The following is a 115,343-nucleotide window of genomic DNA, read 5'->3' on the forward strand; positions in this document are numbered from 1 at the left end:
TGGCCCATCGCATTGGCCGCGATGTCCGATGCCGTGGCTTTACGCTCGTCCGCTGGCATCGTGACGCTTTTCACCAGTTGCGCCAGATACGGTGCCGAGGCACCCGCCAGCGCCTGCTGCAGGTTACCGCCGCCGGCCAGCGACTGAATAGCCGCCGTCGCCGCCTGCGCCGCCCGTTGCAGGTCACTGCCGGTGCCGTAAGACGCCATCACCGCCTTGTAATCTGCCGTTTCCGTCAGATCTTTCCTGTATTTATCCCACACTGCCTCGGAGGCGTTATCCGCCGGGCGATCCACCTTGCCACTGGCTTCAGCCGCCCGCGTCGCACGAATTTCCCCTTCGGTGCGGATGACATCCATCACCTGTGAGCCCAGTTCACCGACCATCTGCGCCGTCTGCAGGCGCTTCTGCTCCTTCTCCTTGTCAAATATCGGACTCAGCGCATTATTGGCGTGCTCCACATCCCGGCTCAGGGTGGCAATGTCCTGCTGCTGACCGGCCTGATTACGGATAATCAGCGCACCGTCGCTCACCGCCGCGTAAGTGGTACTGCTGGCGTTGCCGCCACGCCCCATCGACATCAGGGCCGACGGCGCGGTCAGCGCGGCGGACTTCATCATATCCGACAGACTCAGTGACGGGCTGGCACTGAGCCCGATGCCGCTGTGCGACACCGAAAACACCGCCTGATTATCGATATTGCTCCAGCCCAGCGTGCCGGTATCCAGCCGGTTTTTATCTGCGCTGGCCGTCGAACCAATCACTGCCCCATCCAGTTGGGTGTGGTTGCCGACGTGAATGTCGTAACCCCCCTGACCCGCAAACAGCCCGGTCTGCTGCTGCACACTGTCATAACTGCTGTGCATTTTATCCTGACTGGCGCTCAGGTAACCGCTGCCGGTCATACTGCCAAAGGTAAAGCTACCGCCTGCCGACACACTGGTCTGCCTGGAATCATAGCGGTTGTTATCCTGCTGACTGGCCAGCAGCAGATCGCCCCCCACATCGGCCACGATGCGCTCACCACTGACCTGTGCGCCGATGAGACGGGTGTCTCCACCACTGGTCAGGCCGACTCGCTGCCCCGCATCCACCGTGGTTTCCGACCAGCTGTTGCCACTGCCCATCTCGCGGCCTTTGGCCGCGTTGACGTTGGCAAAGACGCTGAATCCTGCCCCACTGTTACTCAGCCCAAAACTGACACCAATGTTCCCGCCGCTGCTGCTGTTGCTGCCGGTCAACGACTCGGTATTGCGTGCCGACAACAGATTAATCGCGTGAGCCGCATTCAGGTCTACGTTGTTGGCAGCCTTTAACTGGCTGCCGACGGCAGTGATATCGCCCTGGCGGGCCACTACGCTGATATCATGGCCCGCATTCAGCGTCGAGGCAAAACTCTGTGACTGTTCACTGCTTTGACTGCTGCTGGCACGCTGCGCCCCCAGCGACACGCTGATACCGACAAACGACGACGCCCCTTTGTTATTGGTATCGACCTGCGTGCCCTGATAAGCCTGATACCCTGACAGCGCGGCTTTCATTCCCTGCAACGCCTGCAGGCGGCTGTCACTCTGCTCACGCACCGCCTGTACCGCCTGCACGGCACTGTTCAGCGCCGATCCCACCACGCCAGACAGCGTCACCGTCAATCCGGCGGTTTTCTGCTCCATCTTCTGTGACTGGCGATGACTGTCGTAACCCGGATCAATGGTGACCGTATTGCCCACCACCTGAATATCCCGCGCCGCAATCACATCGGTGGCGGACAGGTTCACGTCCTGACCAGCACGCAGGCTCACCGACCCGCCGGTGCTGCCCAGCGTGCTGACGCTCTGGCTTTCCGTCGTCCCCGCTGACGCCAGTGTCTGACGAAGTGAGGTACTGCCGATGGTAAAGCCAATTCCGCCTCCGCTGAACACCCCGCTCTTTTTGCGGCTGACATCCTCGTACTGCCGGTAGGTCTCCACACTGGCCGCCGTGTTGATATTATGCCCGGCTGTCAGCGCCACATCGCCGTCCGCCGCCACCGACGAACCGCGTACCCCGATATCATGCCCCGCCGTCAGTGCCACACTGCCTGCCGACAGCAGCGTGCCTTTCTCCGTGGTCTGCTCCCGCTCCCGCAACGTGTGCGTGGTGGTGCTGGACAGGAAACCTTTCTTCACCGTGGTTTCTTCAAAAAAGTCGTGCTGACTTTCTGTCGCCGACAGCAGGTTCAGGTCGCGGCCCGCCTGTGCCGTCAGTGCGCCACGCGTTTCCGCCTGCGCCCCTTGCAGCGTCAGGTCACGTCCGGCCCGCAGGCTCAGCCCGTCCCCCGCGTTCAGCACCGTGCCCTGCTGCGTCACCGTCTGCTGCCAGTCCAGATGGCGGTTCCACGCATTCGAGCTGAACTGCTCCTGCTCAGCGGACAGCAGGGTCAGGTCACGCCCCGCCGACAGCGCCATGGTGCCCGTCGCACTCAGCTGTGCCGCCGTGCCATTCAGGTCACGCCCGGCACTCAGGCTCAGGTCGCCCCCGCTGGCGAGTGTGCTCTGCACCAGCCCCTGCTGCCGACGCTGTGTCGTGGCGCGCCCGTCCTGACGCACCGTCTCCGTCACCGTGCCCAGCGCATTCAGCTGGATGTCGTTGCCTGCTGCCAGCGCCAGCGGCCCACCCGCGCTCAGTTGCGCCCCGTTCAGGGCGATATCGTGCCCTGCCTGTAACGTCAGCCCGCCTTGTGCGGTTATCAGCCCGGTCTGGCCGATATCGGTACGTGTCAGCGACCCGCTGCCCCGGCCGTCCCTCGCTTGTGTGTGCCACTGGTTGGTCGTCGTGGTGTTGACGATATCCCCGTTGACGCTGGCCAGCGTCACCGTATTACCCTGAATGGTGGCACTGCTGTTGGTCAGGTTACCCAGCGCCACCAGATTGAGCGCGCCCCCCGCGTTCAGCAGCCCGCCCTCGCTGTTGGTGACCCGCCCTCCGCTGGTGACAGTCAGCGCATTCAGCGCCGTCACCGTGCTGCCACGGTTGTCGATATCCCCGCCCGCGCTCAGGCTGACGCTGTTCGCCACGATGCGGCTGCCTGACAGGTTGGTTTTATCCGCCTGTGCCAGATACAGCTTCGGTGCCAGCACAGTTTGCCCGTCGACGGTAATGTTTTCCCACCACACGATGCTGTGGCTCAGCCCCGCCACCTGCTCTGGACTGAGGCTCACCCCCAGTTGCAGGTTCAGTCGGCTTTTCTCCGCCGCTGCGTTATCCATCAACGTCTGCATCTGCGCCAGGTCCGACCCCACGCCATTGAGGTAACGTTGCCCGGTCTGGCTCAGCACCGCGTTGCTGATGTAACGGGTGTCAAACGCCGCATCACCCAGAAAACGGTAGTCGTGCTCCGCGTCCAGATTCAGCTTGCCCAACAGGTAGGACGAACCGAGGAACTGCGTCGGGTCGGTCAGCGTCGGGCTGGTCTCCACCGGCACGCGGGTGCCCGGTGTCTGCCCCAGCAGGCGACGCAGGTCGCCAAACAGGCTGCTGTCGACCTGCCCGAGCTGGCTCAGCAGCGGGTTGCTGCGTATCAGGTAGCGGCCGTTGCTGCTGGTGTCAGCAACAAACAGCCCGTTCTGGCTGGTGGGTAACGGGTAGTCGTTTAGCGACGGGCCGCCCAACTGGGCCAGCGCCGCCTGCAAGGCATTCAGTGACGGGTCACTACTTCCGGCCAGCGATAAGGGGTCTCGCCCTGCCACCAATGACGGTGACGCCGGGGTATTCTGGCTGCCCGCCCCATTGGCGGTGCTCAGCGTTGGCGTGGCTATCGCCGGCATAAAGCCACCGCTGCCCGGCTGTAAACCGGTGTTACTGATGTTCTGCGCGAAATTGGCGGTTATTGCGCCGCCCGCCTGAATGGTGGCGTTGTAGGACTGGCCAGGGGTGTATTCGGTGGTGGGATCGCCGGTTAGAACATAGCTAAAAGAATCACCTTGATGCTGACTCTTCATATTATCTACAAATTCTTCAAACTCTTTTCCTGTCATCGACAGGATACTCGTTAAATTGGGACCTTCTTCCTGGGTATAGCGATCTTCATTACCATAATAACTAGGTGCAGTTGGCTCATTAGTGATGTAACGGCTTTTATATTCGTAGGTTAAATATTTATATATTTTCCCATTCTGATAAGACTGATTATTTAATTGCCCCCCAGATAGCCATATTGAGCCATTTGCTAATAAAGAAGATGCCATATTGTTCAGCACTCCGGCATCTACCGAAATATTACTGCCAGCTATAAGTTTTCCTTCTCCACCGCCGGTTCTGACCTGGACCTCCCGATTTTCTACCACTACTTGCTGCCGCAATACCCTCCAATAAGGTCGGACATAATAATAGATAGAATGCCAACCAGCGCCATTTTCATTGCCACCACTATCAATTTCCTCTCGAATACCGATATCCACATTTTTAAACCAACTCACCGGAATTTGTGCCGTCGCCCCCCCGGCCCAGCTCGACATATCCGCCGCCGAGCTGCTGCTTTCGGTCACCGTCAGCCCTTCGCGCTGGTTGGTTAGCGTGCCGGTGCGCACTGTGATATCCCCACGCTGCGTTTCGATGGTGCCTGAGCTGTTCAACACGCTGCTGCTGGCGTTGCCTGCTGCGTCACGCTGTATCCACAGGCTGTTCCCCGCCAGAATGTTGCCGAACCGGTTGACCAGTGCATCCGACAGCAGTTGCAGGTTGCCGCCGCCGTACAGCAGGCTGCTGTTGTCTATCAGCCCGCCCGCCTGTAGCAGCAGGTCCGCCGCCGTGCCGACAAAGCCCCGGTTGGTGATGTTGCCATCGGCCCGCAGGCTCAGCGGCCCGCCGCCCTGAATACTGCCGCTCGCCGTCTGGTTGATGGCAGCCGCCGACAAGGTGCTGGTGCCAGTGCCCGCGACGATGCGCCCCTGCTGTGTCAGCGTGCCGGTACTGCTTACCGTCACGCCGTTGCCCTGCAACGTCCCCGCCTGCAGCAGGTCACCCGTGACGTTCAGCGTCAGTTGGTCGCCCGCCGCCAGGGTGTGAGTCAGGGTGAAGGGGCCTCCGATATCCGCCTTCAGACTTCCCAGTGCCGCCAGTTCCCCTTCCTGCGTTAACGTGCCAGTACGCAGTTGCAGGTTCCCCGCGCTGTACAGCCGTGCCCCGCTGGCATTATTCAGCCCAGCCGACTGGAGTGTCAGCCCCGCCAGCCCCAACAGCGTGCCCCGGTTCGTCAGTTGACCATCGGTGGTGATGTCCAGTTGCCGCGCCTGCATCGTCCCGCTGTTATCGAGTTGGAGCGCGTTCAGCGTCAGCCCGTTATACCCTTGCAGTACACCACCGTTTTGCAGCGTCCCGGCCTTGACGGTGGTATCTGTGCCACTGATTAACCCGGCACTGTCCAGACGGTCAGCCTGCAGTTGCAACGTTCCACCGCTGGTCAGCTCGCTCCCGGCAAACCCGGTATACGCGCCGCTCAGTTGTAGTGTGCCGTTATTGACCCCCAGAATGCGCCCGCCGTTGTCCAGCGCGCCTGACGTCAGCGTCAGATTGTCTGCCTGCCACACCCCCTGATTGCTGAGCACACCGGTGGTTATCTCCCCGCGTCCCACACTCAGCAGCTGGCCGTTCGCCCGGTTGTCGATACGACCGTCAAAGGCGGCCGACAGGCCACCCTGCGCTTTTACCGTGCCACTGTTGTCCAGTGTCGTGCCCGACAGCGTCATCAGCCCGTCGGTGTTGAGCAGGCCACTATTGTGCTGCTGCCCGGCCGCTATCGTCAGCGCCTGTGCGCCTAACAGCGTGCCACTGTTATCCAGACTGTCCGCCGTCACCGACAGCCGCACGCCGCCGAGACTGCCGCTGTTACCCAGCCGCCCGCCCGTGATGCCCCAGGCACCGGACGACAGCAGGATGCCGCTGTTATCCAGTGCATCCAGCGTCAGTTGCCCGTCGCCGCCCAGATTCACCGTGCCCTGATTGCGCCACAGTCCGGTGTGCAGTTGCAGCCCCTGCGCCGATAACGCACCGGCCGTGTCTAGCGCCCCCGATGACAGCGTGACCGTCCCGCCGCTGGTCAGCGCGCCGTCTGCCGTCTGGCTGAACCCAGTCAGGGCATTCACCCCGAGCGACTGTCGCCCCTGCACTACCCCGCTGTTCCACAGCGAATCACCGCTCAGCGTCACCGCGCCCCCCGACAGCACGCCCCGGTTGACCGTCTGCCCGGCGGCTATCGTCAGGCCTCCGCCTGACAGCAATGAGCCGCTGTTATCCAGCCCGGTCTGTGCCTGTATCGACAGCCCTTCGTCCGCCGACAGTGTCCCGCTGTTAGCAAGTTGCCCCGCCTGCAGCCTGACCTGACGCCCACTCACCGTCCCCCGGTTGTCCAGCACCGGCGTCGTCAGTTGGACCTGCCCGCCCGCCAGGGTGCCCCGGTTGCTCAGGCTGGCCGTCTCCAGCGACAGCGTGCCGCCAGCCAGCAGGGTGCCGTCCCATTGCGTCGTGGTCAGCCCGCCCAGCGACAGGTCACCTGTTGACTGCCAGCGCCCCGCGCCACTCAGGCTGCCGCCACTGACCGTCAGCGTCTGCGCCCCCGCATCGCCATCCAGTGACAGCGCGTCGCCCTGCAGTGTCAGGCTGCTGTTCGCCTGCCAGGCACCGCCCGACAACTGGCTCACCGCCCCCGTACTGCTCAGGCTGAGCCGGTCACCCGCCAGCTGGCTTTGCCCCAGCGCCAGCGCCGCGCCAGACAGCGTCAGACCGTACCCCGGTTGTACCGTGCCGCTGTCACTCACGCCCGCGCTCAGCCGCGCACGGTCGGCGCTGATGCGCCCGTCACTCGACAACGTCAGCCCCTGACCGGCCTGTGTCCGGCTGGTACCCAGCGTGATGCCCTGCTCGCCCCGCAGCGCCACCGTGCCCTGCGCCTGCTGGTCGCCCGAGACCACCAGCGTGCCGCCCTGCGCCGTGATGTTCCCCTGCGCTATCGCACTGCCGACCTGCAACCGGCCGTTCGCCGACAGCTGGATGTCCCCCTGACGTGCGCTCAGTCCGGCGGTGTTCACCCCGACACCCTGCTCCGTCGATACCAGACTGATACGGTTGGCATACATGCCCCCGAGTGCCCCGGTGTCCAGTGCCAGCACCGGCGTGGCCCCGCTTCCCGCCTGCGGCGTTATCCGCCCGTCGCTCCCTACCCGGTTCGCCCCCAGCACCACCTGCGCATCACGTGCATTCAGCCCGGCTTGCAGATTTGCCGTGCGCGCTATCAGCGCAAAATAGTCACTCTGGCTGGCGTCCAGCCCCGCCCCGTCGACCAGAATGTCACCACCGCGCACGTCCAGACCGCTCAGCCCGCCCGCCGCGTCAAACTGCGGGGTGCCGGTGGTCAGCGTGATGCGCGGGGTGTTGATAAAGCCACAGCCGCTACAGGTGATGCCGTACGGGTTCGCCACCATCACGCTGGCCGCCTGACCGGCCACCTCCAGGTAGCCCGCCAGATGACTGCGGTTGGGCGACACCACTTCGTTGATGATGGCCGAGGCGGCGCGACCGTTCAGGTTGGGGTTGTTCTGCAGCAGGCCGCCCAGTTGACTCGGCGTCAGCTGGGCGGTGCCGTTGTTGAGGATGAGTCCGCGGTTATCCACGTTGAAGTCGTTATAGCGGTTGTGCGACAGCCCGGCCGCATTCGGTGTGGCGATGTTCACCACCGGTACGCCGTTTCCTGCCGCCTCCAGCGTGGTATTGCCCGACGCCACTGTCACGCCGGCCGCCCAGGCGGGCAGCAGCGGCTGCAGCCCGGTCAGCCACACCAGACACCACACCATGACTTGCTGCGACGACTTCACCGCTTTCATCCCTGAACTCCTGACTCTGTGCTGTATGAAAACCCCATGCCGTGCCGACACAGGAAAATGGGTTTAACGTAGTGAAATAAAATCACTATTTTTTAATAAATAAACGATATTGCGTGTGTCAGAACGACACCCCGACCCGGTAACCCACCACCAGGGCGTCGGGTTGCAGCCATACCGGGTAGGATATCGGCCACCCCATCGTCACCTGCTGGCTGAGCCAGCGGTTGGCCACGGTGACCCCAACGGCGCCCCCCCATAACGAGGCCGCTGTCGCGTCATCCTGTTTATGGTTGTAGAGGTGCCCCCCGTCGATGGCGGCCATGAAGGTGACCGTGCCCATGACCGGCAACTGCCACGTCTGCCAGTTCAGCTCATTACGCCAGTACGCCCCCCGGTTACCGGCGGTGTACTGTTCACGAAACCCGCGGATGGACGACTCCCCGCCCAGTGTCAGCTGTTCACTACCGTACAGCGCACGGGCCGAATATTGTCCGTACAGACTGCCGAGGTAGGTGATGCTGTCGGTAACCGGGTGATAGTAGCTGGCGGACAGCGTCCATTTATTGAACTCGGCTCGCGGCGCATCGGCGCTTTTGTCGGTATCGGTTTCTGCGCCAAGCCAGCGGACACCGCGGTTATAGGTTGGGTTAACCGTCGCCAGGCCGCCCCATAGCTTCTGGCTGTGGTTGACCCCTAACGACACACTGCTCAACGTGCGACTGCTGGACGGCAATAGTGCCCCGTTCAGATAGTTGTTACCGGTTCGCTGACTGAGCGCGCCGGTCAGCGCGGTTTTCATCGTGCCGTTGCGGAACACCACACGCGACAACGACAGCCGGTGGGTATCGCTGTCACCGGTAGAGCGCCAGGGGAAATCGCGGTTGATGAAGGTATTGCGATAACGGCTTTGAGCGTAGCTGTAGCCCAGGCTCCAGTAGCCATAGGGCAGTGAAAAACCGGCCTGCAGCATCTGCGCATCATGACTGGTAGCAAAACGGCTGCTGTGACCGGCAGTGAGAAACCACTGGTCCGCCGCGCCGAACAGATTATCCAGCGTCAGGCTGCCGGTCAGTTGTTCCTGACCGGTGCTTTTCTGGCCGCTGTTGTCGACGGTCAGGCCACCGCTAAACGGCAGGCGGGCTTCGCGGGTCAGGTTCACCACCGAGTACCCCGGCGTGCTGCCCGGTAGGATTTCGATGGTCACCTGCTGGGACGGCATGCGGTTCATCTGCTCCATCCCCTGTTCGATATCGCGCAGGTTCAGGATGTCTCCGTCATGAGCCGGAAACGCGGTACGGGTCATCCGTTCCGTTTGTTTGTTGATGGTGATTTTTTCCAGCCGCCCTTCCAGAATTTCCAGTTGCAGCACGCCCCCTGACAAATCCTGTTCACTCAAAAACGCCCGACTGGTGATATAGCCGCGCTGGATATACCAGTTACTGACGTCATGCACCAACTGGTTGATGTGCTCAAGGTTGTTGCAACGATTGAGGTAGCCAGCGGTCAGGGTGGCCTGATCCCGTGGGCTCAGTAACGTACTGTGATTAAAGCGAATTTCATGCAGGGTAAAACAGGGGCCTGACGGCGTGTTATCCGCTTTTAGTGGTGCCTGCACGATGTTGCTTAACTGCTGGAGGGCTTCCCGCTGCTGGCGGGACTGTTCAATCACGTCCGACTGATGTTGCTGGATTTCACTTCGCTCCGCCGGATTCAGCGGTGCGCCGAGCGCGGAAACGGAATAACCGATAAAGAAAAAGCTCACGATCAGGTCAGCTTTCCTGCGACTGACAGGCATGATGCACATCCATGTAAATAGAAACAGAAGGTAAAGATTACCTAAATAATAATGTGCATTTATTTCGAAAACAATACAAAAACTTACAATTCGATTACCGCAAAACGCCGATATTTCAGAAACAACCCATTGATTTTAGTGATTTTCATATTTTTTTATGACAATAAGTTCTAAAAAGAACCCATAACAGCAACCAGGATCACAATATTGCTGGTACGTCGATGAATAAAAGGAAACGAAATCTATAAATAGGAAACTGGATCCGAATGAAAACGTACCCAGCCTGCCTCTGTTCTACAGCAGAAGAGACGAGTTTCCTCGCCTCTTCCCGACCGTCATTGCCTGATATTCATGGCGCGTTATCAGGCGTTCGCCAGCTTACCTAACGCCATGTTGGCTATCTTGTCACCGACGACGCCAGCATCAATGCCCAGTGATGCACCGCCTGCCCCCCGCAGATTCAGGTTGGTATTCCCGGTATCACCCGCTACCGCGCTTTTAATCATCCCCAGCGCCTGACGGAATTTATCCATGCTGGCACCGGTCATGCCGTCATCATCCGGTTTACTCAGCGCTTTCGCCCAGGATTTGTCGTCTGTTTTTGCTGAGCTCCAGTTGTCTTTCTGGTACTGCGGTTTACCAAAAATTTCCGGATATTGATCCATAAACTGGCCGACTTCTTTTGCCAGCCCACGATCTTCCTTATCCACAAAATGCCGGTTATTGCCATCTACATGGGTGCTGACATTGCTCAGGGCATTGAGCGCCGCATTCTGCCCCACGCCCATACCGATGGCATTGCCCAACTGGTTGAATGCGCCTGCGCCACTCAGCCCTTGCAAACCGCCAGCCCCCAGCGATAGCCCGGAGAAGCCGCCCATCGCCTGCCCCAAACCATTACCCAGAATGGAGGACAACGCATTCCCCACCCCTTTACCGAATGCGTCCATGTTGTCCGGTGTCATCTGGTTGCCGTTTAGCAAAGACTGAGGCATCTGATCGCCCTGCTTCATCATGCCGTTAGCCGTACTGTTGCCCAAAAGCGTATTCAATACCTTCTGGAACATGTCAGACAACGGGTCACTGCCCGATGCCGACGTGGCGTTGCCAGCCCCTTGTCCGCCGCCAGCGCCTTGTTTCGCCCCTAACGCCTGCGCCATAACACTGGCAAACATCATCGCGGTCATCGCAGAAGTCAGCTTATCGATAGTGCTGCTCAGCTTGTCCATACTGGAACCCAATGATGGCGTCGCGCTATTCAGGCCTTTTAGGCCTTGTGACCCCAGTCCCAGCCCGGCGATACCCAAATCGCCGCCGATGTGTGCTTTGATCGTAATTTGCATAATCTCGTTTCCTCATTCATGTCAGATGTTCGCAACAGTACCTGCAACGGATGCCTACGCCGCTCCCGATGTGGGCATCATGATGGATACTGGTTACTGAGTGACACGGGCAGTGAAACGGTTCCCCCTATTCACCGGTCTGGCCTAAAAAAGCGGCAGTTACCGCACAAATCGCGGCACGTTGCGCTCTTTTTGCGCTCGCATTGTCGCAACCGGCGGTAATGTCAGCTCGGCCAAGGCAAACAGCTGTTCAACCCGTTGTGCATAGGAGTCAGACGCAGGTGGCAACGGCCACCAGAGGATCAGTACATCGCTGCCGTTCAGGCACAGGTGGCATCCGTCATACTCCGCCGCTTGCTGATAACGGCGTTCGAGCAGGCGGCGATACAAACCGGGATAGTGTTTCCCAGGGTGAATCTGCAACATGAGTTCATAGCCATGCTCAGCGAGCTGAAACACCAGCTCGATACCGGATTGCAACGACCAGCGCGCCGCCTGATGCCGGGTAATCGCGGCCATAAACGCCATCATGGCATCAACCCCCCGGATGCTATCGGTCATGGCACGCTCACCAGAGTAAAATCGGCCGCGCCGGGTCGCATGTCCGTCTGCCACCAGATAACCATCTGTCGGCCATCAGGATCCGGACGGCAGTTCACAGATGTACAAGCGCTGGTTGGCGTGCGGGTAGCACAAGCGCTCAGCATCAGCGCCGCGCACAGCAGCATCAGGGTTTGATAACGCATCATTTTTCTTCCTCACGCTATGAATGGTGTGAACCGTCAGGGGGTAATGAGTGACGCACGCGCAGGTTGTGTGTTTTTGGCCGGAAGCAGCGCCAGATATACCTCGGTAGATTCGCCGGGGGCCAGCGTCGTCTTCGGCCAGGCGGCGACCGCCAGCGTACGACTACTGGCACACCGGGCTTCGTCAAAACGCTGGGGATGGATGCCGGTATTTTTCACCACGCCTACCGTCAGGCTGAAAGACACATTGCTGTACCACTGGTGGCGGTTATTCTGATAACTCAACGACGGTGACGTGCGGCATATGTCCGACAAACGCGGCCCATGAGTCTCACTGGTGAACCCGGCTGGTGTCTGGCCGCTGGCCAGATCGCGCATGGCATTTTCTACCATGCCGAACAGATCGGTTTTGCTATTGCGCTGCGCTACGCGCCCCATCGCGTCATTCAACTGACGACGGTTATCCGCCGACACAAACCGGGTAGGGTCGTTCTGGTCGCCAATCAGATGCGGGGTAAGAATAAATAACCGTTCACGGCGAGAAACTTCGTGCTGGCGGGAGGTGAACAGTTTGCCGATCCAGGGAATATCGCCCAGCAACGGCACACGTTTATCACGATCGCCACTTTCCTCGACATGAAACCCACCCAGCACCAGCGCCCGGTTTTCGCCAATCAGCGCTTGTGTGCTGACGGTGCCGCGCTTCACGCCGGAGGCGGTGCCTTCAGTATTGGTTTCCACCTGACCGTCTTCAATGTCGATCACCAGTTGAATGCTACTCAGGCTGCCGCGACCGACGACACGCGGCGTGACCTGCAGGCTGGTGCCCGCCGTCACCGGTTGTACATTCGCCACCCGCTCACCGGTGGCGGTAATAAAGGCGGTACGGCTGAAATCGATCACCGCGGGTTGGTTTTCCAGCGTCAGTACCGACGGATTAGCCACAATCGACGCGGTTCCCTCACCTTCCAGCGCCTGAATATCGGCGAAAAACCGTTTGAAATCGCTGACAAAGAGCGTGCTGGAGCCTGACATCAGGTTAGCGCCGCCGGTCACCGCACCCAGTTTCCCCTGCCAGTTGGCTTCCAGCCTTGAGAGCGCCGTGCGATCGACATCCAAAATGATCGCATCAATGTTGACCAGATTTTGCGGCACATCGATCTTGTCGATCAGTTGCTGGTATTCCTCCCGCCGTTTTTCGTCGTCACGAATCAGGAGCGCGTTGTTACGCACGTCTGCCGATACCTTGCCATTAAGTTGATCTTTTTTACGGGAACTGGCCGCCTCACCGCTGCTGGAGCGGCTCGCCAGTCGAGCCAACATGGCGCGAGCATTACGTTCAATGGCCTGGCTGGCATCCTGCCCACCGGCCCCGTTGGCCTGCGCCATCCCACCCTCACTGCCCATACCACTAACAGCACCTGATGCCCCCGCCGGAGTGCTGCGGTTGCCATCCATCAGCTCATTTAACATGGTCGCCACGCCGGGGATCACCAAACGCTGGTCACGGTACTGAATGGTACGATCGGATACCGAGGCATATCGCAGCGGAAACATCATCACCTTGCGGCGATCGTCTTTGGTTTCGCGTTGCTGGCTGAAATTGCGGATCAGGCTGACGTACTCCGCGGGGCCGGTGACCAGCACCACGCCTTCCTCGGGCAGTTCCCCCCAGCCAAAACGCGTATCCAGCAAGCCAATACCGGTCAGCGCCTGCTTCATGTCGGGTGCCGCATCCGGCGAGACCTCAATGCGTACCGATGTCTGCTCATCTTGTGGGCTGACGTACAACACATTGTTGTAGACGAACCATTGAAAACGGTGCTCCAGCGCCAGCCTGTCCAGAAACGCGGTGGCGTTGTCGGCACGGATTTTGGCATCAATGTTGACGTCCTCAATGTTGCCGACCCTCAAATCGACGCCATGACTGTTGGCGAAATCCTGTAATACCGCGGATAGTGGGGTTTGTTCGGCGGAATAGGCATAAGCGCCTTTGTTCCAGTCAGATGGCGTCGCCGCGTGCGCGCCGGGCAACATCCCCATCAATACCAGCGACCAGCAAAACAAGCGATAGAGGTTGAATAACAGTGCATACAGCGCGTTACGCATGCTGATCTCCTTGCAAAAAAGCCAGTGTTTTCAGATTCAGCGGCGGCGACGATGCCGGTCTGGCAAGCGGTGCCAGCAGGCTTTGCCAGACATCTCGCTGATTAACCAGCGCTTCCAGTGTGCGGCACAATCGGACGGGGTCATCCGGTTCGTGTCGCATCAGTAACCATAATTGCGCGTCTGCGCCAGACCAGCACAGCGCGGCGGCCTCCATCCCCAAACGCAACACGGCGGCAGACGAATAACGCAGCGCCTTGTGCAGCAACCGGTCATCCACCTTGACCGGCAAGGTCACCACGGCGGCACATCCCACACCGTCGTGATAGCGCGTCAACACCACCGGGCCGTCATCAATATGCAGCGTCAGTTGAGCCTCAGTGCTGTTGAGCCAGCGTTCAATCACGCCGGGTAACTCAGTTGAAGTCATTGATGATGGCCTTCGCCAGACCGTGCTTGACGCTCAGCATCTGTCCGGCGGCCCAGTTGGCGTTTGAGTAGTCCATGCTGGCCTCATAGAACGCATAGGTATCCGCCGGGCTGACCTCTCCCTCCGAAATGGTTTGCGCCATCTCATCAAGCCGGGACTGCGCATCGACAAATGCGCTGTCCAACCGACGCTGAACAGGTGAAGACAAAGACATGGTTGCGTGCTCCTGTGAGTTGAACGGGGTGTTGAGTCGAACGAGTCTGTTGGTTAAACCGACATGGTTTATCTGCAGTTGTGTGGACGGCGAAGCGGCGTGGTTCCCTCGGGCATGAAAAGAGGTGCGCAAGGCGATAGCGAATATGAAGCCATACTGGGAGGGAACAGCCCGTCACATAAAAACAAACAGGCCGTGCCTGATGGCATCGGCCTGTTATGCTAACGGACAGCTATTGAACCGGACGTGTTAAAACGTCGTCGTCCCGTACTGATAACGGTAGAAACGGCGATATTCCGGTTTCTGCGGGTTATCTGTCGACAGTGTTTTCTGCAACGATTTGCCACCGATAAGACCGGTAATACCGTAGGACAGCAGGCTGGTCTGCTTGTCCAGTTGGGTGATCAAATCCGTTTTCACACCAGCCGCAAGCTGGTCGAGATAAGCGTTTTCAATCTGGCTCAGCAGGCGGGCCGATTGCTCCCAGTTAGGGTCGAACGACACCAGTTGCTGTAAAAACGCAATCGGTGCGACGCCTTTACCCTGATACAACGCGGAAATTTCGTCTTCTTTGCTGACCGGTGCCGAGTGGCGGAAACCAGCCATCACCAGTTTTGCGCGTTTGGCGGGACCGGCCTGTTTGCCCATTTGCTCGGTGATGAAATGATACCAGCGGTAGTCAAAGGCAAAGCTGGAGCGAGCATCATACCGGGCGCTGTAGACGATGGTATCGAACACCTCTCGCCCGCCGAACCATTTGCTTTCCAGTTCAGCCAGGATCTGCGCCAGGGTTTTATCCTTCAGAATCGCGTTAAAGGCGTTGGTGTCTTTATCCGTACTCTGCTGTCCTTGCACCGGGTCGACCACCACCAGTCGAATCGTTTTCGCGTTCGCCCAAACGCCCGGTTCCTGATTTTGCACCGCCAGATGATACAGCTCGGCCAAAAACTCGGTTAAGCCCACCGCCGCGCCCCGGCTGTGCCCGCCGACCACCAGTTGGTATTCCTTCAGCGTCTTAAGGTAATCCACCAGCGGGAACAGGCTATCCAGCGTGACCACACCGGCACGGTCGTCATAGCCATTGGCCTGGTCATAGAGCACACCCAGCTTTTCGCTCATATCGACAAAGCTGCCGCCCCAACTGGCGCGCTTAGCTAGCGCCTGCGTTTTGGTCAACATGGCGGCAGTGCCGATGCCGTCGATAGCAACGACGGCGCTAAAACCGCTGATTTCAACGTTGGCAAGAAAATCCTGTTTCGTGGTGCCCGTGCCGCAGAACCAGATTAGTACTTTATCCATAGGTAACCTCTTGGTTTTCAATCGATAGATTTATGCATCTTCATTGGGCAATGTAGCGCGGCACGCGCCTGCGGGCTGTGTGATAACAACGGAAATTCAGGCCGCAACGATGGTGTAGAACCGGCGATACCGCGTCCATTGCGATAACGGTTCAGACAAAGCGCCTGTCGTCCAAATACCTTCTCAGAGGACTGGCTGAACCGAACGAATGCAGACTACAAGATGAGGCTCGCCGGTGAACGCTGCCGGGGTTGTGTGGTGGTCAGACAGACCGGCGACAGCGCAAGACAACCAGCCCCCGGTCGTCTTACACTGCCAGAGCATAACCAGGGTTATCAGGAGTGAGCGTGGTGAAAACCTATCTTGAAAATGACCAGTTAAATGAGAAATACCCGGTGCAAACATTTGCACTGCAATCGCTGGATGGGAAGGCTACCCTCACCGGTCAGATCAACTACCCGCAAACACCGGCAGGGCGTTATCCGTTAGTGATGCTGGTGCCCGGTAGTGGTATGCACGAACGTCATTATCTGCTTGGCAATAGTGGCACTCAGGCGGATTTTGTTTTTAGCTGTCTGGCACAGGACCTTCTGGACGCCGGGCTGGCGGTGCTGCGGTTTGATGGCCGTGGCGTCAAAAGTCACCCACGCGACAAGACGCTGGATAACCCGGAATACCTGTTCAACCGTGATCTGGCATACCGGCGTTTATTTATCGACGCCGCCGTTCGCCAGACGGTCACCCCACAAAGTCAATGTGACGACCTGTATACGCTCTATCAGTACGCCATCGACCTGCCACACATCGACCGTCACAACCTCATTTTGCTGGGGCATTCCGAAGGCACGATCAATCTTAGCCGCCTGATGACACGTTACACCGTCACGGCCAAAGCCCTGATATTGATCTCCCCACTGTTCTCGTCCATGAAACAACTGATGGAATGGCAGTTGATTCACCGCACGGTCACCTGGCTTAACGCCATTCCGCGTGCGGGTGACCGGCTGACGCTGGAGGAGTTGAAAAACGGGTTTGGTCACAGCCCGCTGGCGTTCCTGCAACCTATCAACGACCTGTTGCCCTACAAGGGATATTGGGATCAAGCGGATTTTGATGCCATGACGGCCAAATTGCAGGCCAGTTTCGAGCAACAAAGTGCGATGGTGTTAGGACATGACGATCAGGAGCCGTGGCCAGCCGACGCGCCATTCACCCACTCGTCTTACGCCTGGTGGAAACAGTGGTATCAGAATGAATTGCCGGAAATTGAGCACCTGGCGCACTGTCAAAGCCGTATTCTCTGTTATTTCGGCGAGATGGATACGCAGGTCAATGTGGCCGCCGAAGTGGCATTATTCGAGCGAGTCCGACACCGCTTTGCGCATGTTGATATCACGCGGCTGCCCGATGTCGGACACACACTCGGTATCCACGGTCTGCTGGGGCCGATGAGCGAGTCGTGCGCCGACCTGCTGGTGCAGGCAGCGCACAATATTGTCACATCATGAATGGTGACACGTGAACGGTGACATCGTGACAACGCGCAAAAGACCATCAGGGTTAACCACAGCGCAATCTGTCAAGCAAGGCATGATCGGGATAACCATCCGCCGCTAACCCCTGCTGCTGCTGATAGGTACGGATTGCCTGCGTGGTGCCGCTTCCAATATTGCCGTCGATAGCGCCCTGATAGAGCTGTTTTTCCTGTAGCAGAATTTGTAGCGCTTCGCGCTCTTTGAGTGTCAACGGCGTTTCCTGCGGCGGCCAGGGTTTGAGTACCGGCGTATCATGCTGGTAGTTATCCGACAGCAAGCCAACCGTAAGGGCGTAGGAAACGTAATTGTTATACCGCAGAATAGCGCGGAAATTCCCCGTCACCAGAAACGCCGGGCCATTCTTGCCGACCGGCAGCAATATCGAGGCTTTCTCAGCAGACAGCGATGTCAGGTCTCGGGGCACGGCAGTTTTCACCCCCAGTGCCTGCCAGTCAGCAACGGTTTTCTGATTATCCAAACCGGAAACAGCATAATCGAAACGGGCGGGCAGATTGACCTCCATCCCCCAGGGCACACCCGCTTTCCATTTGGCCTGCTGCATGTAATTTGCTACTGACGCCAGCGTATCCGGGAATGAGGTCCAGATATCAGGGTGGTGATCGCCATCAAAATCCACCGCGTATTGCAGATAAGAGGTGGGTATAAACTGGGGCATCCCCATTGCGCCAGCCCAGGAGCCTTTTATCTGATCTGGCCGCGCATCGCCGTTTTGAATCATGCGTAACGCCGCAATCAGATTCTGCCGGTTAAACGCCCGACGATAATTGTAGTAATCCAACGTCGCCAGCGAACGGACAACCGCTTTGTTACCGGTATTAGCGCCATAATGGCTTTCAATGGAGAGAAAGGCGAACAGCAAAGGAGGCTCCACCTGATAGCGCTGCTCGATACGCGCCGTCACCTTCTGGTATTGCTTGAGCAAGGTTTTCCCTTGCGCCAGGTTATCCGGCGTCACCCGCTGTGCAATGTAAGTCCACACCGGCACGATCACTTCGGGCTGTTTCTGCGTAGCCGCCACCACGTCGTTGTCTGGGGTCAGACCGGCGAATGCGCTATCAAAGGTATCTGCCGTAATTCCCTGAGCCAGCGCGTCCTGACGTACCTCGGTTTTCCATTGCTCAAGGCTTTCATCTGGCGTCGGTAGCCCTGCGGGCGCGTTGGTGACACCGTGTGCTTTCAGCAAGCCATCAATATCCTGACATTGGCCGGGAGGCGTATGCCGGTGGGCACAGGAACTTAACCCTCCGGTGCCGAGCAACACCACGATGACCTTGATTACCTTCGATATCGACATCATCGATGATGTCTGGGCACGGTTATTGACCATTTGCTTATTCCATCAGAGACAAAGACAGGCCCTGGTAACCCCGTATCATTAGCAGTATCAGGATTCTAGCGGTATCAAGATTCGTGTTACCGAAATGTGGTTACCGGGTACGGCGATGACAGCGTGTCATTTCTCTTGCAGTACGTGTCATTTCTCTTAAGTAATAGTGCAGCAACAGGTGGGAAGATACAGACAACCGGTGACATAACTGTCACTGGCTGGGATTATCCGTAGTATTACATGAGTCAGAGTAACGACGTATTGCGGTTTGCCCCGGGACTCGTCATCACACACCGTTTAACGTGGGCGTCGGGCCTTGCGGCAACAGGTGTTCTACCGCCTGCTGCCAGCTCAGGGTCATGACGCCCTGCGCGGTAATCAGTTTCAGGGTATCCTGCGTCAGCGCCTCATCGTTGCTGAGTTTCCAGCCCAGATGGCTGTGTTCGGTCAGCCAGGCGGACACATCGGCCTGACGGTCAGGGTGGCAATACAGTGTGCCGCGTCCTTCCCCGCCCTGAGTACGCAATAACTGGCGCAACAACGCCGGGTAACGCTCAGCGTCAGGGACAGTATTGAGGATGTGCTGCATCGCATCACTCAGCACGTGGTTGCACTGCGATACCAGCCAACTTTCCATCTGCTCACGCTCCTGCTGCCAGCCACGTAATATCTCATCCGCCTGCTGCCAGAATTGCCGCTCCGCCTGAATGGTTGCCTGTGCAACAGACTCCCGCGCCTGCTGGCGGGCTTCATCCAATAACACGTGCGCCTGTTGCTGGGCATGGTCTATCACCGTTAGCCCATGCTGGTGCTGCTGCAATTGCCCAATCCGGATCACCTCTGCATCCTGCATATCGGTGCCTGCCACCAGTTTTAAACAGCGTCTGGTCAACATACTCCTTCTCCCTGATAGTGATGAGACTTACGATTGATAACGCAGCGTCAAATAGTTTACATAATAAACTATTTTAAAATGAAACAACCTAAGCCGTATGCCTGCTCTGTCACGACTTTCCAGATGATCGCGTCACACAAACTGGCGATGCGGCTGGCAGGTAAGTCTTTAGACAGCGGCTCTTGCGTGCGTTCACACCAGCCTCGTGGGTACAACAGTGGTAAGCGGCTCCAACAGGGGGCAGAAAAGCGGTGGCGCAATATCACCAACGCATCCTGTTCCCGGTGTTGTGAAAACGTCAGCGACGCAGGCAACCACAAGCCGGGGCGCAGAGCTTTCGCCAACCGTCGGCACCAGACGGCCAGTGCATCCGGTAATTCACCTGACGTTTCACGGCAGACTGCGGCTATCAGCACCAGAACCTGATGACGTGCTGGCAACGCCAGTTGCCCCAGTTGCAACAACGCGTTTTGCGGCTCAGGAGGATAGGCCTCCGCCAGACCAAGACGATGGCGTATGGCGGTATGGTGCACCGATGCCAGCGCCATATCGCTCTCGTCAAAGCACGACGCATCGAACCAACTCGGGTCCGCCTGTTGTAAACAGCCATAGCACCACCACTGGTTCCAGCGCAGGACGTCGTTATCATCGGGCATGCTGTTCATGCTCCGCCCTCACGTCCGGTTGCGCCTGTTGTCTGTTGGCTATCCGTTGTGACCACCAGGGCTTACCGAAACGCCAGCCCAGTACTCCCGCCAGCGCCAACGCCAGTAAACCGGCCAGCCACTGTAATTGCGTCATGGTCTGCGGCATCAGTTGAAACGGCCCCAGTGACACAGTTGGAATATGATCTTTGTACGGTTCTGCTGGCACGAATACGATAGCCAGGTCTTTTTCGCTCTTACCGGCCAGCCCCGGAATACTGCTGGCTACCATACGGCGAATGCGCGGCTCAATGCTGTCCGGCTCCAGCTCTGGCCGGTATTTGATAAACACAGCGGCGGACGCCGGTTGAATGGGTTCCCCCGGTGCAATACGCTCAGGCAGCACAACATGAACCCGCGCCACCAGCACGCCGTCAATTTGCGTGAGTGTGGATTCCACTTCCTGAGACAAGGCATAAATGTAACGAGCGCGCTCTTCCAGCGGTGTGGAAATCACGCCGGTCTTCTGAAATACCTGACCCAGATTAGTGCGGGCCTGACGGGGTAATCCGGCGGCATTGAGAATGTTGACGGATCGCTCCATGTCCTTAACATCAATAAGAATACTGACACCCGCTTTATCCGTGCGCTTTTCCGCCCCGATGTGATAGCCCCCTAACGCGGCAATCACTTCATTGGCATCGTTTTCAGAAAGACCGCGATGGAGCTCCACGCGATCACCGCAACCAGCAATCAGCATCGCCAGTAGCAGGGTCAGGAATCGGTGCAGGATGGATTGACTCATCATGGTGCCATTGATTATGGGTTGATCATGCCTGGGTTAATCATGACGAGGCGGGTCATGGATTCACTCAGGGTTATTCGCGATTATTGCAGGTTGGTCAGTTTTTCCAGGCTCTGAACGCTTTTCGCTACCACCTTAGCGTTGAGCAGACTTTCCAGATAAAACGACGACAATGTCCGGGTCGCATCCATCACATCTTTCGGGTTATTACCGATGATGCTTTTACCGACCTGGCGCTCGGCCTTTTGCAGCAGGTTTTCCAGCTTGTCGGATTTCTCCGCCAGCGCCCCTAGCCAGGCTTTGTTGTCGGCGCTCGGTGTTGCCGGGGCGGTGGGTTCGATAGCGGAGCTAAACCAATTCACATCCGCTTGCGCAGGGGTATCCAGACCACTCGGCGCATTGCCATTAACAACGCTCTGAGGCGCATTGACGCGAGTCACTTTCATCATGAGTCCGTTCCTCTTTGATGGATGTTTTTTGGTGAATGCTTTTTTGATGACCGTTTAGTGATAAAAAACCGGGGGAACGCCCCCCGGTAGCCAACTACCTACACAACATCAGAACTGAATGGCTTTGGCCGCTTTCTGCCCGGAGTTCATGGCTTTGGTGGCGGAGTCCATCTGCATATCCGTGATGGATGAAATAGCGTTGGTTTTCATGGTCTGCGCCTGGGCGGCAGAGGTCATCAGTGTGGTTTGAGCAGCGGTAGCGTCCAGCATTTTCATACTGGTCATAGCAGCAGCGTTAGACAGTCCCATCATGATAGATATCTCCAGTTAACAATTGATTGATAAAGTAAATTTCGCCAGTGAACCGGCGACAGACACAGTCATCGTGTTCATAAGTTAAGTAGGAGAAAGTAAAAGGGAGTTCCAAAAGAGATTCACTTTTTTTCCCCTGGTGGTGATAACAGGATCCAGCCTGATAAATAACAATGACGCAGCTATCGACGCTACGGTTCGCGCTATAATTCGCACTACAGTCCGCGGGCGGCGACATTCAGCAATTTGATACGGTGATAGAGCGTACGTTTAGGGATACCCAGTTCATTGACGACGTTATCGATACAGTGATCGTTACGCTGCAACGCCTCCTGAATCAGAAAACGCTCAATGCGGCGCAACCGTACTTTCAGTGATGTCAGCGGCGTATCACTCCCCGCCTTCTCAGTATTCGCGGCGACCGGCACCGGTGAAAGCCCCAGCACCCAGCGTTCCGCAGCGGCTTTCAGTTCCCGGATATTGCCTGGCCAGTCATGCATCAACAGTTGTTCCTGCATCATGGCTGACACACCGGGTACTGGCCGTTTCAGCCGGGCGGCCGCGTCGTGCAAAAAACGCTGAAACAGCGGCAGGATAATCTCCGTGCGCGAACGTAACGTCGGCAACTGAATTTTTACCGTATCCAGCCGGAAGTAAAGGTCACGGCGAAAACGCCCTTTTTCCACCAGTGTTTGCAATGGCGTTTGTGTGGCGACAATCACCCGCATGTTCACCGGTTTGAACTGGGTGCTGCCCAGCCGCTCGATACCGCGACTTTCCAGTACCCGCAGCATTTTCGCCTGTAGCGTCAACGGCATACTGTCGATTTCATCCAAAAACAGGATGCCTTTGTCTGCAATTTCCAGATACCCGGCACGAGAGCGGCTGGCACCGGTATACGCGCCGGATACCACGCCAAACAATTCGCTTTCCGCCAGTGTTTCAGGGACGGCGGCGCAATTCACCGCCACCAGCGGGCCGGGACAACCGGAAAGCTGGTGAATACGGCGCGCCAGCGTATCTTTGCCGGTGCCGGTTTCGCCTTCCAGTACGATATCAACATGGAGAGGAGCGATAGTGTGGATGAGTGAAGAGAGTGGACCGTGTATATCTTCCAGAGGGGGGGTTAACAAAGACTCATGGGAGACACAATGAAGTGACTGCTCGAATTCATTGCTATTCCTTATCGTCATGACTACTCCTGTATTTTTCCTGTATTCCGTTATCGCGCTGCCAGGTCATATCCCTGTCAGGCCGTTACGTGGGTAACGGCATCCTGCTTATCTGACGACCGTCTCGTCATCTTGACGATTTACTAACGATTAACAGCGATAAATCTGACCGCCTTAACAGATTATTAATGGTATGCGCACACATTACCGTCGGCAGCAAAACAAACCATCAGCCAACCGCTGAAGTTAAGGTAGGGATTTCAGTGTGCGAAGTAGGAATAGTCTGACACCGGAAGCGAGTGTAATCAGCGTGTTACGAAAATTGCGGGCAGGAGTGCCCCCTCAGCCGTCGCAACGTCTCGTCACGACAAACACGGGGGCTAAACAGCACAGTAGCGTCAGACGATTAAACGCTGGCTCAATGCGTATTTCACAATATCCGCATTGGTGGTGAACTGCATCTTCTCCATTAATCGTGATTTATGGGTACTGACGGTTTTATTGCTGATAGCCAGCATATCGGCAATCGCATTCACCCCCAGCCCCTGTGCCAGCATGACCATGATCTGATGCTCGCGCGTGGTCAACAGGTCATGACGCCCATCGCCTTGGGCCTGGCAATCCGCAAACACGATTTGCTCGGCGATGCTGTGGTCAATATAGCGCGCGCCCTGCGCAACCCGGCGAATCGCCGACAATAACGCCTCCGGGTCTTTATCTTTCGTGATATAGCCAAGCGCCCCGCTCTTCAGCACCCGCCGGGCGATTTGCGGCTCGCTGTACATGCTCAATACCAGAATCGGCAAACGCGGATACTGCGCCACAATGCGAATAATCAGCTCTTCGCCGCAAATCCCTGGCATACACATATCCAGCAGCAGCAAATCAACCTGACATTCCCGTAGCTGCGAGAGCACCTGTGAGCCGGTTCCCGCCTCTGCCACCACTTCCAGACTCTCATCTAATGCAAAGATCTGTTTTAACCCTTCGCGCATAATCACATGATCGTCGGCGATCATCAGTTTTATCAGTCTATCCATTCGCGTTTTCGTCCTCTTTAGAGAAATCTGTGTTACGCGGTATCCTGCGGAAACGTTAATCGAACCAGCGTACCGACTCCCAGCTGGCTGTCTATCGTCACTTCCCCTCCCAGCATCCGGCCACGTTCTTTCATACTCATCAGGCCGAAAGCATTCGGTTTACAGGTTTGAGCGTCAAATCCTTTACCGTTATCGCGCACGCTGAGCACAATCATGCCGTCGCGATTTTCCAGCGAAATCACCACCTGTGTCGCCTGGGCGTGGCGTGCAATGTTGGTGAGCGACTCCTGTACTACCCGGAACGCCGCAGTCGCGTACTCATCGTTGAGCAGCACTTCCGGTTCGGGGGCATGCAACAAACAGGGGCAGCGATACTGACGAATAAAATCATCACGTAGCCACTCCAGTGCTGGCGTTAAGCCCATATCCAGCACGTTGGGGCGAAGCCGGGTCGCGACATGTCGCACCACCTGGATGGTCTTATCAGACAATGCCATTAAATTCTGTAATTGTGTCAGCATATGCGGATTATCGCGGGCAAACTGCATGCGCATCAGCGACAGGCTCATGCGCATGGAGGTCAGGTGTTGCCCAAGCTCATCATGGATTTCTCTGGCGATATGCTTGCGCTCCTCTTCACGGGAAATCTCCCTCTGGCACGCCAGCAACCGTAATTGCATGTGAGAGTTCTCGAGCTTTTTTTCGGCGTAGCGTATGGCGGTGATGTCGCGCCCGACCGTCAGAATCGAGGTCAGCCGACCGTTCTGGTCAAACTCCGGCACACACCGGATGTGATGGATAACCCGATGGCGTGTGGTGGTGACACCAATGTCCTCTTCCAGTTCACCCTCAACGCTGCTTTGCGTATCCACCACCTGCTTCACCAGTTGCAAAATTCGCTGTGCGCAGCGGGCATTCGGCAGTAAATCCGTCATCCTGCGGCCACGTAACTGCTCGGCGGTAAAACGCAGGTGGGCCAGCGTAGCCGGGTTGGCATACTGGCAGTTAAGCTCGGGATCAAACCGCGTAATCAGATCCGGTGAATTCTCCACCAGCGCCTGAAATTCCTGCTCACGCGCATAGGCCAGTTGCTCGTTCTGTTTACGCTCACGAATGTCTCTGACTACACACATACTGTACTGTCGTCCTTTATGGAGAAAATGATTCACGCTGACTTCTACCGGCAACACCATCCCTGAGCGGGTTTTATGCTGGGTTTCAAACGTCAGCCCGCGCTTCCAGCAGCGCGGATCGCGCCAGTGGCGATTCGCCTCTTCTTTTTTCCAGCTCAGATCGATGTTGTGTATCTGCATGCGACGAAAATCGAGGCTACTGTAGCCCAGCATGCGGCAGGCCTCGTCATTGACGTAACAAAACCGCTCCCTATCGTTGACGATATAAATGGCATCCTTGATACGGCTAAAGGCAAAATCCACCAGCTCCAGCGGCGGTACGTCGTCCGGATGTTGGTGTTGCCGGGAAGTCGGGGTATATAACATTGCCATCTCCTTGCTAGCGCTAAGCCTGCCGACGCGCGCTTACAGCGTCGGCAGCGAAAGGAAAGCCGCAGGCATCACCTTCAGGTGAGAAGACCTGCGACCCTGTTAGGCGGCACCATCACACTACGTGGCGGCGACAACCTGATGCTGACTGACAGGTTCCTTCATCTCCCGATTCCAGGGAGACGCCCTCCTGAGCATGGCAATATAAGTCATCCCCTGCGCGGGTGTACCACGCAGGGGCTGGGCTTATGCATCAACGGCCTGGCGCAGATATCCTCTGGCGCGGGAAAGACGCGAACGAACAGTACCAATGGGAATGTTGAGCTGAGTAGCAATATCCTGATAGCTGATATCGGCATCCAGCAGCATCACTAACATCTTGCGTGTGTCCTCCGGCAAGTGCGCACTGGCGGCAAGCGCGCGATCCAGCGCGTGATCACACTCGGTAATACGGCTGGGATCGATATCCGTTGACATCACCTCCACGGCCTCCAGCACCTCGTCGCTGATATCGACGATGCGATAACGCGCCTGCTTGAAGTGATTACGCACCAGATTCAAAGCGATGCCGAAAACCCAGGTCTCCGGACGTGAAGCACCGGCGAATTTCTCACGGTTTTTCAACACTTCCAGATAGGTCATCTGTTGTAAATCTTCCACATCCTCACGGTTCGATACACGCTTACGAATGAAGTTTTGCAGTCGCTTGCCATGCAGGCGGAAAACCTGCTCCCAGTCCACGGTATTGGCAGGGGTATGAACCTGACACACATCCAATTGTTTCAGTGCAGTAGTTTCCATTTCATTTACTCTCCATCGTTGTGCCCTCATTGGCGCATCCGGGAGAGCAAGGCGCGTGCCAGCCCATGAAAACTACTTAACCAACTGTTATATAATAATTTATTTTTTATCTGCGTGACGTTTTACGCCAGTTATTGCCCATGAAATTCGGTCCGAATTGCAAACTCTTGCAGAGCAAATCAATCAAATAATTTCAAAAACAAATAATAACTTATTGTTACTTGTTGTTGTTGACTTGCATCATTTAACGGGAACCCACCTCCAGCTCCAGCCACATAACAGCACACCGCTAACGCTGAGGCCGCTTCAGGCAGGACAGGACCATGATTTCACTCAACAACGTTTCTTCTGTGCTCACGACCAGCAGCACATCCATCAACGACAACGATATCGACGATCAGGCACCGGTCGGTTCACCGGCCAAAGCCAGCGAGGCCCGCCCGTCGCACGACAAAGCGCTGAACGATGCGATGGAAGAAGTCACGGCCAGTTTTGGCGAGCAGGTTGAACGAAAAAGCAAAGCGCTTAGCCGTCGGCAAATCAGCCAGCCACAAAGCCGCATGCTGGCCAATATCGAACGTATCGAAAAACTGACAGAGCTGTTTCAGTTACTGGAAAACCCGAAACACCCGGCGCTTGACCAGCAAATTCGTCAGATGCAGACGCTGTTGCAGCAGTCAGCGCCACCGACGGTCGATGCTATTTTGCAAGCGGCAGGCGGTGATGCGGCGCGCAGCGATATCGTGCTGCGCCATGTGTTAAGTCAGGCACAACAGCAGCAGGACGCCGCGCTCACGCAGGCAGCCAGCCAGAGCCTGACGCAGTTGCAACAAGAGAAAGGGCCGGAAGTGCGGGCCGGTCTGAACACCGCCGCCGCTATCTCCCTGTTCAGTACCGATCCAAACCAGAAGCAAGCGCTGCGTGAGCTTTACTACCAGCGCATTGTCCACCACCAGTCTCCCGCCGCCCTGTTGGATGCCCTGCTGGAGCGTTTTGACGCTCAGCATTTCGCGGCCGGATTGCGCACCCTCCAGCGAGCGCTGGCGGCGGATATTGCCTCGCTGGCGCCCTCCATCTCAAAACCGGTGCTGAGCCGGATGCTCAGCAACCTGAACGACTCACGCCAACTCAGCCATACGCTGTCGGCCAGCCAGTCACTGCTGGCAAGGCTGGCATCGCGGATGCCGGAATGCACTCTGAGCGCGGTAGAGCTGACGCGACGATTAATCGGCCTGAGCGGCAACGGGGCGTATGCCCGCGATCTGCACAATCTGGGCCGTGAAGTCGCCGGGCAAGACAGGCAACGCCAGTTGCTGTTTTTCAACGGCTTGCTGCCGCTGGTCAACGACCTGCCGCACCCGCTGTGGCGCGATGCCAAAAACCGGCTCACCGCCCTGCAACTGATTCGTGGTCTGATTGGCGACGTCGCCCAATACGAAAAACAGCAACAGAACGACCGAACCCAGGCTAAGGGGTAACCGATGGCTGTGTTGATCGTATGGCTTAACCGTTTTGCCATGAGCGCGATGCAACGCTCCGAGGTGGTGGGTGCCGTGATCGTCATGGCGATTGTGTTCATGATGATCATCCCGCTGCCAACCGATCTTATCGACGTGCTGATCGCGTTCAATATCTGTATTTCATCGCTGCTGATTGTGCTGGCGATGTACCTGCCCAAACCGTTGGCGTTTTCCACGTTCCCGGCGGTACTGCTGCTGACCACCATGTTTCGGCTGGCGCTGTCTATCTCCACCACCCGGCAGATCCTGCTGCAACAGGATGCGGGTCACGTGGTGGAGGCATTCGGTAACTTTGTGGTGGGCGGCAACCTGGCGGTCGGTCTGGTGATCTTCCTGATCCTGACGGTGGTGAACTTTCTGGTCATTACCAAAGGGTCGGAGCGGGTGGCGGAAGTCGCCGCACGTTTTACGCTGGATGCCATGCCCGGTAAACAAATGTCCATCGACAGTGACCTGCGTGCCGGGCTGATTGACTCGCAACAGGCTCGTCAGCGCCGGGAAAACCTCGCCAAAGAGAGCCAACTGTTCGGCGCAATGGACGGTGCGATGAAGTTCGTGAAAGGGGATGCTATCGCCAGTCTGGTGATCGTGTTGATCAACATGATTGGTGGCTTCGCCATCGGCGTACTGCAAAACGGCATGGCCGCTGGTGACGCCATGCATATCTACTCGGTGTTAACCATCGGCGACGGGTTGATTGCCCAGATCCCGGCGCTGCTGATTTCCCTGACCGCCGGGATGATCATCACCCGTGTATCAGCCGACGGCCAGAAAACGGACAACAATATTGGCCGGGAAATTGCCGAACAGCTAACCAGCCAGCCCAAAGCCTGGATTATCTCCTCGGTCGGCATGCTGGGTTTCGCCCTGCTACCGGGGATGCCAACACTGGTTTTTCTGATGATCAGTCTGGTTTCGCTCGGCAGCGGGTTATTCCAGCTCTGGCGTGCCAAACAAAACGGCCTGCAGGATGCGTTACTGGCAAACGACAACCTGCCTGCCGACCAGAACGGTTATCAGGACCTGCGGCGTTTCAACCCCACCCGTGCCTACCTGCTGCAGTTTCACACGGTATGGCAAAGCGCCGCGGCTGCCGCTGTTTTGGTGCAAAACATACGACGTCTGCGCAACCAGCTGGTGTACCACTTTGGTTTTACCCTGCCCTCGTTCGATATCGAGTTCACTCCTGCCATACCGGAAGATGAATTCCGTTTCTGTGTCTATGAAATCCCGCAGTTGCGGGCCAGCTTCGGCGTGCCATTACTGGCCGTTTCACGGGAACAACTACCGCAAGACGCACCGGACGACGGCATGATACCCGGCTTGCCTGCCCGCGATGAACAGCACCTGCTGTGGATGACGCCGGAACACCCGATGCTGCAACAGCCACAACTGAGCCCCTGGAGCGCGGAAGCGCTGATCCTGACGCGCATGGAGAATGCGATGCACCGCAGCGGCGCGCAGTTTATCGGGCTACAGGAAACCAAGTCGATCCTCGCCTGGCTGGAGAGCGAACAACCGGAACTGGCGCAGGAGCTGCAACGCATCATGCCGCTGTCGCGCTTTGCCAGTGTGCTGCAACGGCTAGCGTCGGAACGGGTGCCACTACGCTCAGTGCGGCCGATTGCCGAAGCGCTGATCGATATCGGCCAGCATGAGCGCGACATCAACGCCCTGACCGACTATGTGCGTCTGGAACTGAAAGCTCAGATTTGCCACCAGTACAGTCAGGACGACAGCCTTACTGTTTGGTTGCTGACACCGGAAAGCGAAGAGCTGCTGCGTGATGCGTTGCGCCAGACGCAAAACGACACCTTTTTCGCGCTAAACCAGGAATACGCCGCCACCCTGCTCGGCCAGTTGCGACGCGCATTCCCGCCAATGCTGCCGTCATCAGCCCTGATCCTGGTCGCGCAGGACCTGCGCAGTCCGCTGCGCATTCTGTTACAGGACGAGTTTCATCACGTCCCTGTGCTGTCATTCACCGAATTGGAATCGCACCTGTCCATCAACGTTGCCGGTCGTATCGACCTGCTGGACAGGACTGACCCTTTTAACGCATAGGAAACGCAACATGTTTGAACTACGAGTTCTGACCGGATTGCACCGTGGGGCCGCGCTGCCGCTAATCGGGACCTCATGGCGTATAGGCTCGGCCGATGAAGCCGACATGGTGCTCTACGATCCTGGGATCCGCGAGCAACACTGCCTGCTGGAAGCCGCCCCCGGCGGCTGGCAGGTCTGTGTACTGGATGGCCCTGTCAGCAATAGTGAAGGCCACACGGTAGAACAGTCGCTGCGGTTGCCGCCCGGCACACCGTTCGCCGTCGGCGCTATCTGGTTATGTGTGGTCAGCGCCGACACCCCATGGCAGGACGACACCTCAGCCACACCGCCACAAGACGCAGCAGGCCACGGCCGTGCTGACATCGACGCTGAGATCAATGCTGACATGCCCGCGGTGGATACCGACATCGTCGTGAATACGCGCCAGTCTTCTGTGCCGGAAGCGACCACCTCACGCCGGGAAAAACGCCGTCTGCCGCTGTGGGCGAAATTCAGTTACCTGCTACTGGGCGTATTACTGTTTATGATCGTCGGCAGTTGGATGCTACAGGAAACGGCTGCGATGCCGCCTGCGCCATCACCGCAGGATAACCGTTTGCCCGTCGGCACGCTGCCACAGTTAAACAGCACGCTGCACACCATGCTCACCGACCGCGAACTGGAGCGACTGGTCACCCTCAGTCAGGACAACAACCGCATCGTGCTGAGCGGGGCACTCTTACCTGCGCAACACACCCGACTGGCACGGATGCTGGCGCAATTCCACCAACGCTACGTCACCGCCTTACAGATTGAAAACCGCACGACGGAGAAAACCGACGCGCTACCGTTCCAGATTGTGCAAGTCACCAGCGGTCCGAAAGCCAACATCGTCACCGCAGATGGTCGACGCCTGTTCGTTGGCGACGAGGTGGATAACCTGCGACTGGTCAGCATCAACGACAGCCAGATCGAATTTCGTGGCAAGCAGCAGATCAAGGTGAACTGGTAATGACGACGCAGGACACCATCGATACCCGCTATCCCGCGCTCACCCACTGGCTGCAACAGCAGCAACGCCAATTGGCGGCCTATTCACCGGTGACGCGGCAGGGGCAAATCATCGGCATCAGCGGCATTTTGCTGGAATCCAGCCTGCCTGACGCCCGCATCGGCGATTTGTGCCTGATCGAACGTCACGACCACTCCCAGGTGCTGGCGGAAATTGTCGGCTTCAGCCCGAAAAATACCTTTCTGTCCGCACTGGGTGCGCTGGACGGTATCGCTCAAGGCGCTATCGTCACGCCGTTGTACCAGCCGCATTGCGTACAGGTATCCGAAGCCCTATTGGGCAGTGTGCTCGACGGCTTCGGCAGGCCGCTGGAACACGGCAGCCACAGCGCATTCGTAGAGCCTGGCTCGCTTAGCGAAAGCCCGCCGATACCGGTAATCGGCGATGCCCCACCGCCGACCGAACGCCCACGCATTGCCTCACCACTCCCGACCGGCCTGCGCGCCATCGACGGTCTGCTGACTATCGGCTGCGGCCAACGTGTGGGGGTATTCGCCGGTGCAGGCTGCGGCAAAACCACCTTGCTGGCAGAGCTGGCGCGTAATACGCCTTGTGACGCCATCGTATTCGGTTTAATCGGCGAGCGTGGCCGCGAACTGCGCGAGTTTCTCGACCATGAGCTGGATGAGCAGTTACGAAGCCGCACCGTGCTGGTCTGCTCGACCTCCGATCGCAGCAGTATGGAGCGCGCTCGCGCGGCGTTTACCGCGACGGCCATCGCCGAAGCCTTTCGCACCGCAGGTAAACACGTGCTGTTGATTATCGACTCATTAACCCGCTTTGCCCGCGCCCAGCGTGAAATCGGCCTGGCGCTCGGCGAACCGCAGGGGCGCGGCGGGTTACCGCCTTCGGTCTATACGCTGCTGCCCCGGCTGGTCGAGCGTGCCGGGCAAACCCGTCAGGGGGCGATCACCGCGCTTTACTCGGTACTGATCGAACAGGACTCCATGAATGACCCGGTCGCCGACGAAGTCCGCTCGCTGATTGACGGTCACATCGTGCTGTCGCGTCGTCTGGCTGAACACAACCACTACCCGGCTATCGACGTTCTGATGAGCCTGAGCCGCACCATGAGCAATGTTGTCGACACAGAACATACCCGCAATGCCAACGCCGTACGCCGACTGATGGCGGCTTACCAACAGGTAGAAATGCTGATCCGTCTTGGTGAATACCAGCCGGGGCACGATGCGCTCACCGACGCGGCCGTCAACGCCAACGACGACATCAACCGCTTTCTGCAACAGGCGATGCGTGAACCACAATCCTTTGACGACATCCAGAGGCAACTCGCCGGGGTGAGTCAGTATGCCGAGGTCTGACACCATGAAATCCGTCAGCGTAATGGAAGAAGAACAGCCAGACAGCCGTGTGCAGGAGTTGCACGCGGTACTGACGCCGTTATTGCCGATCCGCCGCCAGCGCCTTAGCCGAGCCGAACGCCAGTTACGTCAGGCCGAGCTGGCGCTCAGGCAAACCGAGGCCGCGTTGCGCACCCAACAAGCACAACTGGCGCAGTTGCAGGCCGCATGGCAGCAACAGCGCGACACCTTTCTGCGCGACGCGCTGGGCAAAACCCAAACGCTGGAAACCCTGAAAAACCAGTTGGAGCAGGAACAGCAACACATCCGCCAGATTCAGGCTCAGGTACTGCTGTGTACCGACTGGCAACAACAATACCTGAGCCAACAGCAACACGTCAGGCAGGTCAGGGAAACGGCGCGCCTGTGCCAGAAAGCCGTCGAGAAGCTCGAATTTCTGTTAACCACCTATCAGGAGGCGATATGACCCCTTCCCGGCCCATCCCACACGAGGTTTCGCCCTCTGGCCCGTCACCGTTATCACACCATCCACAACCTGATCTGCCCGGTTATGTGTCCGGCTATGGCTACGGTGCTGACGATAACGCGTGTGGGGAGCCGTTCGCCCGCCTCTCGGGGCCAGACGACGCGCTGCCCGATATCCGTTGGCTGCCGTTTGGCCCATCGCTGGCGCTGTACCCGGCACTTACGCCGACGTCCTTTCAGGATACCCCGGTGCAAACGACACCCGTCATGCCTGCGGGCTGGTCAGCCCTGGAGTCCTCGCTGGCCGACATGCCATCGTTACACCGTGGTGAACCGCTGTCGTTCAGTGTGCAGTTACCACAGTTGGGTAGCGTAGACGTACGTATGGTGGCGCTCTCCGCTCACGGCTGGGATGTGTCGCTGCGTTTTGGCAAAACCACCTATGAACGGTTGAAAAACCAGCGCGACGCGTGCCGCCGTTCACTGGCAAGTACGCTGCGCGCACCGGTACGCCTGCAGTTCGATTGCCGGGAGGATGACGACCTATGACCCCACTGGCACAAACACTACAGCGCATCAGTCAGGCGCAAGCGGCGCTATCCCGCCAACTGGCGAGCGCACACCGTTTCGCCTTCACGCTAGAGGGTCAACCGGGGGAACTGCGCATACAGTTAGCGCACGACGCGCCCGCTGCCGGAGTGGAAAGCGGCTGGCGTTGCCACGATGGTGCGTTATGGCTGGACAATGCCGCCCCGTTGCTGTCACTGCTCTCCGCCTGCCCGGCACTGCTACCCGGCGAGCATGACAGCAGTGACACGGTGGCCCGCTACTGGACGCACTACAATCAGGCGCTCAGCCCGGCATTGCGCGAGCTGTTCGGTGAAATTCAACCACAGTTACCTGTGCAACCTGGTTCTGTAGCAGCATCAGATGACAATACGCATTCAGGTGATAACACATCAGCCGAATTAACATTGTGGCTCGAGGTGATACTGAGCGATTTTCGCCTTCGCAGCCGGTTACGAACCGCATGCCATACGGTGCAACGCTGGCTATCTCGGCCGGGGTGGTACGCACCACACTCGGCTTTGCCCACTCACCTGGCGATACGCCTGCCATTAATACTGGCAGACGTGACATTGTCACAAGAGCAGTTAGTGAGTCTGGAACCGGGCGACGTGATCTGTCCACATAGACAGTACTTCTCACCGCAAGGCGACGGCAGCATTACGCTGGCCGACCGGCGGTTAGCCGGGCAACTCAGGATGGACGCACTCGCCCCTTACTGGTTTGCCGTGACAGAACTGGAGGAATGCCCCGTGACCACATTTCCTGGCGACACAACGCCCTTTGGTGACCCGACACCATTTGACGAAGCCGCTTCTTACGGCAATACCACTTCTTACAGAAATACCCTGCCGGATAACAGCAACGTGCAGGAAACATTGCCCTATGCCGAGAGTACGTTGCCGTCTGGTGAGCCGCTGTCAGGTTATCCACTGCCCCCGCTCGCGCTGGCACTGACGGTACGCTGCGGCTACCTGACGCTGACACTGCAGGATTTGCAGCAACTCGCCCCCGGTACCGTGTTAACCCTGCAACAGGCCATCCCCGGCGAAGCCACGCTGTATCACGGCGAACAACCACTGGCACAGGGAGAACTGGTGAATGTAAACGGTCGACTGGGGCTGCAAATCACCCGTGGGCCGGTTGCTGTCAGGGAGAGCGCCACGGAGTCATTGCGATGACCTCAGGCAATTTCGACCCGGTGATGTTTGCCCTGTTTCTCGGCTCGCTGTCACTGATTCCGCTGATGATGATCGTCTGCACCTGTTTTCTAAAAATATCGATGGTACTGATGCTCACCCGCAACGCCATCGGGGTGCAACAAGTGCCGCCCAACATGGCGTTATATGGTGTGGCGCTCGCGGCCACACTGTTCGTGATGGCACCGGTATTCAGCGACATCAAGCAGCGGTTTCAGGACGCACCGGTGGACGTTAGCAGCCTTGATGCACTGGAAAGCAGCGTGACCCGCGGCATCGAACCGTTACAGCGGTTCATGTCGCGCAACAGCGACCCGGATATCCTCACCCATCTGCATGAAAACAGCCTGCGCATGTGGCCTGCAGCGATGTCGGAGAAAATAACCACCCAGAACATCCTGCTAATCCTGCCCGCTTATGTGCTCTCAGAGCTACAAGCCGGGTTTAAAATCGGTTTTCTGATTTATATCCCGTTCATCGTTATCGACCTGATTGTCTCTAATGTCCTGTTGGCACTGGGGATGCAGATGGTTGCGCCGACCACCCTTTCGCTCCCGCTCAAGCTATTGCTGTTCGTGCTGGTTAACGGCTGGACACGTCTGCTAGACGGTCTGTTCTACAGTTACCTGTGAGGTCATCATGGAAACGCTCACGCTGTTCCGACAGGCGATGGTGTTGGTGGTGATGCTGTCTGCGCCGCCGTTGCTGGTCGCGGTGGTGGTCGGTGTACTGATTTCACTGCTACAGGCGGTGATGCAGTTGCAGGACCAGACGTTGCCTTTTGCCGTCAAACTGGTGGCAGTGGGGTTGGTGTTGGCCATGACCGGTCGCTGGATAGGCGTTGAGTTAATCCAACTGGCGGTCATGGCTTTTAATATGATCGAACAAATCCGGGCCTGAGGTGACGATGCTCTCTCTTGCCACCCTCCAGTCTCTTTACGACTTTATTTACGCACTGACGCTCGGTGTAGCCCGGTTGTATCCATGCCTGTTTCTGGTGCCGTTGTTCTCTTTCACCGTCATCAAAGGCATGCTGCGCAACGCGGTGGCCCTTGCCATCGCGCTAGTCCCGGCCGCTGCTATCCAGCAACACATGTTAACCACCACGATAACCTGGCCCATGCTACCCGCGCTGTTGCTCAAAGAGCTGGTCATTGGATTGTTGCTGGGGGTGGTGCTGGCCATGCCGTTCTGGTTGTTTGAATCTGTTGGCGCGCTGTTCGACAACCAGCGCGGCGCGCTGACCGGCGGCCAGCTCAACCCGGCGCTGGGTAGCGATGCCACCCCGCTCGGCCACATGATGAAAGAGCTGTTTACCCTGCTGCTGATTATCACCATCGGGTTTTCCGGCTTCACGCAATTACTGTGGGACAGTTACCGGCTATGGCCAGCATTGGATTTTCTGCCGCCGTTATCGGAACTGGGTTTTCACACCTATCTCGGTCTGCTCAACGACACCTTCCAACACATGATCGTGTATGCCGGTCCGCTGGTGACGTTATTACTGTTGCTGGAATTCAGTATCGCCATTCTCAGTCTTTACAGCCCGCAATTGCAGGTCTACGTGCTGTCCGCCCCGGCCAAGTGTCTGGCCGGAATGGCATTCTTCGTGCTCTACATGCCGGTGTTGCAGTTTCTCGGTGAAGGCCGGCTCAAGGCGCTGGCCGACCTGAAACACCTGTTTCCGCTGTTCTTTCAGGTGTCGCCCTGAGCGCTGCATACGACGATTAACCCCTAAGGTGCCGGGATGAGCGAAAAAACCGAAAAACCCACCCCCAAGAAATTGCAGGATGCGCGCAAAAAAGGGGAAGTCGGTCAAAGTCAGGATGTTCCCAAACTGCTGATTAGCTTTGCACTACTGGAGATGATTCTGACGCTGACCGATAACGGCATGAGCAAACTACAGGCATTAATGCAATTGCCGCTGAGCCGTCTGTCTGACCCGTTCGGCCATGCCGCTAATGAAGTGTTCAGCGAAGCGTTATCACTGCTGGGCACTTTCTGCCTGTTAACCATCAGTGTGGCGTTGTTGATGCGTATTGTCGGCGGTTGGATCCAGTACGGCCCGCTGTTCGCCGTAGAAGCGCTAAAAATCGATTTCAACCGCCTTAACCCGGTCAATCAAATCAAGCAAATGTTCACGATGCGCAAGCTCACCGACATACTGACCACAATCATGAAGGCAACCACCATCGGGCTGGTGTTCTGGCTCGTCGTCATACCGCAGTTGGAATGGCTGGTGGAGTTAGCCTATGGCGACCTGACCGCCTTCTGGAAAGGTGTGGAGAGTGTACTGAAAAGTGTGGCGCGCACCACCCTGTCCTCACTGCTGGCGCTGGCGATACTCGACTTCGGTTTGCAAAAATACTACTTCCTCAAGCAGCAACGCATGAGTCATGAAGATATTCGTAACGAGTTCAAAAATTCGGAAGGCGACCCCCACATGAAGGGGCATCGCAAATCGGTAGCACAGGAAATCCTCAACGAACCGGCCAGCCCTCGCGCCAAACCCAGCATCGAGGATGCTGACCTGCTGCTGGTTAACCCAACACACTATGCGGTAGCGCTGTGCTATCGCCCCGGCAAAACGCCATTACCACGCATTCTACTCAAGGGGGAAGACGAACAGGCCAAAGCACTCATCGCCCGCGCGCAGCACGCCAATGTGCCGGTTATCCGCTTTATCTGGCTGGCGCGAACCCTGTATCGGGTCCCCGAGGGTCATTACATTCCACGCCATACGTTACAGTCGGTTGCACAGGTCTATCGGGTATTACGCCAGTTGGATAACGATCTGCCGCCCCAGGATGTTATTGAGATGGGCTAAGGGACACCGCGCGTCGCCGTTCGCTGTCGTCATGTCATCGGTGCCATCGCCTGTTACACTGTTACACTGTTACACTACAGTCGGGTATTTCTTAATCGAAACACGAGGGCTGCATGGCAGACAAAATTCATCGCTATCAGGTCCAGGTCAGTTGGACCGGCAATCAGGGCACCGGCACTACAAGTTATCGCAGCTACAGTCGCGACCATGATATCTGCGCGCCGGGCAAACCGACGCTGCCCGGCTCATCCGACCCGAGTTTCCGCGGAGATCCGACGCGCTGGAATCCGGAAGAGCTACTGGTCGCGTCGCTGTCCGCCTGCCACAAGCTGTGGTATCTCGGGTTGTGTGCGGGAAGCGGCGTCACGGTGGTGGCCTACGACGATCGGGCGGAAGGGGAAATGGTGGAAGAGGCTGGCGGTGCCGGGCAGTTTCTGTCGGTCACGCTGCGTCCGCGTGTGGTGATCAGCGCCGACAGCGACGCGCAGACCGCGCTCGCGTTACATCATCAGGCCCATGAGATGTGCTTTATCGCCCGCTCGGTCAATTTTGCCGTCACCCACCAGCCGGACATCGTGGTCGACGCGCCCTCGCCCCGCCAGTAATACCACGGCGGCGATATCTGCGCCTGTCGCCGCCGCGCCATCTCTGTGCCCTGCTCATTCCTGCGTCACCTTGCTCATTGCAGCGTAAAGAAAGCCGCTCCCCAGTCAAAAATCGTTTCAATATAATCCTGCACTTAGGTTAAATATTTGCTATTACGGCAATTATTCTCCTGTTACGGATACAAAGTGCGCTTATGTTCAAGTCGTTTTTTCCCAACCCCAAGTGGTTTTTTTCTTCTGCGCTGATCTGGTCGCTGGTGGCCGTCATCATCTGGTACGGCTGGGGACGCCCGCTGGGTGACAGCCTGCTGCACATCAGCGAGCCATTGCCGCACGGGGCCGCCCGGTTTTGGTCGCCTGCCTTTTTGTGGTTTTACGGTTATTACCTGCTGTGCGTCTGCCTTTTCGCGGGAGCCTGGGCGCTATTACGTCCCCACCCCTGGCAACGCTGGTCTATTCTGGGAACCTCACTGATTATTTTCGTTACCTACTTTTCGGTGGAGATCGGGGTGGCGGTAAACGACTGGTATGGCCCTTTTTATGACCTGATCCAAAAAGCGCTCAGTGCCCCTAACGCGGTGACGATTCAGGCATTTTACAAAGAGTTGCTGATTTTCCTGGGGATTGCGCTAACGGCCGTCACCGTAGGCGTGATGAACCTTTTTTTCGTCAGCCATTATGTCTTTCGCTGGCGTACCGCGATGAATGATTATTACTCTTCGCACTGGCAGTCCTTGCGGAACATTGAAGGGGCGGCCCAGCGTATTCAGGAAGACACCATGCGCTTTGCCTCCACCGTGGAAAGCCTGGGTGTCGACCTGGTGAAATCATTGATGACGTTGATAGCCTTTTTACCGGTGCTGGTCAGCCTCTCATCCCATGTCAAAACCTTGCCGTTGATTGGCGAAGTGCCTTATGGTCTGGTGATTGCAGCGATTGTCTGGTCGCTGGCAGGGACGGGCTTGCTGGCGTTTATCGGCATCAAACTGCCGGGGCTGGAGTTTAACAACCAGCGTGTGGAAGCCGCCTATCGTAAAGAGCTGGTCTATGGTGAAGACGACGCCAACCGTGCCACGCCGCCGACGGTAAAGCAGCTGTTCTCCAATGTACGGAAAAACTATTTCCGCCTCTATTTCCACTACACCTATTTCAATATTGCACGGGTGCTCTATCTGCAAACCGACAATGTGTTCGGCATTATCATGCTGCTGCCGTCGATCGTCGCAGGTAGTCTGACGCTCGGTCTGATGAACCAGATAACCAACGTGTTCGATCAGGTGCGTAGCTCATTCCAGTACCTGATTAACTCGTGGACCACCATCGTCGAGCTGATGTCGATTTATAAACGTCTGCGTAGTTTCGAATCGGTGATTAAGGACGTGCCGATAGTTACCGACGCGGCGGATGCCACGTCCGGCGTCTGATAACCGCACCCCGGTTCTGTGTAGCCAGTCGGCCAGGCAGCACAGAACCGGGATTCTCTCACCACAGCCTTTATTCTGTTGATCCCCTTCTCCGCCATACCTGAATGAGCATGCCCAATCCCACTTACCACCGATAGCGAGAGATAGCGCATTATATAGTAGACTGTATAGCGCATATTATCAGTTCCGAATTATTCGGGGTGTATACCCTTCATACTTCAAAATGAGAGTGACTGCCCTCCCCCTGATTATTTTTTCTTTATCGGAAGAATCACATTATTTTCTCGACCAACAACAAAATGAAAAAATATGACTTAGTCAGGCTATTTAAAAATAATTTTTTGAAAAAGAGAGCAGATAAAACCACGACCAATACATCATCTAACTAGTACACGAAAACATTTAACAACCTGCGAACAGAATACCGGTAGAAAAAAACAAAACTGGAATAAGAAACACAAACAACCTCTGATTTCATTATGTTAGCAAGTATTTATAACTCTAAAAAATGTGATAAGATTCACACGTTTTTCTCCTCGCGAAAGAAACCCATCTCTGTATTTTTGAAAAACACGGACGTTAACAGATGGTCATTCTCTGTTGATCTGTATTGTCAACATATTTAGCTCTGTAGGAAACCTTAATGAATACTATTATGCATACCTATAACAATCTGAAGGTTGGTAGTAAACTGGCAATAGGGTTTGGACTCATTTTAGTTATGTCCGCCTTTATCATGCTATCCGGGGTAAATGGTTTTCGTAATATTGACGCTTACGTCAACAAATCCATTATCAGTAATGACATTAATAATAACCTGAACGATGCCAGACGCGCCCGCCTCAATTTCCAATATACCCATGACTACAGCTCAATAGAGAAAGTGGGCACCCTGATGGCAAAAGTGAGCGAATCACTGAAGCAGGCCAACCAGTTCACCTGGAGTCCTGATGCACGCAAGCTGCTCGATCAACTCAATACCGCCTACAACGTCTATGTGCCAGGAAGAGAAGCGCTGATCAGCGCCAGCAAGCAGCGTGATGCCGTGGCGCAAAAATTCAACCAGGACAGCAGCGCCAGTGTACTGAGTACACTACGCACCCAATTCAGTGCCAGTACGCAGACACCGGAATTACAGCTGGAATTTATCACGCTGTACGAACAGCTGGCAGATATCCGCGATATGGCACATGAGTTGCTGCTGACCCCTTCCGCACAAACTGAATCCAACCTGCGTAAAACGCTTAGCAGCGCACAGGCCGCACTCACTCAAAGCCTGCCGAAATTCAGTACGGAACAGCAAGGCTGGTTGAACCAGGCCTGGCGTTTCTTTTCCGCCTATAACGGCTACATTGACGAGTACATGGCTGCTTTGCGTAATGAAAGCGCCGCCACCAGCACCATGAGCGGTGCGGCCGTCATTCTGGATAACGCCTCCAACGATTTATATGCCGGTCAGTTAGCGCTGGTCAGCAACACCACCGCCAGTTCACAGTGGCAATTATTGCTGACCGGTCTGGTGATTATCGCTATCGGGGTCCTGATGGCCTGGCGTATCACGTTGCAGATTACCCGTCCGCTGCACCAGAGTCTGTCGATAGCTGAACGGATTGCCCAGGGCGACCTGACGGCTTCCATCACCGTTGTTCGCCGCGATGAACTGGGAATGCTGATGTCTGCAATGGCGGAGATGAACCATAAACTGCGTGAGATGATCGGCGAAATTCGTGAAGGCGTGAGCAACGTGGCGTCAGCCGCGTCGGAAATCGCGGCCGGTAACACCGACCTCTCCTCACGTACTGAGCAGCAGTCTGCCGCCGTGGTGGAAACCGCCGCCAGCATGGAGCAGTTAACCTCCACGGTGAAACAGAACGCCGATAACGCGCATCACGCTTCACAACTGGCTGCCGATGCCTCCGCTAATGCGACCCGCGGCGGCGAAATCGTCACTAACGTGGTCAGCACCATGAATGAAATCGCCGTCAGTTCCCGGCGTATTTCCGACATCACCTCGGTTATCAACGGTATCGCCTTCCAGACCAATATTCTGGCGCTGAACGCCGCCGTGGAAGCCGCGCGTGCCGGTGAACAGGGCCGGGGTTTCGCCGTGGTAGCAGGCGAAGTGCGCAGTCTGGCCCAGCGTAGCGCGCAGGCCGCTAAAGAGATAGAAACGCTGATCAACGAGTCGGTCACCCGGGTCAATACCGGTTCCACCCAGGTGGAAAACGCCGGTAAGACAATGGATGAAATCATCCGTTCCATCTCCCATGTGCATGACATCATGGATGAGATTGCCTCCGCCTCCGATGAACAGAGCCGTGGCATCAACCAGATCTCTACCGCTGTCTCCGAAATGGATGCCACCACCCAGCAAAACGCCGCGCTGGTGGAGCAATCTTCCGCCGCAGCCAATTCACTGGAAGAGCAGGCTCAGGTGCTGGAGCACGCAGTGTCGTTTTTCCGGACCAGCCATGACAATGCTACGGTATCACCAGCAAGACAACGCAACACGACCAGTACCAAAACGCCATTCATGTTGGGGAAATCAGCTACCAAAGCGTCTGCTACGGTGAAACCTTCATCAACCTCAACCAAAGATGACTGGGAGTCGTTCTAATCCGTTTTGATGTCGTTCTAATCCGTTTTGATAACGGTGTCGGTTAATTTTTACTACGTTTGATCACGACGATTGTTGGTACACACCACACAGCATGGCAATAAACCGCCATGCTGTGTTTAGATTCCCTGCCTTGTATCGCCCATTTATTTTCCAGCAGCGTATGTTGAGCGCTAACATGCCTCCACCAACGACGCAACGTAAAGACTATCACTGCGTATTGTCACGCCCATGATTACTTTTTTGGGTATTCCATTTGGAAATATCTCAAAAAATGGATGAGGCATCAGACATCAATAATCGGTATCTCATTTTTCAGTAATCCATTGATAAAATCACTTTTTAATACTATGTTATGAAAGTATAGCTATTACATTGCCTTCCCCTGTGAGATGGATAAGCCATGAGTTTCGGGCCGTAATCGTCCGCTTACAGAGCCGCTCACTCACAGTAACGATTACAGATTAGCGTAACCATAATAATAAAACACAGCTTCAGCACTGAGGTTCTGAAGCCTTAATTATTGAAATCGGTTTTTTCCTCATCATTTCTCTGGCAAATCAAGAAAGGAAGGACCAATGAATACTGTTTTTGGTGCTTATAACAATCTCAAGGTCGGCGTAAAGCTGGCTCTGGGATTCGGGTTAATATTATTGATGGCCATCATTATCATGCTGTCTGGAATAAATGGTTTTCGTAATATTGACGCCTACTCACAAAAATCGATTATCAGTAATAGTATCAATAGTCACTTGGAAGATGCTAAACTGGAACGTCTGCGCTTTCAATATACCCACGATTATGCTGCCCTAAATAAAAACAGCGAATTGCTGAATAAAATAACGCAATTGCTAAACACGGCAGAAACGCTGAAATGGGATGCCGATACCCGTATTCTGCTGGATAAAATAACCCAGGCCAGTAAGGAATATAATACGGTACGGGGAAACCTGCTCACCGCCAGCCAAAAGCGGGATGCTATCGGCCAAAAGTTATCGCAGAATACCATCAGCAACGTCATTGATACCCTGCGCAAACAATTCAACAGCGCCATGTTGCCACTGGAATTGAGACTGGAGTTCCTATACATCCATGAGTCGCTGTCTGACATTAAAGATACCGCGCATGAGCTGACACTAACCCCCTCTGGTGAACATGAAACCGCACTTCGCAAGGCACTGAGCACCGCACAGCATACCCTCACACAAGCTCTGCCACAGTACGATGCAGAACAACAGGCGTGGCTCAATCAGGCCTGGCAGTTGTTCGCCACCTACGACAGAGATATCAGCCTTTATATGACCGCGTATCAGGAGGAAAACACGGCCTCTCAGCGTATAGCGGATATCGCGTTGGTGCTGAATCAGGCAACGACACAGCTTTATGAAGCGCAATTAAGCAAGGTGGATAACATTACCCGCCAGTCCCAATACGAGCAGTGGGTTATCGGCCTGGCGATTATCGCCATCGGCGTGTTACTGGCCTGGCGCATCACCTTATTGATTACGCAGCCATTGCGTCAAAGCCTGTCGATGGCCGAACAGATTGCCCAGGGTGACCTGACCGCCACCATTACCGTCAACCGGCGCGATGAGTTGGGCCAATTGATGACGGCAATGAACCAGATGAACCATAAACTGCGCGGCATGATAGGAAGCATTCGTGAAGGCGTAAATAACGTGGCGTCCGCCGCATCGGAAATCGCAGCGGGTAACACTGACCTCTCCTCACGCACTGAGCAGCAGTCTGCTGCCGTCGTGGAAACCGCCGCCAGTATGGAGCAGTTAACCTCCACGGTGAAGCAGAACGCCGATAACGCGCATCACGCCTCACAACTGGCCGCCGACGCCGCCAATAACGCCACTAAAGGCGGTGAAATCGTCACCAACGTCGTCAGCACCATGAATGAAATCGCCACCAGTTCCCGACGTATTTCCGAAATCACCTCGGTTATCAACGGTATCGCCTTTCAGACCAATATCCTGGCGCTGAATGCCGCGGTGGAAGCCGCGCGTGCTGGTGAGCAAGGCCGTGGTTTTGCTGTGGTGGCGGGCGAAGTGCGCAGTCTGGCCCAGCGTAGCGCGCAGGCCGCTAAAGAGATAGAAACCCTGATCAACGAGTCAGTCACCCGGGTCAATACCGGTTCCACCCAGGTGGAAAGTGCCGGTAAGACGATGGATGAGATCATTCGTTCTATCTCCCATGTTCATGACATTATGGGCGAAATTGCTTCTGCGTCTGATGAGCAGAGCCGAGGGATTAACCAGATCTCAAGCGCCGTCGCCGAAATGGACGCCACCACCCAGCAAAACGCCGCGCTGGTGGAGCAATCGTCCGCGGCAGCTAACTCACTGGAAGAGCAGGCTCAGGCACTGGAACAGGCGGTGTCGATTTTCCGCCTCGGTGATAGTGACGCCCAGCGCGTTACCCGCCAGGCCCCCGGTACCCTCGGCGCGAAAAAACCGCTGATGCTGGCCACTGCAACAGCCGGGTCTCACTCGCCTGCGGCAAAAGATGAGTGGGAATCGTTCTGACCGATAGCATCCGTCTCATCATGGCGGGCAACGCCCGCCTTATGTCATGACTTCCATTTGCCGCCCTGCGCATAAGCTCTGTCATTCTTCGCATTTAATGTCGCGCCGATTTCCTGCAATACTGCCTAAGCACGCCTCCACCATGTTAATGATATTAAAGCATTATTTATGAAATTCGCTGATGGCGTGCACGGTGTTCACCTTTTATTTATTGATTAATCCAACGCCTGGTTTTATCGGGGGATGGGCAGCGTAGCCAGGCCCACACTGACACGTAACATCCCCGCTGATTCAGGCGCTTAACCATTCACACACGGGGACATTATGACGTTATCTTTTCGCAACATGATTGCCGCGCTGGCGCTGGCCGCCGCGCCCTGGCTGGTTCAGGCCGAAACGCCGACCTCCACCTGGCAGCACATCAAACAAACCGGCGAACTGCGTATCGGTGTAGCGCAGGGCGAACCCTGGTATTTCAAGAACGCGGCAACCGGCGAATGGGATGGCATCGGCTATCAGGTTGGTAAGGTGCTGGCGAAAGACCTTGGGGTCAAGCTGGTGGCGGTAGAAACCACCTGGGGCAACGCGATCGCCGCCCTGCAAACCGGCCAGATCGATACCATGCTGGTACTTGACCCCACTGATGAGCGCAAAAAAGCGGTCGATTTTCCGGAGCAACCTTTCTTTTGGTATGCCCAGGGGGTACTGGTGCGCGATGGCATCAATGTCACCGACTGGGAAGACCTCAACCGGCCGGATATCAAAATCGGCGTCACGCTGGGCTCCAGTCCGGATTTGCTGCTGACCAAAAATCTGCCGAAAGCGCAACTGGTGCGTTTCCCCAACATGGATGAAGGCGTGGCGGCGTTTTATGCCGGTCGGGTAGACGCGTTGTCCTATTTCCATCCAGCGCTGGCGTTGCAACAGGCTAAAGTCGGCAAGGGTAACCTGATACTGCCAAAGCCTATCGTGGCGGTCAGTACCAGCGGCGCTATCCGTAAGGAAAGCGACCCAACCTTCCATCAGTTCCTCAACGACGAATTCGGCAAACTCTATCAATCCGGCCAGATTCAGCAGTTCTACGAACAGGCACTGAAAGCCCGCGGCGTGGACATCAGCAAGGTGCCGCCAGTGATCCGCGAAGCGTGGAAATAAGCGACAAACGAGGAACGTCAGCCAGCAAACAGTGGTGCCAGCAGCGCCCCTGCATCCGGCTGGCGCTCCAGACTGAGCAGCGCATCAATAAGGCGCTCGCTCTCACTATCCCCCAGTCGCCGCGACAGATTGTCGCGGCACTTGCGCACAATCTCCGCTTCTGCCATCGGGTTCTCTTCACACCCCGGTGGATAATCCACTGTCGGCGCGTTCAACCACTGCCCGTCAACGTTCACCCTCACCCGGCTGACAGGCCGCCGCTGTACCGCCATCAACCGTTCCAATTCGTTATCCACCACTAACTCGACCCGCCGGGCAAACGCCAGCAATGTCGCACGCTGCCGCGTGGTCGCGTCGCTCCAGTTCTGTAGGGGAATGCCGTAAGCCAGGCAGGCCAACGCCAGCGGTCTGAACTGGGCATCGGTTTCGCTCAACACCTGCGTATCGGCGAATTGCGCTACCAGCGTCCGGCTGCCAATGACCTGAATCTGCGTGATCCGCTCCGGCGACAGCGCCTGCTGCGCCAGCAGTTGCTCAAACGCCGCCAGTGCAGTGTGCATCCAACGGCAAACCGGGTAGCGTTTGATACTGGCATGGCGCAATCGCCACACGTCCCCCAGTCCATCAACCAGTAGCGAGGCATCACATTGGTCAGAGCCTGCCATGCGCCAGAACCCCTGTTCGCCTGCCAGCACGTCGCGCGGCCCGATGATACCGTCCCGGTGCAGCAGCACCCCGCGCACCCCGGCTTCCGTCGCCGGTGCGTTGTAATCCTTCAACGCCACCAGCGGTCTCTGCTGCCAGTTGTACTTGTGTAGTCCCGGCAGTGGGGTCAGCGATGCCGCCAGCCCGATAGCGTTCTCCAGCCCGGCGGCATCGCAGCCGCAGAGCAGACCGAATGCGACCGCCGCACCGAGCGACTGATGCTGGCACACGCCGTACACCTGCTGAAAACGTTCCGGGCTGGGCTGCTGAGACAGGATCACGCGGCCATTGATTTCCCAGGCGGCGACCAGCGCACATAACAACTGCGCGCCGGATATCCGCCGTCCGTCCAATGCAGCCAATGCCGCCGCCACCAACGTCGCGCCAGGGTGCCCCATACCGCGACCCTCTCGTTCAAATCCATCGTCATAATCCAGCGCGTTCATCGCCACCGAATTGACAAATGCGGCTCCCAGCGCTGACAGCCCATCCCGGCTTCCCAGCACCGGCGATGTTCCCACCGCATATTGCTGACGCGCCATGCGTTGCGCTTGCAAAAACACCTCGCTTTCCAGCCCGGCGACGCCGCAGCCCAGCGCATCCAGCAGATGTAGCAGGATTTTTCGCCGCCAGACCACAGGGATCGCCTCTGGCGTAAGCTGGCAGGCAAAGCGGGCCAGCGTCAGGGTGATCGTGGAGGTCGCGTGCAAAGAGGTCATCGGTCCAGATTCCGGTCGGCGTCAGGGGGTGGCGCTTGATGATAACACTGCGTTTTCCAACTGCTTTATGCCATTTTCGCCACCGTTGAAACCAAAGGTGATAACCCGTCGTTTCATCAGCGGATGGATATACCGCTGCATGGCTATCAGGCTGTATGGCTTTACCGCCAAACAGAATTTTATTTCTAAAAATCACATATAGATGGTCAATTATATTATTTTCATGCTGTTATGCCTGAGCTCTACCATGTGCACCTCGTTATGATCCGAGGTGATGACTATGTCTATTCCTACATCCGTGCTCAGCCTGATCGGCAACACCCCGTTGCTGGAGCTGACGCAGTTTGATACCGGCCCTTGCCGGTTATTCGCCAAGCTGGAAAACCAGAATCCCGGCGGCTCGATAAAAGATCGTGTGGCGTTATCCATGATTGAAGCGGCAGAACAGCAGGGAAAACTACAGCCTGGCGGCACGCTGATCGAAGCCACCGCTGGCAATACCGGGCTGGGGCTGGCACTGGTGGCGGCTATCAAAGGCTACCAGTTGATTCTGGTGGTACCGGACAAAATGAGCCGGGAGAAAATCTTCCATCTGCGCGCACTCGGTGTCGATGTACGCCTGACCCGATCTGACGTCGCCAAAGGCCACCCGGACTATTATCAGGACTATGCGCAACGGCTGGCAAACGAGATCCCCGGTGCGTTCTATATCGACCAGTTTAATAATCCTGCCAATCCTCAGGCCCACTACCGCACCACCGCGCCGGAATTGTGGCAGCAGATGGAGCATGACATTGACGCGATTGTGGTTGGCGTCGGCTCCGGCGGAACACTGGGTGGACTGAGTCGTTACTTTGCCGACGTATCACCGAAAACCGAACTGGTACTGGCCGACCCGGCCGGTTCTATCCTGACTGACTATGTACGACAAGGCACAATTGGCGACGCGGGCAGTTGGCTGGTGGAGGGCATTGGCGAGGACTTTTTGCCAGCGCTGGCTAACTTCAGTCAGGTAAAACAGGCCTACGCCATCAGCGATCAGGAATCGTTTCAGGCCGCCCGCGAACTGCTACTCAAAGAAGGTGTGCTGGCCGGATCCTCCAGTGGCACACTGCTGGCGGCGGCGCTACGCTACTGCCGCGCCCAAACCGAACCGCGCCGGGTGGTGACGCTGGTTTGCGACAGCGGCAACAAGTACCTGTCGAAGATGTTCAACGACTACTGGATGATTGAGCAAGGGTTAATTCAACGCCCACCGCTGGGCGACCTGCGCGATCTGATCACCTATCGCCATAATGAAGGCGCTACCGTGTCTGTCTCCCCTGATGACTCGTTGGCGATCGTGCATGCCCGCATGCGGCTGTACGACATTTCCCAGTTGCCGGTGCTGGAACACGACCGGGTAGTCGGGGTGATTGATGAGTGGGACCTGCTCAACAATCTCAAAGCCAACCCGCGCCATTTCTCGCTGACCGCCCGTGATGCGATGACCGATCAGGTCAACACCCTGCAGAAAGACGCCTCGTTCGATCACCTGCTGACCACGTTTGATCGCGGTCATGTCGCCATCGTTCTGGACGGCCAGCGCTTCCTCGGCCTGATTACCCGCACCGATGTGCTCAATCACTGGCGGCATCTGGTGCGCTGATCTTTCTACCGTTTACCACAAGGATTTATCATGAGCCATTTCGACACGCTGACCGTTCACGCTGGCTACACCCCAGACAGCACCGGCGCAGTCATGCCAGCAATTTACGCTACCTCAACCTTTGCCCAGCCAGCTCCCGGCCAGCATACCGGCTACGAATACTCACGCAGCGGTAACCCGACCCGTCACGCGCTGGAAGCCAACATCGCCGCGCTGGAAGGCGGTATTCAGGGTTTTGCTTTCGCTTCCGGACTGGCGGCCAGCGCCACCATACTGGAACTGCTCGATCAGGGTAGCCATATCGTCGCAGTGGATGACATTTACGGCGGCACCTGGCGATTGCTGGACCGGGTGCGCAAACGCACCGCCGGGCTAAGCGTCACCTATGTCGACCCGACCGACCTGAGCACGCTGGAGCAGGCGATCACCCCGCAGACCCGGATGATCTGGGTGGAAACCCCCACCAATCCGTTGTTGAAGCTGGCGGATCTCCGCGCCATCGCCGAGCTAGCCCAGCGCCACGGCGTGATAAGCGTAGCGGATAACACCTTTGCCTCTCCGGCTTTACAACGCCCGCTGGAGTTGGGCTTTGACATCGTGGTGCACTCGGCCACCAAATATCTGAACGGCCACTCGGACGTGGTCGCCGGGCTGGCAGTGGTCGGGCGGGACAAAGAACTGGCAGCGCAACTGGCGTTTTTGCAAAATGCGGTGGGCGGGGTACTCGATCCGTTCAGCAGCTTCCTGACACTGCGCGGTATCCGCACACTGGCGCTGCGCCTGGCACGCCATAGCGACAACGCGCTGACGCTGGCGCGCTGGCTGGAACAACAGCCGCAGGTGGAACAGGTGTACTACCCCGGCCTGCCTTCTCACCCGCAACATGCGCTGGCGCGTCAGCAAATGAGTGCGTTCGGCGGCATGATAAGCGTCAGGCTGCGTGGCGACGCCGAGTACGCCAGCACGGTGATCAAGCGCACCCAGCTGTTTACGCTGGCGGAAAGTCTGGGCGGCGTAGAAAGCCTGATCAGCCAACCCTTCAACATGACCCATGCCTCCTTGCCGCTGGAACAGCGTCTGCACCTCGGTATCACGCCGCAGTTGCTGCGCCTGTCAGTCGGTATCGAAAATGTAGAAGACCTGATTAATGACATCCGACAGGCGTTAACCGGCCAGACGGCGTAATCCCGCGTATCAGGGCTGTCATCGACAGCCCGATTTTTCTGCCCGCAACTTCAGCGAATTTCCCGCTTTCCTTAGCTAAAAATCGGCTATCAATCCGCTTTTTTAGCATTTACTTATCACATTTTTCGGCTGCTAAGATGCTGAGAATATAAAAAGCACCATCGATATAACAATATCGTAGTCGAGTTCACAATTCGTACGCCTTTGGCGTTATCAGGGAAAAACACATGCGTTATCAATGGGATTTTTCCGCCCTGCCACACTGGTGGCCGCTGCTGCTGGACGGGTTATGGGGAACAGTCCGCATCGGCTTTACCAGCATTCTCATCGGGATGCTGGCCGGTGTACTGCTGGCCACAATGAAACTGTCGTCCACACGGCTGTGGCGCTTGCCCGCTCACCTGTTCATCGGCTTTTACCGCAACACGCCCGCCATCGTGCATTTTTTCTGGATTTACTACGCACTGCCGGTCATCAGTCCGCTGACCCTGTCGCCGTTCGCCGCGGCGGTAACCGCCCTGTCCGCACAGTCGGCCGCGTTTTACGCCGAAGTCTACCGCGGCGGCATCCTGTCGATTGCCGAGGGGCAGTGGGAAGGGGCCAAAGCGCTCGGTATGTCGCGCCCACTGGCGCTGCGCCGCGTTATCCTGCCGCAGGCGTTGCGACGCATGATCCCACCGTTGATTGAGCGCTCATTCGAGTTGATTAAATCCACCTCGCTGGCGTCATCGCTGGCTTACGGCGAGCTGTTGTATCAGGCGATGCAGATCAACAGCCAGAGCTTCCGCCCGCTGGAAATATACAGCCTGGCGGCACTGCTCTATTTCACGCTGCTGTTTGTCCTTAGTCTGCTGAGCCAGTACGCCGAGCGGCGACTGTCCTACACTCGTGTACAGTGAGGTCGCCGATGCACTATCAATGGAACTTTGGCTTTATCTGGCAACAGTTGCCGGTCCTGCTGCGCGGGCTGGGCGTCACGCTGGAATTGTGGCTGCTGGCGGGCATCGGTGGCACCCTGCTCGGCCTGGCGCTGGGCATCACCCGTACTGCACGCCGCCGCGCCGTCCGTCTGCCAGTCATGGCGTTCGTCGAACTGTTTCGCAATACGCCGGTGCTAATCCAACTGATCTGGTTTTACTACGCCATGCCGGTGCTGACCGGCCTCCAGCTCAGCACCTTTGGCGCGGCGGTGCTGGCGCTGACGCTCTACACCGCGGCTTACAGCACCGAAATCTTCCGCGCCGGTCTGCAATCGATGGAGCAAAGCCAGTGGGAAGGAGCCAAAGCGCTCGGCATGTCTTATCCGCTGGCGCTACGCCGCGTGATCCTGCCGCAAGTGTTGCAGCGCATGTTGCCCGCGCTGACCAATCGACTGATCGAGTTGGCGAAGGTCACCTCGCTGGCGTCGATGCTGGCGGTCAATGAATTGATGTATCAGGGGCGACTGCTCAGCAGCGACACGTACCGCCCGCTGGAGATTCTCACCGTGGTGGCGCTGTTCTACTTCGTGCTGATTTGGCCCGGCAGCTATCTGGCCGCACGGCTGGAGCAGCGCTGGCGTTCCCCTTTATCAACCCGGTAGTTTTTTATCAACCCGGTAATTCTTATTAACCCGGTAACCACCTATGACTGATTCGCAGGATATCGTTTTACGGCTGCGCGGGCTGACCAAAGCATTTCACGGTCAGCCGGTGCTAAAAGGCATCGACCTGGATGTACGACGCGGGGAGAAAATCGCCATTATCGGCGGCAGCGGCTCTGGCAAAAGTACCCTACTGCGCTGCCTGAATTTCATGGAAGTGCCGAGCGGCGGCACCATCGAACTGGATGGCGACGTGCTGGGGCACCCCATGCCGGACGGTACGCGGCGCTACCCGGAAAAGCAATTGTGCGCAGTGCGACAGCGTGTCGGCATGGTGTTCCAGCAGTTCAACCTGTTTCCTCATCAGAGCGTGCTGCAAAACGTGCAGGAAGCCCTGCTGTCGGTAAAAAAACTACCGCGTACCGAGGCCAACGCCATCGCCCGTCGGCAACTGGAGAAAGTCGGGCTGGCGGACAAGCTTAACGCTCGCCCCAGCAACCTGTCCGGCGGCCAGCAACAGCGGGTGGCGATTGCCCGTGCGCTGGCGATGGAACCGGAGATCATGCTATTTGACGAGCCCACCTCGTCCCTCGACCCGGAACTGGTGGGCGAAGTGCTGCATACCATTCGCGCCCTGGCGGACGAGGGCCGTACTTTATTGCTGGTGACCCACGAACTGGGTTTCGCCTGGCACTTCGCTGACCGGGTTATCTTCATTGCCGATGGCGTTATTCACGAAATGGGCAGCGCAGAGCAGGTGCTGCGCCACCCTCAACAACCCCGTACGCAGGCGTTTCTGGCCCGCTTCGCCGAACGTGCGTTTTAAGGAGTCATCATGAGCGCTTCCTCCTCTTCCGCCGTCAGCAGCCAGGCTTACCGGCACGACACCCGCAACGACGACGTGCAGGTGTACGTCAACGGCGAATTTGTGCATCGCTCGCGGGCGGTGGTGTCGGTATTTGATTCAGGTTACGTCTGCGGCGATGGCGTGTGGGAAGGTCTGCGGCTGGTCAATGGCCGCCTGATTTCCCTCGATGCCCATCTGGACCGCTTACTGGCGGGTGCAGCCGCCATCCGGCTGGATATCGGCCATACCCGCGCGGAGCTAATCGACATTATGCGGCGCACGCTGGTCATCAATGGCATGACCGATGGCGCGCACCTGCGGCTGATGATCACCCGCGGGCGTAAAAGCACCCCCAATCAGGACCCGCGCTTTATCCTCGGCGGCGCGACGGTGGTGTGCGTGGCGGAATACAAAGTGGTGGATGAAACGGCGAAGCAACGCGGACTGGCACTGTTCACCTCAAGCTATCGCACCAGCACGCCGGATGTGTTCGACCTGCGACTTAACTCCCACAGTCGTCTGAATCTTATTCAGGCGTTGTTACAAGCTCTCGACGCCGGAGCTGACGAAGCGCTGATGCTGGACCCGCACGGCTTTGTCGCCAGTTGTAACTCCACCAACTTTTTTATTGTACGGCGTGGCGAACTCTGGACCTCCAGCGGCCGCTATTGCTTTAACGGTATCACCCGCCAGACGGTTATCAATCTGGCACGCGCCCACGGTCTGACGGTGCGGGTGGATGATTTCACGCTGGCAGAAGCGATGACTGCCGATGAAGCCTTTGTCACCGGCACGCTGGCCGGCATTACGCCAGTGCGTAGATTGGATGGGCGGGAGTTTGAAGCAGCGAATCGGACTATCACTGAACAGCTCAGACAGTGGTACCAGACGTTTATCGAAACCTAATCGGGTTTCCGGCGGCGTAAAAAAACCGGGGCCACGCCCCGGTTGCTGTTGGTCAGCGAAAACCGTATTTTTCACGCAGCCCCAGTTCCGCCACAATGCGCACCCCACGCTCCAGCGCGTCGCCGTCCAGGTCGCGCAGCGGGCGACGCAGGCTGCCCGCAGGCAGGCCGACCGCCTTCATCAGCGATTTCACCGCCACCGGGTTGATGGCGGAATAGGTGTAGTGCAGCAGTGGCAACAGATGCTGGTACGCGTCGCGGAAACGTTCAGCGTCACCCGCCTCGCGCCACGGTCGGGAAATCGCCGCCAGTTCCGCCGGTGCGATATTACCGGTCATGTTGGCGGTGCCGTGGCCACCCAGCGACATCGTGGGAACAACCAGACCGAGATTGGGCGAATCACAGCACATTACCGACACGTCCGGGTTGCCTGCCAACACTTGTGCCACCTGACCAACGCGGGTGGTGGATTCTTTATGGATCACGTAATTCGGGTGCTTGAAGATACGCAGCAGCGATGTCCAGTGCAGGTCGGTTTTCACTCGCGGCGGATTGTTATAGATACCGAGCGGCAGATCGGTGGCGTCGGCGATCTCCAGAAAATAGTGCTCGATATCACTTTCGCTGGCGCAAATATAGGCGGGCGCAGCGATAATGGCACCATCGGCCCCGTTGTCTTTGGCAAAACGCACATAGTCGATGGTGGTATCGGTATTGTTGCCGGTACAACCGAAAAAGATCTTCATCTTGCCGCTGTTAAAACCGGCGGTACGACGAATGATTTCCCGGCGCTCTTCCGGTGAGAGCATCGACACTTCGCCGGTAGACCCCATAATCAACACCGCCGCGGTGCCGTTTTGCTCCTGAAACTGCAACAGGGTTTCAAATGCGCCGAAATCCACGCTACCGTTGTCGTTAAACGGGGTGATCAATGCCACAAAAGACCCTTCAATTCTCTCTCTGCTCATAGCTATTCCTGTCTGATGATATGTCGTTGTCATAAAAAACGGTTATTCGGTCGGCGCGGCATTGGCCGACGGTGCCGCGAAACCGGCGCTGACGAACCGCAGCAATTGCTGCAGTACCTGTTCGTCGTCGTTGCTGTCGCACAATCCCTGCGACAACAGCGTCAAACGTCCGGAACGTGGATCGACATCCGCCAGCACGTGCATCGCCGCACCTCGTGCAAACTCATAGCGCCAGATAGCCTCCGCACGCGAAATATGCGGCACCGCCCGGACGAATGCCTGAATAAAACGGTGGGCCGTGCCATCGAAATGATCGGACAGCAACAGCGATACTTCGCCCTGCGGCGTAGCGCGCAGGTGCTGCAACAGCCGCACTGCGATACGGCCACCATCCGGCGTGCGAGCGCTCTGCACCAGCGGACGCAACAGGGCATCCAGTAATGCCGACAGTGGCAGTGAATCGCCCCACTGCCGCTCCGCGTCGTCCAGCAAACGGCTACGCTCGGCGTTCAGCGGTTGCAGCACGGCATCCAACACCGCCTTCAACAACCCCTCCTTGGAGCCGAAGTGGTAGTTAATAGCGGCGACATTGACCTGCGTCGCTTCGGTAATCTCCCGCACCGTCGTCAGTTCGCTGCCTTTGTGGGCGAAACGCGTCATCGCTTCTTGTAAGATCCGTTGCCGGACATCGCCCTCTTTTTCTTTGGCTGCTGTACTCATTGATGGTCCTTTTGTCGTCCTTTGATAGTGAATCCACACGCTGCGGCGTACCCGGATTTACCCAGGTCATCGATTAACGATGCGCCAGCGTCAACCCATTCAAATCGATATCCGGCGTTCGACCGGCTATCACATCCGCAACGATACGTCCCACACCTGCCGCCTGTGTCCAGCCGTTGGAACCTTGTCCGCAGGCCAGAAACAGCCCGGCTACCGGCGTAGCGCCCACATAGCCGGGGCCGTCCGGTGTCATCGGCCGCAGGCCGCACCAGCGCTGCGCTGTCTGGTAGTCGCCCGCGCCTGGGAATAGCCGCTGCGCCACACTCGCCACAAAGGCGCTTTTCTTCGCGTCCGGCTGGGTAATGAAATCGGAAATTTCGGCAATCCCTGCCGCCCGCAATTGGTTCCCCAAACGGGTGATCATCACCTTATGATGTTCGTACATCACGCACACCCGCGGGGCAGCGGCATCGTCGGCAATCGGCAGCGTGACCGAATACCCTTTTACCGGATAAATCGGCAGCCGGATGTCCACCTGACGCAACAAAGGCACCGATGCGCATCCTAATGCCACGACCACTGCATCCGCCGTTAGCACACCGGCAGGGGTTTCCACGCCGGTTACTCGCCGGTGATCATCGCTCGCCCGCAGGCGTTCGATCGGGGTATTAAAATGGAAACGCACACCGCGCTGTTGCAACACCGCCGCCAGCTGCCGGGTAAACAGCGCGCAGTCCCCTGCTTCGTCATCCGGCAGATAGAGGCCACCGCTCAGCGGTGCGTCCGCCTGCGAGAGCGCCGATTCGATCTGCGTCACCGCCTGACGGTCAACCAGTCGGTGATTGACGCCAAACTGCGTCAACACCTGCGACGCATGATGCGCCATTGCCAGTTCCTGTTCGTTACCGAACAGTTGCAGTACCCCCAGCGACGACTGGGCGTAATCCAGTCCCAATTCATTGCGCAGTTGGTGCAAACACTGTTGGCTGTAGTGGGCGATACGCTGCATCCGGCTTTTGTTGGCGCGATAGGCGTCCAACCGGCAGTTACGGGCAAAACGCCATAGCCACTGCCACTGCGCCGGGCTAAGTGCCGGGCGCCATTTGAGCGGTGCCTGCGGCACGAACAGCCAACGGAATGCCTTGAGCAACATGCCGGGTGATGCCCAGGGGCCAGCGAAACCGGGACAAATACCGCCCGCATTGGCGAAACTGGCCTCCAGCGCCGGACCGGGCTGGCGGTCGATCACCTCAACCTCAAACCCTTGCTGATGCAAATACCAGGCACTGGTGACACCCACCACGCCTGCGCCAAGTACCATCACTTTCATGCGATACCTCCTGTGAGCGGCAGTTCCTGACGCACCAGTTCCACCCAGTAACGCACTCCGACTGGGATCAGCGCATCGTTAAAATCGTAATGTGGGGTATGCAGTGGTCGGCCGTGGGCATCGTCGTCATCGCCATTGCCCACCATGATGAACGCGCCGGGGCGCTGCTCGAGCAGATAGGCAAAATCCTCCGCCCCCAGCAACGGCGTCATCTCGCCATTGACCGCGTCCGAACCAGCTACCCGCTCGGCGGCCTGCTTCGCACGCTCGGCCATCTCCCGCTCATTAATCAGCACCGGATATTGAAATTCATAATCGGCTTCCGCCGTCGCGCCGAACGCCTGTGCGCTGTGTTGCGCCAGTGTGGTCAGCCGTTTGGCCAGTAGCTCGCGGATAGCCGGTGAGTAGCTACGCCCGGTCCCGGTTACGGTAACGCGCTCGGGGATCACGTTAGGTGCCAGCGGGTCGCCGCCACCGATATGCCCCACGCTCAATACCGCCGCCTCCATCGCAGGAACGTTACGGCTGACCACCGTCTGCAACGCCAGCACGAACTGCGCGGCGGGTAGCGTCGGGTCAATCGACAGGTGCGCACCGGAACCGCCGTGGCCGCCGGTGCCGCGGAATACCACCCGCCAGCTGTCGCTGGCGCACAGCATCGGCCCGCTACGCAACGAAAAACGCCCTAGCGCTATGCCAGGTTTGTTATGCAGCCCAAACAGCCGCTGGCACGGGAAGCGACTCAGCAGGCCATCGTCGAGCATCGCCCGCGCGCCACCCAGCCCTTCTTCGGCAGGCTGGAAGATAAAATGCACCGTCCCGGCAAAATCCGGATGGCGGGACAACAACCACGCCGCCCCCAGCAACATGGCGGTATGCCCGTCATGACCGCAGGCGTGCATCTTGCCGTCGTACGACGAGGCATACGGCAGACCGGTTTTCTCTTGCAGGCGCAGTGCATCCATATCGGCGCGCAGGCCTATCACCCCTTCGCCCGGCTGTTTCCCGCGCAGTGTCCCCACCACGCCGGTACCACCGATGCCGGTGGTCACCGCCAGCCCCCACTCGCGCAATTTCTCCGCCACCAGCGCCGCGGTGCCGAACTCCTCAAACCCGATTTCCGGATGCTGATGAATATGGTGGCGGATCCCGGTCAGCACCGGCACCATCTGCCGCAACGTCTGTTCATAGTCGGCCATGTCGTGTTCCCTCTGGTTTGCGCCTGCCGACGGCGGGCGCAACGGTTAAAAGGTGCCTGGATAGCTGCCGCCGTCAATCAGCCAGTTCTGCCCAGTGATGAAAGCGGCCTGCCGTGAACACAGGAATGCACAGGCAGCCCCGAACTCTTCCGGCTGCCCATAGCGCCCGGCCGGGTTGGCCGCGGCCCGCTCCTGATGCAACTGCTCATAGGATTTGCCGGTCTGCGCCACCAGCGACTGGATGTGTTGCCATTGGCCATCGGTATCGAAGATGCCCGGCAGAATATTGTTAATAGTGACATTGTCACGTACTACCGTGCGGGACAGCCCGGCGACAAAACCGGTTAGCCCCGAACGGGCACTGTTCGATAGCCCCAGCTCCAGTTGCGGGATCTTCACACTGCGGGAGGTGATGTTAACGATGCGACCGAAGCCGCGCTGACGCATGCCATCTACCGTCAAACGCATCATTTCGATCGGGCCAAGCATCATGCCGTCGAGCGCCTCCAGCCAGTGCTGGCGCGTCCAGTAGCGAAAATCGCCCGGTGCAGGGCCGCTGGCGTTGTTGATGAGAATGTCCGGCTGCGGGCAGGCTACCAGCGCCGCCAGCCGTCCTTCGTCGCGAGTAATGTCCGCCACCACCGCCTGCGGGCGTACGCCGACCGCTTGTTCGATTTCATCCTGCGCCTGACGCAACGCAACCTCGGTGCGCGCTAACAGCGTGACCTGCACGCCCTCCTGCGCCAGTTGACGACCAACGGCTTTACCCAGCCCACGGCTGCCGCCCCATACCAGCGCCCGTTTGCCAGCAATACCCAAATCCATATCAATGACCCCTTATGCGTTAACCACAGAGAAACGACTGGCGTGCGCCGTGAGTGGCTGCCTGCCCGGTACCGAGTCCAGCAGCAGGCGAGTATACGGGTGCTGAGGTTGCCGCCAGATTTGCTGGCAATCACCGCTTTCCACACACTCGCCATGCTGCATCACCATCACCCGGTCGGCGATGTAGCGCACCACGGACAAATCATGCGAAATGAACAGCAGCGATAGCCCCATTTCACTCTTTAGCTCCACCAGCAAATTGAGGATCTGCGCCTGAATCGACACATCCAGCGCCGATACCGGCTCGTCGCAAATCACCAGCGACGGGTTGACTACCAGTGCACGCGCAATGCCGATGCGCTGACGCTGGCCGCCGGAGAACTCGTGCGGATAACGCTGGAGACTGCTCTGCGGCAGGCGAACCCGTTCCAGCGCCTGATTGATCAACCGCTGACGCTCCGCACGCTGGGTGACGCCGTGCACAATCAGCGGCCGCTCCAGAATGCGCTGGACATCGTGGCGCGGATTGAGCGACGCGTACGGATCCTGAAAAATCATCTGCACCCGGCGGCGCAGAGGCTGCAACTGTGACTCGTTCAGATGGGTAATATCCTGGCCTTCAAATAGCATCCGGCCTTCGGCAACAGGCAGCAGACGCAAAATGGTCTTTGACAGCGTCGACTTGCCGCAACCGGATTCCCCCACCAGCCCCAGCGTTTCGCCGGGATAAATGTCCAGCGAGATATCCTTCACCGCATTCACCACACCCTGCGAGGTGGCGTAGCGGGTATGCACCCGATGCAGCGACAGCAGCGGCGTGCGGGTGGTATCCGGAGCCGGAACACTACGCAGCGGCGGTGTCACCACCGTCACCTGCCCGGCGTCACCATTGTCGGAATGACGGATCTCCGGCAGGCGCTGCTGCCGGTAGTGCAGGTCATCGGCCAGATGCAGTGACGTCGCCAACAGCCCATGGGTATAGGGATGCTGTGGCCGCTGAAACAACACATCGGTTGACGCTTCTTCCACCTTGCGTCCACCGACCATCACCGCCACGCGGTCCGCCCACTGCTCCACCACCCCCAGATCATGGGTGATCAGTAGCAGGCTCATCGACAACTCGCGCCGCAGTTGATCCAGCAGCGCCAGAATCTGCGCCTGAATGGTGACGTCCAGCGCGGTGGTTGGCTCATCGGCAATCAGCAGCTTCGGCTGGCAGGCCACCGCCATCGCGATCATCACCCGCTGACGCTGCCCACCAGACAACTGATGCGGGTAATCGTCGATACGCCGTGGCGGCTCAGGGATCTTCACCAGGTCCAGCAGCTCGATGGCTCGCACACGCGCCTGAGCCGACGTCAACGGCTGGTGTGTCAGCAGGGTTTCGACGATCTGCTGGCCGATGGTCAACACCGGGTTGAGCGAGGTCATCGGCTCCTGAAAAATCATTGAAATCGCGTTGCCGCGCAGCTGACGCATCGCGGTGTTCGGCAGCGCCAGCAGGTCCTGCCCGTCGAACAGAATGCGCCCGGTGACCTGTCCCGGCGCACTGACCAGCCGCATGATGGACAGCGCGGTGGCGGATTTGCCGCAGCCGGATTCGCCCACCAACGCCAGCGTTTCACCGGGATGAAGCGCCAAATCGAGGCCGCGCACCGCCTGATGACCGGGAAAGGTCACCCGTAAATCCTTAATCTCCAACAGCGGGGTCATACGCGTTCCCTCCGTGAGCGGGGTTCAGTGCGTCGTTGAGCGCATCCCCCACCAAATTGAGCGCCAGCACGGTCAGCACCAGCGCACCACCGGGGATCGCGGTCAAAAACCACGCCGAGCGCAGCGACTCACGGCCAGCACCGATCATGCTGCCCCAACTCACCCGGTTCGGATCGCCAAAACCGAGAAACGACAATGCGGATTCGATCAGAATCGACGATGCCACCATCACCGAGGTGGTAACGATGATCGACGGCAGCGCATTAGGCAGAATCTCCTGTGCCATGATGCGCAGACTGGAAAACCCCTGACTGCGCGCAGCCAGCACGAAATCGCTTTCACGCCAGGTACGGAATTCCGCCCGCACCAGCCGGGCGATGGTCGGCCAGGAGGCGACACCGATAGCGCAGGCAATCAGTGTCACCGATGGCTGACCGATGGCCACCAGCACCACCACCAGCAGAAAGGTGGGAAAGGTTTGAAACAGTTCAGTGACATGCACCAGCAGGTGATCAACCTTGCCGCCAAAGAAGCCAGCAATTGCGCCGATGGTTATGCCGATCAACAGGCTGACCGCCACGGCAGAAAAGCCTATCTGCAATGACACCTGCGCCCCATGTACCACTCCGGCGGCAACATCACGCCCCAGCGAATCGGTGCCTAACGGGAAAGCCGGATCCTGCCCCGGCCACAGAAACGGCTGCGCGACCATATCCAACGGGTCGCCGGGGTAGACCCACGGTGCCGCCAGCGCCATTAGCGCTACCAACACCAGTAGCGCGACACCCGCCATGCCGGAAGGATTGCGCAAAAACAGCCTCACCTCTGGCGACAGCCGTACACGGCGACGCGGCGGTACCCGTTCACCAACGGCGGTGCTAGAAGAAACGGTATTTTTCATATCAGTTCGCCTTGATTCGGGGGTCTAGCCAGCTTTGCAGTACGTCGACCAGAATATTGGCGACGATCACCAGAAACGCTGACAGCAGCAACACCCCCAACAGCACGTTGAAATCGCGCGCCATCACCGCCTCCAGCGCCAGTCGGCCAAGCCCCGGCCAGCTAAATACGGTTTCCACCACCGCCGCACCGCCCAGCAGGTTGCCGATGTGCATCCCAGCAACCGTGGTCACCGGCAACAGCGCACAGCGCAGAATATGGCGTAGCGTCACCCGCCACGGGCTCAGCCCCTTCGCGTGGGCGGTGCGCACGAAATCCTGCCGGTCGATTTCGAGCATCGCCGCTCGCGTCAGCCGGGCGTAAATGGCGATAAAGAAACTGCTCAAGGCACCGACTGGCAACACCGCATGCAGCAACACATCGCGAAGATAAGCCCAGCCATGCAGATCTGCGCCGATGGTGGCGCTGCCACCACCCGGTAACCAGTCAAGCCGGACCGAGAACAAGATCAGCGCCATCAGTCCAATCCAGAACCCCGGCGTGGAGTAGAGCAACAGCGCCAGTAGCGACAGAAACCGATCCGGCCATTTGCCTGCCCACACAGCCATCACCGCCCCCAGGGCGATCCCGACCACGATTGCCACCAACTGCGAAGCCAACATCAGCAACAGCGTCTGCGGCAGACGGGACAGGATCAATTCCGTCACCGGCGCGTTGTAGCGCGGTGAAAACCCCAGACTGAAATGCGCCAGATTGGACAGATAGTTGTACAGTTGATGCAGTACCGGTAGATCGAGCCCGAACTGCTGGCGTATCTGCGCGGTGGTTTCGGCGGTGGCACTGCCTGCTTCGGCGGCCAGTACATCCGCCGCATCACCCGGTACCAGTTGCAGCAAAAAGAACACAACGATCACGATACCGATGGCCACCGGCACCGCATGCAGCAACGTACGCCACAGCACCTGCCGGATGCGTTCACTATTTCTCATCACTTACCTTTATATGCAGAGGCGACGCCACAGAGCGCGCCATCGGATACCGACGCGCTCCCGGTTCACAGGTCATTAATCCAGCCAGATTTCCGCCAGGCTGCCGTTGGTGCCCTGAATATCGGTCAGTTGGTTGTGAACGCGTGTGTTGTAGATAGTCAGGCGTTTAAGCTGCAACAAATTGATGTCCGGCAGTTCCTGCGCCACGATGCGCTGGAATGCGCGAAACTCCTCAGCACGTTTGGCCGGGTCGGTCTCTACTGCCGCCTGCTCCAGCAGCCTGTCCACCTCCGGGTTGGCGTAATGTGAACCATTGCCGAACGCCACACCCGGTTTAAAGGCTTGCGACCAGTACAGCCGTTGCACGCCGACTGTCGGGTCAAACAGGTTGGAGATGGAGTGGTTGGTGAACGCGAAATCCCGATCGGTATACACGCGCTTGACGTAGGTAGCGAAATCCTGCGACCGGATGGTGACCTCGATCCCCACCTTAGCCAGCGCGGATTTCAGGTATTCCGCCACGCGCTTGAAGCCATCACCGTACGGCATGTAGTCATGTACCAGACGGAAACGAATGCCGTCGGCCTGACGCGGAAAACCGGCCTCGTCCAGCAGTTGTTCGGCTTTCTTCACATCGAACGGGTATGGCGACGGCGCGCTGTCGTGGAACGGCGCCAGCTCCGGCGTAATCGGCGTCGGCGAATTGACGGCGTAGCCGTACCACACCACGTTACGCAGCACATCGCGGTTGATGCTGTGGGCGATCGCCTGCCGTACCTTCAGGTTTTTCAGGTACGGATTGTCCAGATTGAACTCGATGCGAGTCTGCGTCGGACCGTAACCGTAACCGCCTGTTTCAATCGCCAGCCTGGGGTTTTTCTTGACGCGATCCAGTTCATTGAGCGGCACCGGCGATTCACTGCCCAGATCCAGCTCACCGGTCTCAAAGGCGATCAGGCGGGTCGCCGCGTCAGGGATGAATTTCACCACCAGCCGATCCACGTACGGCTTCGGCTGATCCCAATAGTTGGGGTTGCGCTCGTACACAATGTGGCTACCGCGCACCCACTCCTTGAAGATGAACGGCCCGGTGCCTACCGGTGCCGTGTTGTAGGGGTTGGTACGAATATCGGTACCGTCATACAGGTGTTTCGGAACGATCGGCGCTTCGTTGGCAGAAAACGCGCTGATCAGATAAGGTGCGGGCTGCGACAGTTCCACAATAGCGGTATACGGATCCGGCGTTTTCACTTCGGTGACATTGGCAAAGGTGCCCTGCCCGCGGGAATTGTATTTCTTGACCGTCAGGATGGAGAACGCCACGTCAGCGGAAGTGAAATCCTTGCCATCGTGCCATTTCACGCCCTGGCGTAAATGGAACGTGTACTGTTTGCCGTCCGGACTCACTGACCAACTGGTGGCCAGTTGTGGGATCGGCTTCATGTTGAAATCGTAGTTCAGCAATCCTTCGATCACCTTGGCGTTGACCTTGATAACCGACCCGCCGCTGTTAACCAACGACGTCAGCACCGGCGGTTCCGGCTCGACCAGAAAATTCAGCGTGCCGCCGTGTTTGGGTGTCGTCTCCGCGGCCTGGCTCATCGCGCCAAACAGCGATGCGGCCACCAGCAAGGCCGCAAAAAGCGATTTATTTTTCATGTTGTTATCCCTGGGTGAAATAGGTGATGTCCGGTCATTATCCGTGCCGCAAGTGCATGGTGACGGGGCAGGCTCCGGCATACGATGGGTGTTCAAATCTGCGGAAAAACTAACCCAACGCTTGTTTGAAATGAACGTTTAATTTTGGATAAGTAATGCGGAAAAACGGATAACGGATAACGGATAACGGATAACGGATAACGGACAGAGAATGAACGTGGGAAGCCATGCGGGTAAACAATAAAAGCGACGGGTGACGCAGCAGGGGAGCTTTACCGATGTCCTGACCGGTTTACGCATTATCCGGCAGCAGCGCCAACTGCCGGATAATGAAGAGAATGACGGCCTGTTCATCACCAAAACCGATGACAAGCGAAACCATCACCGCGCTTTGCTGTCGCCATACCGCGAACGACTAAACCTTCACCGCTTTGGCACTCAGCCCAACCAGTGCCAGCAAGGCCGCCACCACCAGAAACGCGGCTGACAAACTGCTGTGATGCGCAATAAACCCGATACTTGCTGGCCCAGCTAATATTCCCAGATAACCCAGCGTGGTGACCGCAGGCACCGCCGCCGCCTGTGGCATGCTGGTCTGACGCCCGATGGCCGAGAACATAACCGGCACAATATTGGAGCACCCCAACCCGATCAGCGCATAACCGAGCAACGCGACCGACCAGAACGGGATCCACACCGCCAGCATCAACCCGGTGACCGCCAGCGCGGCCCCCAGCATCACCACCGGTTGTGCACCCAGTCGGGTGACCACCCGATCGCCGGTCAGACGTCCGAGCGTCATGGTAGCGGCAAAACACGCAAAACCGAGCGCACCTTGCGCATCCGGCATGCCGCGGTATTCGGTCAGAAATACCGCGCTCCAGTCCAGCACCGCGCCTTCCGCCAGGAACACGGCAAAGCAGATCAACCCCAGCACCAGTACCGTACCGCGGGGGACAGCAAACGCCGGGCCTTCCGGCGGATTGGCGTACCTCAGCAAACCGGCCAGATGCGTCAGCAATAACAGCACCATCACCACCACACTGATCAGGCTTGCCACCAGCGGCGACAGCCCCAGCGACATCATGCCGCTCATCGCCCCAGCTCCGACGATACCGCCAATGCTGTAAAACCCATGAAACCCAGACATCATGGCGTTACCTGAGGCTTTCTCCACCAAAATCGCCTGTACGTTCATCGCACAGTCGGTGGTACCCACCCCGATACCGAATATCAGCAATGCCAGCGCCAGTAGCGCCGCACTCGGGATCACCGCCAGCCACGGCAAGATCAGACAGAACAGCAATACCGCCAGCGAAATCACCTTACGGCAGCCAAAGTGCGTGGTCAGCATACCGGTTACCGGCATCGCCACCAGCGCGCCGCCCCCCAGACACAGCAACAGCAGACCGAGCATACCGTCATCCACGGCGGTATTGAGCCGGGCGAACGGCACCAGCGCCGCCCAAACCGACGTACCAAACCCGGCTAAAAAAAACATCACGCGCGTCGCACGTTGTTCGCGCCGTCCCGGTTCATCAAACAACGGGGCAGCTACAGGTGAAAGCGTCTGGGAATCCGTCAACGGTTGCATAAACGATATCGTCTCATGAGAAAAAATAGACCAATGACCGCATCGGCGTATGCAGTCTGTTAACGTGTTCGGCGTTACCCATTCAGGATCCGTAGCACGTCTTCGTGTAAGCGTGGGCACCCCGTCGCCAGTATCTGCCCACCGGCTTCCGGCCGTGTGCCCTGCAAGGTGGTGACCACACCACCGGCCTGCTCCACAATCGGGATGAACGCTGTAATATCATAAGGTTGCAGCGAATATTCCAGACAGATATCGATATGCCCGGCCGCCAGCATCGCCATCGCATAGCATTCACCACCGTAGCGGGTCATTAGTGTGCGCTCGGTGAGATCCTGGAAGTGGACTTGCGGATAGCGTTCGATAGGTTCCGGCGATGTGGTGTGCAAAATAGCCTGGTCCAGCGACACGCTCTTACGGGTTTCCAGTCGGCTTTCACCCTGTGGGCCACGGTACCAGGCGTGCTCGCCATCCGCCCAAAAGGCTTCGCCGGTGAACGGCTGGCTCATCATCCCCATCACCGCACGTTCGCGATACAACAACCCAATCAGTGTACCCCACACCGGCAGTCCACACAGGAACGGCCGGGTACCATCGACTGGGTCCAGCACCCACTGGATATCACCGCTGCCGGTCGTGCCAAATTCCTCCCCCATGATCGCGTGATCCGGGTAGTGTTCGGTAATCAGCGCCCGAATCACCCGCTCCGCTTCCCGGTCAGCGTCCGTCACCGGATCAAAGCGAAACCCGTCTTTGGGTTTACTACCTACGTGCAGATTCTGCTGCGAACGAAAGCGCGGCAAGGTTTGCTGACTGGCAGCGTCAGCCAGACGATGGAAGAATGCGATATCGGGTAATGACTGACTCATGGTACTCACCTCTTTCGATAGGCTGCACATCACCACTATTTGATTGACAATTCGGCGTCCCAGTGATTAATTTTGCTCGTTATGCTCGATTAAATTAATTATAAGGCTTGGTTATGCTCGATTATGCATCTTTTCCTGAACAACGACAATCGCTGATCCGCGATCGATTAGCGAAGGAAGGTCGGGTGGTTTGTACGTTACTGTCGCAAGAATTACAGGTATCGGAACACACCATCCGGCGTGATTTGCAGGAACTGGCGCGAGAAGGTATATGCAAGCGGGTATATGGCGGCGCGGTCAGCCTGGCACCGGCTGACGGGCATTTTATTACCCGGGCCACTGCCGACAGCGACGCGAAAGACCGGCTGGGGCAATCCTGCGCTGCGTTGATTCAGGCAAATCAGTGCGTATTTATCGATTCTGGCTCGACCAACCTCGCCATCGCCCGGGCGATCGCGCCTACGTTGCCCGTCACTGTCGTCACCAATTCGCCCGCTATCGCGCTGGAAATGATGAAATCCGCCCACGCCGAGGTGATTATGCTCGGTGGCCGAGTACAACCCCGCACCGGAGGCGCACTAGGTATCACACCACAAAAACAGCTGGAGAATATCTATTTCGATCTCTGTTTTCTGGGCGGTTGCGCACTGGATGCCAGCGAAGGGCTAACGGTGTTTGACTATGAAGACGCCGAGTTCAAGCACGCGGCAGTGGGCAAGAGCAACGAGGTTGTGGTGGCGATGACCTCGGACAAACTCCCGGCCATCGCCCGTTACCATGTCATCCCCTACGAAGACATCGCCACGCTGGTGGTGGAAGCGGCCATTTCGCCGGATAAACTCGCGCCTTTTCGCGACAAAAAAATGACTATACGGTTTGCCAAAGCGAGCTAACCCCGTACCTTTCCTGACCCCACAGACCAAAAAGCAGCGCCCTTGCCAGTTCTGACAAGGGCGCATAACAGAGATAAATAGCGTTGTACGCTACCGTCAGTATCCACAGTTGGAATCAATGCCCACCGCGCAATTTCTCCGAACGACGACGCAGCACTTCCATCACCACCAACAGCACCAGCGCGGCAGCCACCATCATCGTCGCTGCGGCGGCGATAGTCGGGTCAAGGTTCTCGCGGATCCCGGCAAACATCTGCAATGGCAACGTACGCTGACGCGGACTGGCGAGAAACAGCGTCACAATCACCTCATCAAACGAGGTGGCGAACGCAAACAGTGCGCCGGAGAAAACGCCAGGGGCTATCAGCGGCAGGGTTACCCGACGAAACGCCAGCAACGGCGGTGCCCCCAGGCTGGCGGCAGCACGAGTCAGGTTCTGATCGTAATTTTTCAGTACCGCGGTGACGGTAATCACCACAAATGGCACCCCCAACACCGCATGAGCCAGCACCAGCCCGATGTAGCTATTGAGCAGTGACAGCTTGGCGAAGAAGAAAAACATCCCGACGGCCACAATCACCACCGGAGCAATCATCGGTGAAATCAGTACCGCCATCACCAACGACTTGCCGCGAAACTCACCGCGAACCAGTCCCACCGACGCCAGCACGCCCAACACGGTTGCCAGTATCGTCGCCAGCGGCGCGATCAGCAGGCTGTTGCCCAATGCACCGAGCCATTCGCTGGAATGGAAAAACTCCCGATACCAACGCAGGGAAAATCCGGCCAACGGGTAGCTGAGAAACGACCCGGCATTAAACGACAGCGGCACAATCACCAGCACCGGCACGATCAGAAACAGCAACATCGCCGCGCCATAAAAATTGAAGAAGCCATTCCACACCCGCAACAACTGCGATCCCTGTTGTCTCATTTCCTTCATCGGTTTCATCGCTTGCTCCTTCTTTTAACGCGCCGCCGCTTCGGCGTCGGTGCGGGTAACACGGATATACACCACATACAGCAGTACCACGATCACCAACAGTTGCGTCCCCAGCGCGGCCGCCATTCCCCAGTTCATGGTGGTATTGGTGAAAAACGCCACGAAATAACTGAGCATCTGGTCGCCTGGCCCGCCAAGCAACGCTGGCGTAATGTAGTAGCCGATCGCCATCATGAACACCAGCAACGCACCGGCCGTCACCCCGGCGTAAGTCTGCGGCACATACACCCGCCAGAACGCCAGAAACGGATGCGCACCCAGCGAAATCGCCGCCCGAACATAGTTAGGTGAAATACCTTTCATCACCGCATACAGCGGCAGCACAAAAAACGGCAACAGGATATGCGTCATCGAGATATAGACACCAATGCGGTTAAACACCAGCACCAGCGGCTCATCAATAATACCCAGACCTATCAGCGAACGGTTGATCAGCCCGCCGGATTGCAGCAACACGATCCAACTGGCGGTTCGCACAATCAGTGAGGTCCAGAACGGCAGCAACACCAGAATCATCAATAAATTGGCGCGGTTATCCGGCTGTTTCGCCAGCCAGTAAGCCAGCGGATACCCCAATGCCACACACAGCAACGTAACGACACCGGCCATCAGCAACGTGCGCATCAGCACATCAACATACAACGCCTGATCTGCCGGTTGTGCCACCACCTTATCGGTTTGTGGATCAACCTTATGGTCAAACACCGCCAGCAGGTAATAGCTGGTAAACGGACTCGACGCTCGTTCGATAGTTTTCCAGGTGTTGAGCTCACCCCACATCGGTTGCTCGGCAATCAGTTGCTCACGCAGCCCCGGCTGTTCATCCGACGGCAGTTTACGCAGGGTACGGGTAATCAGTGTGCGGTACTGGCTGTCTTCATACCCCAGTCGCTTGGTGATCGTAGCGACCTGCCCGGTACTGCGAGCATTACGCAGGTCGCTCACCAGCGCGCGAAACACACTTTCATCCGGCACCGCTTTGCCGGGCCAGTTCCGCATTGCCTCTACCGTCATCGGCATACTGACGCGCAAGTCCGGGTTAGACACGCTTTTGCCCAGAATCGACAGTATCGGGAACAGAAAACTGACCAGAATAAACAGGAATAGGGGTGCTATCAGCAACAGCGACCGTTTCTGATAGCGGGCCTGCGCCTGACGCAGCTGCTGTTTCAGACTGGTGCGACCTTCCTGATTACCGACTGGCGGTTTAGCCTTCAACATCTCACTCTGGGACATAAGCGTGCTCTCCTTGTTCAATACCGGTTCAGGATTACTTCTGGGCAGCCCAGGCGTTAAAGCGCTGTTCCAGCTCTTCGCCGTGATCAATCCAGAATTCGGTATCGACCTGTACCGACTGCGCCAGGTTATCCGGGGCGGTTGGCAGGTTGTTGCTGATGGACGGGCTCAGTAACGCGGTGGTTTTGCTGTTGGTCGGCCCATAAGCGATGTTTTCAGCAAACACCTTCTGGTTTTCCGGCTGGTTGGCGAACGCGATAAACTGTTCAGCCAGCGCTTTATGCTTGGAGCCTTTTACAATCGCCCAGCTATCCAAATCGTACAGGCCATCTTTCCAGACGATATTGATGCCCGGTTTTTCTTTCTGCGCCACGGCCACGCGACCATTGTAGGCAGAGGTCATGACCACATCCCCAGCCACCAACCACTGCAACGGCTGTGCACCGGACTCCCACCACTGAATATTGGATTTGATCTGATCGAGTTTTTTGAACGCGCGATCGACACCCGCCGGGGTCGCCAGCACTTTGTAAACATCTTCACGCTTCACGCCATCGGCCAACAACGCGATTTCCAGCGTGAACTTGGCACTCTTGCGCAGCGCGCGCTTGCCGGGGAAGTTTTTCACATCCCAGAAATCAGCCCAGCTTTTGGGGGCCTGCTGTAATTTATTGGCGTTGTAAGTCAGCACCGTGGACCAGACAAAAATCCCGGCACCGCATTCAGAGACGGCCCCTTTAACGAAATCAGCCTGATGACCCAGCTTTTGCCAGTCCAGCGGTTCAAACAGTCCCTCGTTACATCCACGCAGCAGTTCCGGACCTTCCACTTCCACCACATCCCAGCCAACCTGCCCTGTCTGCACCATTGCGCGGATACGAGCCATTTCACCATTGTATTCACCGGCTTCGATCGTGCCTTTGCCCGCGGCCTGGAACGGCTTATAAAAAGCCTTATCCTGTGCATCTTTATTGGTGCCTCCAAAGGAAATCACGGTCAGATTATCAGCCCAGCTCTGGGAGGCCATGGCAACGAGCAGAGCGGATAGTGCAAATTTTTTCAACATGGTCTGGCTCCTAAAGAGAGTAGTCAACGTATGTCCATAAGGGGAAAACCCTTAATTTTTTTGATGTATGACATCATTCTGTATAGCAGTTTTCATGCCAGTTTCTATCGACTGGATTAAAAACCGCCGGATGGAGCCGTGGAAGTCCTACGCTGTGCAATCTGCACAGTGCTGGTGTTATTTTTAATCTGATAGCCTGTTTTTGACTGCGACAGCCGGTGGTTGATTTGCCTTGTTATGGTGCAACCGGTTAACAGGCTGCACCAGACTAGCCCGACCGTTCCTGACATGAACATCCTTGTTCATCCGAATGCATCCGTCGTCAGGCTGATGGGGTAAGGTCAACGCAGAGATATTTCATCTCCAGGTATTCCTCAATGCCGAAGCGTGAACCTTCACGTCCCAACCCCGACTGTTTTACCCCGCCAAACGGGGCGACTTCGTTAGAAATGAGACCGGTATTAATGCCGACCATGCCGTACTCCAGCGCTTCCGGCACACGCCACTGGCGGATGGCGTCACGGGTATAGACGTAGGCTGCCAGGCCAAACTCGGTGTCGTTCGCCATCGCCACCGCCTGCGCCTCATCGTCAAACGGGAACAACGGTGCCACCGGCCCGAATGTTTCCTCTCGCGCAAACCGCATCTCGCGCGTTACGCCACCTATCACCGTCGGCGTAAAGAACGTGCCGCCCAGCGCATGGCGTGAACCGCCGGTCAGCAACGTCGCCCCTTTGGCCAGGGCATCGCTAATATGCGACTCGACCTTGCCGACCGCATCCTGATCAATCAGCGGGCCTTGCGTCACGCCGGGTTGCGTCCCCTCGCCCACGTTCAGTTTTTCCACTTCCTCCACCAGCCGTGCAGCCAGTGCCGGGTAGATACCCCGCTGAACATAAATGCGGTTGGCGCAAACACAGGTCTGGCCGCTATTGCGGAACTTGGACGCCAGAATGCCTTTTATCGCCAGTTCCAGGTCAGCGTCGTCAAACACGATGAACGGCGCGTTGCCGCCCAGTTCCAGCGACAGTTTTTTCACCGTCGGCGCGCTTTGTGCCATCAAAATGCGACCAACTTCGGTAGACCCGGTAAAGCTCAGCTTGCGCACGACCGGGCTATCACACAGCACTTTACCCACTGAGGCGGCTTCGCCAGTCACCACCTGCAACACACCCGCAGGAATGCCCGCCTGTAGCGCCAGCTCCGCCAGCGCCAGTGCGGTGAACGGTGTCTGCTCCGCCGGTTTGACTATCATGGTGCACCCGGCCGCCAATGCAGGCGCCGCTTTACGGGTAATCATCGCCGCCGGGAAGTTCCACGGCGTGATCGCCGCACATACGCCGATGCCTTGCTTAATCACCAGCAGGCGTTGATTGGCCTGCGGTGACTGCAACACACTGCCTTCCACCCGCTTCGCCTCTTCGGCAAACCAGTCGATAAACGAGTTAGCGTAAGCGATTTCCCCACGGGCTTCCGCCAGCGGTTTCCCCTGTTCAGCGGTGAGGATCGCCGCCAAATCGTCCTGATGGTCACGAATCAATTGCGCCCATGCCTGCATCAGTGCCGCACGCTCTTTACCGGTACGCTGACGCCACGCCACCAGTGCCTGCTCAGCCTGCGCAATCGCCTGCTGAGTCTGCTGCGCCGTAACCAGCGGAATGCTGCCCAGTTCATCACCGGTCGCCGGGTTGTTCACGCTAAGGCGATCGCCGTTATGGCTGTCTTGCCACTCGTCGCCAATCAGACATTGCTGGCGGAATAACGCTTTATTTTTTAGTTGCATAGCTACCCTTTCGCTCACATCTCACTTCGCCAGAACCTGGGCCAGAATCGACAGTGCTTTACTGAACTGGGCATCAGGAATGGTCAGCGGATACAGAAAACGGATCACGTTGCCATGCGTACCACAGGTCAGTAACAGCAGCCCTTGTTCCAGCGCCGCTTGCTGGTATTTTTTAGTGATTTCCGCGCTCGGCTTGCCGGTTTGCGGGTCATTAAACTCCACCGCCACCATCGAGCCACGGGCACGGATATCGGCGATCGCCGGGTTAGCGGTTTTCGCCTGCTCCAGCGCTTCAACCAGTGTAGCGCCAAGGCGTTGAGCACGCTGGCACAGTTGTTCCTCTTCAATCACATCCAGCACGGCCAGCGCTGAGGCCACCGCCAGTGGGTTACCCGCATAGGTACCGCCCAGCCCGCCGGGGCCCGGTGCGTCCATCACCTCGGCACGCCCTACCACGCCGGAAATCGGGAAGCCGCCGCCCAGGCTTTTCGCCATGGTGATCAGGTCCGCTTTATCGTCGTAATACTCCATCGCGAACACCTTGCCGGTACGGGCAAAGCCGCTCTGTACTTCATCAGCAATCAGCAACATGCCGTATTTGTCACACAACTGGCGAACACCACGGATGAATTCCGGCGGTGCCACATTGAATCCCCCTTCGCCTTGTACCGGCTCCAGCAGAATGGCCGCGACCTGATCGGCACCGATATCGGTATGCAGAATGCGATCAATACTCTCCAGCGCATGTTCTACCGTAACGCCGTGTTGGGCATTCGGGTACAGCGCATGGAAAATGGACCCTGGGAACGGGCCGAAACCGGTGGAATACGGAGCCACTTTACCGGTCAACGTCAGGGTCAGCAGCGTACGGCCGTGGAACGCCGCACCAAAGGCAATCACGCCAGGGCGTTTGGTGTAAGCACGGGCAATTTTCACTGCATTTTCAACCGCCTCGGCCCCGGTGGTGAAGAAAGCCGTTTTGGCCGGGCCGACGATAGGTGCCAGTGCATTCAGACGCTCCGCCAGCGCCACATAGCTGCCGTAAGGCACGATTTGATAGGCGGTGTGGGTGAATTTTTCCAGCTGCTCACGTACCGCCGCCAGCAGTTTAGGGTGACGGTGGCCGGTGTTCAGTACCGCAATCCCGGCCGCAAAATCAATATACTCGCGCCCTTCAACATCCCACAGGGTGGCATTCTCCGCCTTGTCGGCATAGAAATCACACATCACACCCACGCCACGCGGCGTGGCGGCCAAACGACGTTGATTCAATTCGCTGTTACTCATTTTCCGCTCCGATTCGATGAACACACCACCCAATAAGGGTTGACGATTGACGTTACGATGTTGTTATTTATCTCCTGTATGGCCCTATAATCCAGAGCCAGTTTTTAATATTTAAAGGATCCACTTTGCGCTCACTACTGACCGATTTGCTGTTGCAAGGGCTGGAACGCCAGTTGGAAGGCACCCTTAACAAGCGGCTGTACGACACCATCCGCCTGGCAATTCTTTCCGGCGATATCGCGCCGGGACGGCGTTTACCCTCGTCACGCGACCTGGCGCAGCAGTTATCGCTATCGCGCAATACGGTGATCGCCGCCTTTGAACAACTGCTGGCGGAAGGTTATATCGAGACCCGTACCGGCAGCGGCAGTTACGTCACCGAACAGTTGCCAGACACCCATACGCCGGATATGCGCGACGATACGCTGTCGCCACTGCGCCCGGCCGTACAGGAAATTTCCCGACGGGGTATGCATCTGCTGGGGTATGCCGGTGCATCGGCTCGCCAGTGGGGCGCGTTTATGCCGGGCGTTCCGGATATCGCCAGCTTTCCGCATGACCTATGGCGGCGGTTACAGACCCGCCTGTCCCGCCGCCTGAAGCCGGAACAGCTCTCTTATTCGCCGATCGGCGGTTGCCCGGAACTGCAACAAGCGCTGGTGGACTACCTGCGGGTGGCGCGTTCGGTGACCTGTACGCCGGAACAAATCCTGATCACCGAAGGGACCCATCAGGCGATGGATCTACTGGCCAAAATGCTGTGCAACCCGGGTGATTTGGCATGGATTGAAGACCCCTGCTATTGGGGCATGCGCAATGTGTTGACCATCAATGGCCTGCGTGTCGCGCCAGTCGCGGTGGATGAGCAAGGCATGGTGCCGCCGGACGATGTCTCGCCGCACTCGGTGCCGCGGTTGATTTGCGTTACGCCGTCGCACCAGTATCCGCTGGGGTCGGTGATGAGCCTCGCCCGACGACAACGGCTGCTGGCGCTGGCGCAGGAGCACAACAGTTGGGTGATTGAAGACGATTACGATAGCGAATTTCGCTTTTCCGGCAGCCCGATTCCCGCCTTGCAAGGGCTCCAGACGCAACCGCCGGTGATCTACATCGGCACCTTCAGCAAAACGCTCTACCCGGGGCTGCGAGTCAGTTACATGGTGCTGCCGCCACAACTGGCTAGAGAGCTGAAAACGGCGCACGCCGAGCTGTACCGTGGCGGTCACCTGCTGACGCAACTGACGCTAAGCCAGTTCATCAGCGAAGGGCACTACGCCGCTCACATCCGCCGTATGCGCCTGTTGTATGCCCGCCGTCGCGCGCTGCTGAGCGAATTGATCGTGCAGCATTTGGGGGATGACTACCTCGGTTATAACAGCAACGCCGGGCTACACCTGATTCTGCGCTTGCCCGACCCTATCGATGATGTGGTACTGACTGCCCGTATTCTGCAACACGGCGTGATGGTGAAACCGCTTTCCAGTTACTACCTGCACCCAACGCATCAGCGCGGGCTGTTGCTCGGTTACGCCGGTGTCGATGAGGCTGAAATGGTACAGGCGTTTGACGTGATTCTTCACTGTTTACGCGCGCTGGAAAAGCAACACAGCTAAGGCCCCGATAGCCCCGCGCCCCTACTCGCCACTCGCCCCAATCGGTGGCAGTAGCCCTCATACAACCTCACGTTTCCGCTCGCACCATTGCACAGCATTGGTGCTTTAGCTTAACAAAAAAATCACCATTTTGATGCAATCTCAGCAAACAATGCACCATACTGTTCAGGCATCCTGTTTGTTGCACTAGTGTTAATGTTGTGCACTCTGCACTGTTAACACACTGGGTAATAGCCAGACATCCGCGTTCATCTCGGTAACCGGCTGAACATCTGACGCCTCTTTTTTATTCCAAACCAATAAGAATAGTTTCTCAATTAAGTATCAGGCACGACTTATGCATAAGTCATTATCAGCATCGAGCTACGACACGTGAGAGAAGGGAAGAATGAAAACCTACGTCAGCTTCAAAAATATTCAAAAAACCTACGATGGCGATCGTCTGGTGGTCAAAAACCTGAATCTGGATATTCAGGAAGGTGAATTCCTGACCATGCTGGGCCCGTCCGGCTCCGGCAAAACCACCAGTCTGATGATGCTGGCCGGGTTTGAAACGCCCACGCAGGGTGAAATCCTGCTGCGTGACACCCCATTGCACAACCTGCCCCCCCATCAGCGCGGCATCGGCATGGTATTTCAAAACTATGCCTTGTTCCCGCATATGACGGTGGCGGAGAACCTAGCGTTTCCGCTGTCCATTCGCCGCCTGAACCGCAGTGACATCAAAGAGAAAGTGGACCGCGTGCTGGACCGCGTCAAGCTGGCTAATCTGGCTGACCGCTACCCGGCGCAGATGTCAGGCGGCCAGCAGCAGCGCGTGGCGCTGGCCAGAGCGCTGGTGTTTGAACCCCGGTTGGTGCTGATGGATGAACCCTTGGGCGCGCTGGACAAGCAACTTCGCGAACATATGCAACTGGAAATCAAGGAACTGCACCGGGCGTTAGAACTGACCGTGGTGTACGTCACCCACGATCAGAGCGAAGCGATGACCATGTCAGACCGGGTGGCAGTATTCAATGACGGCATCATCCAACAGATGGACAGCCCGAGTGATATCTACGAACACCCACAAAATACCTTCGTGGCGCAATTTATCGGTGAAAACAATACGCTGATTGCCACCCAATGCGGCAGCGACGGCAATTATTATCAGGCTCAACTGGATGACGGCACCGTCCTGCGCGCGCTGAAAGTGCGCCCCAGTTCACCGGGTAAAAAAATCCATTTGTGCATTCGCCCGGAGCGGGTAAAAGTTAACGCCAGCGTCCTGCCGGATGGTGCCCAGCAGGTTCGCGCCCATATCCAGCAATTTATCTATCTTGGCGATCACGTTCGCATGATGACCGAGGTGGCCGGGCAGCCACAATTTATGGTGAAACTGCCCGCCAGCGACGTTAACCCGAACTGGCAAATTGGCAGTGAAATCCACTTATCCTGGTTACCGGAGCACCTGCGCGCACTGGATGTGGTCGTCGTGCAGTAAATACGCCACGGTTCGGTGCGGATCTCGCCATCGATCAACGCCGAACCGTTAATGTAGGCCGTTCAGTTAATCCAGCTGGTTTCCGTTTGGGTAGCGCGCCTTCGTTGGGTAAATCATCTTCGTTAGGTAAACCGTCTTCTTTGAGCAGATAGTCGTCTTTGATGTAGATAGTCGTCTGCCCAAAACCATGCCAAGATGATCACGCCACAGGCGGTGAGTGTTTCAGCGCTAACTGCCCTCTCAAATACCGACTTTCACACACGGAGCGTCTTAGCCATGCCACATGTTGCCATCAAGTATTTTCCCCGCAATCTGCCAGAAACCGTCAAACAGGATTTGGCAAACGATATCAGCGACCTGCTCAAGAAGTACCTGAACGCAGAAGACAAATCTATCTCGGTGGCGTTAACCGAAGTCACGCCAGATCGCTGGAAAGACACCGTTTACGATATCGAAATCGGTCCAGAACTGGATAACCTCACCAAAAAACCGGGCTATTCGATGTAACAACAACGCCTGAATGCGTTATCGGTAATAAAAGTCTTACTGCGAGATAGTGTCTTACTGATAATGGCACTGAGCGGCTTCCGTTACCCGGTGTATCGCAAGGTTCGTGTCGGCCTTGTGATACACCGCAATTCTATTCTTCATTAGCTTGAGTGCCCCCACCAAAAAAGTCGCAACGCTTTTCGCTATCGATCCGTTGCGGGAATATCCGATGGTGACTGGTGCAGTTCCTCACATTAACGACCTGGATCGTGTTTCAGGACGCCCCGGATCGTGTTCCGGGACGCCATGATGCTGCGCAGCATAGTAAAAAAGCCGCTGATTTATTCCAACAGAGGCATCCATGATGTTAAGACAAGCGCTCTTTTTACTATCGGTTCTACTTTTTTCTATACAGGTTCAGGCGTATCCAGGATTTCGGCTGATGACATTGTCAGACCCGAAAGGGGAACCGCTGAATGTGGCAGTATGGTATCCAACACCTGCTGGCGAAATCATGGAAACGGTAGGAGAGAATCCCGCCTTTATCGGTGTTCCCGTCATCCGCAATGCGCCTCCACTCTCAGGAGAGCATCCTCTGCTTGTGATATCACATGGTTACAATGGAAGCTGGCGAAGTCTGTCGTGGATTGCTCACACGATGGCAATGCAGGGATACATTGTTGCGGCACCGGACCATCCCGGAACAACCATCTTCAACCAGAACCCTGTTGAGGCTAAAAAACTGTGGAAACGCCCGCGCGATATTGCCCGGGTTATTGATTCCGTCATTAATGCTCCGGAATTATTCGGGAAAATAGACAACGACCGCATTGCCGCTTTAGGGCACTCCCTCGGAGGGTGGACGGTCATGTCGCTGGCAGGTGCCCGGTTTGATCCTGCGAGATTGCTGCATGACTGCCAGCAATACCCACAGCGAGGTGACTGTAAGTTAACGGAAAATCTTGGCATAAATGACGCGTCGGCACAGGAAAAACTGTCTGCAGACTACAGGGATGCCAGAATCAGAGCCGTCGTTTCTCTTGACCTCGGATTAGCACCCGGTTTTACGCCTCACAGCCTGCGTGATATCAACATACCTGTACTGATTCTGGCGGCACGTGATGACAGGCTGGGAGAACTGCCTTTCAGCCAGGAGTCAGGGTATATTGCCGCACAGATGTCCCCACAGTGGAGCCAGTTCCACACCATTGACGGCGCAACCCATTTCAGTTTTATGCAATTGTGTAAAACCGGTGCTGAACAACTCATTGATGAAGACTCACCGGGCAATGGCATTGTATGCCGTGACGGCAATGGTACCAGCCGGACAGATATTCATAAGGAGCTGGTGCGTGAAATTAGTTCATTCCTGAACTTATCTCTGAATTATCACGTGCCTGCTGGCGAAATAAAGTAGGAGACACGCCAGTTACTCGCTGGAACTCCCGGTTAAAATTCGATTTAGTGATAAATCCAGACTCCAGCATAATTTCCGTAACGGGCAACGAAGAGCTCAGCAGCAATTCCTTCGCCCGTTCAATCCTGAATCCGTTGATCCACTGCGAGACATTGCACTGCTTTACCGCGTTTACCGCCCCTGAAAGATGTCGCGCGGGAATACCGGTTTTCCTCGCCAGGGCGCTGAGTGTCAGATCGGAGTTAAGGTAGAGTTGCTTTTCACGAACCTGCGCCTCGAGCCGTGTATACACCTCCGACATATCTTCCGCAGAACGTACTGAGCATGCCGGTGGTGGTGTTTCCCCGGCATCCGTTCCAGATATTGCAGCCGCCCTTCCCGCGCTGATGATAGCAATACCGATAAGCGGCAGTAGTATTATCTGAAAAATAACGACCATGCCAGGAGCCAGTTTTCCACCGTTGATATCGAAGTCAAATACGACCAGAAGATCCGTCAGTGCGGATATGCACAGAAAGCAACCCGCGAAAAAGGCCATCTTTGTCGTCTGTGATAACTCCTCCAGTCGGCTTAGAGTGAATTGCTGCTCTCCCTGCCATGCAATACGAAACAGGCTGCATCCGTAGCCAGCAAATAGCGCAATGAGAATAAAATCAATCGAAACTGGCCAGACAATCCTGATACATAATGAAACAGCGACAGGCACAAATAGCAGTAACAAGCGCCGTTGCCTGTTAATTTCAGTCATTGAGATGAAACTGTGCCAGGCAACAGGTGGTAAAAACATTGCTAACCCTGACTGAATATTCCGCAACATGATGGAGTCATATTCCCAGCGAAGCATCCCCACAGACAGCAGGACTACGCAGGCGACAAGAAACTGTAATGTACCTCGGTGACACGGTTTCCCAGGCAACAGCGTCATGACCAATAAGAAAAGCAGAGCTAGTAAAGTCACAACAGGAAAGGGAACAGAGAACATGATGGCAAAACCACAACAGGAAAATAACAATAATCATTACACACATGCCTGCGCATTGTCTCCTTTGACGTCACTTTCCGGGATATAGCGCTCCGGGTTATCTAGGCGTAGAGAGTGTTCAGATAACGGTTAAAAAATCGCGCTAGCAGCGTTCTCCACAACGCCTGAACAGAACCTCACTTCTGGCTGTGTCCACATGACGTGGGTAGCAGTCGCTGTTCAATGATGAGACGCTGTGCTCACCAGGAGCTGTGCAGAAATTCGTGTTATCCCATCAAGAACAAAGCTCATGATGAGCCTTGTTATACCAATCAACCGGTCTGTCGTTCGTCAGCACGGCGTCTACCTCTTTTAGCATTGGCATCAGCCTGTTCAGTAACGTATGGATTCCTATGGTGAATCTTGTGGGGCTGGACCACCTGCCCCCTCCCTGACCTGACCGCATGCCTGACCATGAATATGGCTCATGTTGTAATGAAATTAAGTCTCTTTCACTCACCCAGCAACTCTGGCATAAAATATGCTGAGTTAACGTATTAGCAACATGAAGACCACTGAATGATAAAGTAAAGTCATTCCAGATCAATGCATTAACCGGGTTTTCATATCAGGCAACAGGATAAAAGAGCGCGATGACTAAAAATTTTACATTTACGATTAAGAGCAGTTGCTTCGATGAGAACTATAACCCCTCCGAAAACACGCGCATCACCACCAACTTTGCGAATTTGGCCAGGGGAACGAGCCGCCAGGAGAACTTACGCAACACATTAGTGATGATTGATAATCGCTTCAACACATTAGCGTATTGGGATAACCCCAAAGGTGACCGTTATTCTGTCGAACTTGAAATCATTTCTGTTGATCTGCATATTGCCAATAATGACGGTACCTTCCCGGCCATTGAAATATTGAAAACAAACATTATTGATAAAAAAACAAATCAACGGATTGAAGGTATTGTAGGCAATAACTTCTCTTCTTATGTGCGAGACTATGATTTTAGTGTGTTGTTGTTAGAACACAACAATAACCACTCCGAATTTAGCATTCCAGATAACTTTGGCGATTTGCATGGGAATATATTTAAGCATTTCGTCAACTCACAGGAATACAAAGATAATTTTAAAAAATCACCTGTAATATGCTTAAGTGTTTCCAGCAAAGATATCTATCATCGCACTGGAAACCAGCATCCTGTATTGGGTATCGAATACCAGCCAAATGGTTCTTCTTTAACCGAACAGTATTTCGAAAAAATGGGATTACAGGTTCGCTACTTTATGCCGCAACATAGTGTTGCACCTTTGGCCTTTTATTTTTCTGGTGACTTACTGAGTGATTATACTGATCTTGAGCTTATCAGTACCATCAGCACGATGGAGACTTTCCAAAAAATTTACCGACCTGAGATTTACAATGCTAACTCTGCCGCGGGGCAATACTATCAACCCAACCTGAATAACCAGGATCATTCATTAACCAAGATTGTTTATGATCGGGAAGAGCGCAGCCAGTTAGCGATTAAGCAAGGAAAATTTGCTGAAGAGCACTTCATTAAGCCGTACAAACACCTTCTTGATCAATGGTCTGCCCATTACGCGCGTTAATTCACCAAAAATATAAGGTCACCTGCTATGAAAACATTGCTACCCACCTCGACTGCGGGCAGTTTACCCAAGCCCTCCTGGCTCGCAGAGCCTGAGAAATTGTGGTCGCCCTGGAAATTACAGAACGAAGAGTTGATCGAAGGGAAAAAAGACGCCCTGAGTTTGTCGCTGTTTGACCAACTGCGAGCGGGTATTGATATTGTCAGCGATGGCGAACAAACACGCCAACACTTTGTCACCACGTTTATTGAGCACCTGAGCGGTGTGGATTTTGAGAAACGTGAAGTCGTTAAAATTCGTAATCGCTATGATGCGAGCGTACCAACAGTTGTCGGTGCGGTGGCGCGTCAAAAACCCGTTTTTGTTGAAGATGCCAAATTCTTACGTCAGCTCACCCGGCAACCCATTAAATGGGCGTTGCCAGGGCCGATGACGATGATTGATACACTCTATGATAACCACTATAAAAGCCGTGAAAAGCTCGCCTGGGAATTTGCAAAAATACTCAATCAGGAAGCGAAAGAATTAGAGGCCGCGGGTGTCGATATTATCCAGTTTGATGAACCGGCATTTAATGTTTTCTTTGATGAGGTGAATGACTGGGGGATCGCCACGTTAGAAAAAGCCATTGAAGGGCTGAAATGTGAAACGGCTGTACATATTTGCTATGGCTATGGCATCAAGGCCAATACCGACTGGAAAAAAACGCTAGGGTCAGAATGGCGGCAATATGAAGAAGCGTTTCCGAAACTGCAAACATCGGCTATCGATATCATCTCACTGGAATGCCATAACTCGCGTGTTCCTATGGATCTGCTGGAACTGATTCGCGGTAAAAAAGTCATGGTAGGTGCTATTGATGTGGCAACCAATACCATTGAAACACCAGAGGACGTCGCCGATACGCTACGAAAAGCACTTCAGTTTGTGGATGCCGATAAGCTCTATCCTTCTACCAACTGTGGTATGGCTCCCTTATCTCGTCGGGTCGCCACCGGCAAACTCAATGCATTAAGCGCAGGCGCAGATATCGTCCGCAGAGAGATCCTGGCTAAATAACACCGCTGGATTATCGATCATGAAAAACGCAGTCCGTGTCTGGTGCTCAGCTCAATCGCCAGACACGGACTGCATCATATTGATCATTACGCGATGACGGATAAAAAGCGACGAATTTATATGGTGCCGTCAGCCCAATTTTTTAGACCATACCATTATTGCCATGACGCAAAAACGCCGGCCGCTGATTCAAGCGTATAAACCATGCGTCAATAGCAGGCACGTCGGGATGGGCAAACGGTGTCATTCTCCAGCGATTCACCGACAACCCAAGCACCACATCCGCCAGCGTAAACGTCTCACCAGCCACCCATGCACCGGTGCGCTGGAGTTGTTGTTCCAGAATACCAATACAGTGGTTCCACGCGTTAATGCCTTCTGCAATTGCCTTTTGATCGTTATAGGCTGGATTCTTGCGCGCCAGAGCGGGGAAGACATAACGCCAGGCGTTATTAAACTCGGTCGCCTGCCAATCCATCCAGTGCTCGACGTTGGCACACGCTTGCGGCTCATTGGGGAGTAAGTCATCGCGCCCGGCTTTACGCGCCAGATAACGGCAAATCGAATTCGATTCCCACAGCACGAACTCATCGTCAATCAACACGGGCACCATCGCGTTCGGGTTCATGGCGCGAAAGGCATCGGTTTGCGTCGAGGCAAATCCGCTACCGTAATCTTCCTGAACATAATCCAGCCCCACTTCTTCGCAGGTCCAAAGCACTTTACGCACATTTATTGACGTCGTTTTACCCAGTATTTTCAGCATGCTTCGAAGGCCCTTCCGCGTGATTAATCGTCTAAAAACACTACACCAACTTCATACCTTGTTGCTACTGGCAACAGAGCACTGGCTGGTTGCGGCACATCGTGGACAACGACATCATCAATCACAGCGGTTGATAACTACGCAAAAAATTTTCGCAATCCAACCTCTGAAAATGAAACACCGCTCCAGCAACCTCTTTTTTTATCAATAGTTCCCGTTATTACGATGTGAAAAATAAAAAAATGAAGTCAAATTAAATATTGTCAAAGCTCACAAAATATGAACGCAAAATTTTTTCGTATTGCGCATATTAAATACATAGTGATTTAATCATTATTGAAATAATCATCACGCGCTGACTGAGAATAAAAATGTAAAAACGCATTCTGAATAAAAATATCGACTTACTTTTAAGTGGATTTACTGAATTAAAAGATAATGGACGATTTAATGAACCCAATCTTGACGGTAGTATCGGAGATTATATTTCATTCGCCAGTTGGGAATGGCCACAGGGCGTTGGGCTATTTGGACTGGTGCGTTTAACGGCGCATGGCACACCTTGCTCGACCATCCTGACTTCTATACCGAAATTTCCGCCACCGCCGGTTTTGGCTATGGCTTATTAAAAGGCGTACGAATGGGAATTGGTGATGAACGGTGGCAACAGGTGGGTTTAAAAGCGCTGGCAATTGTTCAGGATAATATTGATGCCAAGGGGACTTTACATAATGTTTCTTATGGCACTCGCATGGGGCGAACACCGCAATTTTATAAAGATATTCCATTACAACCTACTGGGTATGGACAGTCACTGGCAATATTATGCCTGAGTAAAGGTTTGCATTTCGTTAATTAAAAATAAAACTAAACCATTCTCTTTCGGAGAAAAAACAATGACTATCGAATATAGTAATTTTAATTTAACGGCAGGTAATGCTGTGCGTTACTGGCAGCTATCCGATATTTCGAGTTTACGCTATGACACGGTGGATTTACCGATGGCAGGCGAAATGGATCCGTTTTTCTTTTTAAGCAAACATCCACCGTCAACGCCAATACCCCACCCACATCAGGTTCTTCCAGCAACGCCTGCAAGGCACCATTGTTATTATCGTTGAGCGGATGGGTAATAAGATCAACGCCCAGCACCTTCGCTCGCTCCTTCAATCCTTGCAACACATACCAGCTAAACTGGTAGCGGTTATAATCCAGCATCGCTACCTGCGAAATAGCCAGAACGATTCGCGCGCCACACAGCTCCTGAGCAGGGGTATAACGCATAGCACGCGCCACCGCCTGAATCCGCGTACGCAGTTCGTGACTAACCCCTTTTTCACCTGACAGCGCTCGTGACACCGTACTGAGCGAAGTTCGACAACGGGTGGCAATATCCTCCAGCCGTACCCGGCGATATCCCGCGTCGCGCTCTTCCTTACTATCTGGTTTAGTCATATCCCATCCTTCCTGCCTTCGCTCAGCGTAATCCCAAAGACCTTTTTATACCATGTGGTGAAATAGTTGCTGTTAGCGAAGCCGTATGAATAGGCAATTTCGGTCACCGGCGTCTCCGTTTCGCTTAATTTAATCCGCGCAGATACCATAAACCAACGGGAACGCGGTGCTGTAAAGCCTGTACGCAAGTTCAGGATCGTCAAACTCATCCAGCCATCGGGTGTCAATGTCTGCAGATAGCATTAAACGATCAGAAGCGGGTACCTGTTCTGCTAAGAGAGAAAAGTGGATAGTGCCTTTTATCAAAATAATGTCATTGTGATGACCGATATCCTTCCACACGATTATCGGGTTGACCAGATACAGGGCTTGCCAATAAAGGAGCGCAGCGCATCCATAAAGATACTCACTCGCGCAGGTGGGTTTCTTAGCGCCCGTAAAGCATATATTCCTGTGGATGCGGCCGGATGTTCGGCCCACTCCGGGCATAACAGCGTAAGTAAGCCGGCTTTAATATCAGGACCAGCAACCCAGTCGGGGAGATAAGCAATTCCCAAGCCTTCAATGGCTGCAAGGCGCATTGCTTCAAAATCGTCGCAGCCGAAAACCGGATGCGTAAGACTGCTGCGGGCCGGATGCCCCAGAATATCGCTCCAGTGCAAAAGATCGCCTCCATGCAACTTATCAATGAGGCGATGGGTCCTGACTTCGGAGAGATGATGCGGCGTACCCGCCTGTAAGAGATAGTCAGGACTGGCGCATAGCACACGTGTCTGTGTTGCTATGCGCGTACCAATCAACGTACTGTCTGACATATCGCCAATGCGTATCACTATATCCAGCCGCTCCGCCACCGGATCGGCAATCCTCTCCGTCAGGTCAAGTTCGACGCTCAGTTCAGGATACTGGCGGGCGAGTTGCCCCATCACCGGCAAGACATAGCGCTTACCAAACGTCGGGTAACAGGCTACACGTAGTGTGCCTGTTACATCGCCTTTCATCGAGGAAAGCTCCTGGCGTGCATCATCCAGTGAATCCAGTATCTGCCTCGCGCGAATTAACAGGGCTTCTCCCGCATCTGTCAGCGTCAGATGGCGGGTAGAACGCAAGAACAGTGGCGTCTCAAGGTAGGTTTCCAGCGCATCTATCTGACGGCCTATCGATGAGGGGGTGCGGCCGCGGCGGCGGCCTGCACCAGAAAAACTACTTTCCCGTGCCACATCGACAAATACGCCTAAAAACTCAGCAAATTTTTCTGACTGCATCTGTGCATTCTTTGCATAGCTGTTTTGGGTAATGGCTATCTTATCAGCAATACGCTTCGCTCTTAAGCTTCTCCTCACCAGACAAACATCATCGTTCATGTCCAGAAGGAAGAAGCCCATGCAAACACAACAGTATGATTCACTTTATCTTTTCATCAACGGCCAGTGGCTGACCGCTGGCGCTCGGGATACCTCCGCTGTTATCAATCCTGCCAACGGCACAACGCTCGGCCGCCTGCCACTAGCAACAAATGCAGATCTTGATCAGGCGCTCATCACCGCAGGCGAAAGTTTCCACGTATGGCGCAACACGGTGCCCGATGAGCGAGCCCGCATTATGAAAAAAGCCGCAGCGCTGATGCGCGAGCGTGCAGAACACATTGCCACGCTGATGACGCAGGAAGAAGGCAAGCCGCTTAGTGAAAGCCGTGATGAGGTCCAGCGTGCAGCCGATTATTTTGAGTGGTTCGCAGAAGAAGCGCGACGGATTGATGGACGCGTTGTTCCGGCTAACCGTCCCGGCGTACAGCAACTGGTAAAACGACTGGCAATTGGTCCGGTAGCCGCTTTTACCCCGTGGAATTTCCCGGCAATCACGCCGGCCCGCAAACTCTCAGCCGCACTGGCAGCAGGCTGCAGCGTGATTCTCAAACCCGGTGAAGAGAGCCCTGCTACTGCGTTGGCGCTGGCACGCTGCCTTGATGATGCTGGTTTACCCAAAGGGGTACTGCAAATTGTCTTTGGCGTTCCCGACAAGGTCTCCGCAAAGCTTATTGCTTCGCCGATTATCCGCAAAGTTGCCTTTACTGGTTCCGTTCCCGTCGGACGATTACTGTCTGAACGCGCCGCTGCAGGCGTTAAACCTATTTCACTTGAGCTGGGCGGTCACGGACCGGTGCTTGTCTTTGAAGATGCAGATATTGAGGAAGCGGCAACGGGCGGAGCAGCAAACCGTTTCCGTGGTACGGGGCAGATCTGTATTTCCTCGACGCGTTTTCTTGTGCAACGCAACGCTTACGAACGCTTCGTGCAGCGCTTTGTTGAAGCCACAGAGAACCTTGTCATTGGCGATGGTATGGAACCAGGCACTCAGGTTGGCCCGCTGGCTAACGAAAGGCAACTGGAGAAAATGGCTGCGCTGGTTGAGGACGCCGTCGCGCAGGGGCCACTGTACTGACAGGAGGAAAGCGTATTAACCGTCCTGGCCTCTTCTTTGAACCCACCGTACTGGCAAACGTGCCCATGAGTGCCCGCATCATGCATGAAGAGCCTTTTGGCCCGATTGCCATCATGCGTCCGTTCGACACCATCGAGGATGGGCTGGAAGAAGCAAACCGACTGCCTTACGCCTTGTCTGCCTACGCCTTTACATCCAGTTCACGCACCGCACTGGAGGTAGGGGATGGACTGGAAGCCGGGATGATTGGCATTAATCAGTACCGCATCATCGCCACAGAACTACCGTTTGGCGGCATGAAAGAGAGTGGGCATGGCTCAGAAGGTGGACGTGAAGGAATCACGCCGTATCTGACCAATAAATTTATCAGCCAGATCTGAATTTTTGTCGGAGATGATCATTATGAAACCCATTGACTTTACCAGCCCACGCGCAGCAGCCCGTCCGTTTACACCTAAGCTGGCTGATTTTGTAGAACATCCGCTTTATTCAGACGTCTGGGCCGATCCGGCGCTGGCTCCCCGCGATCGCAGCCTGATTACCATCGCCTGCCTGATTGCACTGAATCACGCAAATGAATTACCTGCGCACCTTCGTCGCGGCATTGAAAACGGCCTGACCGAGTCAGAGTTGAGTGAAGTGATAACACATCTGGCATTTTACGCCGGTTTCCCGGCGGCAATCACCGCCTCTGCTTACGCGAACGCCACGTTTTCAGAAAGCAAATAACGACGCATCACCCGTCTGCTGACTAAAGGCGGGCGACAGAACCCCCTTGCTCAAAGGTACAGATGAACATGAAAGCCATTACATTTGAAGAATTTGGTACGCCGGAAGTGCTGAAAGTGGCAGAGGTGGAAAAACCCCTGCTGCGCCGGAATGACCTTCTGATACGAACCCATGCTGCCGGCGTAAATCGTGCAGACCTGACTCACCGTAAAGGGGGGTATGGCCGCCCTGATTTTGGTGATTCAACCATTATGGGGCTTGAGGTTGCCGGTGAAGTTATTGCGGTCGGTGATGCAGTCGACGGCTACAAGCCTGGTGATCGCGTAATGGGAATTGTCGGCGGCGGTGCGTATGCAGAATTTTCCCGCATCGATTACCGGATGGCGATGCCCATTCCTGATGGGCTCGACTATATTCAGGCCGCAGCTATTACCGAGGTGTTTGTGACTGCGCATGAAGCCCTGATACACCTGGGCAAACTAAAAGCCGGGGAAACTGTACTCATTCACGCAGGGGCTGGCGGGGTTGGCGGTGCGGCAGTACAGCTGGCACATGCTACCGGTGCCACCGTTTTTACAACGGTAAAGGCGGGCAATCAGGAGCAGACCCGCAAGTTAGGTGCGGACTGGCTAATTGATTATGAGAAGGAAGACTTTTCAGAAGTAATAAACAAATTAACGGATGGTAAGGGAGTGAATCTTATTCTGGACTTTATTGGTGCGCCTTATTTTGAACGCAACATCAATACGCTCGATTTTGGCGGACGTCTTATCCAGATTGGCATAATGGGCGGTATCGATAACGCAAAAATTCCACTCGACCGACTCTTATACCGGCATCTCCAGATTACGGGCACTGTAATGAAATCACGCTCACAGGATGTTAAGCATGCGATGTCCCGCAGATTCCGTGAACACTGGCTTTCAAGCTTTGAAAAAGGTGTCCTGAAACCCGTTATTGACAGCGTTTACCCCTTGTCAGAAGCCGCTGCTGCCCATCAGCGCATGGAATCAGGTCTGAACGTAGGAAAAATCGTTCTGAAAATGGAATGATCGCATAGAGCGGGCATTACCTGAGTAATGCTTGCCCTCTTCCTGTAGGTAAACTTCCGACGGCTTTGCTTCAGACCCTGAATTCTGACTGGTTATTTGCACTCAGACCTGCAACTTCCGACAGGGTCGCTTTCCCTTGAGCAAGCCACATATAAAGTAGTCAGCGAATCGGTAATCTGAAACCGAAAGCTATATTAGAATTTCTCGCCGGAAGCGAAGTCAGTTCTGAAGCCCCACTAAAACTCAGTTAATCATAGACTTAGGATAGAAGACATCCGCTCCGGACGCGAGGCAAGCTGTAGGACTGTGAGGTCTGCCATGAGCGAACAACGGAAGTTATCCGCTCACGGATAAGGGTGGTTCGTAAGCGCTCCAAATTGAACGCTTCGAATTACCGAAGCACTTAGCTTTTAAGTGCCGCAAGGATTGTGGCTTCCATTTTCTCCGGAGTAGTGAACGGTGCAAAACGCTTGAGCGGTTTACCGTCGCGACCGATCAGGAACTTAGTGAAGTTCCATTTGATCCGCCCACCCAGCACGCCGGGCAATTCGTTTTTCAGATAACGAAACACCGGATGTGCGGCGGTTCCGTTGACCTCTACTTTCTCGAACATCGGGAAACTCACGCCATAGTTAATGTGACAAGTCTGCGCGATGTCGTCGGCGTTGCCGGGTTCCTGTTTACCGAACTGGTTGCAGGGGAAACCCAGCACCACCAAACCCTGGGCGGCATATTTCTGGTAGAGCGCTTCAAGGCCGCCGTATTGTGGTGTAAAGCCACAATGGCTGGCGGTATTAACGACCAGAACCACCTTACCAGCGTAGTCGGCCATCGAGATCAGTTGGCCGCCCAGACTGGTGGCGGTAAATTGATGAAAAGTAGTCATATCGGAATCCTCAAAGCAGAACCAGTTCGACGTCGACATTGCCACGTAGCGCGTTCCTGTTGGGGCATGGGCCGTGGCGAGTAGAGCCTGTTCCTGATGGCCTGGCAGGTCTGGAATCGTGTGCGATACATCTTTGCAAAGTCGAACGAAAAGAACAACAAACAGGCGACCTTTGCCCTGCTCTCCCTGATTAACACAGTATGAAGTTCATTGTGTGCGTTGGGGTACGAAACCAAACAGCGTGTCATCACCAGACTGTCAGAGCGGACATGCGTATTGCCCGCCGATTACTCAGGGCTAAATGTAAATAACTACCACCGAATTATGACCGCTGCGGTGATGCAAATTTTGCAGCAATCATTTCAGATGTGGGTTGTATTCCCCCAAGACTCCACTGCTCTGGTTCATGCTCGTCAATTCGAATCCATACCGAACGCCGAAACTCAGGATCGCCTTTCCCCTCAATTTCAACAATAAGGTCAGTCATACGACGTAGAAGTTCATTTTTTTGCTCCGGGCTCAAAATCCCTTTAATGGTTTGCACATTGACGAAGGGCATTGTATTCTCCTTAACCAGCTGGGTATTAAAATCATACTTAGGTTAAGAGGCAAATGTACACATGTCAAAAGATAATTCCTTACCGTACCTGTCACCTGAACTTTGCGGACTTGCCGCGGCAGCAGAACTACTTGGAGATCAATGGATTTTGTTGATTCTAAGGGAAGCCTTTTACGGGGTTAATCGCTTTGAAACGATACGTGCACATACAAAAATTACGAAGCAGACATTGGCAAACCGATTAAAAAAAATGACTGAACTCGGTCTACTTTGCAAAATCCCCTATCAGGAAGAAGGTACACGTGAACGCTATGAATATGTTCTCACCCCCAAAAGTCGATCGCTGGCACCGCTTCTTTTTTCTCTAATGGAATGGGGACATAAAAATATATTGCATGATGAACCACATATTTCCTTAGTTGATAAAAGTACAGGGGACGTTGTACACAGTGCATTTGTATCAACAAAGGGGAATATCGTTGATGCTAAAAACCTTCAGATAGTGGCTTTCAAACGTTAATGTGCCTACTAACGTTATTCTCGCGGGTCTCGTTCGCTCATTAAATGCCTACATGTAATGTCCGCCTCTGGGACCGTGCAGATAAGCCACTCAGGCTGGGGGGCTGCTCTGAGCGATGAGCAGAAGTTATTAATTGTTATTAAAGCTGTTGGACTAATTCTTGCCGGAGACGTATTCGGTCCCCCACTTCCATTTCGGCCAGTAAATGGCTGCAATCACTGCCCTAATCCAATCACGCTCCTGACTTATACCGCGTCCGACTCGCGCGCATCGTCGAACCGTTTATGTGCTTCGGCGATGGTGAAACGGTTATCGTTTGCCCAATTCACAAGCGCCATCACCGGCACTAACAGCGTCCGCCCCAGTTCGGTGAGTTCGTACTCGACTCGTGGCGGAATGGTGGCAGACATCGCCATATCTTATGGTTTTGAACGCGATGAAGTGCTTGCTATTGCGCATGATCAGATATGGCACGAAAGGGTAGCGCAAGCGGCGGCTGACTCCGCTGCTGCCGGTGTTCAGTCAGTTCCATACTTCGTTTTCGGTACTCATGTGGCTATCAACGGAGGCCGCAGCGAAGATGAGATAACAGCGGCGATTGTGAACTGCTCCCCATAAAGTTACATCTCTCCGTGTTATCCACGTCCGCTCCCGGCACAAAGGGGACTGGCCGATGCGTAAAGCGTCTGCTATGAGCGAACAACGGACATGCCGCACCTCATCCATAAGGCAGCGGATTTAGTTCCTGAGGCAACAGACTTGGCAGATGTAAACCGCAGTTGTTGTCACTCGTGTATCTTAACGACAACTTTGCCCTTCGCATGTCCCCTAGCAAGATAGCCAAGCGCATCCTTTGTTGCTGCAAAGGGGAAAACCTTGTCGATCACTGGGATGATGTGTTCTGCTTCTATGAGCTTACTTATTTGAGTGAGTTGAGCGCCATCAGGCCTAACGAAGAGAAATGAATAGGACAGGCTCCGTTTTTTCGTAAGACGTATAATCTTGCGGCTCATCAGCCCGAACACAAAACGCAGTAAGAAGTTCAATCCCCGGGCCTGTGCGAACGCGGCATCTAACGGCCCGATGAGAGAAATAATCTTTCCGCCAGGCTTAAGAATTTGAGTGGACTTTTCAATCGCATCCCCTCTGACAGTGCCCAGAACAATATCGTAGCCACTCAGCACGTTTTCAAATTCCTGCTTTTTATAGTCAACCACTTCATCTGCGCCAAGACGATTTACCCACTCGACATTAACTGAACTTGTTGTCGTTCCCACCTTTGCGCCAAGGTGCTTCGCCAGTTGGATCGCAAAGCTCCCAATTCCCCCGGAGCCTGCCGGGATGAAAACCTTCTGTCCAGGCTGCAGATTCGCTCTCTCTGTGAGAGCCTGCCAGGAGGTGAGGCTCACCATCGGGAGTGAAGCTGCCTGCACAAAATCCAGATTTGCAGGTTTAATAGCCGCGAGACTTTCAGGAACAACGACAAATTCGGCAAGAGAGCCAGTTCCTTTGTCGAAAATACTGGCGAAAATTTCGTCGCCAGGCTTGAAACGCGTAACTCGGCTTCCTGTTGCAATCACCATCCCTGACAGGTCGCTACCCAGCGTCGCAGGAAGCTTAAAATGCAAAACTGGTTTGAAAATTCCGGAGGGGATCATGTTGTCAATTGGATTCAGACCAACAGCGTACACCTTAACCAGAATTTCGTCAGGACCGGGGGAAGGATAATCCAGATCATCGAATCCCAGCTCAGGGGATTTACCATAGCGTTTAAACGTAAACGCTTTCATCGTCTTAGTCTTCATTTGTTGTTTATCCTGTCGATTTTCCGGGTGCCCATGTTGCTGAGTGAAAAAGCTGTTCCCAGTAACAGCTCGATAAACACGGCAAAAAGAATTTGCCCGTTAACATGTCCTTCGCACCATTCGACGATGCCAGACACGGCTAACACGAAAGATATCGTGCTAATACCAGCTGCCAGAGCATATCGGGTAGGGGAAGGTTCAGCATTTCTCGCTAAAAAACACATTAAGCTTGTTCCAGCAAAGAATGCAGCAGAACGTCGGCCGAGCACATCAGTACCTGGCGTGATGTCAATTCCCCACAGAGTGAGGAGTCTTTCCGGGGAAAACATCCATACCGTTGCCAGAATGAAAAACAACACAGATGCCAGAATAGCCAGTCGCGAAAATTTCATTTTTATTCTTTCGCATCAAGCTGAAGGCTATTTCGCACCACCTTATCCAGGATTTTTGCTGGCGCGAATCTGAGAAGAAAATTTAATTTACCGGCCAGCGTTCCCGCTGTGTAACGCACCTTTGGTCGTAAAGCCTGAGCAGCTTTAACCACCACATCTGCCACAACTTCCGGACTTTCCGCTTCGGCCATAGCCTTGCTCACCACTTTCGCCAGCTTCGCCCGGATAAGGTCATACTCTTCCAGCTTTGCATCCGGCTCGATATTATTAGCTTCAAATTGGGTTTTTATGTAGGCAGGCTCAATCACAGAAACCCTGATACCCTGCGTGCGCAGCTCATGGTCCAGTGCTCCTGTGTATCCTTCGACCGCATGCTTACTGGCAGCATAAAGTGCCACATACGGCAACGGAACGACCCCGAGTATCGAGCCAATGTTAATGATGCGCCCACTGCCCTGACGGCGCATCTGAGGGACAACAGCCCGCGTTAACCTGACTATGCCCAAAAAGTTTGTGTCGAAAATACTCATGGCCTGTTCGACAGAACTTTCTTCCGCCGCCGCCGGAGCGACCCCGAAGCCCGCATTGTTCACCAGAATATCGATCTGCCCCTCCAGGCGCAGCAGCTCCGCAATGACTGCCCCGACAGAAGCGTCGTCCGTCACATCAAGCGTAAGTAATGGAAACGGATGCGTTCCCGCCAGGGAGCCACGCCTGCTGGTGCCATACACAGTATATCCCGCAGCTAACAGTTTATGAGCTGACGCTTCGCCGATACCTGAGGATGCGCCGGTAACCAGTGCTACACGTTTTTTTGTCATGCTGAATAAGGCCTTCATGATTTGTTTGACGTTTCTCATCGCTGATGAGACGACACGCTGTAAGGGGTTTTGTGTCGGGTTCATTTCTCTGCAGAACAGCCAAAAGACCGCTCTGCAGAGTGCACCTTATTGACTAAAGTGCTTTATATCGTTCTGCAGCTTCATCTTGTTTGATGTCTGAAAGCAAAGTCTGACGTGAAGCGTCGAGGGTGTCCCAGCGTTCAGCATTATGTAATGGCGGGATGGTGACCAGTTCACGACGATCAAAGCCAACCAGTGCGGCATCCACTAACTCGCCCACTTCCATGAATTTTGGCGAGTTACTGATGTCGATACCCGCACGGTCCCAGATTTCCGTATAAGTGCCGGCAGGGAGCACCGCCTGGATATAAATGCCCTTGGATGACAGCTCCACATTCATTCCCTGAGACAAGAAAAGAACAAAGGCTTTGGTTGCGCCGTAAACCGTCATAGCAAATTCCGGCGCGAGGCCTACAACGGAACTGATATTGACGATCGAGCCTTCTCCGGCTTTGACCAGTCGTGGTGCCACGGCACTGGCCAGCCTTGTCAGGGCGGTGACGTTAAGCGCGATAAGGCTTTCTATCGATTCAGGCGTCTGCTCGGTAAAACTGCCGGACTGCGCGATACCCGCGTTATTGATGAGAATGCCAATCCGTGTGTCTTCACGCAGGCGAGCTTCGACCACTGCTAAATCACTCGTTTGCGTGAGGTCGGCAGGCAGAACGTCGACAGAAATAGCATTTTCCTGTCGCAGACGCGCGGCCAGTATCTCTAATTTCGCTTTGTCGCGCGCGACCAGAACAAGGTCGTGGCCCCGGCGGGCGAACCGCTCAGCGTAAACAGCACCAATACCCGTGGATGCGCCTGTAATGAGAACTGAAGCTTTAGTCATAAGTTGATCTTCTTTATTAATGTGTAAACAGAATTCGCAATGTGCGACACAGGTAGAACCGTGACACCGGCAACTTTACTTGCTGGTCTCAGTAAGCGATGGGTAATCGGTATATCCCGCTGCGCCACCGCCATAAAGTGTTTCAGGATTGAGTGAGGCCAGAGGCGCTCCCGTCTTCAGCCTTTCGACCAGATCCGGGTTGGAAATGAACGGACGACCGAACGCGAACAGATCGGCTTTTCCTTCCGCAAGTTGAGCGGACGCCAGCGCCAGATCATAGCCGTTGTTGCCGATGTAGGTGTTTTTAAAGCGTTGACGCAGGGATCCGTAATCGAACGGTGATGCATCACGCGGGCCGCCCGTAGCGCCTTCAACAACGTGGAGATACACGATACCTAATGCATTGAGTTGATCCGCGACGTAGTCATATTGTGGCTGCGGATCACTGCATGAAATCGCATTAACAGGGGAAACCGGTGAAATGCGCACACCCGTGCGATCAGCACCGATCTCCTCTTTAACGGCTGCCGTGACTTCTAACAGCAGACGTGCGCGTTTCTCGACAGAGCCGCCGTACTCATCGGTACGCTGATTGGCACCGTCTTTAAGAAACTGTTCCAGCAGATAACCATTCGCGCCATGGATCTCTACGCCATCAAACCCGGCGGTAATGGCATTGGCAGAAGCCTTTCTGAAATCGTCGATAATCCCCTGTATTTCCTGCAACTCAAGCGCGCGAGGCTCGGATACGTCAGCAAATCCATTGTTCACAAAGGTCTTAGTCTCGGCGCGAATGGCTGACGGGGCGACCGGCGCAGCGCCACCAGGCTGCAAATCGACATGCGAAATTCGTCCTACGTGCCAAAGTTGAATAAATATGCGCCCACCTTTGGCATGCACTGCATCAGTCACTTTGCGCCAGCCATCGATTTGAGCTTGTGTATAGATCCCCGGCGTATCCTGATAGCCCTGCGCCTGTGCTGAGATCTGGGTGGCTTCGGTGATCAGCAATCCTGCGGTGGCACGCTGGGCGTAGTAGGTTGCTGCCAGTTCTCCGGGAACAAGACCTGCTCCGGCACGGTTACGCGTCAGGGGTGCCATCACGATATGGTTGGCTAGTGTTATAGAGCCGAGTTTATAGGGTTGAAATAATGTTTGGTTCGTCATGTGTATTCACCTGCTAAGTGGTTGGTCGTGGTGTTAATATAATGATGATGGTCATAATCTATAAAGTCAAGTGGTTTGATTATGGTTATCATCAATGTATACTTAAACCCTATTTTTGAGAGGGACAGGAAAGTATGAAAGTGTCGAAAGAGCAGGTTCGGGAAAACCGAATGCGCATTGTTGAAACGGCCTCAGAACTTTTTCGTGAGCGAGGTTACGATGGTGTGGGCATCGCGGAACTGATGTCAGCGGCAGGCTTAACCCACGGGGGGTTCTACAAGCACTTTGGTTCCAAGGCTGATCTGATGGCGGAGGCAATGAGCTGCGGTTTTACGCGATCCGCAGAAAGCACGGCGGGTGTGGACCGGGAAAAATTTATTGAATACTATCTCTCCCGGCAACATCGCGATGACATGGGAAAAGGATGTGTGATGTCTGCTCTGGGTACTGATGCAGCGCGTCAATCTGCGTCAATCAAGGAGACATTTGCGGCCGGAGTTGAACGCCAACTGGCAGTTTTAGGAAATGAAAATCGTACGCGCGCTGACCTGATTGATACCATCGCGCATCTTGTCGGTGCCCTGGTGCTGTCCCGTGCCTGCCCGGATAATTCCGCCCTTGCTGATGAAATTCTGGATGTGTGCCGCGCACGTCTTATCAGCCATGACGCCCGTAAGGATTGAATTTGCTGGCTACGGGATTTTTTTCTGTGCAGTGCATCTAAATAAATCGCCAACGTCTGCTCCTGGCACTTAGCGGATCACCAGAAATAATCACACAAGCACAATACCGGATTAAAACCAATCATAATCCAATAAAAAAAGCCCCCAACCATCAGGTCAGGGGCTTTTCAATGTCAACACTCACATCACATTAGAATGCGGCGGCAAAGATCTCGACGATTTCCGCGTGAGTGGCTTTTTTCGGGTTGGTCAGACCACAGGCATCTTTCAGCGCGTTGTCGGCCAGGATGTTGAAGTCTTCTTCTTTCACACCCAGGTCTTTCAGGCCTGCCGGAATGCCGACGTCACGCGCCATCTGGCTGATGGCCTGGATAGCCGCTTCCGCTGCCTGCTGGTCGCTCAGACCGGCGACATCCACACCCAGTGCGACGGCAACGTCTTTCAGACGCGGCGCAGCAACGGTGGCGTTATAACGCTCAACGTGCGGCAACAGAACTGCGTTGCACACCCCGTGCGGCAGATTGTAGAAACCGCCCAGTTGGTGCGCCATCGCATGCACATAACCCAGTGACGCGTTATTGAATGCCATGCCTGCCATGAACTGGGCATAGGCCATCTGTTCACGCGCGACCATGTTTTTACCGTCTTTTACGGCATCACGCAGGTGGTCACGAATCAGTTCCATCGCTTTGATTGCGACTGCGTCGGTAATCGGATTGGCGGCGGTCGACACATAGGCTTCGATAGCATGGGTCAAGGCGTCCATCCCGGTGGCGGCAGTCAGTGATGCAGGCATGCCGACCATCAGCGCCGGATCGTTGACGGACATCACCGGTGTCACGTTTTTATCCACGATCGCCATTTTCACGTGGCGCGCTTCATCGGTGATGATGCAGAAACGGGTCATTTCAGAGGCCGTCCCCGCCGTGGTGTTGATGCCGATAAGCGGTAGCTGCGGTTTAGCAGAGACATCCACGCCTTCATAGTCCGCAATTTCGCCGCCATTGGACGCCAGCAGAGCAATCCCTTTGGCGCAGTCATGCGAAGAGCCACCACCCAGCGATACAACGCAATCGCTGTTGTTCGCTTTGAGAATTTTCAGGCCTGCATCGACGTTGGCCACAGTCGGGTTCGGCTGCACGCCGTCATACACCTCACTGTCGACCTGATATTTTTTCAGCAGTTGCTGCACGGAAGCCGCAACACCAATTTTGTTCAGCACGCCGTCCGTTACGATTAACGCGTGTTTGAAACCCTGCAACTGAATCTGCCTTGCCGCTTCCTCTAATGCACCTTCGCCCATCAAGTTTAAGGCTGGAATGTAAAATGCGCTGCTCATAGATCACCATCCATTTATTACAGAGTTTTAACTTGAATTCATCCTAGCATTGACATTTTTCTGTAAAATTGACCCAGAACAAATTTCTAACACTCTTTACCCCTGAAGAGAGAAATCATTCTTTTGTTTCACATGCACTGATAACTGACTGTTATTTTAGTAAATAACCATTTCATATCGTGAAATCATATTACCGCTGACATAATCCGTTACCAGACTGACGCAACGCGTGTATTACAATTCATTTACACAGGAAATGATGCGGGTACGTAACCTTTTCGGGTAAAACGAGCGAGGCGAGCGATAACCCCGTGGTGGAAAGCCGTTGACGATAAGACGGGACGAGTAGCGATAAAAAAGTATTTTGAAGCAGCTTGATAGGTGATATTTAGGCTAATGGGTCGCCCAGAGACAACGCCGCCGTCGTCAGGCGGCGTTGTTTTGCAGAGAAACGGCTGAATTAGTGGCGGTTTCTGACCAACTGATAACGGCGGGTCAGATACTCAATCGGCGCGCTCCAGATATGTACCAGACGGCAGAATGGGAACAGCAGGAACAGCGTCATCCCCAATACCAGGTGTACCCGGAAAATGAAGGCTACATCATCCAGATAAGCAGAGGCACCACCACGGAAAGTGACGACGGCCTGCGCCCAGTTCACCAGCTTCATCATTTCGCTGCCATCCGTATGCTGGGCAGAGAACGGGATGGTCAACAACCCCAACGCCGCCTGGATCACCAGCAATGTCAGGATCAGAATGTCACCGGTGGTGGAAGTGGCGCGAACACGCGGATTAGTCAGCCGACGTCTTAACAACAAGATACCGCCAACCAGCGTCAACAGACCGCAAGCACCACCACCGAACATCGCCATTTTCTGTTTTACGTCCAGCGGCAGGAAAGATTCGTACATCCAGTGTGGCGTCATCATGCCCACAAAATGGCCGCCCAGTACGCCCAGAATGCCGATGTGGAACAGGTTAGACGCCAGCCGCATGCCTTTTTTATCCAGCATCTGACTGGAGCCAGCACGCCAGCTGTACTGACCATAGTCATAACGCAGCCAACTGCCTGCCAGGAAAACCGCACCGGCGATGTAAGGATAGATATCGAATAAAAACAGATTGAGGTAATGCATCAGCAATCTCCTTTGACCGGTGAAGCGTCAAGGTTCAGGTAGTGCGGTGCCACCGCGTCGGCGAACCGACGCTGATGACGAGTCTGTTGCGCCGGGGCGCAGCCCGCGTCGGCCAAAAAGCGGACCTGCTCCTCCTCCCATACGGCATCCAGCGCCTGCGGCGTGTCGTCGCGTGCTTCTTGCGCTACTTTCTCCGCCACCGCGTCGCTTGACGGCTCGCACGCCGCCAGCGTCAGTAACAACTCCAGCAACAGGGCATAGTCACTGTCGCGCTGGCGTAAGCGCTCCGCCAGCAGCGTCAGGATCGGCGCGATATCACGCAGTCCATCACGCGCGGCCTGCGGTTCACGCAACGTCAAATACTCCAGATACAGCGGCAGGAAATCCGGCAGTTCACGGCAGTCCAGCTCCAGGCCGACCTCACGGTATTGCGCCAGCAAGTCCACCATCGCCTGACCACGCTCACGCGATTCGCCATGGACGTGTTCAAACAGCAGCAATGACAGCGCACGACCGCGATCAAACAGCTCGCTGTAGCGCGCCTGCCGGTCCAGCAGGTCGCCCTGATAAAAGTCGCCGATGAACTGCAACAACTGCGCGCTTTGGCGCATCGGCAGCTCATCAGCCTGCTCCAGCGCCTCCAGCATGTCCTGGCGCTGTTGCCACAGCTCCGCATCCGGGTACTCCAGCAGCCGGGCGATAACACGAAGGCTGATCATGACTTGTTCTCCTGCATCCGCCGGCTCATGTTCTGGGTTTTGCTGGTGACGTCGATAGCGTCAATGCGGCGGCTGTTAAACAGGTTGAACGAGGAATCGCTACCGTGGCAGCCGTCGCCGAAACTAAAACCACAACCATGTGCTTCCGGGAAGGCTTCACGCGCCAGCTCACGGTGACTGGACGGCACCACAAAGCGATCTTCATAGTTGGCGATCGCCAGATAGCGGTACATCTCTTCGGCCTGCGATGGCGTCAGCCCCACCTGCTCCAGCGCGCTGGTATCGGTGACCTGCTCGACGGTTTGCGCACGCTTGAAGTGACGCATCGCCAGCATGCGCCGCAATGCACGCAGCACCGGACGGGTATCGCCCGCTGTCAGCAGGTTCGCCAGATACTGCACCGGGATACGCAGGCTTTCGACGTCAGGCAAGACACCACTGTGCGCCAGGTTACCCGCATCGGCTGCCGCCTGAATCGGTGACAACGGCGGCACGTACCACACCATCGGCAGTGTGCGGTATTCCGGATGCAGCGGCAGCGCCAGTTGCCATTCCACCGCCAGTTTGTACACCGGCGATTGTTGTGCGGCTTCAATCACGCTGAGCGGAATGCCGTCACGTTGTGCCTGAGCAATCACCTCGGGGTCGTTCGGGTCGAGGAAAATGTCTAACTGACGGCCGTACAGATCGGTTTCATTCTCCGTGGAGGCCGCCTGTTCGATGCGGTCGGCATCGTAGAGCAGTACACCCAAATAGCGGATACGACCCACGCAGGTTTCCGAGCACAGCGTCGGCATACCGGATTCGATACGCGGATAACAGAAAATACATTTTTCTGATTTGCCGCTCTTCCAGTTGAAATAGATTTTCTTGTACGGGCAGCCAGTCAGGCACATACGCCAGCCACGGCATTTATCCTGATCGATCAGCACAATGCCGTCTTCCGCGCGCTTGTAAATCGCCCCACTCGGACAGGTAGCGACACACGCCGGATTCAGGCAGTGCTCACACAATCGCGGCAAGTACATCATGAAGGTGTTTTCGAACTGTCCGTACATGTCTTTCTGCATGTCGTCGAAGTTCTTGTCCTGCGAGCGTTTGCTGAACTCACCACCCAGATCGTCTTCCCAGTTCGGACCGTTTTCGATATTCTCCATGCGCTGGCCGGTTACCAGCGAACGCGGACGTGCCACTGGCTGATGCCGACTTTCGCCGGCACGTTGCAGGTGTGCGTAGTCGTAGTCAAACGGTTCGTAATAGTCATCCAGCGCCGGAACATCCGGGTTGGCGAAAATCTTCGACAACACCCCCACACGGTTACCCATGCGCGGTTCCAGTCGACCGTTGATCTTACGGATCCAGCCGCCCTTCCATTTTTCCTGATCTTCCCAGGCATGCGGGTAACCGGTGCCGGGTTTGGTTTCCACGTTGTTGAACCAGGCGTATTCCACCCCTTCGCGGCTGGTCCAGACGTTTTTACAGGTCACCGAACAGGTGTGGCAGCCAATGCATTTATCCAGATTCAGCACCATGCCGACTTGTGAACGAATTTTCATCAGGCTTTCTCCTGCAGATGAGGTTGCACATGGGAAGACAGGTCGTCATGGCTGTCCTCATCCAGCCAGTCGATACGGTTCATCTTACGCACCACCACGAATTCATCGCGGTTAGAACCGACGGTGCCGTAGTAGTTAAAGCCGTACGCCAGTTGGGCATAGCCGCCAATCATATGGGTTGGCTTCGGGCAAACACGCGTCACGGAGTTATGGATACCGCCGCGCTGGCCAGTGATTTCTGAACCCGGCAGGTGCACCAGTCGCTCCTGCGCGTGGTACATCATGGTCATGCCTGCCGGAACACGCTGGCTTACCACCGCACGGGCCGTCAGCGCACCGTTGGCGTTAAATACTTCTATCCAGTCGTTATCGACGATGTTCAGCTCGCGGGCATCATCCTCGCTCAGCCAGACGATCGGACCACCACGGCTGAGTGTCAGCATCAACAGGTTTTCACTATAGGTAGAGTGAATCCCCCATTTCTGATGCGGCGTCAGGAAGTTGAGCGCCTTCTCCGGGTTACCGTTCGGTTTCTTGTTCAACAACGGCTGAGCAGCACGGGTATCTACCGGCGGACGGTAAACCAACAGGCTTTCACCGAAGGCACGCATCCACTCATGATCCTGATACAGTTGCTGGCGACCGGAGAGGGTGCGCCACGGAATCAGCTCATGCACGTTGGTGTAACAGGCGTTGTAAGACACATGTTCGTCTTCAAGGCCAGACCAGGTTGGGCTGGAAATGATCTTGCGTGGCTGCGCCTGAATATCCCGAAAGCGAATTTTCTCATCCTCTTTCGGGTGCGCCAGATGGGTGTGATCACGTCCGGTGACCTTGCCCAACGCATCCCAGGCTTTCACCGCCACCTGACCGTTGGTTTCCGGTGCCAGCGACAGGATGACTTCAGCCGCATCAATGGCACTGTCGATTCTCGGGCGACCCGCCGCCGCGCCCTCTTCCTGCACCCGGTTCAGGCGCTTGAGGAAGTCCACTTCATGTTGAGTATTCCAGCTAATACCTTTACCGCCGTTGCCGAGTTTATCCAGCAGCGGGCCGAGTGAGGTAAAGCGGGCATACAGGTTCGGGTAATCGCGTTCCACGGTCATAATGTGCGGTGCGGTTTTACCCGGTATCAGGTCACATTCGCCTTTTTTCCAGTCTTTCACGCCCAGCGGCTGCGCCAGTTCGGCGGCCGAGTCGTGCTGAATAGGCAGCGTGACCACATCGGTTTCGACCCCAAGGTGACCCTGACACACGCGAGAGAAGGTTTTCGCCAGCCCTTTATAGATTTCCCAGTCGGTTTTCGACTCCCAGGCCGGGTCAACCGCCGCAGACAACGGATGAATGAACGGATGCATATCCGAGGTGTTCATGTCGTCTTTTTCATACCAGGTGGCGGTCGGCAACACGATGTCGGAATAGAGGCAGGTACTGGACATACGGAAATCCAGCGTCACGACCAGATCCAGCTTGCCTTCACCGCCTTGTGCGCGCCATTCCACTTCTTCCGGCGTGACTGCACCCTGCTCGCCCAGGTCCTGTCCCTGAATACCGTGCTCGGTACCCAGCAGATACTTCAGCATGTACTCATGGCCCTTACCGGAAGAACCCAGCAAGTTGGAACGCCAGATAAACAGGTTACGCGGGAAGTTTTGCGGACTGTCCGGCTGCTCAGCGGCAAAACGCAGACGACCGGCTTTCAGTTCCGCTACGGTGAAATCCTGCGGTGACATACCGGCGGCAGCAGCCTGTTCGGCGATACGCAGTGGGTTAGCACCCAGTTGTGGTGCGGAAGGCAACCAGCCCATGCGCTCAGCGCGCACGTTAAAATCAATCAAACTGCCGCTAAAGCGTGATGAGTCTGCCAGCGGCGACAACAATTCCTGCGGTGCGACGGTTTCATAGCGCCACTGGCTGGAATGGTTATAGAAGAACGAGGTGCTGTTCATGTGACGTGGCGGACGCTGCCAGTCCAGACCGAACGCCAGCGGTAACCAGCCGGTTTGCGGACGCAGTTTCTCCTGGCCGACATAGTGTGCCCAGCCACCGCCACTCTGCCCAACACAACCGCAGAAGATCAGCATGTTGATGATCCCGCGGTAGTTCATGTCGAGGTGGTACCAGTGGTTCATACCGGCACCGACGATGATCATCGACCGTCCGTGGGTTTTGTCGGCGTTGTCGGCAAACTCACGCGCGATGCGGATGATATTCTGCCGTGATACGCCGGTAATCTGCTCGGCCCACGCCGGGGTATAGGCTTTGACCTGATCGTAATCACTGGCACATTGTGCGTCATTCAAGCCACGATCCACACCGTAGTTAGCCAGCGTCAGATCAAAGACGCTGGTCACCAGCCCTTCCTGACCATCAGCCAGCGTCAGGCGTTTCACCGGCAGTTGATGCAGCAGCACTTCATCGAGCGCGACGCTGGCGAAGTGTTCACTGGTTGCACCGCCAAAATACGGGAAGCCGACGGACACCACCTCGTCATGGTGGCCCAGCAAGCTCAGTTGCAGGTTAACATCACGCTGGGAGCCCCCTTCGCGCTGTTCCAGATTCCATTTGCCTTGTTCACCCCAGCGATAGCCGATAGAACCCTGCGGCGCTACCAGCTCGCCCGTGGTTTCATCAATCGCGATGGTTTTCCATTCCGGGTTGTTTTGCTGGCCCAGATTCCCCACCAGATCGGCGGCACGCAATAAACGCCCGGCGGCGTAACTGCCATCGGCACGCGGTTCCAGCAGTACCAACATCGGCATGTCGGTATAGCGGCGCACATAGTCGGTGAAATATTGACGCGGTTGCTTGAGATGGAACTCGTTGAGGATCACGTGGCCCATTGCCAGCGCCAGCGCGCTGTCAGTACCTTGTTTCGGGTTCAACCACTGATCACACAGTTTGGCGATTTCGGCATAATCCGGGGTAATGGCGACCGTTTTGGTGCCTTTGTAACGGACTTCAGCAAAGAAATGCGCATCAGGAGTACGGGTCTGCGGTACGTTGGAACCCCAGGCAATAATGTACGACGAGTTATACCAGTCGGCCGATTCCGGCACGTCGGTTTGCTCGCCCCAGGTTTGCGGTGAGGCGGGCGGCAGGTCGCAATACCAGTCGTAGAAACTCAGGCACACCCCGCCCATCAGCGACAGGTAACGGGCACCGGCAGCGTAAGACACCATCGACATCGCCGGGATCGGCGAGAAGCCAATCACCCGGTCCGGGCCAAAGGTTTTGGCGGTATACACGTTAGCGGCAGCAATCAGCTCATTCACTTCCTGCCAGTCGGCACGGACAAAACCACCACGGCCACGGACTTGCTTGTATTCTTTCGTTTTATTCGCATCGCCAACAATCGACGCCCAGGCATCTACCGGGTCAGCATGGTGACGACGCGCTTCACGCCACAGCTTCATCAGGCGCTTACGCATCATCGGGTATTTCAGGCGGTTCGCACTATAGAGATACCAGGAATAACTGGCACCGCGTGGGCAGCCGCGCGGTTCATGGTTCGGCAGATCAGGCCGGGTGCGGGGGTAATCGGTTTGTTGCGTCTCCCAGGTGACCAGCCCGTTTTTGACGTAAATCTTCCAGCTACATGAACCGGTACAATTGACGCCATGCGTCGAACGCACCACTTTGTCATGTTGCCAGCGGCTACGGTAGCCATCCTCCCAGTCACGGTTGGTATTCAGTGTCTGGCCGTGATCACCGGAAAACGGTTCGGCCACCTGTTTGAAATAGCGTAACCGGTCAAGAAATTTGCTCATCCGGACTCTCCTGCTGCGGAACCTGACGGTTCCTGTCGTTATAGAAGTACACGTGGGTATTGCTCACTACGGTGCAGGGTAGCCAACTGAATAAGTATCAGAATTGACAGCGATCAAGCCCTCAGGAGCCGGTTTGTGGTGGGAGTCGGGAAAATACCACCTTGGTGGTATTGGGAAAAAGTCAGTTAATTAACTGATAAAAAAGGAAATATTGAGGACTGAAATGATAAGGTCAGGTGACATTTGCTCATGGAGACTCTTTGGAGGTAGTAGAATGCCATCGGCCACCTAGCCGGGCGTTTTACCTCCTGTTTGCTTCTGATTCATCCAGCATCAGTCTGCTGCTGATAAATCCTGCACCAGAAAATCCAAGAGTGTGCGCAGCGTAGCAGGCATATGACGCCGCGACATGTAACACGCGTAAATACCCAGCGTCTGTGTCTGGTAATCCCCCAGCAGCGGCACCAGCTCTCCGGCATTCAGCCCGGCACGCACGACAAATTCCGGCAAACAGGCGATCCCCTCGCCCGCCCGGGCTGCCGTCAGCAGCACCAGCGTGTCATTGGCCACCACGCGTCCTGACACCATAACACGGTGCTGCGCCCCGCTCTCCCGATGTGTAAAGCGCCATTCCCGCCCAAGACGGATATGGTTAAGACAATTATGCCGTACCAGATCGTTCGGCGTGGCCGGTGGAGCATGGTGCGCCAGATAATCCGGTGACGCGCAGACCACCGATGCACAGCGCCCCAGCGGTTTGGCAATCAGGTTAGGATCCGGTGAGTTCGTCACGTCTACCGCCAGATCGATACGCTCTTCCGCTAGCTTGATGGCGCGATCTGTCAGTATCAGCTCGGTTGTGGTACGAGGGTAACGAGCGCGATAGCGTCCCAGCGCGTGCGCCAGATAAGACTGCCCGAACGACACACTGCTTGCGACCCGGATCACGCCGTGCGGTTCCGTATTACCACTGTTGGAAAGTGCCGCCATGTCCTCAGATAACGCTAAAATCTGACGGCAGCGCACCAGCATGTCGTTACCGACGCTGGTCAATCCCAGACTGCGGGTTGAGCGATGCAGCAACCGCACCCCTAACCCGTGTTCCAGTGCGGCAATGTAACGTGTGGCCATTGAACGCGATATATCCAGTTTATTCGCCGCTGCGGTCAGACTCCCCAAGTCTGCCACCGCCACAAATACCTGCATCGCAATAAGACGATCCATAGCGCCCCTATTGAGCGATATATGCAACAAACTATGGCTGATTCTAGGGTTTATTCGTTCATTTCAGGAAGCAATAATAATCATCAATAATCCAAAATAACCCTATGAGACTGATTATGCTTAAGAAATACCTTGCTCTGTATTTTACCTTCGGGTTGCTGACCACACCGGTCACCGCCACGCTGGCACAAACGTCGCCGTCTTCCAGCGCCGCCGCCGCATCATCACTGGCAGGTTGCCCATCCGACGCCATTAACGCGCGTTTTGCCGAGTTCGGCCGCACCGGGCGTATGCCACCAGACCTGAACCGTTGGTTAAACGATCCACAGGCCCAGGCGATTACACCGTATAAAGCGTTCGATAATGTCTATTTCGTTGGTGTGTGCTGGGTATCCGCCTGGCTGGTCAAAACCAGTGCAGGCCCGGTGTTGATCGATACCTTGCATGAACCCTATGTCGATCAATTACTGGCTAACATCCGTCAGGTTGGCGTTGATCCGGCGGATATCAAATTGGTATTGATGACACACGGACACTTTGACCATGTCGGTGGAGCCTATAAGATCAAAGCCCTCAGTCAGGCTCGATTTGTTATGACACAGCCAGGCTGGGACGAAGCACTAGAGGGTGCCAAACAATCGCAACACACTCCCCATCCCTGGAAAATGCTTGACCACGCCGATATCGTGGCGCATGACGGGCAAGCCTTCACGGTCGGTGATACGACGTTTTACGCTTATGCCACCCCCGGTCATACCTGGGGAACGACCTCTTACGCCTTTGACGTCAACGATGGCGACAAGACCTATCGGGCCATCACCATCGGAGGAATGGGGCTGAATGCGATAGAAAACGCCCGGCAGGCCGAAGCCTACCTCGCCAGCATTGAGCGGATAAAACGCCTGATTACCGACCCGCAGCATCCAATCATGGTCCACCTCACGGCCCACCCGTTCAATACCGGGTTAACGGAAGCGAAAGAACGCCTGAAAACACGCAAACCAGGAGACCCCCACCCGCTGGTGAATCAGGCGGCGTTGATTAAACAAATGGACAGCGCCTATCAAGAAGCGGAACAGCGACTGGCGGACGAGCAGAAAAAAGAACGAGGAAACAAGCAGTAAATCGAACTGACGTATGCCCGATAGAAGCCAGGCAGAAAAGCGGGAAGGCGTCATGTTGAATACACCGAGCCGGGACATCTCACCGGCTCGGTCTCATCACCCGCTGGACTACGCGCGGGCTTTACGTCCGTAACACAGCCAGGTGATCAACACACAGGCAACGTAGAACACCACAAAGATTTTCATCGCGCCGGCGGGTGAACCGGTCAGCGCCAGCGATGTTCCAAACGCTTTCGGAATGAAAAAGCCGCCGATAGCACCGATAGCGGAGATAAACCCTAACGCTGCGGCGGTATCGGTCACAGCACTACGCTGTGCTTCCTCAGTATCACCACCTTCGGCCGTTACCCTTTCCATCGTCATACCACGGAAGATAACCGCGATCATCTGGAAGGTGGAGCCACTTCCCAGCCCGGCTGTCAAAAACAGCAGCATGAAAATGCCGAAGAACATCAGGAAGGAACCCGGCTGATTCTGACCCGGCAGTGCAGTGAACAGCAGCAGTGACAGGATTGCCATCAACACAAAATTAATCAGCGTCACCCGCACACCACCGAAGCGGTCCGACAGCATGCCGCCGACCGGACGCGCCAGCGCGCCAAGCAACGGGCCGCAAAAGGCGTAATGCAGGATTACCACATCCGGGAACTGGGTTTTCGACAGCATAGCGAAACCGGCGGAAAAACCGATAAACGAGCCGAACGCCGACAGATACAGTACGCTTAAGATCCACAGGTGTGCGCGTTTCAGTACCGGCAACTGCTGACGCAGTGACGCTCTGGCGGTGGAGAGATCATTCATACCGAACCAGGCCGCCGCCGAAGCGATAAGCAACAACGGCACCCATACCCAGGGCGCATTCTGCAGCCAGACCTGGCTGCCATCCGGCTGAACGATGCCTTTACCCGTGAAACTCAGTACTGGCAGAAAGATCACCACCGGTACCAGTAACTGCATCACGCTAACGCCCAGATTGCCAAACCCGCCATTTAACCCCAGCGCACCACCCTGCTGTGCTTTCGGGAAAAAGAAGCTGATATTCGCCATGCTGGAAGCAAAGTTAGCGCCAGCGAATCCACACAGCAGCGAAATAATGATAAATACGTTGTACGGTGTCTGTGGATCCTGCACGGCAAACCCCAGCCACACACACGGAATCACCAGAATCAGCGTACTGAAGGTGGTCCAGCGGCGTCCGCCTGCCAGCGGGATAATAAATGAATACGGTACCCGCAATAATGCCCCGGATACCGATGGTAATGCCGTCAGCATAAACAGTTCATCGGTACTGAAATGGAAACCGACTTTGTTCAAATTGACAGCCACTGTGCTGAACAACATCCAGACACAGAAAGCCAACAACAGACAAGGAATGGAAATCCACAGGTTACGTTGCGCGATACCACGCCCCTGTTTTTGCCAGAACTGTACATCCTCCGGGCGCCATTCCCGGATAACAGTCTGCCGTGAAGCACCTGGCGTAATGGTTGACTGCGTCATAACAAGCCTCGGTCAGAAAAATACCCCTATCACTACGCGCCACATTAGAGGGTATGACCGAAGCAAACTTGATATACATCAACAGCTTGTTGGGTAAAAAAATGCGCTGATTTAACACCCTCTCCCAAATAGGTAAGTCGCTATGACCAGTTAATGGTGTCGTTTCATCATGTTATGACCATTAACTCCGTCACGGTACTCATCACTACCTACCAATGGAAATTGTGGAGTAACCCTTTGTGGGTATAGGGTTACTTCTGGAAATAAGAAAAAATGCCGTGGTGTGGCATGAATGGATTTCGACACTGAATCCACGATAGCTAAGCGGCACCGGTCGGAATTAAGGTAACCTGTCTGACCCGCAATCTATTCTTTAGCATACACATGTGTTTCCACTTTCGTCACAGGCGGTTTCCCTCATGTTAAGACGCTTTCGGCTTCCACTCTCACTGGTCAATCAGGTGGCGTTGTCCATGCTACTGCTTGGCCTGCTGGGTATTGCTGGCATGGCGATATCAAGCTGGATGTCACAAAGCATTCAGGGCAACGCACACGCCATCAATAAAGCCGGTTCTCTGCGCATGCAAAGTTACCGGTTATTGTCGATGGTGCCGCTTAGCGCGGGCAGCGACCATTATCTGCAAGAGCTGGAGCGGGATGAAAACGACAACGACCTGCGTCAGGCAGTCATACGCGAGGGGCTAAGCGAGCAACTCACCACGCTGCAACGTTACTGGGCCGATCAATTGAAACCAAGTCTACGTCAGGCAGAACGTCCAGCGGATGCTGCCGACGCCGTCGCGGATTTTGTCCACCATCTGGACGCGCTGGTACTGGCTATCGACCAGAAGACAGAAGCGCACCTGCGGCTGGTGACGCTGGTACAGCGCATGTTTATCGTCATCATGCTGTCGCTGTTGGTGCTCACCTTTTTCTATCTGCGTCACCGGCTGCTGACCCCCTGGCGTAAGTTGCTGTCGATGGCTCAAGCCATCGGTCAGGGTGAATTTCACCAGCGGGTGACCCCGCACGGTCAGGATGAAATGAGCACGCTGGCACAAGCGCTAAACAACATGTCGGATGAATTGTCGGCGATGTACCGCGACCTGGAACAGCGTGTAATCGAAAAAACCGCTGATTTGCAACAAAAAAATGACACGCTGGCGTTTCTTTATCGCTCCAGTCGCCGCTTACATACCAATGCACCGCTGTGTAGCCGCCTGCTGCCGGTGCTGGATGAACTCAGCGCGTTGATGCCGCTGACCGGCATTCAGTTACAGTTGTATGAGGATAACCATCAGGCACATGTCACCCCTTCCAGCCTGACCGTCATTCCCAACCCGGACACCTGCCCGGACAGCGCCTGTCAGCGTTGTGCGCACTTTTCAACCCGGATGACGTATGAAGGCAAACCGGTAAGCTGGAATCTGCATGACAAGCTCGGTCACTACGGTGTGGTATTGGCACGACTGCCGGTTCACCAACACCTGACCCCCGACCAACACCAGTTGCTCAATACGTTACTGGAGCAGCTAACCAGCACACTGGCACTGGAACGGCAATCCAGCCATCAACAACAACTGATGCTGATGGAAGAACGCGCCACCATCGCCCGGGAGTTACACGACTCGATTGCCCAGTCGCTCTCCTGTCTGAAGATTCAGGTTAGTTGCCTGCAAATGCAGCACACCGCGTTGACACCAGAAATACAACAGCAGTTGGACGCCATGCGCGATGAAATCAATACCGCTTACCGGCAGTTACGTGAATTACTGACCACTTTCCGTTTGAAGCTGTCAGAATCGGGCCTGCTGGCGGCATTACGCTCCACCGTGGAGGAGTTCAATCAACGGCTCGGCTATAACATCGTACTGAACTACCAACTGCCACCGCAGGCCGTCTCTGCCCACCAAGGGATCCACCTGTTGCAGATCGTGCGTGAAGCACTGAGCAACACCTATAAACATGCACAGGCGACGGCAACCAGCATTACCCTGAGTCAACAGCAAGGGTATATCGAGCTGCGTGTGCGTGATAACGGCATCGGTATCAGTGATGACAACCGTCGTACCAACCACTATGGTCTTATCATCATGCGCGACCGCGCCCGAAGCCTTCACGGCGACTGTACTGTTCAACGTCTTGTTTCCGGCGGCACGGAAGTGTATGTCCGTTTTCAGGCCGACTCTCGCCAGCCCCCCGTATTATCAGGAGAAAACCATGACTAATGACGCCTCTACCGTACTGCTTATTGATGACCATCCGATGCTACGCAATGGCGTCAAACAGCTACTCAGTATGGCGCCAGACCTGTGTGTGGTCGGTGAGGCCAGTGAGGGGGAACAGGGTGTGACGCTGGCAGAACAGCTCGACCCGGACCTGATCTTGCTGGATTTGAATATGCCGGGCATGAACGGGCTGGAAACGCTGGCCCGCCTGCGGGAAACCTCGTTATCCGGGCGCATCGTGGTATTTACCGTGTCGAACCATGAAGAAGACGTGATCAGCGCCTTTAAAAGTGGAGCCGATGGCTATTTGCTAAAAGATATGGAGCCGGAGGACCTGCTGGTCGCACTTCACCAGGCCGCCGCAGGCAAAATGGTGCTCAGTGATACCCTGACGCCGGTTCTGGCAGCCAGCCTGCGCGAGACACGCAGCACGGATACCCGTGATATCCAACAATTGACCCCGCGAGAAAAAGACATTCTGAAGCTGATAGCCCAAGGGTTGCCCAACAAAGTGATCGCCCGCAAGTTGACGATTACCGAAAGTACGGTAAAAGTACACGTCAAACACCTGTTGAAAAAAATGAAGCTGCGCTCACGCGTAGAAGCGGCAGTCTGGGTAGTACAAGAGAAGATTTTCTAACCAACGGCGGCTTGTGCCGCCAGTCATTCTGTTATCCTGTTATCCGCCATCACCGCCCGATGATGTTGCGTTTTACGTCTTGATGTTAAAAATTACAGTAAAATACACCCACCTACATTTCTATACGTTTACTTGCAATACGACTGATAGAGTAACGGCCGTTCATAATTTTTAGTACTTTATCGCCATTTTCCTAGATATTTCCCCATATTCATTTCCTAGACTCACCTCGTTCGGCGTTTCATTGCGCTTTAGCCAGGCTTAACCGGAGGAAAAAGAGAATGAAAGTCAGAGAACGATTTATTGGACTTGAATGGCTCCGATTTTTGCTTGGATGCTATGTGATGGTTTACCACACCGTACATATCTATCCGCAGCGTGACAAGATCCCCTTTCTCAACGAACTGACCAGCATGGGATTCTTCGCCACCAGCACCTTCTTTGTGTTGTCTGGCTTTCTGCTGACCCACGTTTATCTGCGTGGCGGACAGTTGCGTGAACCCGCCCGGCATTTTCTGGCTAAGCGGCTGTTTAACCTCTACCCAATCCATATTATCGGTCTGGTGTCCTCCATTGTGGTGGTCAGTCTGATGCACTGGCTGGCTATCCCCCCCGAAGGGCAAGCCGCCAGCGCCCGCTTCGTCATTTATGACAGTAACGAGCCCGGTGTCGCCCCGGAAACCCTGCGCCACTATATGGATAATGTGCAGTTGGCTGTGAATGGACTGCTACAACTGCTGATGTTACAGGCGTGGAACCCCTACTTTTTGACCTTCAACGCGCCGTTGTGGTCGGTCTCGACGCTGTTCTTTTTCTATTTACTGTTCCCGTTACTGGCTCCACGGCTGTTGGGGAGCCGCTACCCGCGTTTGTGGCTGGCGGCCCTGTTCCTGTTATACCTGCTGCCGCCAGTATGGATTATCTGGCATCAGTTATATGGCGTGCCGTATACCGGTTTGCTGCAACGCAATCCGCTACTCCGACTGCCGGAATTTTTAGCCGGGATAGTGGGTTACGCCATTTTCCGCCAATATCGGGACGGTAAGATAGCGGCGTTGACATGGATGCAAGGTTCGACCCAACGTAAAGCACTGGGCGTATTTATCGGTCTGAGCTTCATCATCGCGACCTGGTTATTTACGCATGGCGAGCACTACTGGTATTTCTTGTTACACAACGGCCTGCTGTTACCGACACAGGTTGCCCTGGTCTGTTTGTGTGCTCATGCCCGCGAACCAGGCAGCGATACGCTGAAAACCTGGGCGACCCGCCTGGGTGGCGCATCACTGTCGATTTTCGCCCTGCACGTGCCGCTGTTTAATCTGTTCCGGACCTTAGAACAGTTATTACGCGGCAATCCGTTGCAATGCTTTACCGACTGGCAGGCCTGTATCGATGCGGCAGGACGCGTGGACGTCTCCATGACTGGCTACGGGGTATTCCTGCTCACAACCGTTACCTTGTGCGTGATATTCCAGGAACAGGTCGTGACCCGCATGAAGCAGTCGCTGACCGAACGCTTCCTCACTCGCCGTTTCCAACCTTCCCGCAGCGCAGCCTGATGACAGCGGCTATAACAGTGATGTGATCGCCATCACCGTTATAGCCGTAAATCATTAATCACACGGTTTATAACAATTTCCATTCTAATCATGGGTCACTTATACCTAGAGGCGCGGCACGATTCCTGTTAATGTTGCCTCGCCGGGAAGTAACCGGTATATCGATACATCGGCAAGCCGTTTGAACGGCGTCTTTCACTTTTAGTCATTCACTGTTTTATCTGACATCATGACATATTCCAAACATGCACTTTCGCCGCTGGGTCTGTTCATTGCGCTCAGCGCTGCAGGCATTTCCACCAGCCATGCGGACACCGTCTGGCTAACCAACGGTGACAAGATCAGCGGCCAGATTACGCTGCTGGATAGCGGCAAGTTATTCATCAAAACCGATTATGCCGACACCCTGTCGGTGACCTGGGACAAAGTTAAAACCTTCCAGACCGACCACGGCATGGTCATTCAGGGGCAGCGCTACGAAAAAGGCGTGCTTTACCCGTCTATCAAAGCCTCTGACAGTTCACGCGCTATCGTGGCGCAACCCGCCAGCGTAGACGGACAACAAGTCAGCGCCGGGCAGGAAACGCTGCCGTTGTCCGATATCAACTCAATGGTCGTTCCACACCGTTGGGTGGAGGATTTCTCCTGGAAAGGCAATATCGATGTCAGCCTGGCCCACAAGAAAAGCTCCACTGAAACCGACAACCGTGATGCAACGCTGAGCACGCGCCTGCGCCACGGCACATGGCGTCACAACCTGGATGCCAGCTACCACATGACCAAAGAAGACAATGTGGAAAGCACCAAGAACGCCGACGGTGAATACGCGCTGGATAAATTCATCGACGAGCACTGGTTCTGGCAGGGTCGCTATGAATACAAACGCGACTGGATAGAAAACATCAAGATCAACCGCTCTGTGGGTACCGGTCCGGGTTACCAGTTCTGGGATAACGATCTGGGTGCGTTCTCGATTACAACGCTGGTGAACTCCCAGACGTTTACTTATCAGAACAACACCGAAGACAACTTCTACTCCGGTGGCCTGAAGTGGAGCTACGATCGCTTCCTGTTCAGCAAGCGTACCGAACTGTTCAGCGACGGTGAAGTGGGCCGTTCGTTTGACAGCACCACCCCACTTTATTTCAAAGCCGGTGCAGGTCTGCGCTTCAAGGTTACCGACTGGTCATCCGTCAGTATGAAAGTCTCCCGCAACCGTACCGAAAGTGTACAGGGTAATGTCAATGACACCCTGTACTCGCTGGGTCTGGGCGTCGGCTGGTAATTTATCGCGTGCTGGTTCCTGCGAATATCGCAGGAACCCTCTGTTACGCACCGTAGAATTGTTGAATGCCGTGAAATGCGGCGATAAAAAAGCCCGGTTTGTTTAAACCGGGCTTTTTGTTTTGGCTCACCGTAGCGTCACAGCTTACTGTGGCTTCGATTCCTGTTTAGACAGGTCTTCCGCAATCTGGACGGTTTCATTCAGATATGCATCCGGATCCTGATAATCCTTCGGCAAGTCATCCAGCGATTTCAACGGCGGTTTGCCCTGACGTTTCAGTCGATCATTGATGCGTTGCAGACGCGTCGCCTCGTCTTCGTTGTTTTCTTTCTGGCGCTGCGCCAGATTCAACGACACGTGATTACGCTTCTCTTTCATCTCCTGATAACGCGCCACATCCTGCTGGATATACTGGAATTCCGGATCCTTGGCGATACGGGCATTGTGCTGTTCAATCAGCCCCGGCAACAACGGTTTCATGTCACCCATCACGGTATAACTGGCCGGTTTGATACTATCCCACGGCAATGCGTTATCTTCAAACTTCTCGCCAGTATCCACCGCCTCGTTGCCGGTCGGCATCACGATATCAGGTGTCACCCCTTTACGCTGGGTACTGCCACCGTTAATGCGATAGAACTTCTGAATGGTGTACTGCACCGAACCCAGCGCGGGCCACTCAGGGCGTAACATCTGGTCGTAAATACGATTAAGAGAACGGTATTGCTGCACCGTACCCTTACCGAAGGTCGGTTCACCCACAATCAGCGCACGGCCGTAATCCTGCATCGCGGCAGCAAAAATCTCTGACGCCGAGGCGCTAAACCGATCAACCAGCACTACCAGCGGGCCTTTGTAATAGATAGTGTCATCTGTGTCGCTATCTTCACGGACCTTGCCGTTATTGTCGCGCACCTGCACCACTGGCCCGGTGGGAATGAATAGCCCCGACAGACCGACCGCTTCGGTTAACGCACCACCGCCGTTGCCACGCAGGTCGATAACGATGCTGCTGACGTGCTCTTTTTCCAGTTTTTGCAACTGTACTTTCACGTCATCCGTCAGTCCGACGTAGAAACCGGGGATGTCCAGCACACCGACTTTGTCTTTGCCGACATCTTTGATGGACATTTTCACCGCACGGTCTT

95 protein-coding genes and 3 pseudogenes (2 of these 98 cut by a window edge) are annotated in these 115,343 nt (G+C 55.6%); 41 read left to right on the forward strand and 57 right to left on the reverse strand.

Translation table 11 applies throughout. The features are described from left to right. The 9 genes from LF929_RS11220 to LF929_RS11260 form a co-directional block, all read right to left on the reverse strand. Positions 1 to 7,853: the 5' portion of a hemagglutinin repeat-containing protein gene (locus LF929_RS11220; RefSeq protein WP_368678938.1), read on the reverse strand. The gene continues 1,186 nt to the left of window position 1, outside the view; the window shows 7,853 of its 9,039 coding nt (coding positions 1-7,853); its start codon is at positions 7,851 to 7,853; the stop codon falls past the left edge of the window. Between the two features lie 118 nt (positions 7,854 to 7,971). Next, a complete protein-coding gene (locus tag LF929_RS11225) occupies positions 7,972 to 9,648 on the reverse strand; it encodes a ShlB/FhaC/HecB family hemolysin secretion/activation protein (RefSeq protein ID WP_226093513.1) in 1,677 nt (558 codons plus the stop codon). Between the two features lie 362 nt (positions 9,649 to 10,010). Then, positions 10,011 to 10,991 carry a harpin HrpN gene (hrpN, locus tag LF929_RS11230; protein ID WP_226093514.1) on the reverse strand — a complete coding sequence of 327 codons (981 nt, stop codon included), beginning with the start codon at positions 10,989 to 10,991 and terminating at the stop codon, positions 10,011 to 10,013. Between the two features lie 159 nt (positions 10,992 to 11,150). Then, positions 11,151 to 11,552 carry an HrpV family type III secretion system protein gene (gene hrpV / locus LF929_RS11235; protein WP_210177629.1) on the reverse strand — a complete coding sequence of 134 codons (402 nt, stop codon included), beginning with the start codon at positions 11,550 to 11,552 and terminating at the stop codon, positions 11,151 to 11,153. Continuing rightward, positions 11,549 to 11,740, reverse strand: coding sequence for an HrpT family type III secretion system protein (gene hrpT / locus LF929_RS11240; RefSeq protein ID WP_226093515.1), 192 nt, complete (start codon positions 11,738 to 11,740; stop codon positions 11,549 to 11,551). Before hrpT ends, hrpV begins: the two co-directional genes overlap by 4 nt. A gap of 33 nt (positions 11,741 to 11,773) precedes the next feature. After that, positions 11,774 to 13,846: a type III secretion system outer membrane ring subunit SctC gene (sctC, locus tag LF929_RS11245; RefSeq protein WP_226093516.1), complete on the reverse strand. Its 2,073-nt coding sequence runs from the start codon at positions 13,844 to 13,846 to the stop codon at positions 11,774 to 11,776. Then, positions 13,839 to 14,273, reverse strand: coding sequence for a type III secretion system chaperone (locus LF929_RS11250; protein WP_038907832.1), 435 nt, complete (start codon positions 14,271 to 14,273; stop codon positions 13,839 to 13,841). The genes sctC and LF929_RS11250 overlap by 8 nt, the downstream gene beginning before the upstream one ends. Next, positions 14,260 to 14,487, reverse strand: a complete 228-nt coding sequence (locus tag LF929_RS11255; RefSeq protein WP_016942324.1) for a type III secretion protein HrpF — start codon at positions 14,485 to 14,487, stop codon at positions 14,260 to 14,262. The genes LF929_RS11250 and LF929_RS11255 overlap by 14 nt, the downstream gene beginning before the upstream one ends. A gap of 249 nt (positions 14,488 to 14,736) precedes the next feature. Continuing rightward, complete coding sequence (locus LF929_RS11260; protein ID WP_038907831.1) at positions 14,737 to 15,786, reverse strand: hypothetical protein; 1,050 nt, start codon at positions 15,784 to 15,786, stop codon at positions 14,737 to 14,739. 350 nt (positions 15,787 to 16,136) lie between these two features. Between LF929_RS11260 and LF929_RS11265 the strand changes: the two genes are divergently transcribed. Beyond that, the gene (locus LF929_RS11265) at positions 16,137 to 17,294 is read left to right on the forward strand and encodes an alpha/beta hydrolase (protein WP_226093517.1); all 1,158 of its coding nucleotides are present in this window, start codon (positions 16,137 to 16,139) and stop codon (positions 17,292 to 17,294) included. Positions 17,295 to 17,346: 52 nt separating this feature from the next. Here LF929_RS11265 and LF929_RS11270 read toward each other — a convergent pair whose 3' ends face one another. From LF929_RS11270 to LF929_RS11315, 10 genes are all read right to left on the reverse strand, one after another. After that, on the reverse strand, positions 17,347 to 18,669 hold the full coding sequence (locus LF929_RS11270) for a lytic murein transglycosylase (RefSeq protein WP_226093518.1): 1,323 nt from the start codon (positions 18,667 to 18,669) through the stop codon (positions 17,347 to 17,349). 286 nt (positions 18,670 to 18,955) lie between these two features. Beyond that, positions 18,956 to 19,564: a type III secretion system stator protein SctL gene (gene sctL / locus LF929_RS11275; protein WP_226093519.1), complete on the reverse strand. Its 609-nt coding sequence runs from the start codon at positions 19,562 to 19,564 to the stop codon at positions 18,956 to 18,958. Between the two features lie 68 nt (positions 19,565 to 19,632). Then, positions 19,633 to 20,220, reverse strand: coding sequence for a serine kinase (locus LF929_RS11280; protein ID WP_368678939.1), 588 nt, complete (start codon positions 20,218 to 20,220; stop codon positions 19,633 to 19,635). Beyond that, positions 20,210 to 21,013, reverse strand: coding sequence for a type III secretion system inner membrane ring lipoprotein SctJ (sctJ, locus tag LF929_RS11285; protein ID WP_226093555.1), 804 nt, complete (start codon positions 21,011 to 21,013; stop codon positions 20,210 to 20,212). Before sctJ ends, LF929_RS11280 begins: the two co-directional genes overlap by 11 nt. Positions 21,014 to 21,096: 83 nt before the next feature. Next, on the reverse strand, positions 21,097 to 21,462 hold the full coding sequence (locus LF929_RS11290) for an EscI/YscI/HrpB family type III secretion system inner rod protein (protein ID WP_210177623.1): 366 nt from the start codon (positions 21,460 to 21,462) through the stop codon (positions 21,097 to 21,099). A 108-nt stretch (positions 21,463 to 21,570) separates the two neighbouring features. Continuing rightward, on the reverse strand, positions 21,571 to 21,774 hold the full coding sequence (locus LF929_RS11295; protein ID WP_019845523.1) for a hypothetical protein: 204 nt from the start codon (positions 21,772 to 21,774) through the stop codon (positions 21,571 to 21,573). Positions 21,775 to 21,989: 215 nt separating this feature from the next. Beyond that, positions 21,990 to 22,967 carry a sigma 54-interacting transcriptional regulator gene (locus LF929_RS11300; protein ID WP_038907824.1) on the reverse strand — a complete coding sequence of 326 codons (978 nt, stop codon included), beginning with the start codon at positions 22,965 to 22,967 and terminating at the stop codon, positions 21,990 to 21,992. A gap of 377 nt (positions 22,968 to 23,344) precedes the next feature. Beyond that, positions 23,345 to 23,986 (reverse strand): response regulator transcription factor, encoded by a 642-nt coding sequence (locus tag LF929_RS11305; RefSeq protein ID WP_012884573.1) that lies wholly within the window; start codon positions 23,984 to 23,986, stop codon positions 23,345 to 23,347. Between the two features lie 32 nt (positions 23,987 to 24,018). Further along, positions 24,019 to 25,485, reverse strand: coding sequence for a PAS domain S-box protein (locus LF929_RS11310; RefSeq protein ID WP_210174988.1), 1,467 nt, complete (start codon positions 25,483 to 25,485; stop codon positions 24,019 to 24,021). A 249-nt stretch (positions 25,486 to 25,734) separates the two neighbouring features. Next, the gene (locus LF929_RS11315; RefSeq protein ID WP_038907823.1) at positions 25,735 to 26,289 is read right to left on the reverse strand and encodes an RNA polymerase sigma factor; all 555 of its coding nucleotides are present in this window, start codon (positions 26,287 to 26,289) and stop codon (positions 25,735 to 25,737) included. A 323-nt stretch (positions 26,290 to 26,612) separates the two neighbouring features. Here LF929_RS11315 and sctW point away from each other — a divergent pair, with 323 nt between their 5' ends. The 16 genes from sctW to LF929_RS11395 all read left to right on the forward strand — a co-directional run bounded on the left by sctW (position 26,613) and on the right by LF929_RS11395 (position 45,642). Further along, complete coding sequence (gene sctW / locus LF929_RS11320) at positions 26,613 to 27,767, forward strand: type III secretion system gatekeeper subunit SctW (RefSeq protein ID WP_038907822.1); 1,155 nt, start codon at positions 26,613 to 26,615, stop codon at positions 27,765 to 27,767. Between the two features lie 3 nt (positions 27,768 to 27,770). Continuing rightward, positions 27,771 to 29,873 (forward strand): type III secretion system export apparatus subunit SctV, encoded by a 2,103-nt coding sequence (gene sctV, locus LF929_RS11325; protein ID WP_210177619.1) that lies wholly within the window; start codon positions 27,771 to 27,773, stop codon positions 29,871 to 29,873. A gap of 10 nt (positions 29,874 to 29,883) precedes the next feature. Beyond that, positions 29,884 to 30,867: a type III secretion system inner membrane ring subunit SctD gene (gene sctD, locus LF929_RS11330; RefSeq protein WP_210177618.1), complete on the forward strand. Its 984-nt coding sequence runs from the start codon at positions 29,884 to 29,886 to the stop codon at positions 30,865 to 30,867. Beyond that, complete coding sequence (sctN, locus tag LF929_RS11335) at positions 30,867 to 32,249, forward strand: type III secretion system ATPase SctN (RefSeq protein ID WP_226093521.1); 1,383 nt, start codon at positions 30,867 to 30,869, stop codon at positions 32,247 to 32,249. The genes sctD and sctN overlap by 1 nt, the downstream gene beginning before the upstream one ends. Next, positions 32,236 to 32,715, forward strand: a complete 480-nt coding sequence (locus LF929_RS11340) for a type III secretion protein (RefSeq protein WP_210174984.1) — start codon at positions 32,236 to 32,238, stop codon at positions 32,713 to 32,715. The genes sctN and LF929_RS11340 overlap by 14 nt, the downstream gene beginning before the upstream one ends. Further along, the gene (locus LF929_RS11345; RefSeq protein WP_210174983.1) at positions 32,712 to 33,263 is read left to right on the forward strand and encodes a type III secretion system HrpP C-terminal domain-containing protein; all 552 of its coding nucleotides are present in this window, start codon (positions 32,712 to 32,714) and stop codon (positions 33,261 to 33,263) included. Before LF929_RS11340 ends, LF929_RS11345 begins: the two co-directional genes overlap by 4 nt. Then, positions 33,260 to 34,462: a type III secretion system cytoplasmic ring protein SctQ gene (gene sctQ / locus LF929_RS11350; RefSeq protein ID WP_226093523.1), complete on the forward strand. Its 1,203-nt coding sequence runs from the start codon at positions 33,260 to 33,262 to the stop codon at positions 34,460 to 34,462. Before LF929_RS11345 ends, sctQ begins: the two co-directional genes overlap by 4 nt. Further along, positions 34,459 to 35,112 carry a type III secretion system export apparatus subunit SctR gene (sctR, locus tag LF929_RS11355; RefSeq protein WP_016942341.1) on the forward strand — a complete coding sequence of 218 codons (654 nt, stop codon included), beginning with the start codon at positions 34,459 to 34,461 and terminating at the stop codon, positions 35,110 to 35,112. The genes sctQ and sctR overlap by 4 nt, the downstream gene beginning before the upstream one ends. A 7-nt stretch (positions 35,113 to 35,119) precedes the next feature. Further along, a complete protein-coding gene (gene sctS, locus LF929_RS11360) occupies positions 35,120 to 35,380 on the forward strand; it encodes a type III secretion system export apparatus subunit SctS (protein ID WP_016942342.1) in 261 nt (86 codons plus the stop codon). Between the two features lie 7 nt (positions 35,381 to 35,387). Next, positions 35,388 to 36,191 carry a type III secretion system export apparatus subunit SctT gene (sctT, locus tag LF929_RS11365; RefSeq protein WP_210177614.1) on the forward strand — a complete coding sequence of 268 codons (804 nt, stop codon included), beginning with the start codon at positions 35,388 to 35,390 and terminating at the stop codon, positions 36,189 to 36,191. Positions 36,192 to 36,227: 36 nt separating this feature from the next. After that, the gene (sctU, locus tag LF929_RS11370; RefSeq protein WP_210177613.1) at positions 36,228 to 37,307 is read left to right on the forward strand and encodes a type III secretion system export apparatus subunit SctU; all 1,080 of its coding nucleotides are present in this window, start codon (positions 36,228 to 36,230) and stop codon (positions 37,305 to 37,307) included. Between the two features lie 113 nt (positions 37,308 to 37,420). Continuing rightward, entirely contained in the window at positions 37,421 to 37,912 is a 492-nt protein-coding gene (locus tag LF929_RS11375; RefSeq protein WP_210177612.1) for an OsmC family protein, read from the forward strand. Positions 37,913 to 38,106: 194 nt separating this feature from the next. Continuing rightward, positions 38,107 to 39,336, forward strand: a complete 1,230-nt coding sequence (sbmA, locus tag LF929_RS11380) for a peptide antibiotic transporter SbmA (RefSeq protein WP_210174978.1) — start codon at positions 38,107 to 38,109, stop codon at positions 39,334 to 39,336. Between the two features lie 643 nt (positions 39,337 to 39,979). After that, positions 39,980 to 41,953, forward strand: coding sequence for a methyl-accepting chemotaxis protein (locus LF929_RS11385; RefSeq protein WP_226093524.1), 1,974 nt, complete (start codon positions 39,980 to 39,982; stop codon positions 41,951 to 41,953). A gap of 578 nt (positions 41,954 to 42,531) precedes the next feature. Continuing rightward, positions 42,532 to 44,487 (forward strand): methyl-accepting chemotaxis protein, encoded by a 1,956-nt coding sequence (locus LF929_RS11390; RefSeq protein WP_226093525.1) that lies wholly within the window; start codon positions 42,532 to 42,534, stop codon positions 44,485 to 44,487. A 324-nt stretch (positions 44,488 to 44,811) separates the two neighbouring features. Next, positions 44,812 to 45,642, forward strand: coding sequence for a transporter substrate-binding domain-containing protein (locus tag LF929_RS11395; protein WP_226093526.1), 831 nt, complete (start codon positions 44,812 to 44,814; stop codon positions 45,640 to 45,642). A 17-nt stretch (positions 45,643 to 45,659) separates the two neighbouring features. Here LF929_RS11395 and LF929_RS11400 read toward each other — a convergent pair whose 3' ends face one another. Then, on the reverse strand, positions 45,660 to 47,066 hold the full coding sequence (locus tag LF929_RS11400) for an MmgE/PrpD family protein (RefSeq protein ID WP_368678940.1): 1,407 nt from the start codon (positions 47,064 to 47,066) through the stop codon (positions 45,660 to 45,662). 280 nt (positions 47,067 to 47,346) lie between these two features. Between LF929_RS11400 and LF929_RS11405 the strand changes: the two genes are divergently transcribed. The 6 genes from LF929_RS11405 to LF929_RS11430 all read left to right on the forward strand — a co-directional run bounded on the left by LF929_RS11405 (position 47,347) and on the right by LF929_RS11430 (position 53,234). After that, a complete protein-coding gene (locus LF929_RS11405; RefSeq protein WP_210174973.1) occupies positions 47,347 to 48,714 on the forward strand; it encodes a cystathionine beta-synthase in 1,368 nt (455 codons plus the stop codon). 30 nt (positions 48,715 to 48,744) lie between these two features. Further along, the gene (locus tag LF929_RS11410) at positions 48,745 to 49,899 is read left to right on the forward strand and encodes a PLP-dependent aspartate aminotransferase family protein (RefSeq protein WP_226093528.1); all 1,155 of its coding nucleotides are present in this window, start codon (positions 48,745 to 48,747) and stop codon (positions 49,897 to 49,899) included. A gap of 227 nt (positions 49,900 to 50,126) precedes the next feature. After that, positions 50,127 to 50,798: an amino acid ABC transporter permease gene (locus tag LF929_RS11415; protein ID WP_038904190.1), complete on the forward strand. Its 672-nt coding sequence runs from the start codon at positions 50,127 to 50,129 to the stop codon at positions 50,796 to 50,798. Between the two features lie 8 nt (positions 50,799 to 50,806). After that, a complete protein-coding gene (locus LF929_RS11420; protein ID WP_038907798.1) occupies positions 50,807 to 51,481 on the forward strand; it encodes an amino acid ABC transporter permease in 675 nt (224 codons plus the stop codon). Between the two features lie 43 nt (positions 51,482 to 51,524). Continuing rightward, positions 51,525 to 52,307, forward strand: coding sequence for an amino acid ABC transporter ATP-binding protein (locus tag LF929_RS11425; RefSeq protein ID WP_210174971.1), 783 nt, complete (start codon positions 51,525 to 51,527; stop codon positions 52,305 to 52,307). A 9-nt stretch (positions 52,308 to 52,316) separates the two neighbouring features. Then, positions 52,317 to 53,234, forward strand: a complete 918-nt coding sequence (locus tag LF929_RS11430) for an aminotransferase class IV (protein ID WP_038904186.1) — start codon at positions 52,317 to 52,319, stop codon at positions 53,232 to 53,234. A gap of 52 nt (positions 53,235 to 53,286) precedes the next feature. On the opposite strand, the gene LF929_RS11435 is transcribed toward LF929_RS11430, so the two are convergent. From LF929_RS11435 to hisN, 11 genes are all read right to left on the reverse strand, one after another. Beyond that, on the reverse strand, positions 53,287 to 54,201 hold the full coding sequence (locus tag LF929_RS11435) for a 4-hydroxy-tetrahydrodipicolinate synthase (RefSeq protein WP_012884547.1): 915 nt from the start codon (positions 54,199 to 54,201) through the stop codon (positions 53,287 to 53,289). A gap of 42 nt (positions 54,202 to 54,243) precedes the next feature. After that, complete coding sequence (locus tag LF929_RS11440) at positions 54,244 to 54,921, reverse strand: TetR/AcrR family transcriptional regulator (RefSeq protein WP_210174970.1); 678 nt, start codon at positions 54,919 to 54,921, stop codon at positions 54,244 to 54,246. Between the two features lie 73 nt (positions 54,922 to 54,994). Continuing rightward, positions 54,995 to 56,251 (reverse strand): D-amino acid dehydrogenase, encoded by a 1,257-nt coding sequence (locus LF929_RS11445; RefSeq protein ID WP_226093529.1) that lies wholly within the window; start codon positions 56,249 to 56,251, stop codon positions 54,995 to 54,997. Further along, the gene (locus LF929_RS11450; protein ID WP_226093530.1) at positions 56,248 to 57,450 is read right to left on the reverse strand and encodes an amidohydrolase; all 1,203 of its coding nucleotides are present in this window, start codon (positions 57,448 to 57,450) and stop codon (positions 56,248 to 56,250) included. The genes LF929_RS11445 and LF929_RS11450 overlap by 4 nt, the downstream gene beginning before the upstream one ends. Positions 57,451 to 57,495: 45 nt before the next feature. Next, the gene (locus LF929_RS11455) at positions 57,496 to 58,275 is read right to left on the reverse strand and encodes an SDR family oxidoreductase (protein ID WP_226093531.1); all 780 of its coding nucleotides are present in this window, start codon (positions 58,273 to 58,275) and stop codon (positions 57,496 to 57,498) included. Between the two features lie 12 nt (positions 58,276 to 58,287). Further along, on the reverse strand, positions 58,288 to 59,988 hold the full coding sequence (locus LF929_RS11460) for an ABC transporter ATP-binding protein (protein WP_226093532.1): 1,701 nt from the start codon (positions 59,986 to 59,988) through the stop codon (positions 58,288 to 58,290). Then, the gene (locus tag LF929_RS11465) at positions 59,966 to 60,781 is read right to left on the reverse strand and encodes an ABC transporter permease (RefSeq protein WP_264085038.1); all 816 of its coding nucleotides are present in this window, start codon (positions 60,779 to 60,781) and stop codon (positions 59,966 to 59,968) included. The genes LF929_RS11460 and LF929_RS11465 overlap by 23 nt, the downstream gene beginning before the upstream one ends. Positions 60,782 to 60,890: 109 nt before the next feature. Further along, positions 60,891 to 61,877 (reverse strand): ABC transporter permease, encoded by a 987-nt coding sequence (locus tag LF929_RS11470; RefSeq protein WP_210174965.1) that lies wholly within the window; start codon positions 61,875 to 61,877, stop codon positions 60,891 to 60,893. A 75-nt stretch (positions 61,878 to 61,952) separates the two neighbouring features. Then, positions 61,953 to 63,536 carry an ABC transporter substrate-binding protein gene (locus tag LF929_RS11475; protein WP_210174964.1) on the reverse strand — a complete coding sequence of 528 codons (1,584 nt, stop codon included), beginning with the start codon at positions 63,534 to 63,536 and terminating at the stop codon, positions 61,953 to 61,955. 415 nt (positions 63,537 to 63,951) lie between these two features. Then, complete coding sequence (locus tag LF929_RS11480; protein ID WP_226093534.1) at positions 63,952 to 65,130, reverse strand: MFS transporter; 1,179 nt, start codon at positions 65,128 to 65,130, stop codon at positions 63,952 to 63,954. 74 nt (positions 65,131 to 65,204) lie between these two features. After that, positions 65,205 to 65,996: a histidinol-phosphatase gene (hisN, locus tag LF929_RS11485; protein ID WP_210174962.1), complete on the reverse strand. Its 792-nt coding sequence runs from the start codon at positions 65,994 to 65,996 to the stop codon at positions 65,205 to 65,207. 113 nt (positions 65,997 to 66,109) lie between these two features. Between hisN and LF929_RS11490 the strand changes: the two genes are divergently transcribed. Next, positions 66,110 to 66,889, forward strand: coding sequence for a DeoR/GlpR family DNA-binding transcription regulator (locus LF929_RS11490; RefSeq protein ID WP_226093535.1), 780 nt, complete (start codon positions 66,110 to 66,112; stop codon positions 66,887 to 66,889). 115 nt (positions 66,890 to 67,004) lie between these two features. Here LF929_RS11490 and LF929_RS11495 read toward each other — a convergent pair whose 3' ends face one another. The 5 genes from LF929_RS11495 to LF929_RS11515 all read right to left on the reverse strand — a co-directional run bounded on the left by LF929_RS11495 (position 67,005) and on the right by LF929_RS11515 (position 73,264). Further along, positions 67,005 to 67,823, reverse strand: a complete 819-nt coding sequence (locus LF929_RS11495) for an ABC transporter permease (RefSeq protein ID WP_029456449.1) — start codon at positions 67,821 to 67,823, stop codon at positions 67,005 to 67,007. Between the two features lie 33 nt (positions 67,824 to 67,856). Then, positions 67,857 to 69,128, reverse strand: a complete 1,272-nt coding sequence (locus tag LF929_RS11500; RefSeq protein ID WP_038904171.1) for an ABC transporter permease — start codon at positions 69,126 to 69,128, stop codon at positions 67,857 to 67,859. A gap of 34 nt (positions 69,129 to 69,162) precedes the next feature. Further along, positions 69,163 to 70,194 carry an ABC transporter substrate-binding protein gene (locus tag LF929_RS11505; protein ID WP_026358043.1) on the reverse strand — a complete coding sequence of 344 codons (1,032 nt, stop codon included), beginning with the start codon at positions 70,192 to 70,194 and terminating at the stop codon, positions 69,163 to 69,165. A 322-nt stretch (positions 70,195 to 70,516) separates the two neighbouring features. Continuing rightward, positions 70,517 to 71,977, reverse strand: coding sequence for an NAD-dependent succinate-semialdehyde dehydrogenase (locus LF929_RS11510; RefSeq protein WP_226093536.1), 1,461 nt, complete (start codon positions 71,975 to 71,977; stop codon positions 70,517 to 70,519). A gap of 21 nt (positions 71,978 to 71,998) precedes the next feature. After that, positions 71,999 to 73,264, reverse strand: a complete 1,266-nt coding sequence (locus tag LF929_RS11515; protein WP_226093537.1) for a 4-aminobutyrate--2-oxoglutarate transaminase — start codon at positions 73,262 to 73,264, stop codon at positions 71,999 to 72,001. 125 nt (positions 73,265 to 73,389) lie between these two features. Between LF929_RS11515 and LF929_RS11520 the strand changes: the two genes are divergently transcribed. The 4 genes from LF929_RS11520 to LF929_RS11535 all read left to right on the forward strand — a co-directional run bounded on the left by LF929_RS11520 (position 73,390) and on the right by LF929_RS11535 (position 78,266). Continuing rightward, positions 73,390 to 74,877: a PLP-dependent aminotransferase family protein gene (locus tag LF929_RS11520; RefSeq protein ID WP_210177606.1), complete on the forward strand. Its 1,488-nt coding sequence runs from the start codon at positions 73,390 to 73,392 to the stop codon at positions 74,875 to 74,877. 388 nt (positions 74,878 to 75,265) lie between these two features. Beyond that, entirely contained in the window at positions 75,266 to 76,360 is a 1,095-nt protein-coding gene (locus LF929_RS11525) for an ABC transporter ATP-binding protein (RefSeq protein WP_012884528.1), read from the forward strand. A gap of 276 nt (positions 76,361 to 76,636) precedes the next feature. Then, positions 76,637 to 76,867: a tautomerase PptA gene (pptA, locus tag LF929_RS11530; RefSeq protein WP_012884527.1), complete on the forward strand. Its 231-nt coding sequence runs from the start codon at positions 76,637 to 76,639 to the stop codon at positions 76,865 to 76,867. A 346-nt stretch (positions 76,868 to 77,213) separates the two neighbouring features. After that, positions 77,214 to 78,266 carry an alpha/beta fold hydrolase gene (locus LF929_RS11535; RefSeq protein ID WP_210174999.1) on the forward strand — a complete coding sequence of 351 codons (1,053 nt, stop codon included), beginning with the start codon at positions 77,214 to 77,216 and terminating at the stop codon, positions 78,264 to 78,266. Here the strand turns inward: LF929_RS11535 and LF929_RS11540 are convergent. After that, complete coding sequence (locus tag LF929_RS11540) at positions 78,208 to 79,248, reverse strand: AraC family transcriptional regulator (RefSeq protein ID WP_038904163.1); 1,041 nt, start codon at positions 79,246 to 79,248, stop codon at positions 78,208 to 78,210. The two genes, LF929_RS11535 and LF929_RS11540, sit on opposite strands and share 59 nt — an antisense overlap. Positions 79,249 to 79,880: 632 nt before the next feature. On the opposite strand from LF929_RS11540, the gene LF929_RS11545 reads away from it, so the two are divergent. Together LF929_RS11545 and LF929_RS11550 are read left to right on the forward strand one after the other, a co-directional pair. Further along, positions 79,881 to 80,858 (forward strand): DUF1852 domain-containing protein, encoded by a 978-nt coding sequence (locus LF929_RS11545; RefSeq protein WP_210174958.1) that lies wholly within the window; start codon positions 79,881 to 79,883, stop codon positions 80,856 to 80,858. A gap of 27 nt (positions 80,859 to 80,885) precedes the next feature. After that, on the forward strand, positions 80,886 to 81,917 hold the full coding sequence (locus LF929_RS11550; protein WP_029456452.1) for a methionine synthase: 1,032 nt from the start codon (positions 80,886 to 80,888) through the stop codon (positions 81,915 to 81,917). 142 nt (positions 81,918 to 82,059) lie between these two features. On the opposite strand, the gene LF929_RS11555 is transcribed toward LF929_RS11550, so the two are convergent. Beyond that, positions 82,060 to 82,683, reverse strand: coding sequence for a glutathione S-transferase family protein (locus LF929_RS11555; RefSeq protein WP_038907781.1), 624 nt, complete (start codon positions 82,681 to 82,683; stop codon positions 82,060 to 82,062). A 505-nt stretch (positions 82,684 to 83,188) separates the two neighbouring features. On the opposite strand from LF929_RS11555, the gene LF929_RS11560 reads away from it, so the two are divergent. Then, a complete protein-coding gene (locus LF929_RS11560; RefSeq protein WP_226093538.1) occupies positions 83,189 to 83,542 on the forward strand; it encodes a glycoside hydrolase family 88 protein in 354 nt (117 codons plus the stop codon). Between the two features lie 470 nt (positions 83,543 to 84,012). Here LF929_RS11560 and LF929_RS11565 read toward each other — a convergent pair. The 3 genes and pseudogenes from LF929_RS11565 to LF929_RS11575 all read right to left on the reverse strand — a co-directional run. Then, positions 84,013 to 84,138, reverse strand: a pseudogene (locus tag LF929_RS11565) (LacI family transcriptional regulator); the annotation flags it as partial. After that, positions 84,135 to 84,287 (reverse strand): annotated as a pseudogene (locus LF929_RS11570) (helix-turn-helix domain-containing protein); the annotation flags it as partial. The pseudogenes LF929_RS11570 and LF929_RS11565, both read right to left, overlap by 4 nt. A 195-nt stretch (positions 84,288 to 84,482) precedes the next feature. Then, positions 84,483 to 85,403, reverse strand: coding sequence for a LysR family transcriptional regulator (locus LF929_RS11575; RefSeq protein ID WP_038904153.1), 921 nt, complete (start codon positions 85,401 to 85,403; stop codon positions 84,483 to 84,485). A gap of 118 nt (positions 85,404 to 85,521) precedes the next feature. Here LF929_RS11575 and LF929_RS11580 point away from each other — a divergent pair. From LF929_RS11580 to LF929_RS11590, 3 genes and pseudogenes are all read left to right on the forward strand, one after another. Next, a pseudogene (locus tag LF929_RS11580) lies at positions 85,522 to 86,960 on the forward strand (NAD-dependent succinate-semialdehyde dehydrogenase). A gap of 22 nt (positions 86,961 to 86,982) precedes the next feature. Next, complete coding sequence (locus LF929_RS11585; protein ID WP_038906321.1) at positions 86,983 to 87,309, forward strand: carboxymuconolactone decarboxylase family protein; 327 nt, start codon at positions 86,983 to 86,985, stop codon at positions 87,307 to 87,309. A 62-nt stretch (positions 87,310 to 87,371) separates the two neighbouring features. Continuing rightward, a complete protein-coding gene (locus LF929_RS11590) occupies positions 87,372 to 88,361 on the forward strand; it encodes an NAD(P)H-quinone oxidoreductase (RefSeq protein WP_226093541.1) in 990 nt (329 codons plus the stop codon). A 403-nt stretch (positions 88,362 to 88,764) separates the two neighbouring features. Here the strand turns inward: LF929_RS11590 and LF929_RS11595 are convergent, their stop codons facing one another. Both LF929_RS11595 and LF929_RS11600 read right to left on the reverse strand, forming a co-directional pair. After that, on the reverse strand, positions 88,765 to 89,247 hold the full coding sequence (locus LF929_RS11595; RefSeq protein WP_038909544.1) for a glutathione peroxidase: 483 nt from the start codon (positions 89,245 to 89,247) through the stop codon (positions 88,765 to 88,767). 322 nt (positions 89,248 to 89,569) lie between these two features. Further along, on the reverse strand, positions 89,570 to 89,806 hold the full coding sequence (locus LF929_RS11600) for a tautomerase family protein (protein ID WP_038904147.1): 237 nt from the start codon (positions 89,804 to 89,806) through the stop codon (positions 89,570 to 89,572). A 61-nt stretch (positions 89,807 to 89,867) separates the two neighbouring features. On the opposite strand from LF929_RS11600, the gene LF929_RS11605 reads away from it, so the two are divergent. After that, on the forward strand, positions 89,868 to 90,326 hold the full coding sequence (locus tag LF929_RS11605) for a helix-turn-helix domain-containing protein (RefSeq protein ID WP_210174956.1): 459 nt from the start codon (positions 89,868 to 89,870) through the stop codon (positions 90,324 to 90,326). A 245-nt stretch (positions 90,327 to 90,571) separates the two neighbouring features. On the opposite strand, the gene LF929_RS11610 is transcribed toward LF929_RS11605, so the two are convergent. The 6 genes from LF929_RS11610 to LF929_RS11635 all read right to left on the reverse strand — a co-directional run bounded on the left by LF929_RS11610 (position 90,572) and on the right by LF929_RS11635 (position 95,427). Beyond that, the gene (locus LF929_RS11610; RefSeq protein WP_226093542.1) at positions 90,572 to 90,736 is read right to left on the reverse strand and encodes a helix-turn-helix domain-containing protein; all 165 of its coding nucleotides are present in this window, start codon (positions 90,734 to 90,736) and stop codon (positions 90,572 to 90,574) included. Positions 90,737 to 91,111: 375 nt separating this feature from the next. Then, positions 91,112 to 92,131 carry an NADP-dependent oxidoreductase gene (locus LF929_RS11615; RefSeq protein ID WP_038904145.1) on the reverse strand — a complete coding sequence of 340 codons (1,020 nt, stop codon included), beginning with the start codon at positions 92,129 to 92,131 and terminating at the stop codon, positions 91,112 to 91,114. Then, positions 92,128 to 92,523 carry a hypothetical protein gene (locus LF929_RS11620; RefSeq protein ID WP_226093543.1) on the reverse strand — a complete coding sequence of 132 codons (396 nt, stop codon included), beginning with the start codon at positions 92,521 to 92,523 and terminating at the stop codon, positions 92,128 to 92,130. Before LF929_RS11620 ends, LF929_RS11615 begins: the two co-directional genes overlap by 4 nt. 2 nt (positions 92,524 to 92,525) lie before the next feature. Beyond that, positions 92,526 to 93,344 carry an oxidoreductase gene (locus LF929_RS11625; protein ID WP_038904142.1) on the reverse strand — a complete coding sequence of 273 codons (819 nt, stop codon included), beginning with the start codon at positions 93,342 to 93,344 and terminating at the stop codon, positions 92,526 to 92,528. Positions 93,345 to 93,477: 133 nt separating this feature from the next. Then, positions 93,478 to 94,260 carry an SDR family oxidoreductase gene (locus tag LF929_RS11630; RefSeq protein ID WP_038904141.1) on the reverse strand — a complete coding sequence of 261 codons (783 nt, stop codon included), beginning with the start codon at positions 94,258 to 94,260 and terminating at the stop codon, positions 93,478 to 93,480. Between the two features lie 75 nt (positions 94,261 to 94,335). Next, positions 94,336 to 95,427: an alkene reductase gene (locus LF929_RS11635; protein ID WP_038904139.1), complete on the reverse strand. Its 1,092-nt coding sequence runs from the start codon at positions 95,425 to 95,427 to the stop codon at positions 94,336 to 94,338. 134 nt (positions 95,428 to 95,561) lie between these two features. On the opposite strand from LF929_RS11635, the gene LF929_RS11640 reads away from it, so the two are divergent. Next, on the forward strand, positions 95,562 to 96,110 hold the full coding sequence (locus LF929_RS11640) for a TetR/AcrR family transcriptional regulator (protein ID WP_038904138.1): 549 nt from the start codon (positions 95,562 to 95,564) through the stop codon (positions 96,108 to 96,110). 190 nt (positions 96,111 to 96,300) lie between these two features. Here the strand turns inward: LF929_RS11640 and yiaY are convergent, their stop codons facing one another. The 6 genes from yiaY to LF929_RS11670 form a co-directional block, all read right to left on the reverse strand. Next, on the reverse strand, positions 96,301 to 97,449 hold the full coding sequence (yiaY, locus tag LF929_RS11645) for an L-threonine dehydrogenase (RefSeq protein ID WP_038904137.1): 1,149 nt from the start codon (positions 97,447 to 97,449) through the stop codon (positions 96,301 to 96,303). A 460-nt stretch (positions 97,450 to 97,909) separates the two neighbouring features. Continuing rightward, positions 97,910 to 98,587, reverse strand: coding sequence for a respiratory nitrate reductase subunit gamma (gene narI / locus LF929_RS11650; RefSeq protein ID WP_226093544.1), 678 nt, complete (start codon positions 98,585 to 98,587; stop codon positions 97,910 to 97,912). Continuing rightward, entirely contained in the window at positions 98,587 to 99,306 is a 720-nt protein-coding gene (gene narJ / locus LF929_RS11655) for a nitrate reductase molybdenum cofactor assembly chaperone (RefSeq protein ID WP_226093545.1), read from the reverse strand. Before narJ ends, narI begins: the two co-directional genes overlap by 1 nt. Beyond that, the gene (gene narH / locus LF929_RS11660; protein ID WP_210174950.1) at positions 99,303 to 100,862 is read right to left on the reverse strand and encodes a nitrate reductase subunit beta; all 1,560 of its coding nucleotides are present in this window, start codon (positions 100,860 to 100,862) and stop codon (positions 99,303 to 99,305) included. The genes narJ and narH overlap by 4 nt, the downstream gene beginning before the upstream one ends. Next, the gene (locus tag LF929_RS11665; protein WP_210174949.1) at positions 100,862 to 104,632 is read right to left on the reverse strand and encodes a nitrate reductase subunit alpha; all 3,771 of its coding nucleotides are present in this window, start codon (positions 104,630 to 104,632) and stop codon (positions 100,862 to 100,864) included. Before LF929_RS11665 ends, narH begins: the two co-directional genes overlap by 1 nt. Before the next feature lie 333 nt (positions 104,633 to 104,965). Beyond that, positions 104,966 to 105,856 carry a LysR family transcriptional regulator gene (locus tag LF929_RS11670; protein ID WP_210174948.1) on the reverse strand — a complete coding sequence of 297 codons (891 nt, stop codon included), beginning with the start codon at positions 105,854 to 105,856 and terminating at the stop codon, positions 104,966 to 104,968. 116 nt (positions 105,857 to 105,972) lie between these two features. Between LF929_RS11670 and blaCAR the strand changes: the two genes are divergently transcribed. Then, on the forward strand, positions 105,973 to 106,980 hold the full coding sequence (gene blaCAR / locus LF929_RS11675; protein WP_226093546.1) for a CAR family subclass B3 metallo-beta-lactamase: 1,008 nt from the start codon (positions 105,973 to 105,975) through the stop codon (positions 106,978 to 106,980). Positions 106,981 to 107,088: 108 nt separating this feature from the next. Here the strand turns inward: blaCAR and LF929_RS11680 are convergent, their stop codons facing one another. Next, positions 107,089 to 108,480, reverse strand: a complete 1,392-nt coding sequence (locus tag LF929_RS11680; RefSeq protein ID WP_210177645.1) for a NarK family nitrate/nitrite MFS transporter — start codon at positions 108,478 to 108,480, stop codon at positions 107,089 to 107,091. A gap of 419 nt (positions 108,481 to 108,899) precedes the next feature. On the opposite strand from LF929_RS11680, the gene narX reads away from it, so the two are divergent. From narX to LF929_RS11700, 4 genes are all read left to right on the forward strand, one after another. Then, complete coding sequence (gene narX / locus LF929_RS11685) at positions 108,900 to 110,708, forward strand: nitrate/nitrite two-component system sensor histidine kinase NarX (RefSeq protein WP_226093547.1); 1,809 nt, start codon at positions 108,900 to 108,902, stop codon at positions 110,706 to 110,708. Then, positions 110,701 to 111,348 (forward strand): two-component system response regulator NarL, encoded by a 648-nt coding sequence (narL, locus tag LF929_RS11690; RefSeq protein WP_012884498.1) that lies wholly within the window; start codon positions 110,701 to 110,703, stop codon positions 111,346 to 111,348. The genes narX and narL overlap by 8 nt, the downstream gene beginning before the upstream one ends. 281 nt (positions 111,349 to 111,629) lie before the next feature. Continuing rightward, positions 111,630 to 112,910 carry an acyltransferase gene (locus LF929_RS11695; protein WP_210174944.1) on the forward strand — a complete coding sequence of 427 codons (1,281 nt, stop codon included), beginning with the start codon at positions 111,630 to 111,632 and terminating at the stop codon, positions 112,908 to 112,910. 229 nt (positions 112,911 to 113,139) lie between these two features. Further along, on the forward strand, positions 113,140 to 114,195 hold the full coding sequence (locus LF929_RS11700) for a DUF481 domain-containing protein (RefSeq protein WP_023639501.1): 1,056 nt from the start codon (positions 113,140 to 113,142) through the stop codon (positions 114,193 to 114,195). Positions 114,196 to 114,339: 144 nt separating this feature from the next. Here the strand turns inward: LF929_RS11700 and prc are convergent, their stop codons facing one another. Then, on the reverse strand, positions 114,340 to 115,343 hold the 3' end of the coding sequence (prc, locus tag LF929_RS11705) for a carboxy terminal-processing peptidase (RefSeq protein ID WP_038907763.1). It continues 1,018 nt past the right edge of the window; 1,004 of the gene's 2,022 nt are visible here — the last part of the coding sequence; the start codon falls outside the window, past its right edge — the gene reads right to left on this strand; its stop codon occupies positions 114,340 to 114,342.

It is taken from the genome of Dickeya oryzae (assembly GCF_020406815.2).
Classification (GTDB): domain Bacteria; phylum Pseudomonadota; class Gammaproteobacteria; order Enterobacterales; family Enterobacteriaceae; genus Dickeya; species Dickeya oryzae.

Coding starts and splice junctions, on each gene's coding strand:
- LF929_RS11225 (WP_226093513.1), bottom strand. CDS start 9,648: ATGCCTGTCAGTCGCAGGAAAGCTGACCTGATCGTGAGCTTTTTCTTT.
- hrpN (WP_226093514.1), bottom strand. CDS start 10,991: ATGCAAATTACGATCAAAGCACACATCGGCGGCGATTTGGGTATCGCC.
- hrpV (WP_210177629.1), bottom strand. CDS start 11,552: ATGACCGATAGCATCCGGGGGGTTGATGCCATGATGGCGTTTATGGCC.
- hrpT (WP_226093515.1), bottom strand. CDS start 11,740: ATGATGCGTTATCAAACCCTGATGCTGCTGTGCGCGGCGCTGATGCTG.
- sctC (WP_226093516.1), bottom strand. CDS start 13,846: ATGCGTAACGCGCTGTATGCACTGTTATTCAACCTCTATCGCTTGTTT.
- LF929_RS11250 (WP_038907832.1), bottom strand. CDS start 14,273: ATGACTTCAACTGAGTTACCCGGCGTGATTGAACGCTGGCTCAACAGC.
- LF929_RS11255 (WP_016942324.1), bottom strand. CDS start 14,487: ATGTCTTTGTCTTCACCTGTTCAGCGTCGGTTGGACAGCGCATTTGTC.
- LF929_RS11260 (WP_038907831.1), bottom strand. CDS start 15,786: ATGGATAAAGTACTAATCTGGTTCTGCGGCACGGGCACCACGAAACAG.
- LF929_RS11270 (WP_226093518.1), bottom strand. CDS start 18,669: ATGGTCAATAACCGTGCCCAGACATCATCGATGATGTCGATATCGAAG.
- sctL (WP_226093519.1), bottom strand. CDS start 19,564: ATGTTGACCAGACGCTGTTTAAAACTGGTGGCAGGCACCGATATGCAG.
- LF929_RS11280 (WP_368678939.1), bottom strand. CDS start 20,220: ATGCCCGATGATAACGACGTCCTGCGCTGGAACCAGTGGTGGTGCTAT.
- sctJ (WP_226093555.1), bottom strand. CDS start 21,013: ATGAGTCAATCCATCCTGCACCGATTCCTGACCCTGCTACTGGCGATG.
- LF929_RS11290 (WP_210177623.1), bottom strand. CDS start 21,462: ATGATGAAAGTGACTCGCGTCAATGCGCCTCAGAGCGTTGTTAATGGC.
- LF929_RS11295 (WP_019845523.1), bottom strand. CDS start 21,774: ATGATGGGACTGTCTAACGCTGCTGCTATGACCAGTATGAAAATGCTG.
- LF929_RS11300 (WP_038907824.1), bottom strand. CDS start 22,967: ATGACGATAAGGAATAGCAATGAATTCGAGCAGTCACTTCATTGTGTC.
- LF929_RS11305 (WP_012884573.1), bottom strand. CDS start 23,986: ATGGATAGACTGATAAAACTGATGATCGCCGACGATCATGTGATTATG.
- LF929_RS11310 (WP_210174988.1), bottom strand. CDS start 25,485: ATGTTATATACCCCGACTTCCCGGCAACACCAACATCCGGACGACGTA.
- LF929_RS11315 (WP_038907823.1), bottom strand. CDS start 26,289: ATGGAAACTACTGCACTGAAACAATTGGATGTGTGTCAGGTTCATACC.
- sctW (WP_038907822.1), top strand. CDS start 26,613: ATGATTTCACTCAACAACGTTTCTTCTGTGCTCACGACCAGCAGCACA.
- sctV (WP_210177619.1), top strand. CDS start 27,771: ATGGCTGTGTTGATCGTATGGCTTAACCGTTTTGCCATGAGCGCGATG.
- sctD (WP_210177618.1), top strand. CDS start 29,884: ATGTTTGAACTACGAGTTCTGACCGGATTGCACCGTGGGGCCGCGCTG.
- sctN (WP_226093521.1), top strand. CDS start 30,867: ATGACGACGCAGGACACCATCGATACCCGCTATCCCGCGCTCACCCAC.
- LF929_RS11340 (WP_210174984.1), top strand. CDS start 32,236: ATGCCGAGGTCTGACACCATGAAATCCGTCAGCGTAATGGAAGAAGAA.
- LF929_RS11345 (WP_210174983.1), top strand. CDS start 32,712: ATGACCCCTTCCCGGCCCATCCCACACGAGGTTTCGCCCTCTGGCCCG.
- sctQ (WP_226093523.1), top strand. CDS start 33,260: ATGACCCCACTGGCACAAACACTACAGCGCATCAGTCAGGCGCAAGCG.
- sctR (WP_016942341.1), top strand. CDS start 34,459: ATGACCTCAGGCAATTTCGACCCGGTGATGTTTGCCCTGTTTCTCGGC.
- sctS (WP_016942342.1), top strand. CDS start 35,120: ATGGAAACGCTCACGCTGTTCCGACAGGCGATGGTGTTGGTGGTGATG.
- sctT (WP_210177614.1), top strand. CDS start 35,388: ATGCTCTCTCTTGCCACCCTCCAGTCTCTTTACGACTTTATTTACGCA.
- sctU (WP_210177613.1), top strand. CDS start 36,228: ATGAGCGAAAAAACCGAAAAACCCACCCCCAAGAAATTGCAGGATGCG.
- LF929_RS11375 (WP_210177612.1), top strand. CDS start 37,421: ATGGCAGACAAAATTCATCGCTATCAGGTCCAGGTCAGTTGGACCGGC.
- sbmA (WP_210174978.1), top strand. CDS start 38,107: ATGTTCAAGTCGTTTTTTCCCAACCCCAAGTGGTTTTTTTCTTCTGCG.
- LF929_RS11385 (WP_226093524.1), top strand. CDS start 39,980: ATGAATACTATTATGCATACCTATAACAATCTGAAGGTTGGTAGTAAA.
- LF929_RS11390 (WP_226093525.1), top strand. CDS start 42,532: ATGAATACTGTTTTTGGTGCTTATAACAATCTCAAGGTCGGCGTAAAG.
- LF929_RS11395 (WP_226093526.1), top strand. CDS start 44,812: ATGACGTTATCTTTTCGCAACATGATTGCCGCGCTGGCGCTGGCCGCC.
- LF929_RS11400 (WP_368678940.1), bottom strand. CDS start 47,066: ATGACCTCTTTGCACGCGACCTCCACGATCACCCTGACGCTGGCCCGC.
- LF929_RS11405 (WP_210174973.1), top strand. CDS start 47,347: ATGTCTATTCCTACATCCGTGCTCAGCCTGATCGGCAACACCCCGTTG.
- LF929_RS11410 (WP_226093528.1), top strand. CDS start 48,745: ATGAGCCATTTCGACACGCTGACCGTTCACGCTGGCTACACCCCAGAC.
- LF929_RS11415 (WP_038904190.1), top strand. CDS start 50,127: ATGCGTTATCAATGGGATTTTTCCGCCCTGCCACACTGGTGGCCGCTG.
- LF929_RS11420 (WP_038907798.1), top strand. CDS start 50,807: ATGCACTATCAATGGAACTTTGGCTTTATCTGGCAACAGTTGCCGGTC.
- LF929_RS11425 (WP_210174971.1), top strand. CDS start 51,525: ATGACTGATTCGCAGGATATCGTTTTACGGCTGCGCGGGCTGACCAAA.
- LF929_RS11430 (WP_038904186.1), top strand. CDS start 52,317: ATGAGCGCTTCCTCCTCTTCCGCCGTCAGCAGCCAGGCTTACCGGCAC.
- LF929_RS11435 (WP_012884547.1), bottom strand. CDS start 54,201: ATGAGCAGAGAGAGAATTGAAGGGTCTTTTGTGGCATTGATCACCCCG.
- LF929_RS11440 (WP_210174970.1), bottom strand. CDS start 54,921: ATGAGTACAGCAGCCAAAGAAAAAGAGGGCGATGTCCGGCAACGGATC.
- LF929_RS11445 (WP_226093529.1), bottom strand. CDS start 56,251: ATGAAAGTGATGGTACTTGGCGCAGGCGTGGTGGGTGTCACCAGTGCC.
- LF929_RS11450 (WP_226093530.1), bottom strand. CDS start 57,450: ATGGCCGACTATGAACAGACGTTGCGGCAGATGGTGCCGGTGCTGACC.
- LF929_RS11455 (WP_226093531.1), bottom strand. CDS start 58,275: ATGGATTTGGGTATTGCTGGCAAACGGGCGCTGGTATGGGGCGGCAGC.
- LF929_RS11460 (WP_226093532.1), bottom strand. CDS start 59,988: ATGACCCCGCTGTTGGAGATTAAGGATTTACGGGTGACCTTTCCCGGT.
- LF929_RS11465 (WP_264085038.1), bottom strand. CDS start 60,781: ATGGCGGGTGTCGCGCTACTGGTGTTGGTAGCGCTAATGGCGCTGGCG.
- LF929_RS11470 (WP_210174965.1), bottom strand. CDS start 61,877: ATGAGAAATAGTGAACGCATCCGGCAGGTGCTGTGGCGTACGTTGCTG.
- LF929_RS11475 (WP_210174964.1), bottom strand. CDS start 63,536: ATGAAAAATAAATCGCTTTTTGCGGCCTTGCTGGTGGCCGCATCGCTG.
- LF929_RS11480 (WP_226093534.1), bottom strand. CDS start 65,130: ATGCAACCGTTGACGGATTCCCAGACGCTTTCACCTGTAGCTGCCCCG.
- hisN (WP_210174962.1), bottom strand. CDS start 65,996: ATGAGTCAGTCATTACCCGATATCGCATTCTTCCATCGTCTGGCTGAC.
- LF929_RS11490 (WP_226093535.1), top strand. CDS start 66,110: ATGCTCGATTATGCATCTTTTCCTGAACAACGACAATCGCTGATCCGC.
- LF929_RS11495 (WP_029456449.1), bottom strand. CDS start 67,823: ATGAGACAACAGGGATCGCAGTTGTTGCGGGTGTGGAATGGCTTCTTC.
- LF929_RS11500 (WP_038904171.1), bottom strand. CDS start 69,128: ATGTCCCAGAGTGAGATGTTGAAGGCTAAACCGCCAGTCGGTAATCAG.
- LF929_RS11505 (WP_026358043.1), bottom strand. CDS start 70,194: ATGTTGAAAAAATTTGCACTATCCGCTCTGCTCGTTGCCATGGCCTCC.
- LF929_RS11510 (WP_226093536.1), bottom strand. CDS start 71,977: ATGCAACTAAAAAATAAAGCGTTATTCCGCCAGCAATGTCTGATTGGC.
- LF929_RS11515 (WP_226093537.1), bottom strand. CDS start 73,264: ATGAGTAACAGCGAATTGAATCAACGTCGTTTGGCCGCCACGCCGCGT.
- LF929_RS11525 (WP_012884528.1), top strand. CDS start 75,266: ATGAAAACCTACGTCAGCTTCAAAAATATTCAAAAAACCTACGATGGC.
- pptA (WP_012884527.1), top strand. CDS start 76,637: ATGCCACATGTTGCCATCAAGTATTTTCCCCGCAATCTGCCAGAAACC.
- LF929_RS11535 (WP_210174999.1), top strand. CDS start 77,214: ATGTTAAGACAAGCGCTCTTTTTACTATCGGTTCTACTTTTTTCTATA.
- LF929_RS11540 (WP_038904163.1), bottom strand. CDS start 79,248: ATGTTCTCTGTTCCCTTTCCTGTTGTGACTTTACTAGCTCTGCTTTTC.
- LF929_RS11545 (WP_210174958.1), top strand. CDS start 79,881: ATGACTAAAAATTTTACATTTACGATTAAGAGCAGTTGCTTCGATGAG.
- LF929_RS11550 (WP_029456452.1), top strand. CDS start 80,886: ATGAAAACATTGCTACCCACCTCGACTGCGGGCAGTTTACCCAAGCCC.
- LF929_RS11555 (WP_038907781.1), bottom strand. CDS start 82,683: ATGCTGAAAATACTGGGTAAAACGACGTCAATAAATGTGCGTAAAGTG.
- LF929_RS11560 (WP_226093538.1), top strand. CDS start 83,189: ATGGCCACAGGGCGTTGGGCTATTTGGACTGGTGCGTTTAACGGCGCA.
- LF929_RS11575 (WP_038904153.1), bottom strand. CDS start 85,403: ATGCAGTCAGAAAAATTTGCTGAGTTTTTAGGCGTATTTGTCGATGTG.
- LF929_RS11585 (WP_038906321.1), top strand. CDS start 86,983: ATGAAACCCATTGACTTTACCAGCCCACGCGCAGCAGCCCGTCCGTTT.
- LF929_RS11590 (WP_226093541.1), top strand. CDS start 87,372: ATGAACATGAAAGCCATTACATTTGAAGAATTTGGTACGCCGGAAGTG.
- LF929_RS11595 (WP_038909544.1), bottom strand. CDS start 89,247: ATGACTACTTTTCATCAATTTACCGCCACCAGTCTGGGCGGCCAACTG.
- LF929_RS11600 (WP_038904147.1), bottom strand. CDS start 89,806: ATGCCCTTCGTCAATGTGCAAACCATTAAAGGGATTTTGAGCCCGGAG.
- LF929_RS11605 (WP_210174956.1), top strand. CDS start 89,868: ATGTCAAAAGATAATTCCTTACCGTACCTGTCACCTGAACTTTGCGGA.
- LF929_RS11610 (WP_226093542.1), bottom strand. CDS start 90,736: ATGTCTGCCACCATTCCGCCACGAGTCGAGTACGAACTCACCGAACTG.
- LF929_RS11615 (WP_038904145.1), bottom strand. CDS start 92,131: ATGAAGACTAAGACGATGAAAGCGTTTACGTTTAAACGCTATGGTAAA.
- LF929_RS11620 (WP_226093543.1), bottom strand. CDS start 92,523: ATGAAATTTTCGCGACTGGCTATTCTGGCATCTGTGTTGTTTTTCATT.
- LF929_RS11625 (WP_038904142.1), bottom strand. CDS start 93,344: ATGACAAAAAAACGTGTAGCACTGGTTACCGGCGCATCCTCAGGTATC.
- LF929_RS11630 (WP_038904141.1), bottom strand. CDS start 94,260: ATGACTAAAGCTTCAGTTCTCATTACAGGCGCATCCACGGGTATTGGT.
- LF929_RS11635 (WP_038904139.1), bottom strand. CDS start 95,427: ATGACGAACCAAACATTATTTCAACCCTATAAACTCGGCTCTATAACA.
- LF929_RS11640 (WP_038904138.1), top strand. CDS start 95,562: ATGAAAGTGTCGAAAGAGCAGGTTCGGGAAAACCGAATGCGCATTGTT.
- yiaY (WP_038904137.1), bottom strand. CDS start 97,449: ATGAGCAGCGCATTTTACATTCCAGCCTTAAACTTGATGGGCGAAGGT.
- narI (WP_226093544.1), bottom strand. CDS start 98,587: ATGCATTACCTCAATCTGTTTTTATTCGATATCTATCCTTACATCGCC.
- narJ (WP_226093545.1), bottom strand. CDS start 99,306: ATGATCAGCCTTCGTGTTATCGCCCGGCTGCTGGAGTACCCGGATGCG.
- narH (WP_210174950.1), bottom strand. CDS start 100,862: ATGAAAATTCGTTCACAAGTCGGCATGGTGCTGAATCTGGATAAATGC.
- LF929_RS11665 (WP_210174949.1), bottom strand. CDS start 104,632: ATGAGCAAATTTCTTGACCGGTTACGCTATTTCAAACAGGTGGCCGAA.
- LF929_RS11670 (WP_210174948.1), bottom strand. CDS start 105,856: ATGGATCGTCTTATTGCGATGCAGGTATTTGTGGCGGTGGCAGACTTG.
- blaCAR (WP_226093546.1), top strand. CDS start 105,973: ATGCTTAAGAAATACCTTGCTCTGTATTTTACCTTCGGGTTGCTGACC.
- LF929_RS11680 (WP_210177645.1), bottom strand. CDS start 108,480: ATGACGCAGTCAACCATTACGCCAGGTGCTTCACGGCAGACTGTTATC.
- narX (WP_226093547.1), top strand. CDS start 108,900: ATGTTAAGACGCTTTCGGCTTCCACTCTCACTGGTCAATCAGGTGGCG.
- narL (WP_012884498.1), top strand. CDS start 110,701: ATGACTAATGACGCCTCTACCGTACTGCTTATTGATGACCATCCGATG.
- LF929_RS11695 (WP_210174944.1), top strand. CDS start 111,630: ATGAAAGTCAGAGAACGATTTATTGGACTTGAATGGCTCCGATTTTTG.
- LF929_RS11700 (WP_023639501.1), top strand. CDS start 113,140: ATGACATATTCCAAACATGCACTTTCGCCGCTGGGTCTGTTCATTGCG.